Annotated in this window: 105 protein-coding genes (2 of these 105 cut by a window edge); 45 read left to right on the top strand and 60 right to left on the bottom strand. The window is 68.7% G+C overall.

Going from position 1 to position 114,442, the window contains the following annotated elements; all coding sequences use genetic code 11:
• On the bottom strand, positions 1–57 hold the beginning of the coding sequence (locus ACWGJP_RS04295; RefSeq protein WP_452328511.1) for a TetR/AcrR family transcriptional regulator. The gene continues 531 nt to the left of window position 1, outside the view; 57 of the gene's 588 nt are visible here — the first part of the coding sequence; it begins with the start codon at positions 55–57; its stop codon lies off the left edge, out of view.
• A gap of 112 nt (positions 58–169) precedes the next feature.
• On the opposite strand from ACWGJP_RS04295, the gene ACWGJP_RS04300 reads away from it, so the two are divergent.
• Positions 170–1,045, top strand: a complete 876-nt coding sequence (locus ACWGJP_RS04300) for a DUF1266 domain-containing protein (protein ID WP_452328512.1) — start codon at positions 170–172, stop codon at positions 1,043–1,045.
• Positions 1,018–2,073 (top strand): hypothetical protein, encoded by a 1,056-nt coding sequence (locus ACWGJP_RS04305; protein ID WP_452328513.1) that lies wholly within the window; start codon positions 1,018–1,020, stop codon positions 2,071–2,073. The genes ACWGJP_RS04300 and ACWGJP_RS04305 overlap by 28 nt, the downstream gene beginning before the upstream one ends.
• 173 nt (positions 2,074–2,246) lie before the next feature.
• Here the strand turns inward: ACWGJP_RS04305 and ACWGJP_RS04310 are convergent, their stop codons facing one another.
• From ACWGJP_RS04310 to ACWGJP_RS04330, 5 genes are all read right to left on the bottom strand, one after another.
• A complete protein-coding gene (locus ACWGJP_RS04310) occupies positions 2,247–3,239 on the bottom strand; it encodes a LacI family DNA-binding transcriptional regulator (RefSeq protein WP_452328514.1) in 993 nt (330 codons plus the stop codon).
• 70 nt (positions 3,240–3,309) lie between these two features.
• A complete protein-coding gene (locus ACWGJP_RS04315; RefSeq protein ID WP_452328515.1) occupies positions 3,310–4,731 on the bottom strand; it encodes a GH1 family beta-glucosidase in 1,422 nt (473 codons plus the stop codon).
• A 5-nt stretch (positions 4,732–4,736) separates the two neighbouring features.
• On the bottom strand, positions 4,737–5,627 hold the full coding sequence (locus tag ACWGJP_RS04320) for a carbohydrate ABC transporter permease (protein ID WP_452328516.1): 891 nt from the start codon (positions 5,625–5,627) through the stop codon (positions 4,737–4,739).
• Entirely contained in the window at positions 5,624–6,670 is a 1,047-nt protein-coding gene (locus ACWGJP_RS04325) for a carbohydrate ABC transporter permease (protein ID WP_452328517.1), read from the bottom strand. The genes ACWGJP_RS04320 and ACWGJP_RS04325 overlap by 4 nt, the downstream gene beginning before the upstream one ends.
• A 129-nt stretch (positions 6,671–6,799) precedes the next feature.
• Positions 6,800–8,110 carry an ABC transporter substrate-binding protein gene (locus tag ACWGJP_RS04330; protein ID WP_452328518.1) on the bottom strand — a complete coding sequence of 437 codons (1,311 nt, stop codon included), beginning with the start codon at positions 8,108–8,110 and terminating at the stop codon, positions 6,800–6,802.
• A 180-nt stretch (positions 8,111–8,290) separates the two neighbouring features.
• Here ACWGJP_RS04330 and ACWGJP_RS04335 point away from each other — a divergent pair, with 180 nt between their 5' ends.
• The 3 genes from ACWGJP_RS04335 (at position 8,291) to purQ (ending at position 9,910) form a co-directional block, all read left to right on the top strand.
• On the top strand, positions 8,291–8,821 hold the full coding sequence (locus ACWGJP_RS04335) for an adenine phosphoribosyltransferase (protein WP_452328519.1): 531 nt from the start codon (positions 8,291–8,293) through the stop codon (positions 8,819–8,821).
• Positions 8,822–8,957: 136 nt separating this feature from the next.
• Complete coding sequence (gene purS, locus ACWGJP_RS04340; RefSeq protein ID WP_452328520.1) at positions 8,958–9,206, top strand: phosphoribosylformylglycinamidine synthase subunit PurS; 249 nt, start codon at positions 8,958–8,960, stop codon at positions 9,204–9,206.
• The gene (purQ, locus tag ACWGJP_RS04345) at positions 9,203–9,910 is read left to right on the top strand and encodes a phosphoribosylformylglycinamidine synthase subunit PurQ (RefSeq protein ID WP_452328521.1); all 708 of its coding nucleotides are present in this window, start codon (positions 9,203–9,205) and stop codon (positions 9,908–9,910) included. The genes purS and purQ overlap by 4 nt, the downstream gene beginning before the upstream one ends.
• A 48-nt stretch (positions 9,911–9,958) precedes the next feature.
• On the opposite strand, the gene ACWGJP_RS04350 is transcribed toward purQ, so the two are convergent.
• Positions 9,959–10,387, bottom strand: coding sequence for a DUF1761 domain-containing protein (locus tag ACWGJP_RS04350; protein WP_452328522.1), 429 nt, complete (start codon positions 10,385–10,387; stop codon positions 9,959–9,961).
• 69 nt (positions 10,388–10,456) lie between these two features.
• On the opposite strand from ACWGJP_RS04350, the gene ACWGJP_RS04355 reads away from it, so the two are divergent.
• The 4 genes from ACWGJP_RS04355 to nhaA all read left to right on the top strand — a co-directional run bounded on the left by ACWGJP_RS04355 (position 10,457) and on the right by nhaA (position 15,576).
• Positions 10,457–11,389 (top strand): 2-hydroxyacid dehydrogenase, encoded by a 933-nt coding sequence (locus ACWGJP_RS04355; RefSeq protein WP_452328523.1) that lies wholly within the window; start codon positions 10,457–10,459, stop codon positions 11,387–11,389.
• A gap of 61 nt (positions 11,390–11,450) precedes the next feature.
• Positions 11,451–13,112, top strand: a complete 1,662-nt coding sequence (locus ACWGJP_RS04360) for a glycoside hydrolase family 13 protein (RefSeq protein WP_452328524.1) — start codon at positions 11,451–11,453, stop codon at positions 13,110–13,112.
• Positions 13,113–13,209: 97 nt separating this feature from the next.
• A complete protein-coding gene (locus tag ACWGJP_RS04365; RefSeq protein ID WP_452328525.1) occupies positions 13,210–14,226 on the top strand; it encodes a LacI family DNA-binding transcriptional regulator in 1,017 nt (338 codons plus the stop codon).
• 60 nt (positions 14,227–14,286) lie between these two features.
• Positions 14,287–15,576, top strand: a complete 1,290-nt coding sequence (nhaA, locus tag ACWGJP_RS04370; RefSeq protein WP_452328526.1) for a Na+/H+ antiporter NhaA — start codon at positions 14,287–14,289, stop codon at positions 15,574–15,576.
• A gap of 4 nt (positions 15,577–15,580) precedes the next feature.
• Here the strand turns inward: nhaA and ACWGJP_RS04375 are convergent, their stop codons facing one another.
• On the bottom strand, positions 15,581–16,093 hold the full coding sequence (locus tag ACWGJP_RS04375; protein WP_452328527.1) for a flavin reductase family protein: 513 nt from the start codon (positions 16,091–16,093) through the stop codon (positions 15,581–15,583).
• A gap of 78 nt (positions 16,094–16,171) precedes the next feature.
• Between ACWGJP_RS04375 and soxR the strand changes: the two genes are divergently transcribed.
• Positions 16,172–16,630, top strand: a complete 459-nt coding sequence (gene soxR, locus ACWGJP_RS04380; protein ID WP_452328528.1) for a redox-sensitive transcriptional activator SoxR — start codon at positions 16,172–16,174, stop codon at positions 16,628–16,630.
• Between the two features lie 15 nt (positions 16,631–16,645).
• On the opposite strand, the gene ACWGJP_RS04385 is transcribed toward soxR, so the two are convergent.
• The 7 genes from ACWGJP_RS04385 to ACWGJP_RS04415 form a co-directional block, all read right to left on the bottom strand.
• Complete coding sequence (locus tag ACWGJP_RS04385; protein WP_452328529.1) at positions 16,646–18,133, bottom strand: SulP family inorganic anion transporter; 1,488 nt, start codon at positions 18,131–18,133, stop codon at positions 16,646–16,648.
• A 78-nt stretch (positions 18,134–18,211) separates the two neighbouring features.
• Positions 18,212–20,461, bottom strand: coding sequence for a glycoside hydrolase family 3 N-terminal domain-containing protein (locus ACWGJP_RS04390; protein ID WP_452328530.1), 2,250 nt, complete (start codon positions 20,459–20,461; stop codon positions 18,212–18,214).
• On the bottom strand, positions 20,458–21,522 hold the full coding sequence (locus ACWGJP_RS04395) for an ABC transporter permease (protein WP_452328531.1): 1,065 nt from the start codon (positions 21,520–21,522) through the stop codon (positions 20,458–20,460). The genes ACWGJP_RS04390 and ACWGJP_RS04395 overlap by 4 nt, the downstream gene beginning before the upstream one ends.
• Positions 21,523–21,524: 2 nt before the next feature.
• Positions 21,525–22,598, bottom strand: a complete 1,074-nt coding sequence (locus ACWGJP_RS04400; protein WP_452328532.1) for an ABC transporter permease — start codon at positions 22,596–22,598, stop codon at positions 21,525–21,527.
• Positions 22,595–23,395 carry an ABC transporter ATP-binding protein gene (locus ACWGJP_RS04405; protein WP_452328533.1) on the bottom strand — a complete coding sequence of 267 codons (801 nt, stop codon included), beginning with the start codon at positions 23,393–23,395 and terminating at the stop codon, positions 22,595–22,597. Before ACWGJP_RS04405 ends, ACWGJP_RS04400 begins: the two co-directional genes overlap by 4 nt.
• Entirely contained in the window at positions 23,392–24,216 is an 825-nt protein-coding gene (locus ACWGJP_RS04410) for an ABC transporter ATP-binding protein (protein ID WP_452328534.1), read from the bottom strand. The genes ACWGJP_RS04405 and ACWGJP_RS04410 overlap by 4 nt, the downstream gene beginning before the upstream one ends.
• A 76-nt stretch (positions 24,217–24,292) precedes the next feature.
• Entirely contained in the window at positions 24,293–25,957 is a 1,665-nt protein-coding gene (locus ACWGJP_RS04415; RefSeq protein WP_452328535.1) for an ABC transporter substrate-binding protein, read from the bottom strand.
• A gap of 93 nt (positions 25,958–26,050) precedes the next feature.
• Here ACWGJP_RS04415 and ACWGJP_RS04420 point away from each other — a divergent pair, with 93 nt between their 5' ends.
• A complete protein-coding gene (locus tag ACWGJP_RS04420) occupies positions 26,051–26,755 on the top strand; it encodes a TetR/AcrR family transcriptional regulator (RefSeq protein WP_452328536.1) in 705 nt (234 codons plus the stop codon).
• 26 nt (positions 26,756–26,781) lie between these two features.
• The gene (locus ACWGJP_RS04425; protein ID WP_452328537.1) at positions 26,782–27,996 is read left to right on the top strand and encodes an amidohydrolase; all 1,215 of its coding nucleotides are present in this window, start codon (positions 26,782–26,784) and stop codon (positions 27,994–27,996) included.
• A 169-nt stretch (positions 27,997–28,165) separates the two neighbouring features.
• On the opposite strand, the gene ACWGJP_RS04430 is transcribed toward ACWGJP_RS04425, so the two are convergent.
• Positions 28,166–28,906, bottom strand: coding sequence for a helix-turn-helix domain-containing protein (locus ACWGJP_RS04430; protein WP_452328538.1), 741 nt, complete (start codon positions 28,904–28,906; stop codon positions 28,166–28,168).
• Between the two features lie 121 nt (positions 28,907–29,027).
• On the opposite strand from ACWGJP_RS04430, the gene ACWGJP_RS04435 reads away from it, so the two are divergent.
• Positions 29,028–30,725: an SIP domain-containing protein gene (locus ACWGJP_RS04435; protein ID WP_452328539.1), complete on the top strand. Its 1,698-nt coding sequence runs from the start codon at positions 29,028–29,030 to the stop codon at positions 30,723–30,725.
• Positions 30,726–30,758: 33 nt separating this feature from the next.
• Here the strand turns inward: ACWGJP_RS04435 and ACWGJP_RS04440 are convergent, their stop codons facing one another.
• Positions 30,759–31,454 (bottom strand): GTP pyrophosphokinase, encoded by a 696-nt coding sequence (locus tag ACWGJP_RS04440; RefSeq protein WP_452328540.1) that lies wholly within the window; start codon positions 31,452–31,454, stop codon positions 30,759–30,761.
• 154 nt (positions 31,455–31,608) lie between these two features.
• Here ACWGJP_RS04440 and ACWGJP_RS04445 point away from each other — a divergent pair, with 154 nt between their 5' ends.
• On the top strand, positions 31,609–33,642 hold the full coding sequence (locus tag ACWGJP_RS04445; protein WP_452328541.1) for an APC family permease: 2,034 nt from the start codon (positions 31,609–31,611) through the stop codon (positions 33,640–33,642).
• A gap of 6 nt (positions 33,643–33,648) precedes the next feature.
• Here ACWGJP_RS04445 and ACWGJP_RS04450 read toward each other — a convergent pair whose 3' ends face one another.
• Positions 33,649–35,187 (bottom strand): chitinase, encoded by a 1,539-nt coding sequence (locus tag ACWGJP_RS04450; protein ID WP_452328542.1) that lies wholly within the window; start codon positions 35,185–35,187, stop codon positions 33,649–33,651.
• A 186-nt stretch (positions 35,188–35,373) separates the two neighbouring features.
• On the opposite strand from ACWGJP_RS04450, the gene ACWGJP_RS04455 reads away from it, so the two are divergent.
• From ACWGJP_RS04455 to ACWGJP_RS04490, 8 genes are all read left to right on the top strand, one after another.
• On the top strand, positions 35,374–37,611 hold the full coding sequence (locus tag ACWGJP_RS04455) for a glycosyltransferase family 2 protein (protein WP_452329494.1): 2,238 nt from the start codon (positions 35,374–35,376) through the stop codon (positions 37,609–37,611).
• A gap of 191 nt (positions 37,612–37,802) precedes the next feature.
• Positions 37,803–37,892 carry a potassium-transporting ATPase subunit F gene (locus ACWGJP_RS04460; protein ID WP_452328543.1) on the top strand — a complete coding sequence of 30 codons (90 nt, stop codon included), beginning with the start codon at positions 37,803–37,805 and terminating at the stop codon, positions 37,890–37,892.
• Positions 37,892–39,574, top strand: coding sequence for a potassium-transporting ATPase subunit KdpA (gene kdpA / locus ACWGJP_RS04465; protein ID WP_452328544.1), 1,683 nt, complete (start codon positions 37,892–37,894; stop codon positions 39,572–39,574). Before ACWGJP_RS04460 ends, kdpA begins: the two co-directional genes overlap by 1 nt.
• Entirely contained in the window at positions 39,571–41,838 is a 2,268-nt protein-coding gene (gene kdpB, locus ACWGJP_RS04470) for a potassium-transporting ATPase subunit KdpB (protein WP_452328545.1), read from the top strand. Before kdpA ends, kdpB begins: the two co-directional genes overlap by 4 nt.
• Before the next feature lie 15 nt (positions 41,839–41,853).
• Entirely contained in the window at positions 41,854–42,465 is a 612-nt protein-coding gene (gene kdpC / locus ACWGJP_RS04475) for a potassium-transporting ATPase subunit KdpC (protein ID WP_452328546.1), read from the top strand.
• A complete protein-coding gene (locus tag ACWGJP_RS04480) occupies positions 42,465–45,005 on the top strand; it encodes an ATP-binding protein (protein ID WP_452328547.1) in 2,541 nt (846 codons plus the stop codon). The genes kdpC and ACWGJP_RS04480 overlap by 1 nt, the downstream gene beginning before the upstream one ends.
• Positions 45,002–45,673: a response regulator gene (locus tag ACWGJP_RS04485; RefSeq protein WP_452328548.1), complete on the top strand. Its 672-nt coding sequence runs from the start codon at positions 45,002–45,004 to the stop codon at positions 45,671–45,673. Before ACWGJP_RS04480 ends, ACWGJP_RS04485 begins: the two co-directional genes overlap by 4 nt.
• 33 nt (positions 45,674–45,706) lie before the next feature.
• Positions 45,707–46,294 carry a GNAT family N-acetyltransferase gene (locus tag ACWGJP_RS04490; protein WP_452328549.1) on the top strand — a complete coding sequence of 196 codons (588 nt, stop codon included), beginning with the start codon at positions 45,707–45,709 and terminating at the stop codon, positions 46,292–46,294.
• Positions 46,295–46,315: 21 nt separating this feature from the next.
• Here ACWGJP_RS04490 and ACWGJP_RS04495 read toward each other — a convergent pair whose 3' ends face one another.
• The 13 genes from ACWGJP_RS04495 to ACWGJP_RS04555 all read right to left on the bottom strand — a co-directional run bounded on the left by ACWGJP_RS04495 (position 46,316) and on the right by ACWGJP_RS04555 (position 64,535).
• Positions 46,316–48,364 carry an iron ABC transporter permease gene (locus ACWGJP_RS04495; protein ID WP_452328550.1) on the bottom strand — a complete coding sequence of 683 codons (2,049 nt, stop codon included), beginning with the start codon at positions 48,362–48,364 and terminating at the stop codon, positions 46,316–46,318.
• Positions 48,361–49,392 (bottom strand): iron-siderophore ABC transporter substrate-binding protein, encoded by a 1,032-nt coding sequence (locus ACWGJP_RS04500; protein WP_452328551.1) that lies wholly within the window; start codon positions 49,390–49,392, stop codon positions 48,361–48,363. Before ACWGJP_RS04500 ends, ACWGJP_RS04495 begins: the two co-directional genes overlap by 4 nt.
• 9 nt (positions 49,393–49,401) lie before the next feature.
• Positions 49,402–50,259 (bottom strand): ABC transporter ATP-binding protein, encoded by an 858-nt coding sequence (locus tag ACWGJP_RS04505; RefSeq protein ID WP_452328552.1) that lies wholly within the window; start codon positions 50,257–50,259, stop codon positions 49,402–49,404.
• A gap of 68 nt (positions 50,260–50,327) precedes the next feature.
• The gene (locus ACWGJP_RS04510) at positions 50,328–51,383 is read right to left on the bottom strand and encodes a DUF998 domain-containing protein (RefSeq protein ID WP_452328553.1); all 1,056 of its coding nucleotides are present in this window, start codon (positions 51,381–51,383) and stop codon (positions 50,328–50,330) included.
• Between the two features lie 71 nt (positions 51,384–51,454).
• Entirely contained in the window at positions 51,455–52,405 is a 951-nt protein-coding gene (locus ACWGJP_RS04515; RefSeq protein WP_452328554.1) for a siderophore-interacting protein, read from the bottom strand.
• The gene (locus tag ACWGJP_RS04520; protein WP_452328555.1) at positions 52,395–53,195 is read right to left on the bottom strand and encodes an ABC transporter ATP-binding protein; all 801 of its coding nucleotides are present in this window, start codon (positions 53,193–53,195) and stop codon (positions 52,395–52,397) included. Before ACWGJP_RS04520 ends, ACWGJP_RS04515 begins: the two co-directional genes overlap by 11 nt.
• Positions 53,192–54,244 (bottom strand): FecCD family ABC transporter permease, encoded by a 1,053-nt coding sequence (locus ACWGJP_RS04525; protein ID WP_452328556.1) that lies wholly within the window; start codon positions 54,242–54,244, stop codon positions 53,192–53,194. The genes ACWGJP_RS04520 and ACWGJP_RS04525 overlap by 4 nt, the downstream gene beginning before the upstream one ends.
• 1 nt (position 54,245) lies before the next feature.
• Positions 54,246–55,310 carry a FecCD family ABC transporter permease gene (locus ACWGJP_RS04530; RefSeq protein ID WP_452328557.1) on the bottom strand — a complete coding sequence of 355 codons (1,065 nt, stop codon included), beginning with the start codon at positions 55,308–55,310 and terminating at the stop codon, positions 54,246–54,248.
• Entirely contained in the window at positions 55,307–56,335 is a 1,029-nt protein-coding gene (locus ACWGJP_RS04535; RefSeq protein WP_452328558.1) for an iron-siderophore ABC transporter substrate-binding protein, read from the bottom strand. The genes ACWGJP_RS04530 and ACWGJP_RS04535 overlap by 4 nt, the downstream gene beginning before the upstream one ends.
• A 114-nt stretch (positions 56,336–56,449) precedes the next feature.
• Positions 56,450–57,538: a Dyp-type peroxidase gene (locus ACWGJP_RS04540; protein WP_452328559.1), complete on the bottom strand. Its 1,089-nt coding sequence runs from the start codon at positions 57,536–57,538 to the stop codon at positions 56,450–56,452.
• Entirely contained in the window at positions 57,531–58,193 is a 663-nt protein-coding gene (locus ACWGJP_RS04545; protein WP_452328560.1) for a hypothetical protein, read from the bottom strand. Before ACWGJP_RS04545 ends, ACWGJP_RS04540 begins: the two co-directional genes overlap by 8 nt.
• Positions 58,190–59,455: a NosD domain-containing protein gene (locus ACWGJP_RS04550; protein ID WP_452328561.1), complete on the bottom strand. Its 1,266-nt coding sequence runs from the start codon at positions 59,453–59,455 to the stop codon at positions 58,190–58,192. The genes ACWGJP_RS04545 and ACWGJP_RS04550 overlap by 4 nt, the downstream gene beginning before the upstream one ends.
• Before the next feature lie 55 nt (positions 59,456–59,510).
• On the bottom strand, positions 59,511–64,535 hold the full coding sequence (locus tag ACWGJP_RS04555; protein ID WP_452328562.1) for an SdrD B-like domain-containing protein: 5,025 nt from the start codon (positions 64,533–64,535) through the stop codon (positions 59,511–59,513).
• A 202-nt stretch (positions 64,536–64,737) separates the two neighbouring features.
• Between ACWGJP_RS04555 and ACWGJP_RS04560 the strand changes: the two genes are divergently transcribed.
• Positions 64,738–65,778: an FUSC family protein gene (locus tag ACWGJP_RS04560; RefSeq protein WP_452328563.1), complete on the top strand. Its 1,041-nt coding sequence runs from the start codon at positions 64,738–64,740 to the stop codon at positions 65,776–65,778.
• Between the two features lie 7 nt (positions 65,779–65,785).
• Here ACWGJP_RS04560 and ACWGJP_RS04565 read toward each other — a convergent pair whose 3' ends face one another.
• Complete coding sequence (locus ACWGJP_RS04565) at positions 65,786–66,688, bottom strand: diguanylate cyclase (protein ID WP_452328564.1); 903 nt, start codon at positions 66,686–66,688, stop codon at positions 65,786–65,788.
• A gap of 208 nt (positions 66,689–66,896) precedes the next feature.
• Here ACWGJP_RS04565 and ACWGJP_RS04570 point away from each other — a divergent pair, with 208 nt between their 5' ends.
• A complete protein-coding gene (locus ACWGJP_RS04570) occupies positions 66,897–67,646 on the top strand; it encodes an EAL domain-containing protein (protein WP_452328565.1) in 750 nt (249 codons plus the stop codon).
• Here the strand turns inward: ACWGJP_RS04570 and ACWGJP_RS04575 are convergent.
• Positions 67,608–67,820: a hypothetical protein gene (locus tag ACWGJP_RS04575; RefSeq protein ID WP_452328566.1), complete on the bottom strand. Its 213-nt coding sequence runs from the start codon at positions 67,818–67,820 to the stop codon at positions 67,608–67,610. The genes ACWGJP_RS04570 and ACWGJP_RS04575 overlap by 39 nt on opposite strands.
• Positions 67,817–69,247, bottom strand: a complete 1,431-nt coding sequence (locus ACWGJP_RS04580; RefSeq protein ID WP_452328567.1) for a glycosyltransferase — start codon at positions 69,245–69,247, stop codon at positions 67,817–67,819. Before ACWGJP_RS04580 ends, ACWGJP_RS04575 begins: the two co-directional genes overlap by 4 nt.
• Before the next feature lie 89 nt (positions 69,248–69,336).
• Between ACWGJP_RS04580 and ACWGJP_RS04585 the strand changes: the two genes are divergently transcribed.
• Together ACWGJP_RS04585 and deoD are read left to right on the top strand one after the other, a co-directional pair.
• On the top strand, positions 69,337–69,999 hold the full coding sequence (locus ACWGJP_RS04585; protein WP_452328568.1) for a DNA alkylation repair protein: 663 nt from the start codon (positions 69,337–69,339) through the stop codon (positions 69,997–69,999).
• Between the two features lie 77 nt (positions 70,000–70,076).
• Complete coding sequence (deoD, locus tag ACWGJP_RS04590) at positions 70,077–70,787, top strand: purine-nucleoside phosphorylase (protein WP_452328569.1); 711 nt, start codon at positions 70,077–70,079, stop codon at positions 70,785–70,787.
• Here deoD and ACWGJP_RS04595 read toward each other — a convergent pair whose 3' ends face one another.
• From ACWGJP_RS04595 to ACWGJP_RS04640, 10 genes are all read right to left on the bottom strand, one after another.
• Positions 70,788–71,174, bottom strand: coding sequence for a RidA family protein (locus ACWGJP_RS04595; RefSeq protein WP_452328570.1), 387 nt, complete (start codon positions 71,172–71,174; stop codon positions 70,788–70,790).
• Positions 71,171–72,013, bottom strand: coding sequence for a fumarylacetoacetate hydrolase family protein (locus tag ACWGJP_RS04600; protein ID WP_452328571.1), 843 nt, complete (start codon positions 72,011–72,013; stop codon positions 71,171–71,173). Before ACWGJP_RS04600 ends, ACWGJP_RS04595 begins: the two co-directional genes overlap by 4 nt.
• The gene (locus tag ACWGJP_RS04605; RefSeq protein WP_452328572.1) at positions 72,010–72,537 is read right to left on the bottom strand and encodes a YybH family protein; all 528 of its coding nucleotides are present in this window, start codon (positions 72,535–72,537) and stop codon (positions 72,010–72,012) included. The genes ACWGJP_RS04600 and ACWGJP_RS04605 overlap by 4 nt, the downstream gene beginning before the upstream one ends.
• On the bottom strand, positions 72,534–73,805 hold the full coding sequence (locus ACWGJP_RS04610) for an FAD-dependent monooxygenase (protein ID WP_452328573.1): 1,272 nt from the start codon (positions 73,803–73,805) through the stop codon (positions 72,534–72,536). Before ACWGJP_RS04610 ends, ACWGJP_RS04605 begins: the two co-directional genes overlap by 4 nt.
• Positions 73,806–73,831: 26 nt before the next feature.
• A complete protein-coding gene (locus tag ACWGJP_RS04615; RefSeq protein ID WP_452328574.1) occupies positions 73,832–74,563 on the bottom strand; it encodes a dienelactone hydrolase family protein in 732 nt (243 codons plus the stop codon).
• A gap of 28 nt (positions 74,564–74,591) precedes the next feature.
• Complete coding sequence (locus ACWGJP_RS04620; protein WP_452328575.1) at positions 74,592–75,488, bottom strand: LysR family transcriptional regulator; 897 nt, start codon at positions 75,486–75,488, stop codon at positions 74,592–74,594.
• Between the two features lie 63 nt (positions 75,489–75,551).
• Positions 75,552–76,403, bottom strand: coding sequence for an ATP-binding cassette domain-containing protein (locus ACWGJP_RS04625; RefSeq protein WP_452328576.1), 852 nt, complete (start codon positions 76,401–76,403; stop codon positions 75,552–75,554).
• Complete coding sequence (locus ACWGJP_RS04630) at positions 76,400–78,316, bottom strand: dipeptide/oligopeptide/nickel ABC transporter permease/ATP-binding protein (RefSeq protein ID WP_452328577.1); 1,917 nt, start codon at positions 78,314–78,316, stop codon at positions 76,400–76,402. The genes ACWGJP_RS04625 and ACWGJP_RS04630 overlap by 4 nt, the downstream gene beginning before the upstream one ends.
• Positions 78,313–79,257: an ABC transporter permease gene (locus tag ACWGJP_RS04635; protein ID WP_452328578.1), complete on the bottom strand. Its 945-nt coding sequence runs from the start codon at positions 79,255–79,257 to the stop codon at positions 78,313–78,315. The genes ACWGJP_RS04630 and ACWGJP_RS04635 overlap by 4 nt, the downstream gene beginning before the upstream one ends.
• 71 nt (positions 79,258–79,328) lie before the next feature.
• Positions 79,329–80,855 (bottom strand): ABC transporter substrate-binding protein, encoded by a 1,527-nt coding sequence (locus ACWGJP_RS04640; RefSeq protein ID WP_452328579.1) that lies wholly within the window; start codon positions 80,853–80,855, stop codon positions 79,329–79,331.
• A 190-nt stretch (positions 80,856–81,045) separates the two neighbouring features.
• Here ACWGJP_RS04640 and ACWGJP_RS04645 point away from each other — a divergent pair, with 190 nt between their 5' ends.
• From ACWGJP_RS04645 to ACWGJP_RS04660, 4 genes are read left to right on the top strand one after another with little or no spacing between them, the layout of a single operon-like run.
• Positions 81,046–82,095, top strand: a complete 1,050-nt coding sequence (locus ACWGJP_RS04645; RefSeq protein ID WP_452328580.1) for an amidohydrolase family protein — start codon at positions 81,046–81,048, stop codon at positions 82,093–82,095.
• Position 82,096: 1 nt separating this feature from the next.
• Positions 82,097–83,410, top strand: coding sequence for a DUF3500 domain-containing protein (locus ACWGJP_RS04650; RefSeq protein WP_452328581.1), 1,314 nt, complete (start codon positions 82,097–82,099; stop codon positions 83,408–83,410).
• An 18-nt stretch (positions 83,411–83,428) separates the two neighbouring features.
• The gene (hpaD, locus tag ACWGJP_RS04655) at positions 83,429–84,424 is read left to right on the top strand and encodes a 3,4-dihydroxyphenylacetate 2,3-dioxygenase (RefSeq protein WP_452328582.1); all 996 of its coding nucleotides are present in this window, start codon (positions 83,429–83,431) and stop codon (positions 84,422–84,424) included.
• Positions 84,425–84,476: 52 nt separating this feature from the next.
• Positions 84,477–87,002, top strand: coding sequence for a DEAD/DEAH box helicase (locus tag ACWGJP_RS04660; protein ID WP_452328583.1), 2,526 nt, complete (start codon positions 84,477–84,479; stop codon positions 87,000–87,002).
• A gap of 38 nt (positions 87,003–87,040) precedes the next feature.
• On the opposite strand, the gene ACWGJP_RS04665 is transcribed toward ACWGJP_RS04660, so the two are convergent.
• The 3 genes from ACWGJP_RS04665 to ACWGJP_RS04675 are packed head-to-tail and all read right to left on the bottom strand — an operon-like array spanning position 87,041 to position 89,249.
• Complete coding sequence (locus ACWGJP_RS04665; RefSeq protein ID WP_452328584.1) at positions 87,041–87,991, bottom strand: D-alanine--D-alanine ligase family protein; 951 nt, start codon at positions 87,989–87,991, stop codon at positions 87,041–87,043.
• Positions 87,988–89,097: an alanine racemase gene (gene alr, locus ACWGJP_RS04670; protein ID WP_452328585.1), complete on the bottom strand. Its 1,110-nt coding sequence runs from the start codon at positions 89,095–89,097 to the stop codon at positions 87,988–87,990. The genes ACWGJP_RS04665 and alr overlap by 4 nt, the downstream gene beginning before the upstream one ends.
• Entirely contained in the window at positions 89,097–89,249 is a 153-nt protein-coding gene (locus tag ACWGJP_RS04675; RefSeq protein ID WP_452328586.1) for a hypothetical protein, read from the bottom strand. The genes alr and ACWGJP_RS04675 overlap by 1 nt, the downstream gene beginning before the upstream one ends.
• Positions 89,250–89,336: 87 nt before the next feature.
• Between ACWGJP_RS04675 and ACWGJP_RS04680 the strand changes: the two genes are divergently transcribed.
• Together ACWGJP_RS04680 and ACWGJP_RS04685 are read left to right on the top strand one after the other, a co-directional pair.
• Positions 89,337–90,020 carry a response regulator transcription factor gene (locus ACWGJP_RS04680; RefSeq protein WP_452328587.1) on the top strand — a complete coding sequence of 228 codons (684 nt, stop codon included), beginning with the start codon at positions 89,337–89,339 and terminating at the stop codon, positions 90,018–90,020.
• Between the two features lie 10 nt (positions 90,021–90,030).
• The gene (locus ACWGJP_RS04685) at positions 90,031–91,089 is read left to right on the top strand and encodes a sensor histidine kinase (RefSeq protein ID WP_452328588.1); all 1,059 of its coding nucleotides are present in this window, start codon (positions 90,031–90,033) and stop codon (positions 91,087–91,089) included.
• Between the two features lie 57 nt (positions 91,090–91,146).
• Here ACWGJP_RS04685 and ACWGJP_RS04690 read toward each other — a convergent pair whose 3' ends face one another.
• The gene (locus ACWGJP_RS04690; RefSeq protein ID WP_452328589.1) at positions 91,147–91,797 is read right to left on the bottom strand and encodes an FMN-dependent NADH-azoreductase; all 651 of its coding nucleotides are present in this window, start codon (positions 91,795–91,797) and stop codon (positions 91,147–91,149) included.
• 76 nt (positions 91,798–91,873) lie between these two features.
• Here ACWGJP_RS04690 and ACWGJP_RS04695 point away from each other — a divergent pair, with 76 nt between their 5' ends.
• Positions 91,874–92,212: a winged helix-turn-helix transcriptional regulator gene (locus ACWGJP_RS04695; RefSeq protein WP_452328590.1), complete on the top strand. Its 339-nt coding sequence runs from the start codon at positions 91,874–91,876 to the stop codon at positions 92,210–92,212.
• 134 nt (positions 92,213–92,346) lie between these two features.
• Here ACWGJP_RS04695 and ACWGJP_RS04700 read toward each other — a convergent pair whose 3' ends face one another.
• Positions 92,347–93,864, bottom strand: a complete 1,518-nt coding sequence (locus ACWGJP_RS04700; protein ID WP_452328591.1) for an SDR family NAD(P)-dependent oxidoreductase — start codon at positions 93,862–93,864, stop codon at positions 92,347–92,349.
• Positions 93,865–94,120: 256 nt separating this feature from the next.
• Between ACWGJP_RS04700 and ACWGJP_RS04705 the strand changes: the two genes are divergently transcribed.
• The 10 genes from ACWGJP_RS04705 to ACWGJP_RS04750 all read left to right on the top strand — a co-directional run bounded on the left by ACWGJP_RS04705 (position 94,121) and on the right by ACWGJP_RS04750 (position 100,151).
• Complete coding sequence (locus tag ACWGJP_RS04705; protein WP_452328592.1) at positions 94,121–95,185, top strand: M4 family metallopeptidase; 1,065 nt, start codon at positions 94,121–94,123, stop codon at positions 95,183–95,185.
• Complete coding sequence (locus ACWGJP_RS04710; RefSeq protein ID WP_452328593.1) at positions 95,160–95,519, top strand: protealysin inhibitor emfourin; 360 nt, start codon at positions 95,160–95,162, stop codon at positions 95,517–95,519. The genes ACWGJP_RS04705 and ACWGJP_RS04710 overlap by 26 nt, the downstream gene beginning before the upstream one ends.
• 80 nt (positions 95,520–95,599) lie before the next feature.
• On the top strand, positions 95,600–96,502 hold the full coding sequence (locus tag ACWGJP_RS04715) for a VOC family protein (RefSeq protein WP_452328594.1): 903 nt from the start codon (positions 95,600–95,602) through the stop codon (positions 96,500–96,502).
• Between the two features lie 34 nt (positions 96,503–96,536).
• On the top strand, positions 96,537–96,755 hold the full coding sequence (locus ACWGJP_RS04720; protein WP_452328595.1) for a hypothetical protein: 219 nt from the start codon (positions 96,537–96,539) through the stop codon (positions 96,753–96,755).
• Between the two features lie 60 nt (positions 96,756–96,815).
• A complete protein-coding gene (locus ACWGJP_RS04725; RefSeq protein ID WP_452328596.1) occupies positions 96,816–97,394 on the top strand; it encodes a sugar O-acetyltransferase in 579 nt (192 codons plus the stop codon).
• The gene (locus ACWGJP_RS04730; protein ID WP_452328597.1) at positions 97,394–97,939 is read left to right on the top strand and encodes a TetR/AcrR family transcriptional regulator; all 546 of its coding nucleotides are present in this window, start codon (positions 97,394–97,396) and stop codon (positions 97,937–97,939) included. Before ACWGJP_RS04725 ends, ACWGJP_RS04730 begins: the two co-directional genes overlap by 1 nt.
• Positions 97,940–98,013: 74 nt before the next feature.
• Positions 98,014–98,496: a hypothetical protein gene (locus ACWGJP_RS04735; protein ID WP_452328598.1), complete on the top strand. Its 483-nt coding sequence runs from the start codon at positions 98,014–98,016 to the stop codon at positions 98,494–98,496.
• A 39-nt stretch (positions 98,497–98,535) separates the two neighbouring features.
• A complete protein-coding gene (locus tag ACWGJP_RS04740) occupies positions 98,536–98,862 on the top strand; it encodes a hypothetical protein (RefSeq protein ID WP_452328599.1) in 327 nt (108 codons plus the stop codon).
• A 76-nt stretch (positions 98,863–98,938) separates the two neighbouring features.
• Entirely contained in the window at positions 98,939–99,742 is an 804-nt protein-coding gene (locus ACWGJP_RS04745) for an RNase H family protein (protein WP_452328600.1), read from the top strand.
• Between the two features lie 19 nt (positions 99,743–99,761).
• Complete coding sequence (locus tag ACWGJP_RS04750) at positions 99,762–100,151, top strand: DoxX family protein (protein ID WP_452328601.1); 390 nt, start codon at positions 99,762–99,764, stop codon at positions 100,149–100,151.
• 48 nt (positions 100,152–100,199) lie between these two features.
• Here the strand turns inward: ACWGJP_RS04750 and ACWGJP_RS04755 are convergent, their stop codons facing one another.
• Positions 100,200–101,186 carry an SRPBCC family protein gene (locus ACWGJP_RS04755; RefSeq protein WP_452328602.1) on the bottom strand — a complete coding sequence of 329 codons (987 nt, stop codon included), beginning with the start codon at positions 101,184–101,186 and terminating at the stop codon, positions 100,200–100,202.
• Between the two features lie 25 nt (positions 101,187–101,211).
• Entirely contained in the window at positions 101,212–101,568 is a 357-nt protein-coding gene (locus ACWGJP_RS04760) for an ArsR/SmtB family transcription factor (protein ID WP_452328603.1), read from the bottom strand.
• Positions 101,569–102,027: 459 nt separating this feature from the next.
• Here ACWGJP_RS04760 and ACWGJP_RS04765 point away from each other — a divergent pair, with 459 nt between their 5' ends.
• On the top strand, positions 102,028–103,104 hold the full coding sequence (locus ACWGJP_RS04765; protein WP_452328604.1) for a DUF4238 domain-containing protein: 1,077 nt from the start codon (positions 102,028–102,030) through the stop codon (positions 103,102–103,104).
• 581 nt (positions 103,105–103,685) lie between these two features.
• Positions 103,686–104,204: a toll/interleukin-1 receptor domain-containing protein gene (locus tag ACWGJP_RS04770; RefSeq protein WP_452328605.1), complete on the top strand. Its 519-nt coding sequence runs from the start codon at positions 103,686–103,688 to the stop codon at positions 104,202–104,204.
• Between the two features lie 84 nt (positions 104,205–104,288).
• On the opposite strand, the gene ACWGJP_RS04775 is transcribed toward ACWGJP_RS04770, so the two are convergent.
• The 9 genes from ACWGJP_RS04775 to ACWGJP_RS04815 form a co-directional block, all read right to left on the bottom strand.
• The gene (locus tag ACWGJP_RS04775) at positions 104,289–106,769 is read right to left on the bottom strand and encodes an NB-ARC domain-containing protein (protein ID WP_452328606.1); all 2,481 of its coding nucleotides are present in this window, start codon (positions 106,767–106,769) and stop codon (positions 104,289–104,291) included.
• A gap of 463 nt (positions 106,770–107,232) precedes the next feature.
• Positions 107,233–107,571 carry a hypothetical protein gene (locus ACWGJP_RS04780; protein WP_452328607.1) on the bottom strand — a complete coding sequence of 113 codons (339 nt, stop codon included), beginning with the start codon at positions 107,569–107,571 and terminating at the stop codon, positions 107,233–107,235.
• Between the two features lie 53 nt (positions 107,572–107,624).
• Entirely contained in the window at positions 107,625–108,398 is a 774-nt protein-coding gene (locus tag ACWGJP_RS04785) for an NAD-dependent epimerase/dehydratase family protein (RefSeq protein ID WP_452328608.1), read from the bottom strand.
• 6 nt (positions 108,399–108,404) lie between these two features.
• The gene (locus tag ACWGJP_RS04790; protein WP_452328609.1) at positions 108,405–109,610 is read right to left on the bottom strand and encodes a hypothetical protein; all 1,206 of its coding nucleotides are present in this window, start codon (positions 109,608–109,610) and stop codon (positions 108,405–108,407) included.
• Positions 109,607–110,602 carry a hypothetical protein gene (locus ACWGJP_RS04795; RefSeq protein ID WP_452328610.1) on the bottom strand — a complete coding sequence of 332 codons (996 nt, stop codon included), beginning with the start codon at positions 110,600–110,602 and terminating at the stop codon, positions 109,607–109,609. Before ACWGJP_RS04795 ends, ACWGJP_RS04790 begins: the two co-directional genes overlap by 4 nt.
• A complete protein-coding gene (locus ACWGJP_RS04800; RefSeq protein WP_452328611.1) occupies positions 110,602–111,825 on the bottom strand; it encodes an enolase C-terminal domain-like protein in 1,224 nt (407 codons plus the stop codon). The genes ACWGJP_RS04795 and ACWGJP_RS04800 overlap by 1 nt, the downstream gene beginning before the upstream one ends.
• A 148-nt stretch (positions 111,826–111,973) precedes the next feature.
• Positions 111,974–112,990: a LacI family DNA-binding transcriptional regulator gene (locus ACWGJP_RS04805; protein WP_452328612.1), complete on the bottom strand. Its 1,017-nt coding sequence runs from the start codon at positions 112,988–112,990 to the stop codon at positions 111,974–111,976.
• Positions 112,991–113,046: 56 nt separating this feature from the next.
• Entirely contained in the window at positions 113,047–114,333 is a 1,287-nt protein-coding gene (locus ACWGJP_RS04810; RefSeq protein WP_452328613.1) for an ABC transporter substrate-binding protein, read from the bottom strand.
• Between the two features lie 70 nt (positions 114,334–114,403).
• Positions 114,404–114,442, bottom strand: the final stretch of a protein-coding gene (locus ACWGJP_RS04815; RefSeq protein WP_452328614.1) for a carbohydrate ABC transporter permease. 786 nt of this gene lie beyond the right edge of the window; 39 of the gene's 825 nt are visible here — the last part of the coding sequence; its start codon lies beyond the right edge, outside the window — the gene reads right to left on this strand; it ends in the stop codon at positions 114,404–114,406.

The following is a 114,442-nucleotide window of genomic DNA, read 5'->3' on the forward strand; positions in this document are numbered from 1 at the left end:
GATGCTCTCGCGAGCGCGCTCACGGGCGGTGCGGTTCTGCGCCTCTGATCTCGCCACGTCGCCCTCCTTCCCGCACGGGGGTCGCGACTACCGCCGATCGGCGACTTCCCGCTATGGTACTCACTGAATGAGCGTTCAACCTAAGAGCGCTCCCTACCCAGGGGATGTCATGCTTCCTTTCGCGCGCGTCGATTTCAACGACCTCGGCTCCATCGTCGGCTGGCTGCTCGAGCAGTGGTGGGTATGGGTCATCGTCGGCGTCATCGTGCTCTTCTTCCTCGTCGTGTGGATCATGCCGGCGGCGAAGCTGAAGCCCGCAGAGCAGTTCGCGAGCACGGGCGCCGAGGCGAACGACATCGCGCTCGGATTCCTGCAGATCTACAACCTGCCCTCCGGCCCGTGGAACGACCCCACCGCATCCGGGCTCACCGAACGCGAGAAGCGCGGGCTCGTGGACCAGTGGGGCGTCGCGACGCGGCAGGAGTGGCTGGCGAACATCGAGCGCCTCGTCACCGACCGCCGTCGCCGCGACCTCTGGGTGAGCTACCTGGCCGTCCGCGGCGAGGTGGGAGCGCGGCTCGGGCGCGAGCCCAAGACCAAGGAATGGCTGCAGGCCGTCATCGAGGCCGGCGGCGACAAGCGCGACGCCAAGACCTTCATCGGCTCCATCGAGGCCATCGAGGCCGAGACGCGCAAGGTCGTCGGAAGAAAGGACTTCCCCGCCGACTCCTATGTCACGACGCTCGAGGGCTACGCCTTCGGACAGGCCGTCGCCCTCACGACCTGGGGCGTGGCGCTCGGTCATGCCGACATCGAAGAGGCGCGCAGCATCATCCGCCGCATCAACGTCGAAGCCCGTCCCCTGTTCTCCTCGTGGTACGAGTTCGGGCTGAGCTACACGGTCGGTCGCGTCATGCACTGGAGCGATGGCGTGCTCGGCGACAAGACCTGGGACAAGTTCGGCGCATCGACCGCGAACGACTTCGCAGCCGGCGTCTCCGCGAAGAGGCAGGGCCCGTGGGCACTGCTCCCGTGGACGCTGTAACAGTCGATCTCGCACCGCTGCGCCGCCCGGCCGGGCTCGGCGACATCCTCGAGTGCGAGCGGATCTGCGGGATCCCTTGGTACCGCAGGTTCCTCGTCGTGCTCACCGGGGTGGTGCTGCTCGGCGTCGCGATGGGCGTCGCCCTGTGGTGGCTGGCGGATGCCGGCATCCTTCAGGCCGCGCCGATCCTTGGCCTGTTCGCCGCGGGGTACGGCCTGCTCGCCGCCACGTCCTTCGCCTGGTTCACCGCGACGCTCGGCCGTCGCGCGAAGATCGCGGCGTTCGCCTGGCGCAACGGATGGGCCTATGCGGACTCGCTCGAGCACACCAGGAGGCCGGGATCCGCATTCACGCGAGTCCTGCGCGGACGCGAGCGTGCGGTCGTCGCCGGTGACGATCCGCGGATGCCATTCGAGCTCGGGTACCACTACTCCGTGGCCAGGGGCCGCGACGAGGCGGCGACGGTGCAGAAGCCGTTCGCGTTCATCGAGATGCCGCTCCCTCAGAAAGTCCCCCACATCGTGCTGCGCAACAGGGGGCGCAGTATCATCCCCTCGCTGGGTTTCGGCAAGGGGAACGCGAGGATGGAGCTCGAAGGCGAGTTCGCGAAGCACTTCTTGCTGTTCGTACCGGAGGGATACCAGCAGGATGCGCTCTACATCTTCACCCCTGACCTCATGGCGAGGGTGATCGATCTCGGTCGGGGGGCCGAGATCGAACTCGCCGGGGATCGGCTGTACGTGTACCTGCCGCATCGGACGAGGTTCGACAAGCCCGACACCATGGCCGCCGTGCTCGTGCTCGCGGAGGAGTTCCACCGGCGATTCGCCGCGAGGACCGCGCACTACCGCGACGATCAGCGGGATGCCACGATGGCGGCTGCCGGCGTCGCGATCGGGCTTCGCGGGCAGAGGCTCAAGGGAGGCGGGGTGTCGATCATGGCGATCGCCGGCACCGCCGGGGTGCTGCTGCTCTCCGGCGCCGTGATGGCGTTCAGTCTCTTCGGCGCCCCACTGCTGTTCGGCTGACCCGCACGCTTCGACAGGCTCAGCGAGCTATCGCTTCATTCCCGCTCCCCGAGCTTGTCGAAGGGACACCGCACGCTTCGACGGGCTCAGCGAGCTACGACATCAACAGGCACAGCGAACGTGCGCTTCATTCCCGCTCCCTGAGCCTGTCGAAGGGAGCACAGCGAGCGCGGCTACGCCGAGGCGCGCACGACGAGCTCCGTCGGCAGGATGGTCTCGCGCCCCGGCGCCCCTCCGGACAGATGCGCGAGAAGGACGGCGGCCATCGTCTCGCCCTGCTTGTACATCGGCTGGCGCACCGTGGTGAGAGGAGGATCCGTGCTCACCGCGACAGAGGAGTCGTCGAAGCCGACGACCGCGACGTCCTCCGGTACCCGAAGCCCCGCCGCGCGCAGAGATCTGATGGCACCCCTGGCCATCAAGTCGCTCGCCACGAAGATCGCATCCGGCGTCCCTGCGGCGAGGATGCGCCTGGCCGCCTCCGCCCCGCCGGCCTCGAAGTAGTCACCCTCCTCGACGGCGAACGGCTCGATGCCGGCATCCGCCAGCGCAGAACGGAATCCCTCGAGACGGTCGCCGGCCGAGAGCATCGTGAGCGGACCGGTGATCGTGGCGATGCGCGTCCGCCCGATCCCGATGAGGTGCTCCGCTGCCAGCCGCGCGGCCGTCACGTTGTCGACGTCCACGACGTAGTCGGTGTCCCGCGCATGCAGGGGCCGCCCGCCGAACACGGTCGGCACGGCATCCGCGATCGTGTCGATGTAGGCGTCCGAGGAGTGATGCGAGACGATCAGCGCGCCGTCGACGCCGCCGTTGCGGACGAAGCTCGCCATCTTGTCGCCGGGGTCATCGCTGGCGATGAGCAGGTTCAGGATGTAATCCGAGCCGGCCAGCGCCCCGGTGATGCCTGCCACGATCGCGGCGAAGAACGGGTCACCGAAGAAGCGGGTGGTGTCCTCGGGGACGATCAGCGCGATCGCGTTCGTCTGGCGCGTCGCGAGCGAGCGGGCCGCCCTGTTCGGCACGTAGTTGAGGCTGGCGATGGCCGACCGCACCGCGTCGAGCGCTTCGGGGCTGACAGCCGTCGACCCGTTGACGACCCTTGAGACCGTCGACCGGGAGACCCCGGCGGCTGCCGCCACCTCTTCGATGGTCGCCCGTGACATCGGGACCCTCCTGCCCTTCCGAACCCTTCGCACCGCGCATCTGCTCGCAGACGCGCCGTCCGCGCGGCGCCTACAGCGAGCGCGCGGCGATGATGCGAGCGTACTCCCGGCCGGAGTCCTTCACGGTGCGCTCCTGGGTGTCGTAGTCGACCCGGATGATCCCGAACCGCTTGTCGTATCCCCACGCCCACTCGTAGTTGTCGAACAACGACCAGTAGAAGTAGCCTCGCACGTCCACACCGGCATCCGCGGCATCCAGGACGGCGTCGAGGTGGAGGCGCAGGAACTCGGCACGATCGTCGTCGTGCACCTGACCATCCTCCGAGAGCACGTCGTCGTAGGCGGCACCGTTCTCGGTGACGTAGAGCGCGACGCCCGCCGGCTCCGCGTACTCGGTCCAGATCCGCTGCAGCAGGCGCGTGAGACCCTCCGGCTGCACCTCCCAGTTCTGCGCCGTGCGGGGAAGCCCTCGCTCGAGGGAATGGATGCCGGCATCCGAGGGGTACGGGCTGCGGCCCGTGCGCTCCGTGGCTGGGCCACCGGACGGCGGTGCGACGGCCGGCGCCGCGCCTGCCAGATAGTCGCCGTGGTAGTAGTTGACGCCCTGGGTGTCGATGCGCTGCGCGATCGTCTCGAGGTCGCCCTCGTGCACGGCATCCTCGAAGCGCGCCACCGCGGCTGCGTCCACCGCGCGGATGTCCTCGACGATGTCCGCCGGGTACGCACCGCGGTAGATCGGGTCGAGGAACCAGCGGTTGAACTGGCCGTCCACCCGACGCGCGGCATCCACGTCGGCGGGGTTCTCGGGATCGACGGGGTCGGTGACCGTGTGGTTGAGAGTGATCCCGAGGTTCAGCGAGGCGTCGCGACCGCGCAGCTCGCGCACGGTCGCACCGTGCGCGAGGAGGAGGTGGTGCGAGGCCAGCAGGCCCTCGGCGATGCTCGTGTGTCCCGGCGCGTGCTCGCCGCCGGTGTAAGAGAGGAACGACGCGCACCACGGCTCGTTGAGCGTGGTCCAGACGTTCACGCGGTCGCCCAGCGCATCGTGCATGGTGCCCGCGTACTCGAGGAAGCGGTCGACCGCGTCGCGGTTCGTCCAGCCGCCGATCTCCTGCAGGGCCTGCGGCATGTCCCAGTGGTACAGGGTCAGCCAGGGCAGGATACCTGCTCCGAGCAGTTCATCGACGAGACGGCTGTAGAAGTCCACGCCCGCCTGATTCACCGCGCCGGCGTCGGGGCGCACCCGCGCCCACGAGGTCGAGAACCGGTAGGTCTGCAGCCCGAGCTCCTTCATGAGCGCGACGTCCTGCGCGTAGCGGTGGTAGTGGTCGCACGCGACATCGCCGTTGTCGCCGCCGATCACGGCGCCGGGGACGCGTGCGAAGGCATCCCAGATCGAGGCGGTCCTGCCGTCCTCGAAGGCCGCACCCTCGATCTGGTAGGCGGCCGTCGCCGCGCCGAAGAGGAAGTCGTCCGGGAAGGAACGCGTCATGGAGGTCATCCTTTCACCGCGCCCGCCATGATGCCACTGACCAGCTGCTTGCCCGCGACCACGAAGAGCACGAGCAGGGGCAGGGTCGCGAGCACGGCACCGGTGAGCACGATCGAGTAGTCGACGTAGTAGCCCGACTGCAGCTGGCTGAGCGCCGTCTGCAGCGTCGGGTTCTGGGGGGAGAGCACGATGAGCGGCCAGAGGTAGTCCGTCCAGGCCGTCATGAAGGTGAACAGGCCGAGGATGGCCATCGCAGGGCGGGCGGCTGGCACACCGACGGTGAGGAAGGTGCGGAACTGGTTGGCGCCGTCCATCCTCGCGGCCTCGATGAGCTCGTCGGGGATGACGTCGACGAGGTACTGGCGCATGAAGAAGACGCCGAACGCCGTGACGAGGGTCGGGATGATCACCGCACCGATCGATCCCGTCCAGCCGAGCTCGCGCATCACCATGAACAGGGGGATGATGCCCAGCTGCGTGGGGATCGCCATCGTCGCGATGACGAAGACCATGAGACCGTCCCTGCCCTTGAACCTCAGCTTCGCGAAGGCGTAGCCGGCCAGGGTCGAGAACGTCACGACCGAGACCGTGATGATCGCGGAGATGAGGAAGGAGTTGCCCAGGGCCAACCAGAACGGGATGGCGTCGAAGACCTTCGCCGCGTTGGCGAAGAAGTTGCCACCGGGGATGAGCGGCAGGGTCTCGCCGCGCGTCGCGTTCGTGCCGCTGGCGACGACGACCGACCACCAGAGCGGATAGACGCTGCCGATGATGAAGGCGGCGAGCAGCCCGTAGGTCAGGAAGCCGGGACGGCTGCCGATGCCGGCGGTGCCGCCCGCCGCGCCTCGGCGACGGCGGATGCGCTCGGGGACGCTGAGGGCCTGGGTGGCGGTCATCGGGCGTCCTCCTTGAGGGCGGCGCGGGCGCGACGACGCGCGGCGCGGTTGCTGTTCTTTGGCGCATCACCGCTGGATATCCCGCGAGAGATGAGGAAGTTGATCACACCGATCCCGACGATCAGGACGAACAGGAGGATCGCGACGGCCGATGCTTCACCGAGGTCGCGGCGGAAGAACGCCAGCTCCCAGAGGAACAGCACAGTGGTCTGGAACTGGCGGTCGCTGCCGCCGATGCCACCGGCGGTGGAGACGTCGAACAGGCGCGGTTCGGCGAAGATCTGCAGGCCGCCGATGGTCGCCGTGATGATGACGAAGATGAGGGTGGGACGGATCGTCGGGATCGTGATGGAGAAGAACCGGCGTGCGGCCCCGGCCCCGTCGATGGCCGCGGACTCATAGAGGTCGCGCGGCACAGCCTGCATGGCGGCCAGGAGGATCAGCGCGTTGTAACCGGTCCATCGGAAGTTCACCATGATCGCGATCGCGATGTGCGACAGGAAGGTGTTGTGCTTCCACTCCTGGTCGGCGATGCCGATGAGGTTCAGCAGGTTGTTCGCCAGGCCATCGGCCTCGTTGAACACGCTGGAGAAGATGATGGCGACGGCGACCGGCGTCACGACGAACGGGATGAGCACGCTCATCCGCCAGAACGTGGGAGCGCGCAGTCCACGGTCCAGCAGGTAGGCGATCACCAGGGCGACGGTGAGCTGCGGGATCGCGGAGAGCAGGAAGATGCTCAGGGTGTTGAAGATGGAGTTCCAGAACATCCCGTCGCCGAGGATCTCGACGAAGTTGCCCCAGCCGACGAAGTCGCCCTCGCCCTTGAGCAGGTCCCACTCGTGCACGGCCACGTAGACGGTGTAGAGCAGCGGGAACAGCCCGATCAGGCCGAACAGCAGGAAGAACGGGGAGATGTAGAAGTACGGCGAGGCGTTCTGGTCGAATCGCGAGAGCCGGTGACGCCAGGGGCGCTTCGTCGCGGCATCCGCACCGGCGGACGCTGCAGCGACGCGCTCCTCGGAGGGAGCAGTGAGGGTCATGTTCGTTCCTTGTCGGGCGCGGATGGGGGATGCGTCGCGGAGCTCGCTGAGCTCGAAGCGCTCGCTGAGCCTGTCGAAGCGCCGGGGCGGCGGGCCGCTGAGCCCGCCGCCCCGGCTGTCACGGTCGGATCAGCCGACCAGGTCGCCGAGCAGCTGGATCGCCTGGTCCCAGGCGCCCTGCGTGTCGGTCTCACCGCGGTCGAGCGAGCTCAGCGCGGGGCCGAAGACGTTCTCCTGGATGACGGAGTCGTCCGCGCCCTTGAACTGGGCGACGACACCCTTCGCGCGCTCGGCGAGGATGGCGCCGGTCGGGGCGTCGTTGAAGAACTCGTTGGGCGTCGCGTCGGCGGCGAGGGTCTCCTGCGCACCGATCGTGGAGGGGAAGTTGCCCGCAGCGGTCGACTGCTTGACCTGCTGCTCGGGCTGCGTCAGCCAGTCGGCGAGCTCAGCAGCCGCCTCCTTGTGCGCGGAGGTCTCCGGGATCGACAGCCACGCGCCACCCCAGTTCGCCGCACCGCCGGGGAAGACGTCGGCGAAGTCCCAGCCGGTGGAGGCGTCGCCGCCGCCGGCCTCGACCTGACCCTGGACGACGCCGAGCATCCAGCCGGGGCAGACGAACGTGGCGAAGGTGCCGTCGACGAAGGACTTGCCGCCGTTCCAGTCCCAGGCGGTCTGCGCGGCGGACTGGCCGCCCTCGGTGGCTGCGCCCAGCAGCTCGAAGCGCTCCTTGAGCTCGGCGTTGCCCTCGACGTTCAGCTCGCCGTCGGCGGTGTAGTAGCCCTCGTCGAGCTGGTTGACCATGGAGTTCCAGACGAAGCCGGAGTGGTCGTACCAGGCCTTGCCGGTCTTGTCGGTGTACTCCTGACCCACGGCGAAGAAGTTCTCCCAGTCGCCCTCGAGCAGCTGCGCCACCGACTCGCGGTCGCTGGGCAGACCCGCGGCCTCGAGCGCGGGGCCGTTGTAGCAGATGCCGGTCGGACCGATGTCGGTGCCGTAGCCGATGACCCGACCGTCCGCGTCGGTGGCCTGCGCGTACTTCCAGTCCACCCAGTCGTCCTTGCGGTCCTCGATGCCGTAGTCCTTGAGATCCACGAAGGTGTCGGAGACGTCCATGATCGCGCCGAGCCAGCCCTCCTCGATCGCGACGATGTCGCTGAGGCCGGAGCCGGCGGCGATCTTCGTGAAGGCGTCGGTGCGGGCGTTTCCACCGGTGTCGATGTTCGTCGCCTCGATGGTGATGTTCGGGTGCAGTTCCTCGTACTCGGCGTAGAGGTCCTCGTAGCCGAAGGTGCCGAACGTGGTGATGGTCAGCGTGATGTCCTCGTCGCCGGAGCCGGCGCCGCCGGTGTCGGGGGTGCCGGAGCAGCCGGCGAGGGCGAGGGCGGAGACGGATGCCAGGGATGCGGTGATCAGCATCCGGCGCTTGGCGCGTGCGTTCACAGTGTCACTCCTTTGTGCGGATTGCAGTGGGGGGATGGTGCTTTCAGGCGATCGTGGGAGCGCTCCCACGATCTGAGGTGCAACTGTATGGGAGCGCTCCCATCGCTGTCAAGCCGATGACGGAGACCGGTGCTCGAGCGCGACGCGGGCGCGCGCAGATGCGCGGAGTACCCTTGTCCGGTGCCCTCCGCCGAACTCTCGCCCGAACTCGCCCGCGCCGAATCGCTGATCCGCAGCATCCCCGACTATCCGGAACCGGGGGTGCTCTTCCGCGACATCACCCCTCTGCTCGCGGATGCGGACGCGCTGCGTGCGACGACCGACGCGATCATCGAGCCCTTCGCCGGCCGGTTCGACGTCGTCGCAGGCATCGAGGCGCGCGGGTTCATCCTCGCCGGCGCCGCAGCCATCGCCGCAGGAGTGGGGCTCATCCCGATCCGCAAGGCGGGCAAGCTCCCCCGGCCTGCGGCATCCGTCGACTACGCCCTCGAATACGGCACCGCGACCATCGAGATGCACGACGACCTGCCCGCCGGATCCCGCGTGCTGCTCATCGACGACGTCCTCGCCACCGGCGGAACGCTCGCCGCTGGACGGCAGCTCATCGAGCGCCTCGGATCCCATGTCGCCGGCATCTCCGTGCTGTTCGAGATCGACGGCCTCGGCGGCCGAGACGCCATCGGCGACCTGCACACCGTCTTCCACGCCTGAGCCCCGCGCAAGGCGCAGCCCGCAGCCCGGTAGACTGACCGTGCCCGTCTTTCCGCGACTCCCGGCGTTACGAATCCTCGCTGCGCTCGTCGCTCAACGACCGATAGCCGCCGCCTGAGGCCGCCAGGAGGATCACATGCCCACCATCGTCGTCGACGTCATGCCCAAGTCCGAGCTGCTCGACCCGCAGGGGAAGGCCGTCGCCGGCGCCTTCGCGCGTCTTGGCGTCGAGGGCTTCAGCGGCGTCCGCATCGGCAAGCGCTTCGAGCTCGCCGTCGAGGGCGAGGTCACGGACGAACTGCTCGCCGAGGCGCGCCGCGTCGCCGACGAGGTGCTCTCCAACGCCGTGATCGAGGACGTCGTCGGCGTCGAGGTCGTCGAGTGACCGTCCGGATCGGGGTCGTCACCTTCCCCGGTTCGCTGGACGACCGCGACGCCCAGCGCGCCGTGCGCCTCGCGGGCGCCGAGCCGGTCGCCCTCTGGCACGGCTCGCACGACCTCGAAGGCGTCGACGCCCTCGTTCTGCCGGGTGGATTCAGCTACGGCGACTACCTGCGCTCCGGCGCGATCGCCGCCCTGTCGCCGATCATGACCGAGGTCAAGGACGCCGCCGCCAAGGGCATGCCCGTGCTCGGCATCTGCAACGGCTTCCAGATGCTCGTCGAGGCGCACCTGCTGCCCGGCGGCCTGATCCGCAACGACCACCAGCACTTCGTGCGCCGCGACCAGAAGCTCACGGTCGAGAACGCCGACACGGCCTGGACGAACGCCTTCGCGAAGGGCCAGGAGATCGTGATCCCGCTGAAGAACGGCGAGGGCGGCTACATCGCGTCCGAGGACACACTCGACAGGCTCGAGGGCGAGGGCCTCGTCGCCTTCCGCTACGCGGGCGTCAACCCGAACGGATCGCTGCGCGACATCGCGGGCATCACGAACGAGGCAGGCAACATCGTCGGGCTCATGCCGCACCCGGAGCACGCGACCGAGCCCGGCTTCGGGCCGGACACCGCTGCGGCCATGCGCTCCGGCGTCGACGGCCTCGACTTCTTCGCGAGCGCGATCGCTGCGGTCGCACGCGTCGCCGCGTAGCATCCACCACTGCGCGACACCTGTCGCTCGCCTCCCGGGCCGGGAGGGTCAGACGCCTGCGGGCGGCCAGACGCCGATGATCAGCGCCATGACCACGACCGTCACCAGCTCGTGGGCGATGTTCAGGGTGGTCAGCTGCGTCGGGCGCCCCTCGAAGGCGTCGTGCGTGATGAATCGTGCACCGGTGAAGCCGCCCCAGAGCATGATGGCGGTCACGAACGTGGCCGCGAGGAACGACCCCTCGTAGAAGTGCCAGGCGATGGCGGATGCTCCGGCGAGCACCCAGGCCGTTCCGAAGCTGACCAGCACGGTCGTCACGATCGGCCAGAGCGCACCCTGCGACGGGTTGTCCATGTCGATGCGCGCGAGCTTCGCCCAGCGCTTTCCGAACACCTTCTGGGCGTACCAGATCGAGCCGACGACCATGCTCGATGCCGTCGCCAGCAGCACGGCCCAGTAGTTGATCTCGGGAACCATCGCAGCCTCCGCTCGTCGAATGCCGCAACAGTACCGCGCGCCCGCGTCACGGGTCGATAGGGTCGAGGGGTGAGCCTCGTCGTGACCGTCCCCTCCGAACGCCTCGCCGCGGACATCGCGCCCGCCCCGGAGGGGGTGGAGATCCTCGTCTGGGACCTCGCCTCACCCGCCCCACGCGAGCGCATCGACATCGTTGTGCCCCCGTACATGGGCGGCAGCCGCCCGCTCGCCGCCCTCGAGGGCGTCGACGTCGGGCTCATCCAGGGGCAGTCCATCGGCTACGACGGCGTCGCAGCGAACCTGCCAGACGGCATCCCCTTCGCAAACGCCGCGAGCGTGCACGAGACATCCACCGCGGAGCTCGCCGTGGCGCTCACCCTGGCCGCGCAGCGTCACCTCCCCCGATTCGTGCGCGCCCAGGAGCGCGGCGAATGGGATCCCGTCTTCGCCCAGAGCCTCGCCGACCGCCGCGTGCTCCTCGTCGGATTCGGCGGCGTCGGCACGGCGATCGCCCGACGCCTCGCCCCCTTCGAAGTCGAGCTCTCGGCCGTTGCACGCTCGGCGAGGACCGAGACCGTCGAAGGCGTCGGCGAGATCGTCGTGCACGGCATCACGGAGCTCCCCGACCTCCTCCCCGACGCCGAGATCGTCGTGCTGAGTCTGCCCGGCGGCGCCGAGACGCAGCACCTCTTCGGCGCCGCGATGCTCGCGCGCATGGCCGATGGGGCGCTCCTGGTCAACGTCGGCCGCGGCTCGCTCGTCGACTCGGATGCCCTGGCCGCCGAGCTGCAGTCCGAGCGGCTGCGCGCCGCCGTGGACGTCCTCGAAGAGGAGCCGCTCCCCGCGGGGCATCCATTGTGGAGCGCGCCGGGCATCCTCATCGCCCCGCACGTGGGCGGCGCATCCAGCGCGATGAGCCCTCGCATCGCGCGTCTCGTACGCACCCAGATCGAGCGGATGCTGGCCGGCGAACCCCCTCTCAACATCGTCCTGAACGGCTGAGCCCCACCCGTCGCGCACATTGCGGTCGCCGAACTGTAAGCGCTTGCAGTAGGCTCATCGCATGACTGAGCTTGAGCAATTCGCCGCACCCGGTGCCGAGTGGTGGCGCAGCGCCGTGATCTACCAGATCTACCCTCGTTCCTTCGCGGACGCCTCCGGCGACGGCATCGGCGACCTGCCGGGCATCACCAGCCGACTGGACTCCCTCAAGGAGCTGGGCGTGGACGCCATCTGGCTGAGCCCGTTCATGACGAGCCCCCAGAAGGATGCCGGCTACGACGTGGCGGACTACCGCGACGTCGACCCGCTGTTCGGCACGCTGGCCGACTTCGACGAGATGGTCGCCCAGGCGCACGCGCGCAGCATCCGCGTCATCGTCGATCTCGTTCCGAACCACTCCTCCGATCAGCACGTCTGGTTCCAGGAGGCGCTGAAGGCGGCCCCTGGCAGCCGTGAGCGCGCCCGCTACGTGTTCCGCGACGGCAAGGGCGAGAACGGCGAGCTCCCGCCGAACAACTGGGAGAGCGTCTTCGGCGGAGGCATGTGGGAGCGCATCGTCGAGGCCGACGGGACGCCGGGCCAGTGGTACCTGCACATCTTCGACGCCACCCAGCCCGACTTCGACTGGACGAACGAGGAGGTCCGCGAGGAGTTCCGCTCGATCCTCCGGTTCTGGCTCGACCGCGGCGTCGACGGCTTCCGGGTGGATGTCGCACACGGCATGGTCAAGGAGGCGGGGCTCCCCGACTACGCGCCGGTCGCCGATGCCGACTCCATGGGCGGCGGCGAGGAGAACGTCCCCTATTGGGGCCAGGACGAGGTCCACGACATCTACCGCGACTGGCACAACGTGCTCGCCGAGTACGACGGCGACCGCGCGCTCTGCGGCGAGGCGTGGCTGCCCACGCTCGCGAAGACCGCTCTGTGGGTGCGACCCGATGAGATGCACCAGACCTTCAACTTCCCGTACCTCATGACGCCGTGGGATGCCGATCAGCTCGGCGCCGTGATCAGGGAGTCGCTGGAGGAGTTCGGCAAGGTCGGCGCGCCAAGCACCTGGGTGCTCTCCAACCACGACGTCGTCCGGCACGCCTCGCGGCTCGCGCTGACCGCGGACAACCCGCAGGGCGAGGGCATCGGCCCGAAGTCGCCCGGAAAGCCGGACACGGCGATCGGCCTTGCGCGCGGCCGTGCGGCGACGACCGTGATGCTGGCCCTGCCCGGTTCGGCGTACCTGTACCAGGGCGAGGAGCTGGGTCTTCCCGAGGCGATGGAGATCCCGGACGAGTTCCGCCAGGACCCGACCTGGTTCCGCACGAACCACGAGCGCTACGGCCGCGACGGATGCCGCGTGCCGCTGCCGTGGCAGGCCGACGCACCCGCCTTCGGGTTCAACGAGTCCGGCGCCTCCTGGCTGCCGCAGCCCGTCGAGTGGGCCGAGTACGCGCGGGATGCCGAGGAAGCAGACCCGACCTCGACGCTCGCGCTCTACAAGGAGCTGCTCCAGCTGCGCCGGGAGCACGCCCTCGGCACGGGTTCCCTGGTCTGGGAGGACCTCGGCGAGGGCACCGTGGCGTTCCGCCGCGGCGATCTCCACGTCGCGGCGAACCTGGGCACCGCCCCTGTCGAACTGCCGGCCGGTGCCACCGTCGTGGTGCAGAGCCAGCCGTTCAGCGGTACGACCCTCCCCGTCGACACGGCCGTCTGGTACACCACCGCCTGACGCCGCCGAGAAGCCGCTCTCCGCACGAGAGACCATCTCACCGTGGTCTCTCGTGCGGCTTCCGGTTCTCGCCGAGAGGAACACGGTACGACGCACGATGACCAGCATCGATGAGGTCGCGAAGCTGGCGGGAGTCTCCACCGCCACGGTGTCGCGCGCGCTCAGCGGACGGGGGCACGTCTCCGCCGCCGCCCGGGAGCGCGTCCTCGCCGCCGCCGACCAGCTCGGCTACGTCGTCTCCTCGCGGGCGTCGTCGCTCGCCTCCGGGCGCACCCGCAATATCGGGGTGATCGTGCCGTTCCTCGACCGCTGGTTCTTCAGCACGGTTCTCTCGGGTGTCTCCGACGCGCTCATGCGCGCGGGCTACGACATCACGCTCTACAACATCACGGCCGACCGCGATGTGCGCAAGCAGGTGTTCGACACGGCGCTGCGCCGTCAACGGGTGGATGCCCTCATCGCGGTCTCCATCGAGCTCGACGAGACCGAGACCGGTCAGCTGCTCGCCCTCGGCCTGCCCGTCATCGCGATCGGCGGACCCAACCCGCGCCTGGACACGATGATCGTCGACAACGTCGCGGTCGCGAGGCTCGCCACCGCGCATCTGCTCGGCCTCGGTCACCGCGACATCGCGCACATCGGCGCGAACCCCGAGTTCGATCTCGATTTCCACATCCCCACGCAGCGCCGGCAGGGCTTCGAGCGCGCGCTGGCGGATGCCGGGATCACCCCCGACCCCGAGTTCCTCGAGCCGGCGGACTTCACCGTCGAGGGCGGCTACCGCGCCGCCAAGCAGTTGCTCGGTCGCCCCGGACGACGCCCGACGGCGGTGTTCGCGGCATCCGATGAGATGGCGATCGGCGCGATCCTGGCCGCCCGCGACCTCGGCTTCCGCGTTCCGGAGGACCTCTCTGTCGTCGGCATCGACGGGCACGAGCTCGGCGAGTTCTTCCGGCTCACCACGGTCGACCAGTTCCCGATCGGCCAGGGCGAGCGCGCCGCGCAAGCCGTGCTCGCGAAGCTGGAGGATGCCCAGCCGTCGGCCGCGCACCGCGAACTGCCGTACGAGCTCATCGTCCGGGGGACGACGGCGAGACTCGCACCGGTAGACTGAGCGCAGGAGTGTCGGGAAGCCTGGTCGACGCCGAACAGCCGACCGCTCCGAAGGGCCTTCATGCCGCAGCTCCCCTCCCGCATCCGCAGCTTCTTCCCCACGACATCGCGGGCGGAGTCGCTCCGCGTCAGCGAGATCCTCCGCAAGGAGACCGTCGGCGGAATGCTGCTCGTCGCGCTCGCCGCCGTTGCGATCATCTGGGCGAACTCACCGTGGGCCGATGGCTACTTCGCGCTGCGGGACATCGAGATCGGCTACGAGCCGTGGCATCTCCGGCTCACGATCGGACAATGGGCGGCGGACGGGCTGCTGGCGATCTTCTTCTTCCTCGTCGGCCTCGAGCTCAAGCGGGAGTTCGTCTCCGGTGATCTCCGTAACCCGGCGACCGCGATCGTGCCCGTCGTCGCCGCGATCGGCGGCGTCGCGGTGCCCGCGGTGATCTACACGGTCATCGTCGCCGGCGCGAGCGACATGACGCACGGATGGGCCATCCCGACGGCCACCGACATCGCCTTCGCCGTCGCCGTGCTCGCTCTCATCGGCTCGCACCTGCCCAGCGCGCTGCGCATCTTCCTGCTCACCCTCGCGGTCGTGGACGACCTCATCGCCATCGGGATCATCGCGATCTTCTACACCGCCTCGATCGAGCTGATCCCCCTGCTGCTGGCCGTCGCGGCGATCGTCGTCTACGGCGTGATCGCACAGCGCCACCGGATGTTCTTCGACGTGCGCCCCGCGGCCGCATGGCTCATCCTGCTTCCGCTCGGCTTCATCGCCTGGGCGCTCATGCACGCCTCCGGCATCCACGCCACGATCGCCGGTGTGCTGCTGGGCTTCACGATCCCCGTGCTGCACAAGAAGGCGGATCGCTCCGAGGATGCCGGGCCTGGCCTGGCCGAGATCTTCGAGCACCGGTTCCGTCCGCTGTCGACGGGCTTCGCGGTACCCGTCTTCGCGTTCTTCTCCGCCGGCGTCGCGATCGGCGGGATGGAGGGATTCGCGTCCGCGCTCAGCGACCCCGTGCTCATCGGCATCGTGCTCGGCCTCGTCGTCGGCAAACCGCTGGGCATCACAGCTGCGACGTGGATCATCACCCGCATCCGGAAGGTCGATCTCGACCCCTCGCTGCGGTGGGTGGACATCGCCGGCGTCGGCGTGCTTGCCGGCATCGGCTTCACCGTGTCGCTGCTCGTCGCCGAGCTGAGCTTCGCCGCCGACAGCCCGCACCACGATCACGCCAAGGTCGCGATCCTCAGCGCATCGGTGATCGCGGCCCTCGCCGCATCGATCGTGCTCGGCATCCGCAATCGCCGCTACCGGAACGCCGAGCTCGCCGCCGCGGACTCCTAGCCGCTCAGGCCGCCGGCAGGGCGTGGAAACGGCGGTCGTGGTACACGACGGGGCTGCCCGCCGGACCCTGGATGACCTCGATCACCTCGGCGATCACGACCGTGGAAGAGCCGACGGACACGGTGTGCAGCGGACGGCAGCGCAGCGCGGCCCTCGCCGCGGCCAGGTGCGGCTCGCCCGACTCCAGGGCCGTCCAGCCCTGCTCGGGGGTGAAGCGTTCGGCACCGGAGACGGCGAAGTTCTGCGCGAGGTCGGCATGCTCGGCATCGATGAGGTGCACGACGAAGGTGTCGGCCCCGAGGATCGCCCCTGCGCTTCCGGTGGCGCGGGTCACCGAGAACATGATCGCCGCAGGGTCCACGGCGACCGAAGCCACGCTGGAGGCGGTGAGACCGACCGGCCCCTCGTCCGTCGACGCGGTGATGATCGCGACTCCCGCCGGGTGCGCGCGGAAGGCCGCCTTGAGGCCCTCGCCGACGGGAGTCGGCTCGGGAGCGCCGGGTGCTGCAGAGGTCATCGGGTTCCTTCGTTCTCGTGCGCGTCAGCGATACGCTAAGACCTCAAGTCTACTTGAGGTCAAATCGAGGAGAGCGGGATGCCGAGGGACGCCGAGCCGGCAGCGGACGACCTGCTGACGATCGGCGAGATGAGCAGGCGCACCGGCGTCGCAGCATCCGCCTTGCACTTCTACGAGCAGCTGGGGCTCATCGCGTCCAGCCGCACGCCGGGAAACCAGCGACGCTACGCGAGGCACATGCTGCGCCGGGTGTCGCTCATCACGGTCGCGAAGCGCCTCGGCATCCCCCTCGGCGATGTGCAGGAGGCGTTCGCCGACGTGCCGCTGACGCGAACGCCCAGCCATGCGGAGTGGCAACGGGCGTCCCGGCGGTGGAAGCGCGACCTCGAACGGCGTCGGGAGGGAATCGAACGGCTGGAGCGCGAGCTGACGGGCTGCATCGGCTGCGGATGCCTGTCGATGAAGGCCTGCGGGCTGCTCAATCCGGATGACGCCCTCGGCGCCTCCGGCACCGGTCCGCGCCGCCTCGGCGAGTAGGCCGGCGTACCGGGCTCAGGCCGGCGGGAAGCCGCCCGTGAGACGCCCGTGGAACCGGCCGCTGGCCTCGTTCAAGCCGACGAGCTGCACCTCGATGCCGCGTGCGGCGTACTTCGTCTGGATCGCATCGAGGGCGGCGACGGTGGAGGCGTCCCACACGTGCGAGCGCGAGAGGTCGATGACCACGTGCGCCGGATCCTCCGCGTAGGAGAACTGGGTGGTCAGGTCGTTGCTCGAGGCGAAGAACAGCTCGCCGTCGACGACGTAGTGCGCGGCATCGCCGTCCACGGTGCGGGTGACGGTGACGACGTGCGCCACACGCCGGACGAACAGGACCGAGGCGACGAGCACTCCGCCGACCACGCCGATCGCGAGGTTGTGGGTGAGGAGCACGAGCACCACGGTGGCCACCATGACGAAGGTCTCGCTCTTCGGCATCCGCTTCAGCGTCGACGGACGGACGCTGTGCCAGTCGAAGGCGCCGATCGCGACCATGATCATCACCGCGACGAGAGCGGCCATCGGGATGGTCGCGACGAAGTCGCCGAAGACGACGACGAGCAGGAACAGGAAGATCCCCGCGCAGAAGGTGGAGATCCTGGTGCGGGCGCCGGACTCCTTGACGTTGATCATGGTCTGGCCGATCACCGCACAGCCGCCCATCGCGCCGAACGCCCCGGAGAGGATGTTGGCCGCGCCCTGCGCCCACGACTCCCTGGACTTGTTCGAGCGGGTGTCGGTGATCTCGTCGACGAGCTTCGCCGTGAGCAGCGACTCCATGAGCCCGACGACGGCGACGCCGAGCGCGAAAGGCGCGATGATCGAGAACGTCTCCCAGGTCCATGGGATGTCGGGGAGGAAGAGCGAGGGCAGGCTCCGCGGCAGCTCGCCCTGGTCGCCCACCGTCGGGACGTTCAGCGCGAAGACGAGCACGACAGCGGTGACGATGATCACGGAGATGAGCGGGGCGGGGACCACCTTCGTCAGCCGCGGCATGACGAGCATCACGAGGATGCCGAGCACGACGAGCGGGTACACCAGCCACGGCACGTCGATGAGCTGCGGGAACTGCGAGCTGAAGACGAAGATCGCGAGCGCGTTCACGAAGCCGGTCATGACGCTGCGCGGGATGAAGCGCATGAGCTTCGCCACGCCGAGCACACCGAGCACGACCTGGAAGACGCCCGCGAGGATGATCGTCGCGATGAGGTAGTCGAGACCGTAGGTCGGGGCGATGGGCGCGACGACGAGCGCCACGGCTCCGGTCGCCGCCGTCACCATCGCGGGACGCCCGCCGAGGAACGCGATGGCGACCGCCATGATGAACGACGAGAACAGGCCCACCTTGGGGTCGACGCCCGCGATGACGGAGAAGGCGATCGCCTCGGGGATGAGCGCGAGACCGACGACGAGCCCCGCCAGCACCTCACGGGTCAGCATCCGCGGGCTCTTCAGCGCATCGAGGACGGTGGGATGCGCGCGATAGCGGTCGACGGATGTCATGGATGCTCCTGGGGGTGTTCGCCCGAGCGGGCAGATCCAGGTTAGCCTCAGGACGATCCGGACAGACGCGCCACCGGCTCAGCGAGCGAGCGTGAACGGCGCCACCAGCAGATCCTCCTCCCGCGAACTCGGCCCCACGAGCAGACCGAACTCGCCGGGCTCGACGATGCGCCTGCCCGCGGCATCCACGATCGTGCACTCCACGGCGGGGATCACCAGTCGCACCCGCGCCGTCTCGCCGGGGGCCAGGTCCACCTGGCGGTACGCCTTCAGCTCGCGATCTGCCCAGCTGACCGAGGTCACTTCGTCCCGCACATAGGCCTGCACCGTCTCGCGCACGGGTCGAGCGCCGCTGTTCGTCACCGTGACCTCGGCGATCACATCGCCCCCCGCCACAGAGACCGCCAGATCGGCGTAGTCGACCGTCGTGTACGACAGCCCTTCGCCGAACACCCACGCCGGCGCCTGAGTGAGATCCGCATAACGGTCGCCGTGCTGCCCGCGGATCTGGTTGTAGAACGTCGGCTGCTGGCCCGCATGCCTGGCGAAGGAGATCGGCAGCCGCCCAGACGGCTCCACGATCCCGCACAGCAGCTCGGCGATGGCACGCCCGCCCTGCATCCCCGGATTCGCCGCCCAGACGACCGCAGCGGCCCGCGAGACGGATGCCGGCAGCACCAGCGGCTTCGAGGCGAGCAGCACCACGACGACCGGCGTACCCGTGGCGACCAGGGCATCGAGGAGCGCGTTCTGCCCGCCGATGAGTTCGAGCGTCGCCGTGGAGCGCCCCTCGCCGTGCAGCTCGATGCGATCGCCGACGACCGCGACGACGACGTCGGATGCCGCGGCGAGCGCCGTCGCCTCGGCGATCAGCGCCGGGTCGGGATCCGCCGGCAGGAACGCGCGGTCCCACGGAACCAGGTCGAGGGCGCCTTGCCTCTCATCGAAGGCGAGGATGTCGGCGCCGAGCGCGTGCGCGACCGAGACGCCGTCGATCGCGCGCAGCCCATCGAGGACCGTCGTGATCATCTCGCGCGGTTGCCCATCGAGCCGACCGGCCTGACCGGACCCGCCGGCCCAATCGCCGAGCTGCGTCTGCGCATCGTCGGCGAGAGGCCCGACGACGGCCACCCGCACCGGCTCCGACGGGGACGACGAGCCGCTCACGCCCCCTGGCCGCAGGGGCAGCGTCCCGTCGTTCTCCAGGAGCACGACCGAACGGCGGGCGATCTCGAGGTTGAGGTCCGCATGAGCTGGACGGCCGATCACTGCCGCCGCCTCGTCGCTGGGCAGACGAGGGTCCTCGAACAGGCCGAGCTCGAACTTGAGGACGAGGATCCGCTCCACAGCGGTGTCGAAGGCGTCCTCAGGCAGGAGGTCCTGCGCGACGGCATCCAGCGCTCCTTCGAAGAACAACGGGGTGTTCATCACCATGTCGTTGCCCGCTGAAACCGCTGCAGCGGCCGCATGGGCGTAGTCGGGCATGACCTGCTGATCCCACACCATGCGGCCGATGTTGTCCCAGTCCGTGATGAGGGTTCCGGTGTATCCCCACTCGCCGCGCAGCACATCGCTGAGCAGCCAGTCGTTGACCGTGATCGGCACCCCGTCGGTGGTCTGGTAGCCGAGCATGAACGTCCGGCACCCTTCGCGTGCGACGCGTTCGAAGGGCGGCAGGAACCAACTGCGCATCTTCCGGCGCGAGATGTCAGCCTCACTCGCGTCACGGCCGCCCTGCGTCTCCGAGTACCCCGCGAAGTGCTTCGCCGTCGCGAGGATCGCGGTCGGGTCGCCGAGGCCGTCGCCCTGGTAGCCGCGCACCATGGCGCTGGCGAGCTCCCCGATGAGGAACGGATCCTCGCCGAAGGTCTCGTTCACACGCCCCCAGCGCAGATCCCTGGCGACGCACAGCACCGGTGAGAACGTCCAGTGGATGCCGGTGACGGCGACCTCCTCCGCGGTGGCGCGGGCGACGCGCTCGACGAGCTCCGCGTTCCACGACGCCGCCATGCCGAGCTGGGTCGGATAGATCGTGGCGCCGGGCCAGAACGAGTGCCCGTGGATGCAGTCCTCCCCCACCAGCAGCGGGATCCGCAGCCGGGTCTGCATCGTCAACTGTCGCGCACGCAGGAGCGCCTCGGCAGACGCATGAAGGACCGACCCGACATGACGGCGCAGGATGTGGTCCTCCAGGTCGTCACGGGCATCCAGCTGAAGCATCTGCCCGATCTTCTCCTCCACCGTCATCCGGGAGAGCAGATCGGCCACGCGAGCCGGGATCGGGAGGGTGGTGTCCAGGTAGGGGAGCGTGTCCGTATGCGATGTCATTTCTCTTCGTTCTTCGTGATGTCGAGGGGGCGCACGGCGGTGACGGCGTCATTCACGTCGAGACCCTTCTTCTTCATCGCGCGGGCGCGTTCTCCCGCAGATCGCAGGCGAGGATTCACGTACTCGTCGATGCCGAAGTTGATCAGCGAGAGCGCGACGCCGATGGCGGCGATGCAGAGCCCGGGCGGCAGATACCACCACCACTGGTTCTGACCGAAGGCGCCCTGCGCCGAGGCCCAGTTCAGGATCGTCCCCCAGTTGTACGTGGTGACCGGGATCACGCCGATGTAGGACAGCGTGGTGAGCCCCAGGATCGCGGCCGTGACGGTCCCCACGAAGCTGGCCGCGATGAGCGCCATCAGGTTAGGCAGCATCTCCATCGTGATGATGCGTCGCAGCGGCTCGCCGTTCGCACGGGCCGCCTGGATGAAGTCGCGGTTGCGCAGTGACATGGTCTGAGCGCGAAGCACACGGGCTCCCCAAGCCCAGCCCGTGATGCCGAGCACCGCGGCGATGAGGATGAGCGGCGGCTCCTCGAACAGCGAGGCGACGATGATGATCAGCGGCAGCCCGGGGATCACGAGGAACACGTTGGTGAGCGCGGAGAGCGCCTCGCTGCGCCACCCGGTGACATACCCCGCGATGACGCCGATCACGATCGCGATCACCGTGGCGATGACCGCGGCGAGGAACCCGACCACGATCACGCCCCTCGTCCCGTGGATCACCTGGCTGAGGACGTCTTCCCCGATATGCGTCGTGCCGAGCCAGTGGGCCGCGGAGGGCGGCTGGAACCGGGCGGTGTTGTCGACCTTGGTGGGCGAGTACGGCGCGATGACGTCGGCAAAGATCGCGATCAGGACGAAGAAGCCGAGGATCGCCAGGCCGGTGATCGACTTCCCGTTGCGGAACATCGCGAACGCGGAGGCGAACCGGGCCAACGGGCTCTGACGCGGCCCCGGTGCGCCGCTGCCGGCATCCGTACGCAGGGTGAGCGTGGCCGGCGATCCGGCTGCCGGCGTGCTCCGCAGCAGGTCAGGGCTCTGGGGTGTCGAAGTCATGCTCAGACCTCCGTCTGCCGCGTGCGCGGATCGAGGAACGCGTAGGCCAGGTCGGCGAGGATGTTCGCCACCAGGACCGAGAGGGTGATCACGAGGAACACGCCCTGCATGAGCGCGTAGTCCTTCGCATTCGTCGCATCGAGCAGGAGCTTGCCCACGCCCGGATAGCTGAAGACCATCTCCATCACGATCGTGCCTCCCACGATGAAGCCGATCGACAGTGCGAAGCTCTGGATCTGCGGCAGGACGGCGTTGCGAGCGGCGTAGCGCCAGAGCACGCGCCGATTGGGCATCCCCTTCGCCTGGGCGACGGTGATGTAGTCCTCGTCGAGCACCGTGAGCATCATGTTCCGCATGCCCAGCATCCATCCGCCCAGCGAAGCGACCACGATCGTCGCCGCCGGCAGGGTGCCGTGCCTGATCACCTCGCCGATGAACTCCATCGACCATTCCGGCGTCACTCCCACGCCGTACGCCTTGCCGATCGGGAACCAGCCGAGGTTGACGGAGAACACCGCGATGGCGAGCAGGCCGAGCCAGAAGTAGGGGATGGTGCTCAGGAAGGTCGTGACGGGGATCAGGACGTCGAGCTTCGATCCCCGACGCCACCCGATCACCGCACCGCCGACGGTGCCGATCAGGAACGAGACGATGGTCGCGAACCCGACGAGGCCGACGGTCCACGGCAGCGCCTGGGAGATCACCTCGGTGACCGGGCGCAGACCGTGCAGCAGCGAGATGCCGAGGTCGCCGCGCAGCAGCAGGCCCCAGTAGTCGAGGTACTGCTGGAACAGCGTCTTGTCCGTATCGAGCCCGAGCAGCGCCCGCAGCGCCTCCGCCGCCTCGGGAGACACGTCCCTGTTTCGTGCGAGGTACTGGCTGACCGCGTCACCCTTCATGAAGCGCGGGATGAAGAAGTTGATCGTCAACGCCGCCCAGAGGGTGAACAGGTAGAAGGCGGCCCGCCCGCCGAGGAAGCGCCAGGGGATGCGCGATCTCCCGGCGACGACGGCCGTGGCCGCGGTGCCTGCGGCGACGGCCTCTGTGGCGGGGATCTGAGGTTCGACGGCGGTCATCGTGCGCCTCCCTGAATGCTCGCGAAGTGCCGCTCAGGGTCGGGGGATGCCGCACGCAGCGCCTGCGTGTACGGGTCGCTGGGACGCAGGATCACGTCGTCGGCGGTGCCGTGCTCGACGATGCGCCCCTGATTGAGCACGATGATCTCGTCGCTGAAGTGTCGCGCGGTGGCGAGATCGTGGGTGATGTAGAGGACGCCGAGACCTTCCTCGCGCTGCAGATCGGCGAGCAGGTTCAGGACGCCGAGACGGATCGACACGTCCAGCATCGAGACCGGTTCGTCGGCGACGAGGATGCTCGGACGCGAGGCGAGCGCACGGGCGATGGCCACGCGCTGACGCTGCCCGCCGGAGAGCTCGTGCGGGCGACGATCGATGACCGCATCCGCATCGAGGCGCACGCGTTCGAGGAGTCGGCGCACCTCGCTCTCCGTCTCCTCCTTCGGCACGACGTCGTCGAGGCGCAACGGGCGCTCGAGGTGGTATCGGATCGAGTGGTAGGGGTTCAGCGAGGCGAAGGGATCCTGGAAGACCATCCGCAGCTGCTGGCGGTAGTCCCGCAGGCCCTTCCCCCGCCGCGGGATGGGGGCGCCGTCGAGCAGCACTTTGCCCGCGGTGGGCGTCTCGAGCTGGGTGAGGATCTTCGCGATCGTCGATTTGCCGCTGCCGGACTGCCCGACCAGCCCGATCGTCTGACGGGAGTTCACCGTGAAGCTCACATCATCGAGGGCGGTCAACCGACCGGCGCCGCGGACGTTGTAGATCTTGCTGATATGGCGGAACTCGAGCACGCTCATCGCACCACCACCCCCCTGTCTCCGGTGAGCCGCGGGAACGACGAAAGCAGCGTCCGGGTGTACTCGTCCTCTGGCGACGTCCAGATCCGCTCGGCCGTGTCGATCTCGACGATCTCCCCCCTGCGCATGATCGCGATGCGGTCGCTGATCTCGAGCAGCAGCGGCAGGTCGTGGGTGATGAAGATCACGGAGAATCCGAACTCGTAGCGAAGCTGAGAGATCTGCTGCAGGATCTCGCGCTGGACGAGGACATCGAGGGCCGTGGTCGGCTCGTCCATCACCATCAGCTGCGGACGCAGGGCGAGCGCCATCGCGATCATCACGCGCTGGCGCATCCCACCGGAGAGCTCGTGCGGGAAGGAGCGGACGCGCTGCGCGCCCACCTTCACGATCTCCAGCAGCTCTGCGACGGCGGTGCGGCGTTCGCGCCGCCCCATGCCAGGCCGGTGCACCTCGAACACGTCCTCGAGCTGCGCGCCGATCGTGGCGACCGGGTTAAGGGCGCTCATCGCGCCCTGGAACACCATCGATATCTTGTCCCAGCGGAACCGGCGCATCTGCTCGGGGCCGAGCGCGTTGACATCGATGTCCTGCCCTGAGGCGTCATGGAAGGTCACCTCGCCGCCGGTGATCACGGCGGGCGCCTTGAGAAGGCGCTGGATGCCGTAGGCGAGTGTCGTCTTGCCGCAACCGGATTCTCCGGCGAGACCGAGGATCTCACCGCGTTGCAGCTCGAGTGTCACGTCCGTCACCGCCCGGACGGGTGGATCGACGTCGTACACGACCGAGAAGTCGCGCACGCTGAGCAGGGGATCTGTCATGGAGTACCTCGTGTCATCGCACCCGTGGACGGGCTCAGGAGCGTCGGCCCGCTGAGCCCGTCGACGGGCTGGCGGATTACTTGGCGGTCAGGTTCGTCAGGACCTGCACGATGCCCGGCTGGGTCGGGTCGGCAGAGGCGTACTGATCGTCCTCGGTCGGGAAGCCGACGTAGTTGCGCGTGTTGTACTCGCCGAGCAGTGGATGCGCGCCGAGCGGGATGGCAGGGATGTTCTCGGCGAACGCCGTCTGCAGCACGGCCCCTGCCGCCTCACGTTCCTCCTCGGAGCCGGCGTTGGCGTAGGTGTTCAGCGCCTCGGTGACCGCGGGGTCGTCGAAGCGGCCGAAGTTGAACGACGCCTTTCCGTCGACGATCCACTTCGGGTCCATCGTGGAGGTGTAGAGGCCGTAGGCGTTGCCGGTGTCCTCGAGCCAATGGATGATCGCCTGGAACGTGCCCTCCTGGCGCGCGGCGTCCCAGCCGCCCCAATCGGGCTGATCGACCTTGACCTCGATGCCGAGGCCCTCGCCGAGCTCTTCCGCGAGCAGCGCCTGCTCGGTGTTCCAGTCGCTCCATCCGGCGGGAACCGAGATCGAGAAGGCGACCGCTTCGCCGTCCGGATCGATCAGCTGGTCGCTTGCCCAGGTGTAGCCGGCATCGGTGAGGATTTCCTTGGCCTTGTCGATGTCGACCGAGTAGTTCTGGTCTTTGTACTCCGGCAGGATCTCGTCGGAGAGGAGCGTGCCGAGCCCCGTGACATTCCACACCGGCTCGCTGGCGCCTTCGCGCGCGATGTCCACGTATGCCTGCCGATCGATCGTCCACGCCAGCGCCTCCCGGAGGGCTGGATCGTTGAACGGCTTGGTCTGCAGGTTCATGAAGAGCGTTCCCGCGCCGGCGGTGGGCGAGACGAGGAAATGGTTGTCCTCGTCGGCGGCGAGATAGCTGTCCTCGATCTGAGGGATGAAGGCCTGCGCCCAGTCCGCCTCTCCGGAGACGAGGGCGGTGGTCAGCGCGGCGTTGTCGCCGTAGGAGACGTAGTGCAGCTCCGGGACGGCGAGATCCCCGCCCCAGTAGTCCTCGTTCGCCGTGAGGGTGACGGCCTCCGTCGTCCAGCTGGACAGCACGTAGGGGCCGGTTCCCACCGCGAGGCCCTCACCCGTGAGCGGGTCGGTATTGGGATCCTCGATGCCCTCCCAGATGTGCTTCGGGACGATCGGAGTGTGCAGCACGCGGGACTGCGAGGTGTACTTCGAGTTCCCGAACGTGAGCGTGATGGCATCGCCGTCGACGGTCGCGCCCTGGTAGTCGAGCCCGGCGGAGTCGGTGAGCTTGCCGTTCAGGAACTGGTCGAAGGTGAAGACGATGTCGTCACCGGTGAACGGCTCGCCATCGCTCCAGTTCACACCGCTGCGTGGGACGACGGTGAGCTGCGTGTAGTCCTCGTTCCACTCCACCGACTCCGCGAGCCACGGCGTGGTGCCGAGGTCGCCCGTCGGGTTGACGAGCGCCAGCGGCTCGAAGATCACCTTCGCGTAGCCGTACTTCGAGGCGGAGGAGTCGCCGAGGTAGGGGTTGTGCGATTCGGTGGTGATCGCGCCGTCCGGCTTGGCGATCGTGAGAGCGACGCTGCCGCCGGTGGCCGCGTCGTCGTCGCCTCCCCCGGCCGAGCATCCGGCCAGCGCTGTGGCACTGAGGGCGGCGACCGCGAACGCGGCGATCAGGGACTTTCTGAGCTTCATTGCTACTCCTTGGGCACGGGTCGTTGTGCGGGGGACACGTAAACTTACTGGCGAGAAAGTAAGTTACGCTGACAGTACCCGGCCGTCACTACGATGGCAAGCGGACCAACGACGGGAAGCGAGAAAAGCGTGGCGATCAGCAGCGACAAGCCCGTGCGCAGTCGTCCCGGCACACGAGCCAAGCGCGAGCAGATCCTCAAAGCGGCCGTGGAGATCTTCGGAAACAAGGGGTCGACGAACGGCACGCTCGCCGATGTCGCCGAGCAGGTCGGGATCACCCATGCCGGTGTGCTGCACCATTTCGGGTCGAAGCAGAAGCTGCTGCTGGAGGTGCTCGCCTTCCGCGACCAGGCCGATGTGCAGGACCTCGATGGCAAGCGCATCCCCGGTGGGCCCGAGCTGTTCCTCCATCTCGTGCGCACCGCGTTCGCGAACGAGATGCGCCCCGGCATCGTGCAGGCGTACACGGTGCTGTCGTCCGAGTCGGTCACCGATGACCACCCTGGACGCGAGTACTTCGAGCACCGATACACCACGCTGCGGCGCGAGGTCTCGGATGCTTTCGCTGTGCTCTGCGACCAGCAGGGCGTCACCGACCGGTCGACCGTCGCGGCGGCATCCGCCGCGATCCTCGCCGTCATGGACGGCCTGCAGCTGCAGTGGCTGCTGCACCCGGAGATCATCGACCTCGGCGACGCGAGCGAATTCGCCATCCGCGCGATCGTGAACGGCGTGCTGAAGCCCGGCCCCGAACTGTCCGACTACACGAACGAGCCGCCCGCCCGCTCGCCGCACTGACCGGGCGACCGGGCTAGGGTGAGGCCATGACGATCGACCTAGAAGCCCTGTACATCGATCTGCACCAGCATCCGGAGCTCTCCTTCCAGGAGACGCGCACCGCCGGCATCGCCGCCGCGCACCTGCGCGATCTCGGACTCGAGGTCGAGGAGGGGGTGGGCGTGACCGGCGTCGTCGGGATGCTCGCCAACGGCGATGGCCGCGTCGTCTGGCTGCGCGCCGACATGGACGCCCTGCCCGTGCGAGAAGAGACCGGGCTCGCCTACGCGAGCACCGCCCACGGCCTCGACCCCGACGGACACGAGGTTCCGGTGATGCACGCCTGCGGTCACGACATGCACGTCACCGCCATGATCGGAGCCGTCGAGCGCCTCGTCGCCACCCGCGACGCGTGGTCCGGCACGATCGTCGTGATCATCCAACCCGCCGAGGAGTTTGGCGCCGGCGCCAGGGCGATGCTGGATGCCGGCATCCTCGACCGCTATCCGAAGCCGGACATCGTGCTCGGCCAGCACGTCACCCCCTTCCCGACCGGCATCATCGGGGTCCGAAGCGGCACGCAGATGTCGGCGTCAGACGGCCTCAGCGTCGTCATGCACGGCCGGGGCGGCCACGGCTCTCGCCCGCACACGACCATCGACCCCGTGGTCATGGCCGCCGCCACGGTGATGCGCCTGCAGACCATCACCTCGCGCGAGATCGACCCGAAGGACGTCGCGGTCGTCACCGTCGGCTCGCTCCACGCGGGCCTGAAGAACAACATCATCCCCACCGAGGCCAAGCTGGAGCTCAGCCTCCGCTACCCCACCGACGCGATGCGCGACAAGGTGCTGGCGAGCGTCGAGCGCATCGTGCGCGCCGAGGCCGCGGCATCCGGCGCCGAACGCGAACCGGAGATCACCACCCTGCACACCCTTCCTGCGACGATCAACGACGAAGAGGCGACCGCGCGGGTCGAGGCCGCCCTGCGTGCGAAGCTCGGCCAGGACGCCGTGATCGACCCCGGCCTGTTCACCGGCAGCGAGGACGTCTCGTGGTTCGCGCGCGATGCCGGCGCACCGCTCGTGTTCTGGTTCTGGGGCGGGCTGGATGCGGCCGTCTACGCGGATGCCGTGGCGAACGACACGGTCGACAGCACGATCCCCACCAATCACTCGCCGTTCTTCGCGCCGGTCATCCACCCGACGATCGAGATCGGCGTCACGGCGATGGAGACCGCGGCCCGGGAGTTCCTGGCCTGAGCATCCGCCCCTACCCCCTCGCCCACCGCCCACCTCGGCGATGCCCCGGATGCGGGATCGAATAAGCACCGCGCGAGGCCTCCTCCGGTGCTTTTTCGATCCCGCAGGGCAGCGGGCGAGCGCGGGCGAGCGAGGTCAGGGGGCAGTGGGCGAGCGCGGGCGAGCGCGGTCAGGCGGCGAGCGCCGACACGGGATCCTCCGCGAGATGCGCCATCGACGTGCCCGTCTCGCGGCTGAGCGCACGCAGCAGCCCTGAGCGGGTCGCGTAGCCGGCGAGGCGGGCCGCAGCGGCGAGGTCGCCGCCGCCGAGCACATGGGCCACGGCCCCGTTGAGACGAACCCTGGTGCGCCACCGCGTGAAGGAGCATCCCGTCTCCGCCGCGAAGATGCGCTGCACCTGCCGCACGCTCATGCGATGTCGTGCGGCGAGGTCCTCCAGCGTCCGCGGCGAGCGCATGGCCTCGCGCGCGAGCAGGCGCGCGGCGGGATGAGCGGGCAGGACGACAGGGAAGTACGGCGTCGCCACATCCGCCAGCACGCGGCCGAGCGCACGGCGGAACGGCCGGATCTGCTCCTCGGTCGTCGGCGAGGCCACGAGTGTGGTCATCATCGCCTCCACGAGGGCTGGCACGACGCCGAGGCGCACCACACGCGCGGGCGGCTCGGCGGTCGCCTCCAGCAGCGGGCCGAGCACCATGCCGCCGTCGTGCACCCGCAGCGCATGCGGGACGTCGACCTGCAGCCACGCCGCCTCGTGCGTGCCCAGCGCGTACTCCCGGCCGTCGACGATGAGTGTGGCCGTCCCGCTCACGACGAAGATGAGGTGCGGCTCCGGGTGCGAGTGCTCATCATGGCCGAGGAAGCGGATCGCCGTCTCCTCGACGAGAGATCCGAGCGCGCTGATCATCATCATGGGCTCCTCTCGGACGTGTCGCTCCCGTCACCGTCCGTGTCGCGTCCGTCACACACGCGCTGGTCGGCAAGCATAGGCTCACCTTACCCGAGTCGACTATCCTTCCGCCGAGGTACTCATGGCGCATCGCGCATTCACATCCCATCCGCTCGTCGTCCGCCGCGTGAGCGTGCAGCGCGTCGAAGACGTCACGCCTCGAATGCGGAGGGTGGTGGTGGGAGGCGCGGCGCTCGGCGTCCAAGTGATCGACGGTCACGAGCACAGGGCCTTCGCGGCTCCGGGCTTCGACGACCACGTCAAACTCGTCTTCGCGACCGACGGCGACATCGAGGCCGCGCTGCCCCGCCAGGTGGCGACGGGCATCGAGTGGACGGTGGCGGAGCATCGCGCCGCCAGGGACTACACGCCCCGCCGCGTCGACCTCGCCGCGGGCGAGCTCACGCTCGACTTCGTGCGACACGGCGACGGCCCCGCGGCGGCGTGGGCGGAATCCGCGAAGCCCGGTGACGAGCTGTGCTTCGTCGGGCCCAAGTCGTCCGTGCGCCTGCCGGAGGACATCGACTGGATGGTGCTCATCGCCGATGAGACCGGTCTTCCCGCCGTGGGGCGTTTCCTCGACGAACGGCCGGCGGCATGCCCGGTGCACGTGCTCGTCACCGTCGAGGACGAACAGGGTATCCAGCCCCTCGTCGTCGCCGACGGCGACAGCCTGACCTGGACCATCGCCCAGGGAGCGGACGCAGACGCTCTGGAGCGCGCAGTGCGCGCCCTGCCGATCCCCGAGGAGGGCCATGGCTACGTCTGGGCCGCCGCCGAGAGTCGCGCCCTGCTGCCCGTGCGGCGCTACTTCCAGCGCGAGGTGGGCATCCCCAAGGACCGGTTGAACATCACGGGATACTGGCACGCCGAGGCTGCCGAGGACGAGACCTCGGTTCCCGCGTTCCCCGCCGTGCCCGATCCCCTCCCCTGGTTCGCCGTGCGCGCGGCGCTCGAGCTCGGCATCATCGACGCGCTGGCGGACGGTCCGATGACCGAGCGGATGCTGGTACAGCGCATCGGCGCGGCGCCCGCAGGGATCACGGCGATGCTTCCCGTGCTCACCGCGCACGGGGTCGTGATCGATGACGGCGGGATGCTGCGCCTCGGCGCCGCCGGCGAGGAGCTCCTCGATGAGCACGAGCGCGAGGAGTACCTCGGGCTCGACGCCGATATCCTGCTCACCCTCGCCTCGCTCGCACCCGCGATCCGAGCAGGCGACTCCTCCTGGGCCGCGCACCACGGACGCACTCTCGCCACGGCGGCCGACGAGGAAGGGACGCTCGGTGACGAGCTGACCGAGCACGCAGGCAGACTCGCCTTCCTCCTCGACGGGCTGCTGGCCGATCCGCTGTGGGCCGAGGCGCACACCTGCGTCCTCGTAGGTCCGGGTTCCGCCGCGGTCGCCGGCGCGATCGAGGATGCCGGTCTCGACGGGCTCCACGTCCTGCACGCCGGGGACGAGCCCCCGGAACGACAGGAACGGCTCGCCGATCTCGCCGTGCTGGCCCTCGCGCTCGGCCACCGCACCGACGAGGAGTCACGTGTGCTGCTGGCCGGTCTCGCAGGCTCCGCGCGGATGCTCGTCGTGATCGAGGAGGCACGTCCTGACGCCCTCGGCGGGTCAGCGGGCGACGAACTGCTCTTCTATGCGGCCACGGGCAGCGGGCTTCGCGACTCCGCGGCGATCGCCGCACTCGGCGCACCGGCCGGCTGGCTGCTCGAGCGGGAGGTCGAGCTCGGCTGGGGCACGATCGCTGCGGTGCTTCGCCGCCCCTGACGGCCCACCACGCGACGCCACGCAGCCGCGCGACTACACCTGGACGATACGAGGAGGCGGCGGCGCGAGCTGACGGTTCGGCGAGCCGTGCGCCTCGCGGTGCAGCCGCTCCATGCGCAGGTCGAGCTCGGCCGCGGCATCCGCGGCGTCCGACAGGCTGTCGGCCAGATGCGAGGGCACCTGGTTGGAGAACTTGTAGTAGATCTTGTGCTCGAGGCTCGCCCAGAAGTCCATCGCGATGGTGCGGAACTGCACCTCGACGGGAACCATGAGCGCGCCGGTCGAGAGGAACACCGGCACCTCGATGATCGCGTGCAGGCTCTTGTACCCGTTGGGTTTCGGGTCCTTGATGTAGTCCTTCACGACGCGCACCGAGACGTCGTCCTGCGCCGTGAGCAGGTCGAACAGTCGATAGACGTCGGCGACGAAGCTGCAGGTGACGCGGACGCCGGCGATGTCCGTGATCTCGGCGCGGATGCGGGCGAAGTCCGGCTCGTCGATGCCCTTGCGCGCGATCTTCTCCACGATGCTGTCCGGGGTCTTGAGCCGGCTCTTCACGTGCTCGATCGGGTTGTACGCGTGATCGTGGGTGAACTCGTCCCGCAGGATCGAGATCTTCGTCTCGACCTCGCGCATCCCGAACTCGTACTCCCGCAGGAAGCGCTGGAACTCGTCGCGGAGCTCTTTCGTCTGCCGAATGGTGTCCTCGGTGACGTCAACGGTCGTCATGCACCCGACGTTACGCGTTCGTGATCGGAAGTTGCTGTGCGATCCCGATGAGATTCCGGGCGGCGTGAGGATGCCGTGAGCACGCCGCCTGCACCCGTATGTTTTCCGTGAGGATCGCGTCAGGATCCCTCATCGGGGAGTAGCGTCACCGGACGTGACGAACGAGACCCGCGACCCGCAAGCGGTCAAGCGCATCCTCCTCGGCGAGCCGATCTCCTCCGCGGAGAGCGCCGAGCAGCTGCTGCCCAAGCGCCGCGCGCTGCCCATCTTCGCGTCGGATGCGCTCAGCTCGGTGGCCTACGCCCCGCAGGAGCTCGTGATGATCCTGCTCATCGGCGGGCTCACCTTCCTCTCCTTCACCCCGATGGTGGCCGTCGCGGTCGTCGTGCTGCTCACCGTCGTGGTGCTCAGCTACCGCCAGCTCATCAAGGCCTATCCCTCCGGCGGAGGCGACTACGAGGTCGCTCGCAAGAACCTCGGCGAGATCCCCGGCGTCGTCGTCGCCTCGGCCCTGCTCGTGGACTACGTGCTGACGGTGGCGGTCTCGGTCGCTTCCGGCGTCGACAACATCATCTCCGCGCTCCCCGGCCTGGACCCGCTGCGCGTGGAGCTGGCCGTCGGCTTCGTCATCCTCATCATCATCGTGAACCTCCGCGGCGTCCGAGAGGCCTCCTTCGCCTTCGCCATCCCGACCTACATCTTCATCGGCTCGGTGGGCATCATGATCGTCACGGGCCTCATCCGCACGGTCCTCGGCGATGCGCCGGTGGCCTCCAGTGCAGAGTTCGCCGTGCACACGGAGGATCTCAGCCAGGCCGCGGTCATCCTGCTCATCCTGCGCGCGTTCTCCAGCGGATGCTCCGCCCTGACCGGCGTCGAGGCGGTCTCCAACGGCGTGCCGGCGTTCAGGGCGCCGAAGGTGCGCAACGCCCAGTCGACGCTCGTGCTGATGGGCACGATCGCGATCTGCCTGTTCTCCGGCCTCACCGCGCTCGCGCTCATCACCGGCGTGCACTACGCGGAGAACCCCTGCGACCTGATCGGCTTCGACTGCACGACACCGCAGCCCAGCCTGATGGCGCAGGTGGCTGCGGCGACCTTCGGCGGCGGAAGCATCCTGTTCTTCATCGTGCAGGCCGCCACCGCCTGCGTCCTCCTGCTCGCTGCGAACACCGCTTTCAACGGGTTCCCGCTGCTCGGCGCCGTGCTCGCGAAGGACGGCTACGCCCCCAAGGCCCTGAACACGCGCGGCGACCGCCTGGTCTTCTCCAACGGCATGATCGTGCTCGGGATCGCCGCGATCGTCGTGCTGGTGGTCTTCCAGGCGCGGCTGACCACCCTCATCCAGCTCTACATCATCGGCGTCTTCGTGTCGTTCTCGCTGGGCCAGATCGGCATGGTGCGGCACTGGCGGCGGATGCTCCGCCGCGGGCGCAGCAGCGAACGACGGGGGGCGATCTCGGGCCTGGTCATCAACTCCGCCGGCGCGACGCTGACGGTGCTCGTGCTCCTCATCGTCACCGTGACGAAGTTCACCCACGGCGCCTATCTCGTCTTCTTCGCCATCCCGATCCTCGCCTTCCTCATGATGGGCGTGAAGCGCTACTACCGCGACGTCGACCATGAGATCGCCATCGACGACACCACGCACTTCGGCGCAACGGGGGATGTCGCGCTGGTGCTGGTGAGCAAGCTCCAGAAGCCGGTGGTGAAAGCGATCGACTACGCCGTCGCGGCCAAGCACGGCAAGACGATCGCGATCCACGTGGCGGTGGACGCCGACGACGCAGGACGCCTGCAGAAGGAATGGACCGATCATCTGCTCCCCGTGCCGCTGGTGATCCTGGAATCGCCGTACCGCTCCTATGCGGAGCCGATCGAGCAGTTCATCGCCCAGTACCGCGAGAAGCACGGCTCCTCCGTCGTGACCGTCTACCTGCCGCAGTACATCGTCGGGCACTGGTGGGAGACGTTCCTGCACAACCGGCGAGCCAGGCGGCTGGCGAACCAGCTCATGCTCGTGCACGGTGTGACGATCACCCTCGTGCCCTGGCTGCTGGACTCCTCCGAGATCATCTACGGACGCCGCTCCCGCCCGATGCCAGGACAGGAGCGGGCGGGCAGGCCGGTGGTCGTGTCGGGCAGGCGCGCTCGCCGCCCGGAGGGGCCGGCCGACGACGAGGGCTGAGCGCCGCTACTCGCCCCCGGCGACGTCCTCCGGGTCGAGCGCGAGCCACGGCGAGGAATCCGGGTCGACCTCGGCGGCCTGCGGGCTGTCCGCGTTCGTCCACCAGCGCGCCTCGTAGGGCAGCGAGTCGAACAGCACGCGGTCCCCGCGCTGGTAGGTCTCATCGCCCGACCACTCGGGGTAGGTCCCCGCGGGCACCGTCGGCACGGGCACGGGCGTCTCACCGGGGAGCACGGGGCCGATCAGCCGCCATGGGGTCTCGTACTCCTGGAGCACGGGGTTGTCGGGCACATCGCCCTCGGTCCACCACTTCGCCTCGTAGACGTTGCCGTGCCAGACGACGCGGGTGTCCGTCCGATACGAGTGCTCCTCGTTCCAGATCTGGTACGGGCTCGTCGCCGGGTCATCCGTGACGACGGGCACGGGCTCGGAGGTCGTGCGGATGCCGGCACCGGAGAGCGGGCTTCCGGTGAAGCCCTTGCCGAGGACGGCGGCGAAGAGGCGGTCGCCCTGGTCGACACCGCTGCAGGAATCCGAGACCTCGCGGAGATCGACGACGTTCACGCCGCAGGTGGCGTCACGGTTCAGAGACCACATCGAGGCTCGGCCGAGCCTGTTCTCGACGGCGAAGGCGTTCACCCGCTCCGCATCGTCGAATCCGAAGACCTCGTCGCGGACGTCGTTCTGGCCGATCATGGGCGTCACGCCGAGCTTGTTCCACAGCGTCGCATCGGTGAGCTCGGTGCCCTGACGCTCGTAGAGCACGCCGAGCTGGCGCTGAGTGCCCTGCAGGGCGGAGACGGATGCCTCTCCGAGCGTGGTGTCGTCGACGAGACTCGCACCGTAGTTCATGGTCATGACGTTGACGCCGGTGAGCTCGACGCCCGCCTCGAGGAGCGTCGCCACGGCCTCCGTCCCCTCCTCGGTCAGACCCGCGGGCGTCACGGGGAGGGTGACCCATACGGCGATCGGATGGCCCGCGACTGCGCGCTCGCTCTGCAGCGCGGCGACGGCCGCCGCACGGCGCTCACTCGCGTCGTCGTCGACGAGCGCAGGACCTTCGATGTCGAGGTCGATCGCGTCGATCCCGTAGCGGTCGACGACCGACCGATAGGCGTCGAGCAGACGCCCCTGGTCCTCGCACACGATCGCGAGCTCGTCATTGGCCTGTCCGCCGAAGGAGATCATCGCCTCGCCGCCCTGCTGCTCGAGGCGGGCGAGACGGCGATCCAGATCGAGCTGCTCTGCTGCCTCGGTCAAGCTGTACGCACCGCCCCACGACGGCGTGCACGGCTCCTCCGGGTCGGCGACCACGAAGCTCAGCACGACGTTCTCGTCCTGCGCGGAAGCCGGGTTCTCGAAGGCGTACGCCGGGGTGGCCGTGACGTCGACGTATCCGCCGAACCACGGCTCCGCCGTGACGGTCTGGGTGTTGGCGAACCAGCGCCAGCCCTGGAAGCCCGCGAAGACGAGCGCGGCGAGAACGCCGATCACCAGCGTGAGTCGCCACGGGGAGAGATGACGGTTCGGAAACCGCTGGGACATGATCCTGCTCTCCCTGCGTGATCGGCGCGATGCGTCGCCTCGGAGGTCGGTGTGGGGGGTCTTTCGGCGCTAGTCTACGGGTGCCGATACCCCACGTCGGCGCCGAGAGGAGCCCCCGTGTCCGACGTGCTCGATCAGCCGCGAACCCGCCGGCGTCAATGGGGTGCCGAGCGCCGATCCGAGCCGATGTCGATCGTGCACCAGCGTCCGAGCGTGGCGAAGATCGCCTGGGGACGCCTCGGCATCGTCGCGACGGTGGCCTTCTGGTTCATCTACGTCGTCACGACGGTCATCCGCGAGTTCATCGAGCAGCCGGGCGGCTTCCGCTTCACGATGGAGGCGATCGGCTACCTCGTCGTCGTGACGTTCCTCACCTTCTCGGCCCTGATGTACCTCATCGCCAGGCAGGGCGCCCTCTACCGCTTCCGCGACCACAAGCGCGTGCCGAGGGCCGAGCTGGACCGGCACTTCCGCGAGCACGCCGGCGGCGTGACCGTCCTCGTTCCCTCGTACGCCGAGGAACCGGCGGTGGTGCGCGGCACGCTGTGGTCGGCCGCTCTGCAGGAGTTCGCCGATCTGCGCATCGTCCTGCTCGTCGACGACCGACCCGATCCGTCCGATGACGCCGACCGGCGGCGACTGGAGGCGACTCTCGCGCTGCCCGGCGAGATCGAGGCCGCGATGGAGGAGCCGCGAGCGCGATTCGCGGCGAGCCGGGTCGCCTTCGAGACCGCGGCTCCCGACGCGGCGGCGCTGGAGGAGGCATCCGTCCCTGCGCTTCTCGAGCGCCTGGCCGACGACTACGAGGCCGCGGCCGAGTGGCTCGAGGCGATGGCGGAGTCCGAGCCGATGCACGACCACGTCGACGAGTTCTTCATCGACCAGGTGCTCATGGGCCTCGCGTCCGAGCTGCGCCTGAGCCTGCTCGCCCTGCGCGCGGCGATCGATCAGGGCGAGCATCCCGACCGCGATCGGATGCTCGAGCTGCATCTGCGCCTGGAGCGGATCTTCACCGTCTCCGCCGGCGCCTTCCAGCGCAAGCGCTACGCCTCGCTGTCGCACGAGGCGAACAAGGCCATGAACCTGAACTCCTACATCGGTCTGATGGGCAAGGCCTGGCGCACCGAGGAGACCGCTGCGGGCACTCTCCTGCGCCGTGCGGAATCGCGCGCCGAGGCCGACCTCGTCGTGCCGGACAGCCCGTACCTACTCACCCTCGACGCCGACTCGCTGCTGCTGCGCGACTACTGCCTGCGCCTGGTGTACTTCCTCGAAGAGCCGGGCAACGAACGGGTCGCCGTGACCCAGACGCCGTACTCGTCGTTCCGCGGCGCCCCGACCCGCATCGAGCGGATCGCCGGGGCGACGACCGACCTGCAGCACATCCTCCACCAGGGCATGAGCTACTTCGGCGCGACCTTCTGGGTGGGCGCGAACGCCGTCATCCGCAAGCCGGCACTCGAGGACATCGTGCAGCTCGAGACCGTCGGCGGCTTCGAGATCGCCACCTACATCCAGGACCGCACCGTCATCGAGGACACCGAGTCGAGCATCGACATCGGCACGAAGGGGTGGACGCTCGTCAACTACCCCGAGCGGCTCAGCTACTCGGCGACGCCGCCGGACTTCGGATCCCTCGTCGTCCAGCGCCGCCGGTGGGCCAACGGCGGCCTGCTCATCCTGCCGAAGCTGCGCGACCAGCTGCGCGAACGGCGGTTCCGCCGCGAGCGGATCGCGCTGCGCGAGGTGTGGCTGCGGGTGAACTACATGGCCTCCATCGCGTGGGCGAGCTTCGGGCTGCTGTTCCTGCTCGCCTACCCCTACGACAGCCGGCTGCTCTCCCCCGTCGTGTTCCTCGCGGCGCTGCCCTACTTCCTCGCGATGGGCAGCGACCTGCGCTACTGCGGCCACCGCTTCACCGACATCTTCCGCATCTACGGCTTCAACCTCATCCTCCTGCCGGTGAATCTCGCCGGCGTGCTGAAGTCTCTCCAGCAGGCCATCACGGGCGAGAAGATCCCGTTCGTGCGGACGCCGAAGGTGAAGGACCGCACAGCGGCTCCCGCGCTGTACGTCCTCGTCCCCTACCTGATCGTGGCGTTCTCGCTGTACACGCTGTGGCGCGACCTCGTCGCCCAGAACTGGGGGAACGCCGCCTTCGCGGCCATCAACGCCTCACTCGCGGCCTACGCGATCTGGACGTACATCGGCATCAGGGCGTCACTCGTGGACATGTGGCTGGGGCTGCTGAACTGGCTCTACGTCCCCGATCGGGCGCCCAGGAAGAAGACATCCGATGCGGTGCCTTCCTCTGCCGGGCCGGTCGACTGGGCCGGCATCCTGTACCACGGCGACCGCCGACTCAACCGCGACCTCCGCGGCGGCAATGACCGCCGTCGCAGGGTGGGCACGCGCCGGCCCTGAGCAGGCGTCGACGGGGATGCCGTGAGCATCCCGCATGCATCGCCGCGGCGTCCGTAGGGGAAGCGTGAGGATCGAGGCAGGACCGGGCGCACCGGAGTTGTATCGACTCTCGTGCTCGATCTCATCTACCTCGCGCTGACTCTCGCGCTCTTCGCCCTGGTCTCGCTCGTCGCCAAGGCGGTGATGCGCGGATGATCGTCTTCGAGATCTCCGCGGCCGTCCTCGCCGTGGCCGCCCTCGTCTATCTCGTCGTCGCCCTCGTCAGCCCGGAGCGGTTCTGATGGATGCCACGATCTGGTTCGGCATCCTGCAGGCGGCGACCGTCGTCGTCGCCCTCATCCTGCTCTATCGTCCCCTCGGCGACTATCTGGCGCGGGTGTACTCCTCGGCCCGCGATCTGCGCGTGGAGCGCGGTGTCTACCGCCTCATCGGCGTCGACTCCGCCTCCGAGCAGACCTCGCGTGCGTACGCCCGCAGCGTGATCGTCTTCTCCGCGGCGGGTCTCGTCCTGGTCTACGCGCTGCAGCGCTGTCAGGCGCTCCTGCCGCAGTCGCTCGGGCTTCCCGCGGTCCCCGAGGGTCTCGCCTTCAACACGGCGGCCTCGTTCGTCGCCAACACGAACTGGCAGTCGTATTCGCCGGAGCAGACCATGGGCTACACCGTGCAGCTCGCCGGGCTCACGGTGCAGAATTTCGTCTCGGCGGCGGTGGGTCTCGCCGTCGCTGTCGCCCTCATCCGCGGATTCGCGCGTCGTGGCTCGGCGACGATCGGCAACTTCTGGGTCGATCTCATCCGCGGGCTCGGTCGCGTCCTGCTCCCGATCGCCGTGCTGAGCGCGATCGCCCTTCTCGCCGGCGGCGTGGTGCAGAACTTCGCCGGCTTCACGGAGATCACGACGGTCACCGGCGGCACACAGGCCGTGCCTGGCGGGCCCGTCGCCTCCCAGGAGGCCATCAAGCTCCTCGGCACGAACGGCGGAGGCTTCTTCAACGCCAACTCGGCGCATCCCTTCGAGAACCCGACGGCATGGACCAACCTGCTGCAGATCCTCCTCATCCTGGCCATCCCGTTCTCCCTCCCCCGCGCCTTCGGCCGGATGATCGGCGACGACCGGCAGGGATATGCCATCGCCGGGGTGATGGCCACGATCTTCCTCGTCTCGACCGTCGCGCTCTCCGCCCTGGAGCTCGCAGGACGCGGGACCGCGCCCGAGCTCGCGGGCGCCGCGATGGAGGGCAAGGAGCAGCGCTTCGGCATCCTCAGCTCCGCGCTGTTCGGCAGCGCGAGCACGCTGACCTCCACCGGTGCGGTGAACTCCATGCACGACTCCTACACGGCGCTGGGCGGCATGATGCCGATGCTGAACATGATGCTCGGGGAGGTCGCACCCGGCGGTGTCGGGTCAGGGCTGTACGGCATGCTCGTGCTCGCCGTCATCGCGGTGTTCGTGGGCGGCCTGCTCATCGGACGCAGCCCCGAGTACCTCGGCAAGCGCATCGGCCCTCGGGAGATCACGCTCGCAAGCCTGTACATCCTCGTGACGCCGACGCTCGTGCTCGGCGGTACCGCGCTGAGCTTCGCCATTCCGGCGATCAGAGCCGACGTCGAGGCGACGAGCATCCTGAACCCCGGCGTGCACGGTCTCAGCGAGGTGCTGTACGCGTTCACCTCGGCGGCAAACAACAACGGCTCCGCCTTCGCAGGGCTCACCGCGAACACGCCCTGGTTCAACACGGCGCTCGGGGTGGCGATGCTGCTCGGCAGATTCATCCCGATCGTGCTCGTGCTCGCCCTCGCCGGATCGCTCGCCGCGCAGGATCGCGTGCCGGCCACCCAGGGGACGCTTCCCACCCATCGGCCGCAGTTCGTCGGCCTGCTCACCGCGGTGACGGTCATCATCACCGCGCTCACCTACTTCCCGGTCCTCACCCTTGGACCGCTCGCCGAAGGACTCGTCTCATGACCGCCCGTGCAGAATTCCCCGATCCCGCCCACACCTCCCCTGAGCCCACCTCCCAGTTCCCTGAGCCTGTCGAAGGGAACGACACCGCCAAGCACCCTTCGACAGGCTCAGGAAGCGGGAGCGGATCAGGGAGCGGGAGCGGGACAGGCTCAGGAAGCGGAAACGGAACAGGCTCAGGGAGCGGCAACCTCGGCGGCACCGCGCAGCAGTTCGCCGCCGCCCTTCCCGGGGCGCTGCGCAAGCTGAACCCCGCAGCGCTCGTCCGCAACCCGGTCATGCTTCTGGTGTGGGTCGGCGCGGCCTTCACCACGGTGCTCGCCGTCGCCGAGCCGTTCCTCGGCGGCGCGGGCGAGTCCGGCGGCACGCCCGTGCCTGCCGGATTCACCTGGGGCATCGCCGTCTGGCTGTGGTTCACGGTGCTCTTCGCGAACGTCGCCGAGTCCGTCGCCGAAGGGCGCGGCAAGGCCCAGGCCGCGACGCTGCGCAAGACGCGCACCAGCACGATGGCCCGTCGCGTGCTGCACTACGAGGCGATGACGGATGCCGCGGCGCTGCGCGCCGAGACCACGGACGTCTCCTCGGCAGAGCTGCAGCGCGACGACATCGTCGTGGTGACGGCCGGCGAGCTCATCCCCGGCGACGGCGACATCGTCGCCGGCATCGCCACCGTCGACGAGTCCGCCATCACCGGCGAGAGCGCACCCGTGATCCGCGAGTCCGGCGGCGACCGCAGCGCGGTCACGGGAGGCACGCGCGTGCTGTCCGACCGGATCGTCGTGCGCATCACCTCGAAGCCGGGCGAGACCTTCGTCGACCGCATGATCGCCCTCGTCGAAGGCGCCAACCGACAGCGCACCCCCAACGAGATCGCCCTGAACATCCTCCTGGCGAGCCTGTCCATCGTGTTCGTCCTCGTCGTGCTCGCGCTGAACCCGATCGCCTCCTATGCGGCATCGCCCGTCAGCATCCCCGTGCTCATCGCGCTGCTCGTCTGCCTCATCCCCACCACGATCGGGGCCCTGCTCTCCGCGATCGGCATCGCCGGCATGGACCGCCTCGTGCAGCGCAACGTCCTGGCGATGTCGGGGCGGGCGGTCGAGGCCGCGGGGGATGTCACCACGCTCCTGCTCGACAAGACCGGCACGATCACCTACGGCAACCGTCGAGCCGTCGAGGTGGTGCGCATGACCGGTGTCGACCCCGACGAGCTGCTGCGCACCGCGGCGCTCTCATCTCTCGCCGACCCGACTCCCGAGGGCGCCTCGATCGTCGAGCTGGCGGATGCCCGCGGCATCCGCGTCGCAGAGCCGGCCGGCGCGGTCGTCGTGCCCTTCACCGCGCAGACCAGGATGAGCGGCCTCGACCTCGCCGACGGCACGCAGATCCGCAAGGGCGCGGGCTCCGCCGTGCGGGCCTGGCTCGGGCTCGACGACGATCAGCCGGAGCTCGCAGGCCACACGGATGCGATCGCCGCGTCCGGGGGCACGCCCCTGGTCGTGGCCGTGCGCGACGCCGCGGGAACGGGGCGGCTGCTCGGTGTCGTGCACCTCAAGGACGTCGTCAAGGACGGCCTCCGCGAGCGCTTCGACGAGCTGCGCAGCATGGGCATCCGCACGGTGATGATCACCGGCGACAACCCGCTCACCGCGGCCGCGATCGCCGAAGAGGCCGGCGTCGACGACTTCCTCGCCGAGGCGACCCCCGAGGACAAGCTCGCTCTCATCCGCAAGGAGCAGGAGGGCGGACGCCTGGTGGCCATGACGGGCGACGGCACCAACGACGCACCCGCCCTCGCTCAGGCGGACGTCGGAGTGGCGATGAACACCGGCACCTCCGCAGCGAAAGAGGCTGGGAACATGGTCGATCTCGACTCGGATCCGACCAAGCTCATCGACATCGTCCGCATCGGCAAGCAATTGCTCATCACCCGCGGCGCCCTGACTACATTCAGCCTCGCGAACGACATCGCCAAGTACTTCGCGATCATCCCTGCGATGTTCATGGGCGTGTTCCCCGGCCTCGCGGCGCTGAACATCATGCAGCTGCACTCGCCGGCATCCGCGGTGCTCAGCGCGATCGTGTTCAACGCGATCGTCATCGTGTTCCTCATCCCGCTCGCACTGCGCGGCGTCGCCTACAGACCTGCGAGCGCCGCGCGGCTCCTGCAGCGCAACCTCCTCGTGTACGGGCTGGGCGGCGTCATCGCCCCCTTCGTAGGCATCAAGCTGATCGACCTCGTCGTCAGCCTCATCCCCGGCTTCTGATCGGAAAGGCATCCCATGTCATCGCTTCGCACCACCGTGCGCACCACCGGCGTCGCCGTCCGCGCGATGCTCGTCCTCACGCTCGTCCTCGGGGTGGGATACACGCTCCTCATCACGGGGGTCGGCCAGCTCCTTCTGCCCTGGCAGTCCGGCGGCTCCGTCGTGACGGCTGCCGACGGCGAGGTCGTCGGCAGCTCGCTCATCGGGCAGTCCTTCACGGACGCGGACGGCGAGGCCCTGCCGGAGTACTTCCAGTCCCGCCCCTCGGCCGCAGGCGACGGCTACGACGGGCGATCCTCCAGCGGCAGCAACCTCGGTCCGGAGAACCCGGATCTCGTCGCCGCGATCGAGGAGCGCCGCGCGGAGATCGCCGCGCGAGAGGACGTCGATCCGGATGCCGTCCCCGCCGACGCCGTCACGGCATCCGGTTCGGGTCTGGATCCGCACATCAGCCCGGCCTACGCCCTGCTTCAGGTGTCCCGCGTCGCCGAGGCCAGAGGGATGGACGAGGCCGAGCTGCGCGAGATGGTGGAGTCTAGGATTCAAGGGCGGGATGCGGGCTTCCTCGGCGAGGAGAGGATCAACGTCGTCGAGCTCAACCTCGCCCTGGACGAGCGGGAGGGCTGATGACCGAGGAGCGCCCCACCAGACGCGGCCGCCTGCGAGTCCTCCTCGGGGCGGCCCCCGGCGTCGGCAAGACCTTCGAGATGCTGGCCGAGGGCAACCGGCTCCGCGAGGACGGCATGGACGTCGTCATCGGCGTGGTGGAGACGCACGGCAGGGCGGCGACCGAGGCGCAGGCGGCAGGGCTCGCACTCATCCCCCGTCGCACGACGGTGCACCGCGGCGTCGAGCTCGCGGAGATGGACGTCGACGCCGTGCTGTCGCGCCGCCCGCAGCTCGCCCTCGTCGACGAGTTCGCGCACACGAACGCCCCTGGCTCGCGCAACGCGAAGCGCTGGCAGGACGTCGAGGAGCTGCTCGCCGCGGGCATCGACGTGGTGACGACCGTGAACGTGCAGCACATCGAGTCGCTGAACTCCGTCGTGGAGAAGATCACCGGCATCGCCCAGCAGGAGACGATCCCGGATGCCGTCGTCCGCGGCGCGGACGAGATCGAAGTGGTCGACCTCGCCCCGCAGGCGCTGCGCGACCGGCTCTCGGCGGGATTCGTCTATCCGGCGGAGCGCATCGATGCCGCGCTCTCCAACTACTTCCGCCTCGGCAACCTCACTGCCCTCCGCGAGCTCGCCCTGCTCTGGCTCGCCGACGAGGTGGACAGCGCGCTGCGCACCTACCGGGCCGAACAGGGCATCGAGGGCAGCTGGCAGGCGCGCGAGCGGGTTGTGGTCGCCCTCACCGGCGGCCGGGAGGGCGAGACGCTGCTCCGCCGCGGAGCGCGGATCGCGGCGAGGGCCGCCGGCGGCGAGCTCATCGCCGTGCACGTCACCACGCAGGACGGCCTGCGCAGTGAAGCCCCCGGCGCGCTCGCCGCCCAGCGCTCGCTCGTCGAGGACCTCGGCGGCAGCTATCACCAGATCGTGTCCGACGATGTGCCTGCCGCCCTCGTCGAGTTCGCGCACTCCGTGGACGCCACCCAGCTCGTGATCGGCGTGAGCAGGCGCGGCCGCCTCGCCGCCGCACTGACCGGCCCTGGCATCGGCACCGAGGTCATCCGCCGCTCTGGCGATATCGACGTGCACATCGTCACCCATGATGCGGCGGGAACGCGCCTCGCACTTCCCCGCATCACCGGCGGGGCGCTCGGCTGGCGCAGACAGGTCCTCGGTTTCGCCGTGGCACTCATCGGCGGTCCGCTGCTGTCCTGGCTGCTGCTTTCGCTGCGCAGCGCGGAGTCGATCACCTCCGATGTGCTCTCGTATCAGCTCCTCGTCGTCGTGGTGGCGCTGATCGGAGGCATCCGACCGGCCGTCTTCGCCGCCGTGCTCTCCGGGATCACCCTGGACTTCCTCTTCGTCGCACCGCTGTACACCGTCACCGTCGCGCATCCCCTGCACGCGATCGCGCTGGGGCTCTACGTCATCATCGCGATCCTCGTGAGCCTCATCGTCGATCAGGCGGCGCGAAGAGCGCGGGCGGCGCAGCGTGCCACCGCCGAGGCCGAGCTGCTCGCCTCCGTCGCAGGCAACGTGCTGCGCGGAGAGAGCGCGACCCTCGCCCTCATCACTCGCGCCAGAGAGGCCTTCGGCCTGAGCGGAGTGCGCCTCATCGCACCGGACGGGGAGGTCATCGCCCGCGACGGCGAGCCGCTGGCCGACGGCACCTCGACCACGTTCCCCGTCGGCCGCAGCGCGGACGGATCCCCCCGCGCCTTCCTCGAACTGCACGGCGCACCCCTGGACGCACCATCCCGACGACTGCTCGACGTCATCGTCGCCCAACTCTCCGCCGCCATCGAGCACACCGACCTCAGCGCCACCGCCGGGCAGGTGCAGGCCCTGGCCGAGACGGACCAGGTCCGCAGCGCCCTCCTCTCGGCGGTCAGTCACGATCTTCGGCGCCCGCTCGCCTCGGCCGTCGCGGCGGTCGGCGGTCTGCGCGGGGCGCATGCGCTCTCCTCCGAGGATCGAGAGGAGCTGCTGGCCACCGCGGATGAGAGCCTGGCGACGCTGTCGACGCTCGTCACGGACCTCCTCGACGCCAGCCGCGTGCAGGCAGGCGTCCTCGCGGTGTCCGCCACCAGGGTCGACGCCGGTGCGAGCATCCTGGCCGCCCTCGACGAGCTCTCCCTCGGCCCGGATGACGTCGAGCTCTCCCTCGACCCGGACTCCCCTGCGGTCACCGCCGACCCCGTGCTGCTGCAGCGGGTCCTGGTGAACCTGCTCGCCAACGCCCTGCGGCATTCGCCTCAGGACGCGCGCGTGCTCGTGTCGACGAGCCGACTCGGCGAGCGCGCGGAGATCAGGGTCATCGACAGGGGCCCCGGCGTGCCGGCCGAGCGTCAGGACAGCATCTTCCAGCCGTTCCAGCGGCTCGGCGACACCGACAACACCACAGGCCTCGGCCTGGGCCTCGCGCTCTCGCGCGGATTCGCGGAGGGCATGGGCGGTACGCTGAGCCCCGAGGACACCCCCGGCGGTGGGCTCACTATGGTCGTCTCGCTGCCCCTCGCGGACGACGCGGACGACCGGGAGGACATGGAGTGAAGCTCCTCATCGCCGATGACGACCCGCAGATGGTGCGGGCGCTGCGGATCACCCTGGCCGCCCACGGCTACGACGTCGTCGCGGCCGCGGACGGGGCCGCAGCGATCGCCGCTGCCGCGCAGACGCATCCCGACATCATCCTCCTCGATCTCGGCATGCCCCGGCTCGACGGCATCGAGGTGATCCAAGCGCTGCGGGGATGGACGACCGTCCCCATCATCGTCGTGTCCGGCCGGACCGGATCCGCCGACAAGGTGGAGGCGCTGGATGCCGGAGCGGACGACTACGTCACCAAGCCCTTCCAGATCGACGAGCTGCTCGCGCGGCTGCGCGCGCTGTCCAGGCGGGCGCAGCCGGCATCCGAGGAGTCGACCGTCGCCTTCGGCGACGTGATCGTCGATCTCGCCAGTCGATCCGTGACGCGCGCGGGAGAACGCGTGCACCTCACGCCGACGGAATGGCGGATGCTCGAACACCTCAGCCGCCATCCAGGGGGGCTCGTGACCAGGCAGGAGCTGCTGAAGGAGATCTGGGGCAGCGAGCAGGTCGCCGATACCGGCTATCTGCGGCTGTACATGTCGCAGCTGCGCAAGAAGCTCGAGCGGGAGCCGAGCGCTCCGGTGCATCTGCTCACCGAGTCGGGCATGGGCTATCGGCTCGTGCTCTGACCAGGCGTCAGAGCCTGCCCTTAGCCTGAGAGCATGACTGAGGATGCCTGGCCGATCCGCACCACGCGCCTTGAGGTTCGCCGAACAACGCCTGCCGATCTCGATGACATCTGGGAGTATCGGAGACTGCCCGAGGTGAACCACTGGCTCGGCCGCGCTCCGCAGACGCTCGGGGGTTTCCGGCAGGTATATCTCGATCCGGCACGGCTGGCGGCGACCTTCACTGTCGCGCTGCTCCTCCCGGACGGCGCAGGAGAAGCGGAGCGGGTGATCGGCGACGTCATGGTGCGGATCGGCGACGGTTGGGCGCAGGCGGAAGCGGCCGATGAAGCCCACGGTGTCGAGGCCGAGCTGGGTTGGGTGCTCGGCCCCGCCTACACCGGACGTGGCTACGCGACAGAGGCGATGAGGGCCGTGATCGATGCGTGCTTCGGTCCGCTCGGACTTCGACGGGTGCACGCCGGATGCTTCGCCGCGAACGAGGCCTCATGGCGGCTGATGGAAAGGCTGGGGATGCGCCGCGAAGAGTTCAGCCGCCGCACGGCGCTGCATCGCTCCGGGGAGTGGATGGACGGAATGCGCTACGGCCTCCTCGCAGAGGAGTGGCCGACGGCATCCTGACGCTCAGGAATCCCGGCCGGTTCAGGCATCCTTCGAGCGCCAGAGCAGCCACACGAAGTACGGCGCGCCGAGGAGGGCGACGACGAGCCCTGCAGGAAGCTGCTCCGGCGCGATGATCGTGCGCCCGATCGTGTCCGCCGCGCCGACGAGCAGCGCGCCCAGCAGGACGGACACCGGGATGACTCTGGCGTGCTTGGCACCCACCAGGGCGCGCGCGGCGTGCGGGGCGACCAGGCCCACGAAGCCGATCACGCCGACGGCGGTGACGCTGAGCGCGGCGAGCACGGCGGCGAGGACGAGGAGCAGCATCCGGACCCGCTCGATCCCGATGCCGACCAGACGCGGGGTGTCCTCGTCGAGGGCAAGCACATCGGCCTCGCGGCGCACGAAGAAGGCCAGCGGCAGCGCGATGAGCAGGACGATCGCTACCGGGACGACCTGCTCCCAGACCCGCCCGTATGTGGTCCCCGAGAGCCAGGTGTAGATCTTCGGCGTGTCCCACGGGTTGGCCCGCAGCAGGAGGAAGGTGGTGAGAGCCGTCGCGCCGTACGAGACGCCGATGCCGATGAGGATGAACCGGTCGGCGTTGAGCCCGCGTCGCCACGCGAGCGCGTATACGAGAAGGAAGGCCAGCAGAGCGCCTGTCACGGCCGCGACGATCATGCCTGCGACGGACGCCACCGCGCTCGTCACCACGATGACCGCGCCGAGACCTGCACCGCCGGTCACCCCGAGGATCCCGGGGTCCGCCAGCGGATTGCGGCTGACGGCCTGGATCAGGGTCCCCGCCAGCGCGAGAGCCGCACCGGCGCACAACGCGGCGACGATGCGGGGTGCGCGCTCATCGAGCGCGAACGAGATCTGACGCGGCGCCTGCCCCTGGAGCCAGAGGAGGATGTCGCCCGTCAGCAGGGCACCGTGCCCCAGCAGGAGGCCGGTCAGGAGGATTCCGGCGACGCCGAGCGCCGCGAGCACCAGGACGACCGTGAACCGGCGTGCGCTCCGCACACCGAAACGCACCTTCGGCGGTTCGCGCGTCGGGCCGGCGTCCCGCAACCGCCGCGCCATGACGACGAGCACCACCGCGCCCAGCAGCGTCGTCGCGACGCCGGTCGGGATGCTGATCGCCTCCTCGGCCCCGAGGATGGCGCGCAGCACGGCATCCGCGAGGATCACGACCAGCGCACCGATGAGGCCAGATGCCGGCAGCAGCAGCACATGCCTGGACAGTCCGGGGAAAGGGCGCGTGAGCAGGCGCGCGAGCACCGGGGCGCACAGCCCGACGAAGCCGAGCGGGCCCGCGAGCGTGACCGACACCGCGGTCAGCGCCACGGCGAACAGGATGCCGATGGCACGCGTCGAGCGGATCGGCACACCCAGCGAGGACGCGGTGTCGTCGCCGAGACCGAGGACGTCGAAGCGGCGGGCCATGAGCATCGCGACCGCCACGACAAGCACGACGACCGGCGCCGCCTGCAGGAAAGCATCGAGGTTCAGCTGGGTGAGCGACCCGCTCCCCCAGGCGAGCAGGCCCTTCGTCTCCTCCTCGAAGAGGATGAGGAGGGTCGACGTGCCGGCTTGGAAAGCCATCGCGAGCGCTGATCCGGCGAGGACGAGCCGCGTCGTCGACGAAGCCGCACCTCCCGCCAGTCCCAGCACGATCACGGCACCCACGAGGCCGCCGGTGAACGCCACCGCCCCGGATGCCCAGATCGGCAGCGCGATGCCGAACGCCGAGATGACGGTCACCGCCAGATAGGAACCTGCCGTGACGCCGAGAGTGTCGGGAGAGGCGAGCGCGTTGCGCGACAGGGACTGCAGCAGGGTGCCCGCCACGCCGAGCGCGATGCCGACGGTCACGCCCGCCGCGAGACGAGGGATCCTCGACCCCCAGAGCACCGTCTCGTCGGCGAACACGTCACCGCTCGTCCCCTGCGTGATGTGCCAGAGCGACACGAGGACCAGGGCGACCGCGAGCGCGATCAGCACCCCGGCGGGTCCGAGGCGCGCGGCACGCCGTGCGGGCGCGGCTGGCGCCTCCGGCATGCCGCGCGTCTCGGTGCGGCTCACTCGCCCAGTGCCGCGACGTACGCGTCGATGATCTGCTGCGCCGAGCGCGGACCGCCGAAGGTCCAGATGCCCGCGGGGAAGCTGTACACGCGATCCTCGGCGACGGCCGGGATCGACTGCCAGACGCCGTTGCTCTCCAGTGCGGTGAGGAAGTCGTCCGCCGACTCGTCGACCGTTCCGGTGTGCAGCAGCGTGGCGTCGCCCACGGCGAGCATGCCCTCGATGTCGGTCTGGCCGAGGCCGTAGGCCGCGTCCACCTCACCGGTCCAGGCGTTGGTCAGCCCGAGCTCCTCGCCGATCTCGCCGATCAGCGAGCCCTGCCCGAACGGGCGAAGCGCGACGTTGCCGCCGTCGACCCAGCCGTCGAAGAAGACGAAGTCGGTGGTGGGGAGGTTGGCGTCGGCGAGAGCATCCTTCGCGTCGGCGAGGTACGTCTCGAACTCCTCCTTGACGATCTCGGCGCGCTCCTCGCGACCGGTCGCCTGAGCGATGAGGTCGAACGTCGAGATCATCTTGGCGATCGGGTCGGCGGCGTCGGCGCCGATGGTGGCGAGCACGGGCACGTCGTACGCCTCGAGCTGGGCGATGATCTCGTCGTCCGCGCTGCTGGCCTCGACGATGACGAGGTCGGGATCGGTCGCGAACAGAGCCTCGAGGTTCGGCTCCTGCCGCGTGCCGACATCGACGACGCCCTCGGGGAGGATCTCGGCGGTGTCCCAGGTGGAGTAGCCCTCGACGTCGGCGACGGCGACCGGCGTGACGCACAGCGTCAGGGTGTCCTCGATCTGCTGCCACTCGAGGACCGCCACGCGCTCGGCCGGCTTGTCGAGCTCGACCGTACGACCGTAGTCGTCTGTGAGGCTGACCGGTCCGGTGGACGTCGCCGTCTCGTCGGCGGAGCAGTCCGCGCTCGCGACGGTCTCCGGCGCCGCACTGTCCTCCGGGGCGACCTGGGTGGTGCCGCAGCCGGTCAGGGTGAGCGCGAGAGCGCCGAGTGTCGCCAGCGCGGCGAGGGGTGCCTTCTTCATCGTTCCTCTTCAGATCGTCGAGTCGGCGAGCGCGGCTTCGGATGCCGGGCGGCGCCGCTCCTGGTGGCGCCCACGTGGATGCACGCGGACGTGGCCGGTGTCGGCGTCGACGACGGTGTCGATGCGGAGTCCGTAGACATCGGAGAGGTTCTCGGAGGTGAGCACCTCGGCGGGCGTCCCGGTCGCGCGCACCCGCCCCTGGTGCATCAGGACGACCTCGTCCGCGACCGACGCCGCGTGGGTGAGATCGTGCAGCACGACGCCGAGCGCCGTGCCTCGGTCTGCGAGATCGCGCACCAGATCGAGCACCTCGATCTGGTAGCGGAGGTCGAGGTGGTTGGTCGGTTCGTCCAGGAGCAGGATGCCGGTGTCCTGAGCGAGACAGGTCGCGAGCCACACTCGCTGAAGCTCACCGCCGGAGAGCTCGTCGACGGGGCGGTGCTCCATGGCGGCGAGACCGGTGAGGGCGAGAGCGTCGTCGATGGCCGTGCGGTCGGCGTCGCTCACTCCCGCGAAGCGCCCGCGGTGCGGGTGGCGCCCGAACGCGACCACGTCGCGGATCTCGAGCCCTGACGGGTGCGGGCGCGACTGCGAGAGCATCGCCACCGTGCGGGCGAAGGCCTTGGCCGAGAGGGTCCGCAGCTCCTCGTCGCCGACGTGGACCGTGCCGCTCTCCACAGGATGCAGCCGGGCAAGGGACCGGAGAACCGTCGACTTGCCGCTGCCGTTCGGGCCGATCAGCGCGGTGACGGCGCCAGGACGGAGCCGGAGCGACACATCGTGCACGACCCGCTCTTTGCGGTAGCCCAGCACGAGGTTGTCGCCGCGCAGGGCACCGACCGGGATGCGGGAATCGGGCGAACTCACGTTAGGAGAGCCTAACCTACTGGGGTTTTCGACGCCACTTGTCGAGCGGCTGCGGTTGCGGTGGCGCTTCAGCGCGAGAGCAGGTGCGCGCGGGCGGATGCACGGGGCGCCACGGGCGTGAGCACGCCGAGCATCCGGACGAGTGTGGTGACCCACAGCATCCCGAGCCCGATGACGATCGCCTCGAGCACCGTGACGGAATACAGGCCGAACGGCTCGCAGAGCACGAAGGCGATGACGACGAGGGCTCCGACCACCACCGTAGTGAGCACCAGCGGCCGGGGCGGGCCCGGCATGACCACTGTGGTGAGCGCCGCCGCCGCGAGGAAGAGCGTCAGCGTCGCCAGCGCGAAGAGGTTGTGAACGAGGACCAGCCGATGAACCGGGAACAGCCCCACTCCGGCGAGCGCCGCGCCCGTCGCGACCCACAGCGCCACGACCCAACCGATCCGGAACAGGGCGGCATCGCCATGGATCCCGTGCAGGTCGCGGCCGATGTAGGCGCCCACCGTCGCGATCAGGAGACCGGCCACGACGAGCGTGCCGTTGAACGCCCAGGCGCCCTCGCCGATCCCGAGTTGCGAGAAGTTCGCGGCCCACCACGCCGGGTCGGCCGCCGTGAGCATGGCGAACAGCGTGCCGATGATGAGGTAGCCGAACAGCAGGCCCGCGAGATCGCCGGTGGTGAGGCCGACGCCCGCGCCGAAGGTGAAGCGCCCCGCGACAGCCGAGGCGACACCGGCCAGCACGCCCCCGCCGAGCGGCGGGAGCTCGAGCCCCTGCAGGCCGACGCCGAGGATCTCACCCGCGAGCAGCACGCCCAGTGCGGTGACGCCGGCGAACGCGACCGTCAGCGCGGCGGTCGACAGGTCGGAGATGATCGCCTGCCAGCGAGGCATCCGACGCGTCTCCCCTCGGCGGTGCAGCAGTGTGCTGATCACGAACGACGCCGCGGCGATGACACCGGCAACGATCGCGATCGGCATCCCGACGGAGCCGTCCCCCGCGATCGGGCGGGGATTGCCCTGCAGCACGAGCACGCCGAGGGCCACCCCGAGCACGAAGCACCCCGCCGTCACCCAGACGGCTCTGGTCTCCTGCTGCATCCGGTCGCTCTGCGCCATGCGTCCATCGAACCACGCGCCACCGACGCCGGCGCACCCCTCGCGACCGGCGCCCCGCCCGAGCGAAGGGCTCAGCCGCGCATCGCGACGCCGCGACGCCAGTAGCCCATGAAGGCCACCTGCCCGCGGTCGATGCCGAGATCCTTCACGAGATGGCGGCGCAGCGTCGTCACGACGCCGCTCTCCCCCGCGATCCAGAAGTACCGCTCCCCCGCAGCCGCGGAGGCGGCGATGTCCTCGCCCTGCCCCGAGTAGGCCGGCGTCTCCCAGACGAGGTCCTCCCCGTCGATGTCGGTCACCGTGATCTCACTGGTGTCGTCGTCGCCGAGGTAGTCGAGCACGGTGGGGATCAGCCGCAGGCCGTGCGGCTGATCCCCCCGCGGCAGCCAGTGCACCTCGACGTCGGTCGGCGCGTCGATGGGGAGGACGTCGGCGGCGGAGGGCACCTCGATGAACGCGATGCCTCTGGTCTCACGCGGAGCATCCTCCAGGATGCGGGCGATGGCGGGAGCTGCGGTCTCGTCACCCACGAGCACGACGGTGCCGGCATCCCCCGGCTCGTACTCGATGCCGCCGCGGTCCTCGCGCCCGCGCCGCGGGCCGATGAGGAAGATCTCCTGACCGACCTCCGCCCCACTCGCCCAGAGCGACGCCGGACCGGTGAGCCCCGGAGCGAGGTGCAGCACGAAGTCGACGACGACGAGGGTCTCCGCGCCCTCCACGCGCAGCTCCCTGATCGAGTAGGTGCGCATCGACCCCCGCTCCTCCTCGGGGACGGCGAGGTAGGAGCCCCACCAGTCGTCGGTGTCGCGATCGAGCGGAGGCAGGACGCCGGAGGCCGGAGGGAAGATCAGCTTGATCCTCGCGTCGTAGACATCGCCGGGAGTGCCGAACTCCGCGATCTCCTCGCCGCCGAACGTCACCCTGACGAAGTTCGGGGAGACGCGTTCGACCGCGCGCACCTCCGCACGGCCGAGGACGTACGAGGGCTTCTTCTTGGTGGTGGCTGCCTCAGCGGACATGATGCCTTCCGATCGGGGTGACCATCGGCTTCCCGGAGACCGGGTCCGTGGTGACGTGGTTGGCGAGGCCGAAGACCTCTTCGATGAGGGTGTCTGTGATGACCTCGTCTGGCGCACCCATCGCGTGCACCTTGCCGTCCTTGACGGCGACGAGGGTGTCCGCGTAGCGGATGGCGAGGTTCAGGTCGTGCAGCACCATGACGATCGTCGTGCCGCGGCGGCGGTTCAGGTCGGTGAGCACGTCGAGCACGTCGATCTGATGGGCGACGTCGAGGAAGGTCGTCGGCTCGTCGAGCAGCAGGATGTCCGTCTCCTGGGCGAGCGCCATCGCGATCCAGACGCGCTGGCGCTGTCCTCCGGAGAGCTCGTCGACGGAGCGGTCCGCGAGCTCGACCGTCCCGGTCGCCTCCAGCGCCTCGAGGACCGCGCGGTCGTCGTCGGTCGTCCACGATCGGAACAGCTTCTGATGGGGATGGCGTCCGCGGCCCACGAGCTCCGCGACGGCGATGCCCTCCGGGGCGATCGGTTGCTGCGGGAGGAGACCGAGGGTGCGGGCGAGCTCCTTGGTGTGCAGTTCGCTGATCTTCTTGCCGTCGAGCACGACCGCTCCCCCGGACGGGGAGATCAGGCGCGACATCGTCTTCAGCAGGGTCGACTTGCCGCATGCGTTGGCGCCGACGATCACGGTGATCCGTCCGGCCGGGAGCTCCAGGTCGACCTCGTCGACGATGGTCCGTCCGCCGTAGCCGGCGACCAGCGCTTCGGCGGCGAGGAGGTGTTCTGCGGTCATGAGGATCCTCCGCGGCGGGACGTGCGAATGAGCAGGTAGAGCAGGTAGGGAGCGCCGAGGATGCCGGTGATGACGCCGACCGGGAAGCGGGTGTCGAAGGCGAACTGTCCGATCAGGTCGGCCGCGAGCACGAGGCAGGCGCCCATCAGCGCCGCGGGGATCGTCAGCGAGGCGCCGTGACCGACGATCCTCGAGACGATGGGGCCCGCGAGGAAGGCCACGAACGCGATCGGTCCGGTCGTCGCGGTGGCGAAGCAGGTGAGCGCCACCGCGGAGAGGATGAGCAGGATGCGCACCCGGTCGACCTTGACGCCCAGCGAGGTGGCTGCCGCATCGCCGAGTTCGAGCGCGCGCAGCTCCTTCGACAGGAGCACGAGCACGGGCAGCAGCACCGCCACGGCGATGCCCAGCGGCAGCACGCTCTCCCAGCGCGCACCGTTGAGGCTCCCGGTGAGCCACCGCATCGCGACGGCCACGTCCCACTCCGCCGCGCGCTGGATCACGTACGAGACGACGGCGTCGAGCATGGCGCCGATCCCGATGCCGATGAGGATGAGCCGCCCCCCGGTGGACTCGCCCCCTCGGGCCGCGAGGTAGATGGCCGCCGCGGTAGCGACGCCGGCGACGAGCGCGGCGAGGATCGTGGCCGTGCCGCTCCAGTGCAGCACGACGAGGCAGACGACCGCTGCGGCGCTCGCACCCGAGCTGATCCCGATCACGTCGGGGCTGGCCAGGGGGTTTCGCAGCATGGTCTGGAAGGTCGTGCCCGCCGCGCCGAACGCGAGCCCTGCGAGCAGGCCGATCACGGTCCGCGGGATGCGCAGCGTGCCGACCGTGAAGGATGCGCCGGGCACGGTCTCGCCGAGCATCACCGCGATGACGTCGGGGAGCGGATAGATCGTGTTGCCGAGCATGATCATCGCGGCCATCAGCACGAGCACGGCCAGCACGAGCGAGGCGATGGCGATGACGCGGCGCCGGGATCGGCGACGCCGTCCGACGCGCACCAGCTCGGTGCGCGCGGAGAGGTCGGAAGCGACAGCGGTCATGTCAGAGCGCCCTCATGCGGGTTCGACGGGCGATGATGACGAGCACGGGGGCGCCGACGAAGGCGGTGACGATGCCGGCCTCCGTCTCTCCGGGGTAGCCGATGAGCCGGCCGATCGTGTCGGCGAGGGTGAGGAGCACGGCGCCGCCGAGGGCGGAGAGCGGCAGCAGCCAGCGCTGGTCGGGGCCGACCAGCATCCGCACGGCGTGCGGGATCATGAGGCCGACGAAGGCGATCGGTCCGGCGACGGCGGTCACTGCCGCGCAGAGCACGACACCGGCCGCCGCGGCGAGGAGTCTGGTCCGCCCGATGCGCACGCCGAGGCCGACGGCGACGTCGTCGCCGAGCGCGAGCGCGTTCAGCCCCGGGGCGCAGAGAAAGGCGATAAGCGCTCCCACGAGCAGCATCGGCGCGATGACGGCCATGGTTCCCCAATCGGCGCCGGCGACCCCGCCCACCTGCCAGAACCGGAAGACGTCCATCGCCGCCGTCCGCGGCAGCAACACGGCGCTGACCAGCGAGCCGAGGGCCGCGGTCGTCGCCGCGCCGGCGAGAGCGAGCTTGATGGGGGTCGATCCGCCGGGTCCGACCGAGCCGACGTTGTAGACGAAGATCGCGGTGAGGATCGCACCGCCGAGCGCCAGCCAGAGGTACTGGTACGGCGAGGTGATCCCGAAGAAGGCGATGCCGCACACCACGGCCAGCGCAGCACCGGTGTTCACGCCGAGGATGCCCGGATCGGCGATCGGGTTGCGGGTGATGGCCTGCATGAGCGCGCCGGAGAGGGCGAGGGCCGCTCCGGCGACGATCGCGAGCACGGTGCGCGGGATCCGCTCCTGCACCGCGATCGCGCCGATCTCCTCGGGGACGCGCCCTTGGAACCAGGAGACCAGACCCTCGACGATCTCGGCCGGCGATACCGGACGCGATCCGAAGGCCAGCGAGAGCAGGATCGCGACGACGATGGCGATGACACCGCCGACGATCGCCAGCGCACGCCGACGCACCCCCGCCGTGGTGGCGGGGGTGCGTCGAACGTCTCCGACGGTCGCCGGCGCGGGTGTCACTGCGCGGCGGTGACGGCGTCGCTCAGCAGTGCGACGTAGTCCTCGAGCATCCACGGGATGGACAGCGCGGTCGGGGTGACGGCGCCGCTGAAGGCGTCGCCCGTGCCGACGGTGACGACGGCGCCGTTCTGGACGGCGGGCAGGGTGCTCCACAGCGGGTCGGCCTGCAGCGCGGTGAGCAGCGCGTCGCCGTCGCCGTAGCTGACGATGACGTCGACGTCGGCGATCTGGTCTGCGTTCTCGGCGGTGATGTCCTGGTAGAAGGTCTCGACGTCGCCGGCGAGCTCGGGCAGGTCGAATCCGAGGTCGGCGAGGAACGCCGTGCGGGAGTCGCCCTGGCCGTAGATCGAGATGGTGGAGAGGTCTGCGGCGTTCATGAAGAAGAACGCCGCCTTCTTGCCCTCGAAGCCTGCATCCGCGGTGGCGTCGGCGATCTGCTGGTCGAGGTCGGAGACGAGGGCCTCGCCCTCCTCCGCGAGCCCGAGCGCCTCGGAGTCGATGCGGATGACCTCGCGCCACGGCGTGAGCCAGGCGACGTCCGGGTAGGCGACGGTGGGCGCGATCTCGGTGAGGGTCGCGTAGTCCTCCTCGGTCACGCCGGAGTAGCCGGCGAGGATGAGGTCGGGCGTGGTGTCGGCGATGGCCTCGAAGTCGGTGCCGTCTGCCGTGGAGAAGATGACCGGTTCCTCGGCGCCGAGTGCCTCGTACGCCTCGAGGCTCCAGTCATAGAGACCGAGGCCGTCACTGCCGTCCATCGACCAGGTCTGGTCGTCGACGCCGACGGGGGCGATGCCGAGAGCGAGGGCCACGTCGTGGTTGCCCCAGCCGATCGTGGCGACGCGCTCCGGCTGTGCGGCGATCTCGGTCTCGCCGAGCGCGTGCTCGACGGTGACGGGGAAGGTCCCCTCCGGGGCGGCGTCGGATCCGCTGTCGGAGCCGGAGCCGGTGGATGCGGTGGCGCAGGAGGTGAGGCCGAGGGCCAGCACTGCTGCGGCGCCGAGGCCGAGAAGACGGGAGGTGCGCACGAGCGTCCCTTTCGGGTCGGGATGAGGGGTGCGGCGCGAACTGCGCCAGAGGCTTGGTTAGCCTCGCCTAATTTATCAGATGGTTAGGCTTGCCTCAGTTCCGTTGCAGGAGCGTTATCGGTCGTCCCCCGGCACGAAGAAGCATCCGGATGCGTCCGTCGACGTGCTCGCGATGAGATCGTCCAGCTCATCGAGACGACGCTGGGTCATGATGAAGGTCTGCGGATCGGCCACGAACGCGATGAACACCAGGCCAGCCCCCTGCCGCGGGTCGAAGCTGTAGCTGCGCCGGAGCATGAGGGGCCGCCCGATGTTGTTCGGGTGCGCACGCCTGGCGTGGCTCGCATTCGGCGTGAGCAGTCGTCCGTCACCGGTCTTGGCGAAGAGATCGACCTCGTCGTCCGGCCCGCCGCCCGACAGCGGTGCTCCCGTCGCGCGCTCACGCCCGATGGCCTGCTCCTGCTGCCCGACGGGCCTTGCGACGAACTCCGGCGCGATGAGCATCCTGCGCACCACCATGTGGGTGTCGCGGTGCTCGGCGTCAGACCAGACGCCCGCGGCGACCAGCTCCGCGGTGCGCGGGTTGATGATGCCGTCGATGAAGCCCGTCGACGTCCTCGCCGTGCCGTGCGGCGTCGGAGCGTCGCGGTAGCCGCCCTGCTCCCAGAGCACCGACCCGCCCAGCGCTGCCGCGACGGCGTCCGCGGCATCCCGCACGGCGGAGGCCGTCTCGGCGCAGGTCTGCACGACGAGGTCGCCGCCGGTGACGACCGCGTCCGCGTCGTTCGTGAAGGAGGGCAGTTCGGATGCTGCGGCGGCGCGCTCCGGCCAGAGCTCCCGCGCATGCGCGGGGGCGTAGCCCACCGTGACGGTCACTTCTCCGGCATCCGCCGCCGCCTCCGGCAGGTCCCGCACAGCGGCGACGGCGCGGGCACGGAGGTCTGCGGCGAGGACCCCTGGGAAGGAGAGGACCCGCACGAGCACGTAGCGCTGCGGGACCGCCGGCGAGGTGATCCCCGCCCGATGCTCGGAGGCGGGCAGCGGGGAACCGGAGGGCGCGGCGCTCGGCGCCGGCGCCGGCTCGGCCGAGCCCTGCTCGACGGTTCCGCGCAGGGCCCATCCGGCGACACCGGTGGCCACCGCTGCTCCCGCACCGATGAACAGCCCGCGCCGCGTCGTTCCGGACGAGGCGTCCTCACTCATCGCTCTCCCCCGCGAACGGGAGCCCCTCGGGCTGCGACTGAGGGGCCTCGTCGGTCACGCGGATGACGAGCGATTCGTCATCGCCGGCATCCACCCTTCGCAGACGCCCGTCCTCATCGAGCCAGAACCGCGTTCTCGCCTCCGTCGCGCCCTCCGCGCTCGGAGAGCGGTAGACGTCGAGCAGCGTGCCGTCGTCGTCGACACTGCCCAGGTAGACGGCGTCGGACTGACGCAGCAGCTGCGCGTTCTCCGGACGGTCGGACGCGAGGGCGAAGACCACGGCGAGAGCGGCGCCGGGGCCGGCGTCGAGGCCGCCGACGACCCACTGGCCGTCCTGCAGCTTCGCGAAGGCATCCGGTCCGAACGCGACCTGCTCCTCGACCGCGAGCCCCTCGGGTCCCCGGAGCATCGTGCCCCACGCCGCGTGCCGCTCTGGGTCGTAGGTCACCTGCAGTTCGAGATGGTCGACATCATCCTTCGCTCCGATGCTGATCTCGAGCACCTGCGGCCCGGATGCGGTGAGCTGGAACCGCGTCTGCGCGAGCGACTCCGCCTGCTCCGTGGTCAGCGGCTCCCCGGTGTCGGAGAGCCCCGCCTGGCATCCGGTCAGCAGCAGCACGAGCACGGCGCAGGACGCCGCGAGCAGTCGCCTCATCCGGCCGGCTCCGCGAGCAGGTCCGCCGCCGGGACCACCACGTCGCCGAGATCCGGGAGCTCGACGCGCTCCGGCAGGCTCCGGGGAGTCTCGTCGACGTCGGTGAGGCCAGGACGCTCGGCAGGAAGCGGGACCTCGGAGAAGAGCACGCCGGCAGGGCCCGCCGACGGGGTGAACGCACCGGGCTCGTCGGTGCAGCCTGACAGCCCGGCGGGGCTCGTCGTCGTCCCTGCTGCCAGGGCGAAGCAGTTCCCTTCGCCGGGTGCGATCTCGGAGGGCGCGAGGGCGATGTCGAGGGCGTTGGCGTCGAAGGCGTTGCCTGCGACATCCGATCCGGTCGGTGCGAAGTCCTCCGAGGAGGTGATCCACAGGCCGACGGCCGAGTTGCCGGTGATGAGGTTGGCGTGCACGACGGCGTCCACGGTGCCTCCGAGGCCGATGCCGATCCCGAAGGCTCCGCTCGCCTGCTCTGGCGTCTCGGACTCGTTGTTGTCCGCGACGACGTTGCCGATGATCTGGACCCTTCGTGTCGGTCCGTGCGCCTCGAGGTAGTTGCTCAGCACGCTGATGCCGATGCGGTTGCCGACGATCCGGTTGCCGGTGACGACGACGCCGGACGCGTTGGCGAGCTCGAGGCCCGCCGCGTTGCTGACGATCACGTTGTCCTGCACGATGGCGCGGCATTCGGCGCACTGGCCGACGTAGATGCCGGAGTCCGATCCGCCGCTGGCGAGGTTGTCGCGCAGCACGCCGTCTGTGCGGTTGAACGCATAGATGCCGTAGAGGCCGTTGTTGTTCGCCGTGACCTGCTGCACGAGGTAGCCGGGGACGGGGTCTGACACGTCCTCGGGGAGGTAGCCGTCCGGTCCCCGCGCGACGCCGGCGCCGTTCTCGTCCGTCGCGCCGGTGATGAGCACGCCGTTCTGCAGGTGGTTGCGGACGGTGAGGTTCTCGACCGTGATGCGCTCACCGGTGCCGACGACGCCGTTGCTGCGGGTAAGCTCGCCGTCGATGACCACCGTGTTGCGGTCCTCGCCGCGAACCGTGACGTCGTCGGCTGCGACCTCGAGGCTCTCGGTGTAGGTGCCGGGGGCGATGAGGATGATGCCGCCCTCGGCGACCATGCCGCCGGCCTCGGTGAGGCTCGCGTCCTCGGGCACGTGCACGACATCCAGGGCCTGCGGGGCCGGCTCGTCCGCGCTGCACCCCACGAGCGAGGCCGCCACCACAAGGGCGGCGGCCAGCGCGACGGTTCTCTTCACTCTCTGCACCTTACCGGTGGGCGCGAGGGCTCCCCAGCCCTCGCGCCCTGCGATGTCATGCCGTCTGACGGCGCCGGAGGACGAGGGCACCACCGACAAGCAGCATCGTCATCGCCGCGGCAACGATGAGCCACGGAACCACCGCACCCGTGAGGGCCAGGGGCGACTGCGGCACGAAGCCGGCATCGATGTCGGGCCCGTCGGCCTCACCGGGCAGACCCGAGTTCGACCCGCTCAGCGGTGTGGTGAACACCACGCGGCCGGTCTTCGGATCGACATCCGAGTCACGATCGTCATCGTCGCCCTGGTTCGATCGCGTCAGGTCGTAGGTGACCCCGTCGATCGTCACCGTCGTCGGGAACTCGATCTGGTACTCCGTGCCAGGCAGCAGATCCGTGAACGAGTAGTAGCCGTCCTTGTCGGTCTTCGTCGTCTCGACCAGGTTGCCGTCCTTGTCGAACAGCTTCACCTCGATACCGGCCAGCGGCTTCTCACCCGCATCCTGGACGCCATCGCCGTCCTTGTCGATCCAGACGTAGTCACCCACCGAGACCAGCGACGGCAGGTAGCCGGCATCGATCGTCGGGTCATCCGCCTCACCCGGCTCCGTGGAGTTGGAACCGGAAGCCGGAGTCGTGACACGCACCTGGCCCGTGGCGGGGTCGGCGTCCGAGTCCGCACCGTCCGCGTCACCGCGGTTCGGTGTGGTCAGCGTGATCTCCACACCGTTGATCTCGACCGAGGTCGGGAACTCGACGATGTAGTCCGTCGAAGTGGGCAGGTTCGGGAACACGTAGTACCCGTTCTCGTCCGTCTCCGTCGTGGCGACGACGTCGCCCTCCGGGGTCAGCAGCGTCACGGTCACGCCCGGGATCGGTGCCTCCGCAGCATCCTGCACGCCGTCACGATCGGTGTCGATCCAGACGTAGTCTCCGATCGAGACCAGCGGCGCGACATAGCCCGCATCGATCGTCGGGTCGTCCGCCTGACCGGGCTCCGTCGAGTTGTTCCCCGTGGCAGGCGTCGTCACCGGCGCACGACCGGTCACGACATCCGCGTTCGAGTCGGCCGCATCGTCGTCGCCCGCACCCGGCTGGGTGAGCGAGTAGTCGCGGTCGTCGAACGTCACCGTCAGCGGGAACTCGACGACATAGTCGGTGGAGTTGATGAGGTTCGGGAAAACGTAGTAGCCGTTCTCATCCGTCGTGGTCGTCGCGACCACGTCGCCCTCCGGCGTCAGCAGGGTCACCGTGGCACCGGAGACGGGGGTCTCGCCCTCGTCCTGGATGCCGTCGCGGTCCTCGTCGATCCAGAGGTAGTCGCCGATCGAGACGAGCACCGGCACGAATCCGGCGTCGATCGTCGGGTCGTCGGCCTCACCGGGCTCTGCCGAGTTGTTGCCGGACAGCGGCGTCGTCACCGGCGCATGTCCGGTCGCGATCGCCGGGTTGGAGTCCGTGGCCCCCGCGCCCTGCCCGGGCGCGGTGAGGACGTGGACGACCCCGTCGACTGTCACCTCGGTCGGGAACTCGACGATGTAGTCGACTCCCGGGGGCAGGTCGGTGAAGACGTAGTAGCCGTTCTCGTCCGTCTCGACCGTGTCGATCACCGTCTCGCCGTCGGCGGAGAGCAGGTTCACCGTGGCACCGGGAACCGGCACCTCGCCCTCATCCTGCTGTCCGTCGCGGTCGGTGTCGATCCAGACGTAGTCGCCGATCGAGACCAGCGGGGCGATGTAGCCCGCGTCGATCGTCGGGTCATCCGTCTGACCAGGGCCGGTCAGGTTGTCGCCCTCGGCCGGAGTCGTCACCGGAGCACGACCCGTGGCCTGGTCCGCGTTCGAGTCCTCCGCGTTGTCATCACCCGCAGACGGCTCGGTCAGCGAGTACACGATGCCGTCCACCGTGACCGTCGTGGGGAACTCGACGAGGAAATCCGTCGACGCAGGAAGGTTCGCGAAGAAGTAGTAGCCGTCCTCGTCGGTCGTCGTGGTCGCGATGACCGTCTCGCCGTCCGCGCTCAGCAGGTTCACCGTCGCGCCGCCGACCGGCACCTCGGAATCGTCCTGCACTCCGTCGCGGTCCTCGTCGATCCACAGGTAGTCACCGATCGAGACGACGTTCGGCGTGTACCCCGCGTCGATCGTCGGATCGTCGGCCTCGCCCGGCTCGGTCGAGTTCTGCCCCGACTCAGGAGTCGTGATCTCCACCCGACCGTTCGAGGGGTCGGGATCCGAGTCCGCGGCGTCGTCGTCGCCCTGGTTCGGCGTCGTCAGCGGATGCTCGATGCCGTCCACCGTGACGGAGGTCGGGAACTCGATGATGTAATCCGTGCCGCCCGGGAGGTTCGGGAACACGTAGTAGCCGTTCTCGTCCGTGACAGCCGTGGCGACCTCGTCACCCTCCGGCGTCAGCAGACGCACCTCGGTGCCCGCAGGAACCACCGGCTCACCGGCATCCTGCACACCGTCCTCGTCCTCATCGATCCACAGGTAGTCGCCCACCGACACGACCGCCACATAGCCGGCATCGATCGTCGGGTCGTCCGCGTCACCCGGAGTGCCCAGGTTGTCGCCGTCCGCAGGCGTGCGCACCGGGGCCTCGCCCGTCGCCACGGCCGGGTTCGAGTCGCTCGCAGCGTCGCCCTGCTCCGGAGACGTCAGCGCATACACCGCGCCATCGACCGTGACCGTCATCGGGAACACCACCGTGTAGTCGCTCGACGCACGCAGATCCGTGAACGAGTAGTACCCGTTCGCATCCGTCGTCGTCGAGTCGACCTCGTTGCCGTCTGCATCGAGCAGCCGGACCGTCGCGCCGGGGACCGGCGCCTCGCCCGCATCCTGCTGACCGTCACGATCCGCATCCAGCCACACATAGTCACCGATCGAGACCTTCGCCGGGATGAACCCGAAGTCGATCGAGTGGTCGTTGCGGTAGTCCGCCGGCGTCGTCACGTTCGCGACGATCACCTGGTCGGTGCCGACCGTGGCCGCAAAACCGTTGTTGTCATACCCGTCGTTGGCTGACGTGTTCCCGGCGCCGTTGATCGTCACCGTGGTTCCGGCCAGCGGTCCGCCTGCCTCGAAGTCGTCTGCGCGGTCCAGACGCACCTGGTACTGCGTACCGGGCAGCAGGCCGTCGGTGGTGTCGAAGTAGTACTCGCCGTTCTCGTCGGTCTCCGTCGTCGCGACGAACTCGCCGGCCGCCGTGTACAGCGACACCTGGACGCCGCCTACCGCAGGCTCGTTCGGGTCCTGAAGGCCGTCCTCGTCGTCGTCGAGCCAGATCCGGTTGCCGATCTGCTGGACGGTCTCGCGGACGAGAGCCTCCATGTCGGCCAGGCCCTGAGCCTTCTGGAAGTCGTTGGTCACGAGGCGGTCAGCCGTGCCCGTCGCTCCCGCGGCCTTCGCGCCGGTCGCCGGGTTGAAAGCGCGCAGACCGTTCGACCAGAGCTCGGTGGCGTCCATCTGGTTGATGACCAGACGGTCGGTCCCCTCGACATAGACCATGCCGCCGAAGGCGGCCTCATTGTGGAATCCACCAAAGTCGTTGAAGTCGGCACGGCAGTCGAAGTCCATGGTCGAGCCGTCGACGCAGACGGCGACGATGTCGCCCGTCGCGATGTAGTTCGAGTACGCCGCGAGACCCGAGGTGCGCGCACCGTAGTAGAGCATCGAGCTGTACTGGTCTCCGCCGCGGTCGCGGAACGCGAGGACGAGGCCGCCTTCCTCGGTGAACGCGAGGTCGGAGAGCATCGGCTGCGGAACCGAGAACTGTCGCGCAAGGCCCTGCCCGGCCGGGTCCGGCGGCGTGACCGCCGCCGAGTTGTCGATGCACGGCTGGGGGACGTCGTCCCGCCAGGGCATCCAGTCGACGTCCTCGCACTCCGCGGCGGTGGGGATGTTGCCGGAGTGAACGCCGCTGTGTCCGGGCGCCGTCGTCGGGTCGCCGGTCAGCACCACACCGGTGGGCGTCAGGATGCCCTCGGCGGAGAGGTCGTACTCGATGACCGATGCCTCGGAGGTGGCGCCACAGGTGGCTCCGATGTAGATCTTTCCGTCGTGCTGCTCGATCGCCATCGGCGCCCAGTCGGCGGCGCACTCTCCGACGGCCGGGATCGGCAAGGTCTGCAGCGGTGCGGGGTCGACGCCGCTCTGAATCGGGTACACGACGATCGAGTCGGTGTGCATGTTGACCGCCAGCAGGAACCGACTGTCGTCCGTGACCTCGACGTCGCCGAGGCTCTCGCGGCCGACCGCCGTGCGGAAGTCGTAGTCCTGGGTCTCGTGACCGGAAGCGTTCGTGCTGGTCATGTCATGCTCGGTCGTTCCGACGTCGGCGACCGTGGCGTACACCTCGGTGGCACCCGTCCACGGGTCGACGCGGTAGATCGCTCCTGGCCCGCCGGAGCCGTACGTGGAGCCGCGCTTCGCGTAGGCGCCCGCGTAGATCTTCTGGGCATCCTGGTCGAGGCCGATGCCGTACACCGATCCGGTGGTGACACGCGTGGTGACGGGGCTGACCGCCTCGTCGAGACGGTAGGGGACCGTGTAGATCTCCTTGTTCTCGGATGCGCCAGGCCAGATGCTGTCGGGCTGGATGGCGGAGAAGATCTGGGCGTTCTCGGGGCCGAGCGTGGAGACGTCCACGTAGCCGACGGAGACCGCCGCCGCCTCGCCGTCGAGGACGTCGACGAACGAGGTGGCCGGAGCGAACTGCGGGTCCGCGTGCCCGTCGAGGATCGGCGCCTCGGTGTAGGTGCCGGTGCTCGGGTTCGCCACGTCGATGCGGTACTTGCCGCCGACGAGGGTGTTCCCGGCATCCCCCGCCGCGAGCACGATCTGCCCTGTGGCGTTGGTGTTCCGCGTGACGGTGTGCCCGGACGAGTCGGTGATCCGCACCTGCACGTTGTTCAGCGGCAGATCGGCCGCGTCGCGCGTGCTGTTGACGTTGCGGTCGTTGACGACCGTCACCGTGATGGTGCCGTCACCCGGTGCGGCCATGGCCGCAGGTGCGTAAGCGATCGACAGGGCCGCGATCGCGGCCACGCTCGTCGTCGCGGCAAGGAACTTCTTCACGTCAGACTCCCCCTGGCGTTTACCCCACGCACGGCTCACGCCGCGCATCGAAATGAATCCCCAGAAAAAGATCTGTACTGCTCCCCGCGGAAAACGTAGCGGCTGGAAAGACGCCCCATCCGGACTGACCGGAAAATGACCCCCTTTCGGAGGTCAGGATTTGGCGTGTCGAGCTCGGGAGCCACGCAGTAGCGTTGGCGATATGCGGATGACGGCGGCGGTGCGCAGCGCGAAGCGCGGCTCGCTGCTGCAGGTCGTCAAGTCCGCCGTCGCGACGATCGGATCATGGCTGATCGCCTCCTGGCTCATTCCCGGCCCGCTCCCTGTCTTCGCCGCGATCGCGGCGCTGCTCGTCGTGCAGCCGAGCGTGAACCAGTCGCTCGCGAAGGCGCTCGAGCGCAGCGTCGGCGTCATCATCGGCGTGCTCATCGCCGTGGGCCTCAGCCTCGCGCTCGGCCCGCAGAGCTGGGTCGTGCTGCTCGCGATCGTCGTGGCGATGCTGGTCGCCTGGGCACTGCGCGCGAGCCCGGGCACCGGCAACCAGGTGGCGATCTCGGCGATGCTCGTGCTCGCGCTCGGCTCATCGACGCCCGGCTACGCCATCGACCGCATCCTCGAGACCCTGATCGGTGCCGCCATCGGCTTCGTCGTCAACGTGCTCGTCGTCCCGCCGGTTCTCGTCGAGCCTGCCCGTCGATCGCTCGGCCTGCTCGGCCAGGAACTCGCCGCCGCCCTCGACAGGCTCGCCGATGCACTGCCCTCGCCGATGGAGCCGGCCCGGCTGCACGAGATCATGCTGCAGGCGCGGCTGCTGCGGCCCATGCAGGCCGCGGCGCAGGCCGCCATCGCCGCCGGCGACGAGTCGCTAGCCCTGAACCCGCGGGGTTCGGCCCATCGTGACGACCTGCATGAGCTGCATGCGCTGCTCGATCGCCTCTCGCCGATCGTGACGCAGCTCATCGGCATGACCCGCGCCTATGTCGACCACTATGACGACGCCCTGGGCGACGAGCCGACCGTCCACGCCATCGCCGAACAGCTGCGAAGGGCAGGTCATGACGTGCGGCTGGCCGTGCAGGCCGCGGACCTCACGCCGGAACCGGATGCCATGACCTCGGTCATCCCTGCACTGACCGCGCCCCTGCAGGTGACGCCGCCGTCATCGGCGCACTGGATCCTGATCGGATCACTCCTCGAGGATCTGGCCCGCATCCGCGGTCAGCTCGTCGAGGGGCGCGACTGAGCCGCGCTCAGCGGTGCTTGTCGTCGTACATCGCCTCGTCGGCGCGACTGATCGCCTGCTCGATGCTCTCCCCGCGCCGAGCTTCGACGACGCCCCACGACCACGGGTGCGGTGCGAACTCACGGAGCCGACGCATCAGCGACGCCGCATCCGTCTCGTCGGTCTCCGGCAGCAGCAGCGCGAACTCGTCTCCGCCGAGGCGACCGACGAAGTCCGTCTCACGGGAGAGCAGCTCCCACTGAGACACGAGCACGCGCAGCACGTCGTCGCCCGCCGCGTGGCCTGAGGTGTCGTTGATGGCCTTGAACTTGTCGATGTCGATCACCGCGACGCTGACCGGGCGGGCGTGCCGCTCCGCCCTTCGGAGCTCCACCTGCGCCCGACCCACGAAACCGCGGCGGTTCAGTGCTCCGGTGAGCTCGTCCGAGTGGGACTCGCGCAGCATCCGCCGCCGCACGAACAGCCCGGCCTCCAGGCAGAGCCACGTGAACAAAGCGGCGCCGAGGAGGTTCGCCGGGCCGAGGAGGCCGTCGATCGTGGTGAACGGCCCCGCGATGGCGGCGATCGCCACCGCCGTCATGATGATGCCCTCGCCGATCCGTGCCATACGGGGGCCGTAGAACCATGCGAAGTACATGGCCATCACGGGAAGCTCTTGCAGCGCCGCGATGGCGTTCTGCCGTTCGTCCGAGAATCCGAGGTAGTAGATCGAGATCAGCGCGTGCGCGATGACGAGAGCGGCTCCGAGCCAGCGCGGCAGCTCGATGCCGCGGACCATGACCGCTGCTCCGACGCCGAGACCTGCGACGAGGATGCCGAGTGAGAGGCCGGCCTCGAAGGGCGTGATGTCATTCTCGAACAGCTCGAACGCCCCGAGCACCGAGAACAGGAGTGCGATCCCGGCGGTCACGATCGAATACGTCGATGTCCGCCTGTCCATCCGGATCGGCCAGCTGTCGCCTGTCAGTTCGCCTGCGGAAGGCGCGCGGTTCCCCTCGACCAGCATGTTCCCATTCCCCTCATCAGGCCCTTCCCCTGGGCCTTCCCCACCTACAGCCTACGACCTTTGTCTAGGTTTCCGCCGAACGATTTCGTGAACTCGACCGATACACTGAGTCGTGGTCTCGCACGGGCGCATCGCCTCCCCCAGCGCGACATCCGCCGCAGCGGATGCCCGCATCGTCTTCCAGCCGATCGTCGATCTGGAGGCGTGGAGCGTCGTGGGGTTCGAGGCTCTCGCCCGCTTCGCCGATGGCACGCCGCCGCCGCAGCGCCTGGCTGAAGCGGAGGCCGCTGGCCTGCGCGGCGATCTCGAGCTGGCGCTGATCTCCCTCGCCGTCGACGCGACGACAGGCCTTCCCGACGATCTCGTCATCACGATGAACGCCTCTGGTACGACCATGCTGCGCGACGAGTTGCCCAGCATCCTGTCGCGCGCTGACCGCCCGTGGGGTCTGGAGCTCTACGAGGGCGCGACCCGTGCCGACCTGCCGACGATCCGTCGTCGTGTGCACGACCTCGGGGGCAAACTGCTCGTCGACGACGCCGGCGCCGCGTGCGCGGACGAGGCGCGCATCAGAACGCTTCAGCCGGACGTGGTGAAGATCGACAGGGCGCTGTTCTGGGAGGTCTCCGCAGACAGCGAGGCCCGCGCACGGATGCTCTCGCTGCTGGCGGCGGCCAGGGATGCCGGAGCGAGACTGCTCGTCGAGGGCGTCTCCGACGAGCAGCAGGTCGCGCTCGCCCGCGAGCTGGGCATCCGACTCGCACAGGGCTTCCATCTCGGCCTCCCCACGCCCGCCGCGGAGATGGCCGATCAGCTCAGGGAGCTACGCGGGCGCGTCGGGGTGGATGCTCCTGGTCTCTGAGCGCCTGCTCGCCCCGTTGCGACGGCGGATCCGGATCTTCGGCAGCACCTTGGTGATGCCGAGCACCACGTAGATCACCGTGTTGATCGCGACGAAGGTCGCGAGGATGCTGAACCAGTCCGAGTACAGCACCGACTCGGGCAGCAGAAAGCCCGTGCGCACCAGCCCGATCATGCCGTCGCCCCCTTCGCGGTTCCGTGCTCGACGTGTTTCCACGTCGCCCTGCGTCCGAACGCGATCTCGAACACGCCCCGCAGGAACGCCAGGTTGAGGAAGCAGTCGTAGACGAGCTCGGGGAAAACGAGGACGGCGACCAGCCGCGCCCGCCAGCCTCCGCGCCAGGCCGTGATCACCCGTTCCGCTGCGAACAGCAGGCCGATCCCGAGCCAGAACGGGAACCAGACCCAGGTGTCCATCGAGACGATCATGAGGATGATGAGCAGGAAGTAGGCGAACAGCGCGAGCACGCCGTATCCGATGCCGATCTGCTGAGCCCAGTAGCGCAGCGTCTGCGGGGTGACGCCATAGGCACCGAGGTTCTCCAGTGCTCCGCGCTGCCAGCGCAGGCGCTGCGCCCAGAGCATCCGCCACGTCGGCATGAGTTCGGTCACGACCGTGCAGGCGGTCGGGGAGACGGTCAGGCCACCGAGCGACTTGATGGCGATGGTGAGCTCGTTGTCCTCGGTGAGCGCGAAGGTGTCGTAGACGTCGCCCTTGCGACCCGGGATCTGTGTACCGCGTGCCTCCGCGACACCGCGCAGCGCGGACGCCCTGAAGACCGAAGCGGTACCGGTGAGGACGAAGACGCGGCCATCCCTGCGCTTGATCTCGCGCTGATAGCGGAAGTACTCGTTGCGCTGGAACTGGCCGAGGAGGCCGTGCCCTTCCTCACCCTCGAAGAGCCCTCCGACCGACATCAGCGCCCGGTCGGCGGTGAACCGCCGGACGGCCTCGGCGAGGTAGTCGGGACCGATCTGGCTGTCGGCGTCCATGACCATGACGGTGTCGTTGTCGCCGAGCCGCGGAAGGAGATCGGCCAGCGCCTGGTTGAGCGCGCCACCCTTCTTGTGCGTGTTGCCCACCGTCTCGAACACGGCGGCCCCGAACTCACGGGCGACCGCGGCGGTGTTGTCGGTGCAATTGTCGGCGACCACGAGGATCCGGTTCGGCGGGGTGCTCTGCTCGAGCAGCGACCGGAGCGTGTGAGGCAGAGAAGCCTCTTCGTTGTGTGCGGGGATGAGCACGGTCACCGTGACATCGCCGGCGAACACGCCCCTCGTCCGCTCCATGACGGCACGGGGCGCGAGGGTGAGCTTGGTCACCTCGGAGCCTGCTCGCCGGTACCTGCTGGCGACGATGCGCTCGCTGATCACGACGAAGAGCACGAGGAACAGGGCGATGCCCAGCGCCACGGCGAGGACCCCGAGGTTCGGCAGCTCCGTGCTGTAGAGCACATCCCACACGCCCGCGAGGGTGAGGTGGGCGGGTTCCCAGAGGGTCGGCGGATCGGTGACGGCGATGCCCCACCACAGCAGACCGGCGGCGAGCAGCACGATGACGATCACCGCGAGACCCACCGACCGCTGGAAGAATCTGTTCACAACACGCCCTCCCCGACGTTCCACCCTTCTGCCACCCTGCCACGACTGCGGACGAGGCGCGAGACGAACGGCTGATCTAGCCTGGATCCATGACCGAGCTGAGTTGGGCGCTCGACGAACTCGCGGCGCTCGAGGATCCGAAGATGCGTGCCGCGAACGAGAAGCGCGGCGATGATCACGGCATCCACCTGTCGAAGATGCGGGTGCTCGCCAAGCAGATCAAGACGGACCATGCGCTGGCCCAGCAGCTCTGGGCGACGGGTGAGACGGCGCCGAGGCTCCTCTCGATGCTTATCTGCCGGCCCAAGGAGTTCACGGCGGACGAGCTCGACGCCATGCTGCGTCAGACCGCGGTGCCGAAGGTGAACGACTGGTTCGTGAACTACCTCGCCAAGAAGTCCCCGCTGGCCGACGAGCTGCGCCTTCGTTGGTTCGAGGATGCCGATCCCACCGTGTCGGCGGCGGCGTGGTCCCTCACCGCTGACCGCATCGCCAAAGGGCGGTCCGAGGGCCTGGATCTGGACGGCCTGCTGGATCTCATCGAGCGGAACATGAAGGATGCTCCGTCGCGCCCGCAGTGGGCGATGAATGAGACGCTCGCCCACATCGGCATCCGCCATCCCGAGCTGCGTCCGCGTGCGCTGGCGATCGGGGAGGAGCTCCAGGTGCTCGCCGACTATCCGACCGCACCGGGGTGCATCTCTCCGTTCGCGCCGATCTGGATCACGGAGATGTCCAAGCGCCTCCCCTGAGCTCGCTGAGCCCGTCGAAGCGCATCCCGCTCGCTGAGCCCGTCGAAGCGCATCCGCATCCTCCCTAGGCTGGACGCATGAGCACGCACATCGCCGCCGAGGCCGGCCAGATCGCCCCCATCGTCCTGTTCCCCGGCGACCCGCTGCGGGCCAAGTGGATCGCCGAGACCTTCCTCGAGGATGCAGAGCTCTACACCCAGACGCGCGGGATGCTGGGCTTCACCGGCACCTGGCATGGCCACCGCGTATCGGTGCAGGGCTCTGGCATGGGAGTTCCATCGATGTCGATCTATGCGAACGAGCTCTTCCAGCAGTACGACGTGCAAACGATCGTGCGGGTCGGATCCTGCGGCGCGCTCACCGAGAAGCTGAAGGTGCGCGACATCATCATCGCCAACGGCGCGTGCACCGACTCCGGCATCAACCGCGTGCGCTTCAACGGCCTGGACTACGCGCCGGTCGCCGACTTCTCGCTGCTGCGAGCCGCCGTCGAGGCCGCCGAGGGCGAGCCGTTGGAGTCCGACGTCCACGTCGGGCTCCTCTTCTCCAGCGACCAGTTCTACAGCACCCGCCCCGAACTGAATCAGCCTTTCGTGCAGCACGGTGTTCTCGGCGTCGAGATGGAGACGAGCGGGCTCTACACGCTCGCCGCCTACTACGAGCGCCGTGCGCTGAGCATCTGCACGGTGTCCGACCACATCGTCACCGGCGAGGAGACCACCGCGCAGGAGCGCGAGCAGACCTTCGGCGACATGATCCGCATCGCTCTGCGCGCCGCGACCGCCTGATCAGGCGGGCAGGACGGCGAGCACGTCCAGGTGGATGAGCGCACCTGAGTCCAGCTCCGCCTTCATCACCTGGCGCGCGGGCCTCGTCGCCGCGTCGGGGAACATCGCCAGCCATTCGCGGTTCAGGTCATCGCGATCTCGGTAGTCGACGAGATGCACGGTGAGCTTCAGGATGTCATCGGTCGATCCCCCCGCCGCCTCCATCAGCTCATGCACGTGAAGGAATGCATTGCGGCACTGCGCGGCGAGGTCTCCTGGCATCTCGCGCGTCACGGGGTCGCGGCCGGTGAGGACCCCGGATGCCAGGAACGGCCCGATCCGGCTCGCAGCCGGAACCGGGTTCGCGTGCGCGAAGCCGACGAGCTCGATCGCGACCCGATCGCTCACGCGACGACCGTGTTCTCGATGAATCCCAGCCCCTCGATCTCGGCACGGACGACGTCACCGGGTACGAGCCATGTCTGCGTCGGCGCTCCGATGCCTGACGGCGTGCCGGTGGCGAGGATGTCCCCCGGCATCAGGGTCATCACCTGGCTCAAGTACGCGATCTGCTCGTAGATGTCGTAGATCATGTCGCCGGTGTCGGCGTCCTGACGCACCTCGCCGTTGACCGTCAGCGTCATGCGCAGCGCGAGCGGATCAGCGATCTCATCGTCCGTGGTCAGCCAGGGCCCGATGGGTCCGTGCGTGTCGAAGGATTTGCCCAGTGTGAACGTCGGAGAGCGCTTCTGCAGCCAGTCGCGCACCGAGATGTCGTTCGCCACGACGTAGCCGGCGATCACCGATCGGGCGTCCGCGGCGGCGACATCGCGGCATCGGGTTCCGATCACGACGCCCAGCTCGATCTCGTAGTCCAACTCCTCCGAGACCGCGGGCCTGACGACCTCCCCGAAAGGGTCGTTGATGCACGACACCTGCTTGTTGAACCAGAGCTGGCTCGTCGGGATCGGGATGCCCGCGAGCCTCGCCTCCTCGGCGTGCTTCGCATAGTTCATGCCGATACCGAGATATTTCTGCGGATCATCGACCGGGGCGAGCAGCTCGACGTCGTTCAGCGCGGAGCGGGGACCGACGGCGGCTCGGAGGTCATCGCCGCGGGCGGCGAGGTCCGGCAGCAGGGCGCGCAGCGACGGCCCGAACTGCTCGGTGAGGTCGACGATCTCGTCGCCGTCGACACGGCCGAGCCGGGCAGCCCCGTCGGCGAGGCGGAAACGCGCGAGTCTCATTCGCGGGCCCCTTCGACAGGCTCAGGGAGCGGGACGGAACCGGCGTCAGGGAGCGGGGCGGAACCGGCGTCAGGGAGCGAGGCGGAACCGGGCTCAGTCGACTCGCTGGGCAACGCTCCCCAGACCTGCTCGCCGGTCGGGGTCATCTGGAAGCTGACGAAGCGCCAGGCGCCGTCGGCGCCGCGCCTCAGCACCTGCGTCGCCACCCCTCCCAGCGTTCTCTCGGAGCCGTCAGGATTGCGCAGACGGTTCGTGATCGGGCCCGTCATGATCGCCACATCGCCCACGAGTCGGATCGACAGCTCGCCGCGCACCATGTCCAGATACGCCCGCCGAGTGGCGACGTGCTCCAACAGCTGCGCCTTGGTGTGCGTCAGGCCGGGAGCATGGATGTGCACGAGCTCCTCGTCGAACAGCTCGTCCAGCGTCGTCAGGTCCCCGTCGATGAGAGCGCGTCGACGGCGCTCCTCCACCTCGAGGATGGCATCCCGGACCGCTGCGTCCGGCTGCTCGGTCGCAGTCACGAGCCCACCGCCTGCCACGTACGGAAGCCGGTCGCCTCGCCCGCCTCGTGCCCAGGCCTCGGCGCCCCGACGAGAGCGTGATAGCGGCTGAAGATCTCGTCCGCCTCGGCCAGCGGAAGCACGTCCTCGATGTCCTCGAACGGCTCGCCATCGGTGCGCTCCGCCACGATGCGACGGATCACCTCGTACCCCTCGCCGCGCATGTTGTCAGCGATGCGATTGACGATCTCCCTCCGCGCCGCGTCGTACGCGGCGAAGGCCTCGGTCGCATCGCCGTTTTCCGCCAGCTTCTCGGCGAGCACCCGCGCGTCGAGCATCGCCTGCGTGATGCCGTTGCCACCCCGCGGGTACATCGCGTGTGCGGCGTCCCCCAGCAGCACGACTCGGCCGTCCACCCAGGAATCAAGGGGGAAATGTCTGATCAGCGGGAAGAGATAGACCTCCCGCGCCTGCCTGATCAGCTCCTGCACGTCGAGGAACGGCAGTCTCAGGGTGTCGAATGCCGGGATGATCTGCTCCGGGTCCGCGACCTGGTTCCAGTCCTCGATCGTCTCCTCCCCGTTGGTCTCCACGACCCAGTTGATGAGGTCCAGACCGGTCCCCTCGAAGTTCTCGGCGATCGGGTAGACGATCATCGTCGAGATCCGGGGGTCTCCGAGATGCAGGATCGTGTGACCGCCCCTGATCGGCTCACGCAGCGTCGTTCCTCGCCACATCGTGATGCCGGAGAACTCCGGTTCCGCCTGGTTCGGATGCATCTGCCGCCGCACGGCGGACTTGATCCCGTCCGCGGCGATGACGGCGTCGTGCCGCACCTGCTCGGCCCGGCCGTCGCGATGCTCGATGTCCAGTGTCACGCCATCCGCATCCTGCGCGTAGCCGACCACCCTGGCTCCGAGTACGACGGCACCCTCGCCCAGCCGATCGATGACGGTGCGGAACAGCAGCATCTGCAGGACGCCGCGGTGGACGAAGCGCTGCTCGTGCAGGTACCCCATGTGGACACCGCACTTCTCGGCGTAGATCTCCTGACCGAAGTGGTTGTAGAAGATCGAGTCCTCCGCGTCGACGGAGATCGCGCGGAACTCCTCCAGCAGACCCAGTTCGTCGAGTTCCTTGGTGCCGACGGTCTTGATGTCGACGCCGACACCCAGGGGCTTGAGCTCCGGCACGGTCTCGTACACGGTGACGGGGATTCCGCGCTGCTGCAGGCGGAGCGCAGTGACGAGCCCTCCAGGGCCCGCCCCGATGATCGCGATGTCCGACATGGTTCCTCTTCTTCTCATCTCTCGGTTCATGCCTCGCCGAGCATCTCGGCGAGGAAGCGTTCGGTGGCGGCCCAGGCGCGGGCCGCGCTGCGCGGGTGGTACGCGACGACGGACGGGTCGAGCGCGTGCGCCGATCGCGGGTTGGTGAAGGCGTGCACGGTGCCGCTGTACACGTCCAGCTCCCAATCGATGCGAGCCGCATCGAGCTCTGCGGTCAGTCGCGCGCACTGGGCCGGGGTGCCCATCGGGTCATCCGCGCCGGTGACGAGGAGCACATCCGAACCAGGCAGCGCGAGGCTCCAGTCGGGGGCGAGCAGATCCAGGCCGCCGTGGATGCTGGCGGCGGCCCGGAGTTCGCCGCCGATGCGCAGCAGTTCCAGCGCTCCGGATCCGCCGAAGCAGTAGCCGAGCGCGATCACCGCCGAGGCATCCGTCTCCGGCTGGGAGGCAGCCGCCTCGAGTCCTGCCAGGAGCCTCCCGTGCCAGCGCATCCGATCGCCGGCCATCGCGCCGATCATCGGCCCGATCTCCTCGCCGCTCGGCGTGCGGCGCTTGCCCCACACGTCCGCCGCGAAGACGGTGAACCCCCGCTCCGCCACGCGGTGCGCGATGGCGAGCGTATCGGCGTTCAGACCGAAGGCGTCGTGCAGCAGCAGCACCGTGGGCAGCGCCCGATCGCCGCGCGAGGAGACGAGCGCCCCGAGCATCCGATCGCCGTCGTGCACATAGCCGACATCACGGCTGACGGTGGCGCTCATGCGACGCCTCCGTCCAAGCAGGCGGGGCTCAGTCGCGCGTGCGGCGGAACCAGTCGCTCATGAAGTCGAGGAACACCTTGACGCGCTCCGGCGTCTGTCCTCCTGGACCGTGGACCGCGTACAGCGAGCGCGACTGGACGGGCAGCTCCGGAAGCACCTCGACCACCCGGCCCGACTCCAACGCAGCCCTCGCCGAGCGACGCGGGATGATCCCGATGCCGCGCCCCGACTCGATCAGCTGCTCGATCGTGAGATAGGCGTTCGTCGCGACGATCGGATCCTGCACCTTGTAGTGCACGAGATCCGCGCCCTCGCCCAGGCGCCATGCGGAGTCGCTGGTATGGCTGATCAGATCGTGATCGTTCAGCTCGGAGACCGACTCCGGCGCACCGCGGCGAGCCAGGTAGTCCGCGGATGCCGCGAGAACGAACGGCAGCTCCGAGATCCGGCGCACTCTGACCCTGGAGTCGCGCGGATCCCTGGCGTGGAACGCCACATCGAAGCCGCGGTCGAGGAAGTCGTACAGCCGGTCCGAGATCCCGCCGAGCTCCAGACGCACCCGCATCCGCGGATGGGCCTCCACGAAGGCCCCGACCGCCGTGCCCAGATCCATCAGCCCGATCCATTTCGGGCTGATGATCGACAGGTGTCCCTCGGCGGAATCCTGCGTGTCCGACATCTGCGCGTCGGTGTCGTCGATCTCCTGCAGGATCCGCTCCGCGAACTCCGCATACTTGACGCCGGCCGCCGTCAACGACACCGAGCGAGGAGTGCGGTTCACGAGACGCACTCCGATCTGCTCCTCGAGGTCTGCGACGTGCCGGGACACCATCGACGGCGAGATGCCGAGATCCGCCGCTGCCCCGCTGAACGTGGCCGCGCGCGCGACGGCGGCGAACGTCCTCATCACGACGAATCGATCCATTGCGGGCCTCTTCCACCGCGGGCTCGGGGGGCATCCGCGATGCCATGAGTGTATCGAGCCCGCTCATGCGCCGGCCTCGGCGAGAGCGCGGTCGGCCAGCCGAACGGCCCTGCGCTGCTCCCGCCCCTCGGGATGCGATGCCGGCGTCGCCTCGAGCAGTCGCCGCGTGTACGGATCCTGCGGATCACGGAACAACTGCTCAGTGTCGGACAGCTCGACGAGACGTCCGCTGTTCATCACTCCGACCCGATGCGCGATGTGCCGCACCAGTGCGAGGTCGTGCGCGATGAAGAGGTAGCTGACACCGGTCTGCTGCTGGAGGTCGGCGAGCAGGTTGATGATCTGGCCCTGCGTGGACAGGTCCAGCGCGCTGACCGCTTCGTCGCAGACCACGAGACGCGGCTCGAGGACGAGGGCCCTCGCGATCGCGGCCCGCTGCTGCTGGCCGCCGGACAGCTCGCTGGGGAAGCGGTCGAGGTGCGCGGGGGTGAGGCCGACCATCTCGATCGCCTCCGACATCCGGCGTCGGCGGGCACGGCGGTCGCCGAGACCGTGACGGGCCAGCGCGATGTCCAGCGCGTGCGAGATCAGCTGCCGCGGGTTGAGCGATGCGCTCGGGTCCTGGAACACCGCCTGCACCTGCCGCCGGTACGACAGCGGCGTGCGCCTGCCCCACTCGGCGAGGTCCTCGCCGTCGAAGCGGATGCGTCCCGTGAGCGTCGGCAGCAGTCGCAGGATCGCCCGTCCCGTCGTGCTCTTGCCCGACCCCGACTCGCCGACGAAGGCGAGGGTCTCCCCCGCATGGATGTCGAAGCTCATGCCCTCGACGGCGGGCACCGTGCGCGTGCCTCCGAAGAGACCACTGCGGGCCTGATAGCCGACGGACAGGTCGCGCACCTCGAGCAGGGCGGTCATCGTGCGCCTCCCGCTCGGGCGAGGTCGAGCCTGTCGAGCGCATCGATCTCCGCATCGATCTCCGCGCGCAGCGCTCCGTCGATGACGGAGAGCCGCTCCCCCTCGGACCGCAGCGGGTTCGCCTGCAGGAGCGCGCGGGTGTAGGGATGCTCCGGGGCGTCGAAGAGCCGCCCGACCGGGGCATCCTCCACGATGCGCCCCCGGTACATGACCGCCGCGCGATCGCAGGTCTCGGCGACGACGCCGAGGCTGTGCGTGATCATCAGCACACCCATGCCGTACTCCTGCCTGAGGTCGAGGATGAGGTCGAGGACCTGGCTCTGGGTCGTGACGTCCAAGGCGCTGGTCGCCTCATCGGCGATGAGCAGTTCAGGATCGGCGGCGAGCGCCATCGCGATCGCGACGCGCTGCGCCATGCCGCCGGAGAACTGGTGAGGATAGTCGTCGAGGCGGCTCGCCGCGCGGCGGACGCCCGCCCGCTCGAGCAGTTCGACGGCCCTGCCCCTGGCCTGCGCCTTCGACATGCCCTTGTGGATGCGCAGCGGCTCGATGAGCTGCGTTCCGACGGTGTGCACCGGCGAGAGCGCGCTGGAGGGGTCCTGGAAGACGGAGCCGACGACCGATCCACGGATGCTCCGCAGCTCCCGCTCCGGACGGTGCGCGACCTCGTCACCGGCGATGCGGATGGACCCGTCTGACAGCCAGGTGCCCGCCGGAAGCATCCCCAGCACGGCTCGCGCGAAGGTGGACTTTCCGGAGCCGGACTCACCCAGGAGCCCGACGATCTCTCCCTTGGCGACGTCGAGCGCGACGCGCTTGACGATCTCCACGTGCTCGCCGTCCGGGCGCGCGAGCGAGACGGTGACGTCACGGGTGGCGAGGATGGCCGCGTGCCGCTCCCCCTCACGCTCGCTGAGCCTGTCGGAGCGCACCTCCGGCGTTCCGCTCCCTTCGACGGGCTCAGGGAGCTTCTCGGATTCCGGGCGCTCGTCGGAGCGCGTACGCAGCCCGAGCCTCGGCACGCGCCGCCGCTCGCCGACGAGGGCATCGTTGAGGCCGTCGCCGAACACGCTGAACGCCAGCACGGTGAGAACGATCGCGATGCCGGGGGGCCACGTGAGGTACGGGGCCACGGCCTGCTTCTCCACGGCGAGGCTGAGCAAAGACCCCCACGTGGGCGTGTCGCTGTCCAGGCCGATCCCGAGGAAGCTCATCGCCGACTCGATCATGATCGCCGACCCGAGGAACACCGCCGCCTGCGTGATGATGGCGCCGGTGAGGTTGGGCAGGACCTGGCCGAAGATGATCTGCGCCCGTGAGAGCCCGGTGACCTCGGCGGCTTCCACATAGAGCTTCTTGCGCTCGGTGAGCACCGTGGCCCTGGTCATGCGGGCGAAGGCCATCGAGAAGATGAGCCCGATCGCGAACATGAGGATGAACATGTTCCGGCCGAGGATCGTGATCACCGTGATGCCGATGAGCATGCCAGGCAACGACTGCGCCATGTCGACGAAGCGCATGCCGATGCGGTCCCACCAGCCTCCGTTGAAGCCGAACACCAGGCCCAGCGGCACGCCGATCACGATGGCGATGAGCACGGCGCCCAGCGCGACGAGCAGCACGATGCGCGCACCGAAGATCACGCGACTCAGCAGATCGCGACCCAGATCGTCGGTGCCGAGCAGGAACTGGGCGTCCGGAGCCTGGAGTACGTGATCGAAGTGCGCCTGGTTGGGGTCGTAGGGCGCGATCCACGCGGCGGTGATGGCCACGAGGGCCAGCAGCACGATGAAAGCCGCGGCGACGATCGTTCCCGGCTGCCGGCGCAGGCGTCCGAGAACGCGCCCCAGATTCGTGGCGTGCTTGTGCGGACGAGGCGCCGCCTGGACGGTGGTGGTGAAGGTGTCGCTCATTGCGGCCTGGATTTCGGGTCTACAGCTGCGTAGCTGATGTCGAGGATGAGGTTGACGGCGATGATCATCGTCGCGATGAGCAGGACACCGCCCTGGAGCACGGCGAAGTCCTTTGCCGTGACGCTGCGGATGATGAGCGATCCGATGCCAGGGAAGGCGAACACCTTCTCGATGGCGAAGCTGGCGCCGAGCATAATGCTGACGGTGATGCCCGTCGAGGCGAGGATCGGGACCAGGGCGTTCTTGAAGCCGTAGTGGAAGACGAGCCGAGGGCGGGAGACGCCGGCGGCGACCAGTGTGTTGACGTAGCGCGCGGAGAGGGTCTCGGCCATCGCCGTGCGCGTCTGCCTGGCGATGAGGGCTGCTCCGGCGATGCCCAGCGCGATGGAGGGCAGGATGAGGCCGCGCAGCCAGGCAGCCGGATCCGCTCCGATCGGCACATACGCGATCACCGGCACGACCCGCAGCTGCACGGCGAAGACGAGCAGCAGCACGATGCCGATCCAGAACTCGGGGACGGCCATGGTGACGCTCGTGACGGCCGTCGCGATGCGGTCGCGGATCGAGCCGGGCTTGGTTCCTCCGATGAAGCCCAGCGCCAGACCGAGCAGGATCGCGACGATCAGGCCGCCGAGCATCAGTGACGCGGTGGCGGGGATGCGCTCCGCGAACAGCTCGGCGACCGGTCGGCTCGAGTTGAACGACGTGCCGAAGTCGCCGCGGAACACGCCGGCGTAGTAGTCGACGAGGCGCTCGAAGAAGGGCCGGTCCAGCCCCAGCTGCGCTTCCAGCCGTGCGATGCTCTCCGGCGTCGCGGACGGACCGAGGATGGCGGCCGCGGGGCTTCCTGGTACCAGGTAGGTCAGCAGGAACACGAACAACGACAGGAGGATCAGCTGGGGCACTGCCAGGGCGAGGCGGGAGGCGATGAGCTTGAGCATCAGCGGCCTTCCTCTCGCCCTGGCGGGTGGATCGACTTCTTCACGTGCGTCTCGATTTCAGGTGCGGTGCGTCAGGATGCAGGGACGAGATCCCGGTAGTTGACAGACTTCGGCTCCCACGGTTCCGCAGGGGCGGCGACGCCGGAGACGGTGTCCGCGTTCCAGGCGAGCGTCTCCACGCCGCGGGCGTGTGCGCAGGTCAGCGCCTCGTCGGCGATGATCTTCGTGACCGCAGCCCACAGGTCGGCGGCCTCCTCCGTGTCCCCGGCGGCGATCGCGGCATCCGCGGCGGCCTTGAGCTCATCGCTCTCGATACCGGAGGGGTTGCCCGGTGCATCCGCGGCGAACCATGCGCTGTACCACTCGAACGGCGTCAGCTCGTCATTGCTCGACAGGCCGAGCGGGTACTTCCCGCTGTTCCACTCGCCGTTGTACTGCGGTGGTGGAAGCTGGGTGACCGTCACGTGGAAGTCGCCGATCTCGGCTGCTTGCGTCATGAAGATCTCGATCTGCGTGACGTTGTAGGGCGCCGCGACCATCTCGACGTCGACCGCCGGGCTGCCTGCCTCGGCGTAGAGCGCCTGGGCCTCATCGAGATCCGTCGGATATCCGCTGATCTCGGCGTTGTAGCCGATCTCGCCCTCTGCGAAGTGCTGGGTGGCCGCCTCTCCCTCGCCCTCGACCTCGACCATCTGCTCGACATCGATCGCGTAGCAGACGGCCTGACGCAGGGCGACGTCCTCGAAGACGCCGCCAGCGCCGCGGTCGAAGAAGAAGAGGTTGTTGCGAATGGCCGGATACTGCAACGACTCGACCGCACTGCCCTCGAACCGCGGCAGGGTCGACACCTCGGTGTCGGTGACGTCGAGGTCTCCGGCCAGGAGAGCTGCGGCGGAGGACTCCGGCTCCTCGATGGCGTACAGCTCGACGTTCGCGAAGCCGGGCTTCTCGCCCCAGTAGTCCTCGAAGGCGGCGAAGAACATCTTCGTGCCCACGACCGACTGCGCGTCGTCATAGGCCCAGGGCGAGGTGCCCACCGGTGTCTGGGCGATCGAGCCGTCGGCGATGGCGGCGGGGCTGGCGATCGGGAGCGCCCTCGTGGTGAGCGTCGTCGGAAGCGACGGGTTCGGGCTGGAGAGGTTCAGTCGCACGGTGAGCGGGTCGACGACGTCGACGGATGCGACCGTGAGGAATGAGCCGGCATAGGCCGTGGCCCCGGCCTTGACGTACTCGATGTTGGCCTTGACGGCCTCGGCGTCGAAGGGGGTGCCGTCGTGGAAGGTCACGTCGTCGCGCAGCGTGAGCGTCAGCGACGTGTCGGTGAGCTCGTATCCGGTGGCGAGGTAGGGCGCGGGCTGCCCGTCCTCGCCGGGAGCGAGCAACGTCTCGTAGGGGATGCGGAGCACTCCGCCCTCGAGTTCCTGGCCAGGGCCCCAGTTCTCGGGGAACTGGCCGAAGTTGACGCGGAGCGTGGCGTCCGCGGCAGGGGATGTGGAGCTGTTCGCGTCGTCCGGCGTCTCTGCCGAGCAACCCGCCAGCAGAAGCCCGCCGACCGCGACCATCGCGGCCGTCGTGAGCACTGCTCTGTTGTGTGGCACCTTTGCCTCCTTGGGTGATTGCAGGGCCGGCCGATCGGGAGTCGGCGACCCGGAACCCGTTCACCATAGCCAGCGATGCAGCCGACGGCATATGCCATGGCGCGCAACATAACTGTGCACGATCGGAGGCGTGCCGGCACCGCGCTACTGCCTATCGTGAAGGGAGACTTTCGACAGAGCAGGAGCGACAATGACCGTCGTCGACATCAACATCCACCACCTCCCCGAGGACCTCTTCACGAACGAGCGCATCCTCCGCGGGTTCCTCGACTCCGCTCCGCGCGGCTTCGGCGAGATCGCCAGGGTCATCACCATGGACAGCGGCAAGAAGCAGCTCATCCTCGAGAAGCCGGCCGGCTTCCAGAACCTGAACTACGTCGAGGGCGACTACTCCGCCGAGGCCAAGCTCGCCGCGATGGACGAAGCGGGCGTCGACTACGGCATCATGCGCGTGCCGGTCTGGCAGGAATGGCTGGGGCTGGACACCTGCAAGGCGGTCAACGACAACGCCGCAGACATCGTCGCCCGGTCCGGCGGCCGCCTGTTCGCGACCGCCTGCGTGCCGCCGTGGGGCGGCAAGGAGAACATCTACGAGCTGGAGCGCAGCGTGAAGGAGCTGGGCGCCGTGGGCGTGCAGCTGGCCTGCCACTACGGCCAGCTCTACCTGGACGATGAGGTCTTCGAGCCCTATCTGAAGGTGATCGAGAAGCTCGATGTCCCGGTGATCGTGCATCACACGCCGTTGCCGGTCGAGTACAAGTCGGTCATCGACTACACGAATCTGCGCCGCGAGTACGGCCGGATCATCGACCAGGGCATCGCCGTCGGCCGCGAGCTGTTCAGCGGCATGTTCGACAGGATGCCCGGTCTGCGGTTCATCCACACGATGATGGGCGGCAACTGGTTCGCGAACACGGCGCTGCTCACCCCGCACGCCAGCAACAAGACCGAGGCCATGCAGCGGCTCGACCCGACCGGCGGCGAGAAGATCGCCCAGTACCTCGACGAGAACATCTTCTTCGACATGACCCACCCGCATTCCTGGGGCAAGGACCAGGTCGAAGCGGCGCTGAAGATCAACGGAGCCGACCACTACCTGTTCGGCTCGTCGTTCCCGGTGTTCTACAGCTGGATGGGCCAGGGCGTCGAGTTCGTCAAGAACGAGCTGGAGATCAGCGAAGCGGACCGCGAGCTCGTGCTGTCCGGCAACGCGAAGCGGCTGTTCGGTCTCCCGATCTGACATGCCCTCCTCCGACGCATCCTCGCACGCCGCGCACAACGACATCGACGGCTTCTTCTCCAGCGACCGCATCGCAGCGCGCACGGAGTCCGTCACTCTGGACACGTCGTCGTTCGAGACGTATCTGATCCCCGTCGACGACCCCATGCTCGCCGACGTCCGGGGGATGGACTACGAGGCCTTCACGACCGACAGATATCGCGCCCCGTTCCTGCGAGAGCTGCTTTCGACATGGAAGGCCCTGTACGACGAGCCGTTCATCGGGACGACGACGGACGGCTCGGTGCAGGATGTCTGGTCGTCGGCTGAGGGAGCTCAGGTGGGCGCGGATGCCGCGCGGGCAGCCTCCGCGCTGCTGCGAGAGCTGTCCCCTGCGCAACGCGCGGCGGTCTCGTATCCGATCGATGCCCCCGAGTGGCGCAGCTGGAGCAATCCGGAGTTCGTCTTCTTCCGCACAGGGCTCCGTCTCGAGGACCAGACGGATGCCGTCGTGCGCGCCGTGCTCCGGGTGATCGAGGCATCGCTGAGCCCTGCGGGCTATCACCGCGTCCGTGAGGCGATGGGGCTGAACGCCTATCTCGGCGAGCTGGTGGATCTTCCGATGATCATGAACGAACGCAGCTACTGGTTCGCGCTCTACGGTTCTCCCTCGTCTGGGCCATGGGGCTGGCAGCTGTTCGGCCATCACGTCGCGGTGCATTCGGTCTTCGCTGGAGCTCGTCAGGTCGTGGCACCCGTGTTCCTCGGCGCCGAGCCCGCGCTCAGCGACGATCGTCCACCCTTGTTCGCCGCGCGCGAGGAGCTCGCGCTCGAACTGGCGTCATCGCTCACCCCGGCACAGCGCGATGCCGCCATCGTCTATGCCTCCGTCCTCGACCCGGCGATGCCGGAAGGACGTCTGCATCCCGCGGACGAGCGTCACGTCGCCGGAGCATTCCGCGACAACCGCGTGGTCCCCTCTGAGGGCATCCAGGCGTCCGAGCTCTCGGATGCCCAGTGGGGCACGCTGCGGGCGATCATCGCCGATGTCCATGTCCTGCTTCCTCCGGAGCAGCTCGCTCTCACGATGACCGAGGTCGATGCGCACCGCGGGGAGACGCGCTTCAGCTGGTACGGAGAGACCGATGGCACGACGCCGTTCTACCTCCGCGTCCACAGCCCCGTGATCCTCGCCGAACTCGATCACCATGCCGGCGTGTGGCTGAACAACCGCCTGCCTGCCCGATTCCACGTCCACACCACGCTGCGTCTGCCGAACGGCAACGACTACGGCAAGGCGTTCATCGCCTCGCTCCCCGACCCCACCGCTCGCTGAGCCTGTCGAAGAGGACCCATGCTCCCCACCACCAACGACGCCCCGCCGTTCACCTTGACTCGAGCGAGCCACGTGCGGCTCGGCGTGACCGATCTCGCCCGCAGCCGCGACTTCTACCGCGACGTCATCGGCCTCGTCGTCACCGCCGAGACCGATGACGCGATCTACCTGCGGGGTCTCGAAGAAGCGGCGCACCACAGCCTCGTGCTCGAGCGCACCGCCGAGCCGCAGGCGTTGCAGGTGGGCCTGCGGGTGCGCACCGATGACGACATCCTCGCGGCCGAGCGCCACTTCGCCGCCAGAGGGATCGAGCACGAGCGCGTCGAGCTGCCGCATCAGGGCCCGACGATCCGGTTCCGCGACTCGGTCGGCACCCGACTCGAGCTGACGAGTTCGATGGACGTCGTCGAACGCAAGATGCAGCGGTTCGACGAGTTCCGCTCCGCGTTCCCGCAGCGCCTCGATCACTTCCAGGTGGTCACCTACGACGTCCAGACCGCAACGGACTTCTGGGCGGGCCTCGGCATGCGCATGGCGGAGTACACGGCCGCCGACGGCACGGATGAGCTGTGGGGCACCTGGCTCGAGGTGAAGGGCAACACCCACGACCTCGTCTTCACCAACGGGCGCGGCCCTCGCCTGCATCACTTCGCCTACACGGTGCCCGACGCATCCGCTCTCCTCCATGCCGCGGATGTCTGCGGTGCGACCGGATTCGGCAGGGAGATCGACCGAGGGCCGGGCAGGCACGGGCTGAGCAACGCCCTCTTCCTCTACGTGCGCGACCCCGATCAGCACCGCATCGAGCTCTTCACGACGCACTACCAGTTCATCGACCTGGAGACGCCGCCGATCCGCTGGGATGTCAGCGATCCCCAGCGTGCGCAGCTGTGGGGCATGCCTGCATCGGAGCGCTGGTTCTTCGAGGCGAGCGAGTTCCCCGGAGAGCAGGTCCGCGAGCCGCTGCTGAAGGCCAATCCGGAGACCCTCGAGGAGTACCTCAGCCTGCACTGATCCCCTCGCCGACGCAGCCGCCCGCCGGCGAGTAGGGGATGATCGAAGGATCATGCCTGTCGCGCTCTCCCCCTCTCTCGTCCCCGATGGCGCCGATCCGGATGCCGTCTACCTGGCGTTCGTCGAATGGGCGGAGTCGACCGGCATCAGCCTGTACCCCGCACAGGACGAGTCCGTCATCGAGATCGTCTCGGGCAACAACCTGATCCTGTCCACCCCGACGGGCACGGGGAAGTCGCTCGTCGCCATGGCGGCGCACTTCGCGGCTCTCGTGGACGGCCGCCGCAGCTACTACACGGCTCCGATCAAGGCTCTGGTCAGCGAGAAGTTCTTCGCGCTGGTCGACGTCTTCGGCGCGGACAACGTCGGCATGGTGACGGGCGATTCATCCGTCAACGCGGATGCTCCGATCATCTGCTGCACGGCCGAGATCCTCGCGAATCTGTCGCTGCGCGAGGGCGCCGACGCGTCGACGGGGCTCAGCGCAAGCGCAGTCGGCCAGGTCGTGATGGACGAGTTCCACTTCTACGCCGACCCGGATCGCGGCTGGGCGTGGCAGGTGCCGCTGCTGGAGCTGCCCCAAGCGCAGTTCATCCTGATGTCGGCGACGCTCGGGGACGTGTCGGAGCTGGCGGCGGACCTCACCCGCCGCACGACGAGGGAGACGGCGACCGTCACCGGCGTCGAGCGCCCCGTGCCGCTGCACTTCTTCTACGAGACGACCCCGATCCACGAGACCATCGAGGATCTCCTGAACACCGGCCAGGCGCCCGTCTACATCGTGCACTTCTCCCAGGCGGCCGCCATGGAACGCGCTCAGGCGCTGTCGAGCACGAAGATCGCCACGCGGGAGCAGCGCGACGAGATCGCCGACCTCATCGGCGAGTTCCGGTTCACGACGTCCTTCGGCAAGACGCTGTCGCGCTTCCTCCGCGCCGGCATCGGCGTGCACCATGCGGGGATGCTGCCGAAGTACCGGCGCCTCGTCGAGCAGCTCGCGCAGCGGGGTCTGCTGCGCGTGATCTGCGGCACGGACACGCTCGGCGTCGGCATCAACGTGCCCATCCGCACCGTTCTCCTCACGGCTCTGACGAAGTTCGACGGCACGCGGATGCGCCAGCTCAACGCCCGCGAGTTCCATCAGATCGCGGGCAGGGCGGGCAGGGCAGGCTTCGACACCGCGGGCACCGTGGTCGCTCAGGCCCCCGAGCACGAGTCGGAGAACATCGCCGCCATCCGCAAGGCGGGAGACGACCCCAAGAAGAAGCGCAAGATCATCCGCAAGAAGGCCCCCGATGGCTTCGTCTCCTGGGGGGAGCCGAGCTTCCAGAAGCTCATCGCGGCGACGCCGGAGACGCTCACCTCCCACATGCAGATCACGAGCGCGATGATGCTCAACGTCATCGCCCGCGGCGGCGACGTGTTCGGTAATATGCGCGCACTGGTATACGACAACCACGAGCCGCGCTCGCGCCAGCGCATCCTCGCACTGCGCGCGCTGGGGATCTACCGGACGCTCCGCGAGTCCGGTGTGGTCGAGCAGGATGCCGACGGCATCCACCTCACCGTCGATCTGCAGCCCAACTTCGCCCTCAACCAGCCGCTGTCACCCTTCGCGCTGGCCGCCTTCGAGCTGCTCGATCCGGACGACGCCGCATTCGCGCTGGACATGATCTCCATCGTCGAATCGACCCTGGATGATCCGCGCGCGATCCTCTCCCAACAGGAGTTCCTCGCCCGAGGCGAGGCCGTCGCCGCCATGAAGCAGGAGGGCATCGAGTACGAGGAGCGGATGGAGCTGCTGGAGCAGATCACCTATCCGAAGCCGCTCGAGGAGCTCCTCGGCGCCGCCTTCGAGACGTACAGCGCCGCCCAGCCGTGGATCCGCGACTTCGAGCTGCGTCCGAAGTCGGTCGTGCGCGACATGTACGAGCGAGCCATGTCGTTCGGGGAATATGTGGCGCAGTACAAGATCGCCCGCTCCGAGGGCGTCGTGCTCCGCTACCTCTCCGACGCCTACCGGGCCGCTTCCCAGACCATCCCCGAGGAGCTCAAGAACGAGGATCTCCGTGACCTCATCGAGTGGCTCGGCGAGCTCGTGAGGCAGGTCGACTCCAGCCTGCTCGACGAATGGGAGGAGCTGCGTTCCGGCGTGGACAACGGCTCCTTCAACCGACCCGACAACGCTCCGATCGTTCCGCCTGCGCCCAAGCGGCTCACCGGCAATGTGCGCGCGTTCCGCATTCTGGTGCGCAACGAGCTCTTCCGACGCGTGCAGCTCGCCGCCAGGGAGGACGTCGACGCCCTCGCCGAGCTCGATCCGGACTTCGGTGCGAAGGGATGGGATGCCGCGCTGGACGCGTATTTCGCCGAGCACGACGAGATCTTCACGGGCGGCGACGCCCGCAGCTCGAAGCTGCTGCTCATCACCGAGGGGCAGACGCAATGGTCGGTGCGGCAGATCCTGGACGACCCCTCCGGCGATCACGACTGGGGGATCTCGGCGACGATCGACCTCGCCGCATCCGACGAGGCCGGCGAAGCCGTGGTGAGCGTCACCGCCGTCGACCGGATGTAGTCCGGGCTGCCCCGCCCCGTCTGCCGAATAGCCCGCTCCTACGCCAGCGCCGCGCGCACCATCCGGTCGACGAGCTCCGGATACCCCACCCCCGCGGCGGCGAACATCCGCGGCACCTGCGATGCGGCGGTCATGCCCGGCATCGTGTTGACCTCGTTGAGCACCGGCCCGTCCGCGGTGAGGAAGAAGTCGATCCTGGCGACGCCATCGCAGCCGAGCGCCTCGAACATGAGCACGGCCGCCCGCTCGAGCTCCGCCCGCTCGACAGGATCGATCACGGCCGGCACGGTGAAGCGCGCGGACCCGTCGTACTTCGTGGTCGTGTCGAAGAATCCGGCGGCGTGGATCTCCAGCGGGGGTGCGGCGAAGCATCCGCCGTCGGCATCGCGCAGCACGGCCACATCGATCTCGCGGCCCTGCACGACCTCCTCGACGAGGATGCGCTCATCGAACCGCGCCGCCTCCTCCAGCGCCGCACGCAGCCGACCGCCCTCGGCCACCAGACTCACCCCGTAGCTCGAGCCCTCGGATGCCGGCTTCACCACCACCGGGCCGTCGTACTCCACGCCCTCGATCTCCGTCGCGCGGACGAGCACCCCTCGGGCCGTGCGGATGCCTACCGCCTCGGCGACGAGCTTCGTCGCCCACTTGTCCATGCCGAGCGCACCGGCGCGCAGCCCGGAGCCGACCACCGGCGCGTGCGCGAGCGCGCACAGCGCCGCGAGCGTGCCGTCCTCGCCGAGCGGGCCGTGCACCACGGGGAAGACGGCGTCGGCGGCCTCCACGAGCTCCAGCGCTGCACGGAGCGACAGCGCCGGCGTCGCTCCGAGGTCGGCATCGGTCGTGCGCCAGATGCCGTCGGTGCCGATCGTGACCTCGACGACGTCGTAGGAGCGCTCGCGGAGCGCAGCCGCGATGCCGGCGGCGGATGCCTTCGACACCTCGTGCTCGGCGCCCTCTCCTCCCCCGATGACGAGAACCTGCGTCATGCCACGCTCCTTCGTACTCTGGGCCCGATGCCCGTGATGATCGTGTGCGGGATCGTGCCCGCCCAACCTGCCCAGTCTTGGAGCGTCGGGACCGCACCCCCGCCCGGCCCGAAGATCGTCGCGACCGTCCCCTGCGGGACGGCGATGTCCCCGGTGGCGACGATGATCTGATCCATGGACACGCGACCCACGATGGGGTGCCGCAGCCCCCCGATCTCCACACCGGCATCCGGCGAGAGCTCCCGGGGGATGCCGTCCGCATAGCCGACGCCGATGACGCTGAGGTGCGTCCCTCGGTCGAGGATGTGCGCGGCACCGTAACCGACCGGCGTACCCCTGTCTGCGAAGCGCGTGTGCACGACGGGCGCGCTGAGGCGGGCCGCGGCGTTGAGTTCGGTGGTGCCGGAGGGATCGATGCCGGCGAGCCCTGCCCCGACGCGTACGAGGTCGAAGTGCGTGGCCGGGTCGGTGAGCACTCCGGCGGTCGCCGCGAGATGCGTGGTCAGCGGACCGAGCCCCGCGCGCAGCGCGGCGTCGCGCGCATCCCTCATCCTTCGCACGGCGGGCGCGTTGGCGGAGGGATCCGCCTGATCGGCGAGCGGGAGGTGCCCCATCATCCCGGTCACGCGCAAGCGACCGCTCCGCTCGGCGTCGCGTGCGGCATCGAGGAGGTCCGGCCACTCGGCGAAGGCGCACCCGCCACGCGCCATCCCGGTGTCCATGTTCAGGTGCACGTGCAGCGTCGAACCATCCGGCACCAGGGTGCTCAGCGCGCGCAGCTCGGATGGCGAAGAGACGGCGACCTCGATGTCATGTGCCACGGCCAGCTCGACGTCGATGCCGCCGGGATGCAGCCAGGCCAGCACAGGAAGCGTGAGCCCCGCCTCCCTCAGCTGCGCGCCCTCGCCGATCTCGGTCACTCCGAACGACACCGCCCCAGCGCGCTCTGCAGCGCGCGCCACGGGGATGAGCCCGAGGCCGTAGCCATCGGCCTTCACGACCGCCATGACCCGAGCGGAGGTCCTTCCCCTCAGCATCGCGAGGTTCGCGACGACGCCCTCGGAGAGGGTCTCCAGCGTCGGTCGCGCTGTCACTTCGACGTGCATCACTCGACCTTAGCCGCGCGCGTGCCGCGCTCCGTGCTGAACGACACGGTGTCGAGGGCCGTAACGACCGCACGGTGCGCCATGATCGGAGCACCGGCCTTCCCCGCGCCACGGGTCGTGAGGGCGCGCCGAGGAATGCGTCTGCTGCTCATGCATCCAGTGCATCGTCGTTCGTGTTGCCGCGTCGTATGCGCTTCTTCATATGCTCGCGATACGCCGCCGTGCGTAGGATCGACGCCATGCGCGTGCTGATCGTCGAGGACGAGACCTACCTCGCGGAGGCCGTCCGCGACGGCCTCCGCCTCGAGGCGATCGCCGCGGACATCGCCGGCGACGGCGACGCCGCCCTCGAGCTGCTGAGCATCAACACCTACGACCTCGCCGTGCTCGACCGTGACATTCCAGGGCCGTCCGGCGATGAGGTCGCGCGCTGGATCGTGGCATCCGGCAGCGGCATCCCGATCCTCATGCTCACCGCGGCCGACCGGCTCGACGACAAGGAGTCGGGCTTCGAGCTGGGAGCCGACGACTATCTGACCAAGCCCTTCGAGCTGCGCGAGCTCGTCCTGCGGCTTCGGGCGCTCGACCGTCGCAGGGCCGTCGTACGACCGCCGGTGCGCGAGATAGCGGGACTGCGGCTGGATCCCTTCCGCCGCGAGGTGTTCCGCGACGGAAGGTACGTCGCCCTCACCCGCAAGCAGTTCGCGGTGCTGGAGGTCCTCGTCGGCGCCGCGGGCGGCGTCGTGAGCGCGGAGGAGCTCCTGGAGCGGGCATGGGACGAGAACGCCGACCCGTTCACCAACGCCGTGCGCATCACCGTGTCGTCCTTGCGCAAGCGCCTTGGCGAGCCGTGGATCATCCGCACCGTGCCCGGTGTCGGCTATCGCATCGACGAGGAAGGCGAGCCGGATGCCGGCGACTAGGCGAGCCGGCATGAGCGCCAGGCTCAGGCTCACGCTGAGCTACGTGGCCGTCGTCGTGATCTCCGGGCTCCTGCTGCTCGCCGTCGTGGCGGTGTACCTGCTCAGGTACGTGCCGGACGGGCCGATCAGCGCCCAACGGTTCGTCCCCAATCGCGGCGATCTCATCCGCGCGTTCCTCCCGCCGGCTGCGGCGGCGATGTTCTTCCTTCTCGTCCTCGGCGTCGTCGGAGGGTGGTGGCTGGCCGGGCGGATGCTGGCGCCGCTGTCCAGGATCGGACGCGTCGCGGATGCGGTGTCAAAGGGCTCGCTGTCTCAACGCGTGTCGCTGGAGGGGCCGAAGGACGAGTTCACAGAGCTCGCCGACGTCTTCGACTCGATGCTCGACCGGCTCGAAGCCCAGCTCGCCGAGGAGAAGCGCTTCGCGGCGAATGCCTCGCACGAGCTGCGCACTCCTCTGGCGATCACGCAGGTGATGCTCGACGTCGCCCGGTCGGATCCCGATCGGAACGTCGATGCCGTGCTGGCGCGGCTCCAAGAGGTGAACACCAGAGCGATCGAGCTGACCGAAGCTCTCCTGCAGCTCAGCCGCGCGGAGCGCGGCTTCTCGCGGAGCCAGGTCGATCTCTCGCTCGCCGCGGAGGAGGCCGTGGAGACGCTGGTTCCGCTCGCCGACCGCAGGGGCGTCCGGATGGACGTCGGCGGCGATGAGATCGCCGTCGTCGGCTCCGCGGCGCTGCTGCAGCAGCTCGTGACCAACCTCGTGCACAACGCGATCGTGCACAACGTCGCCGAGGGCCTCGTCGCGGTGCGGACGAGGGCTCAACCAGGGGCGGTGGCGCTGGTCGTCGAGAACTCCGGTCCCGTGCTCTCCGGTGAGCTCATCGAGACGCTGACGGAGCCCTTCCAGCGCGGCGCCGCCCGCACGCGCGACGACGATCACGTCGGAGTCGGCCTCGGCCTCGCGATCGCTCGGCGGATCGCCGAGGCGCACGACGGATCCCTCGTGCTCTCGCCGCGCGAGGGCGGCGGGCTGATCGCCACGGTGTGGCTTCCCCGCACAGGCGGGTGACGTGTCGTCGGCTCGGCTGACGACACGTCCCGCCCGGACGGTGCACCGCAGTACGGGTCAGGCCGCGTTGCGGGCCGCCGCGATCTCCCGGCCGTAGGTGCGGGCGTCGGTCTCGGCGGCGTCCTTGAGCTCCTGTGCCATGTCGGCGAAGGCGTCCATGGCCGGGTTCACGCCGACGAGCGTGAACGGACGCTCCACGACGCGCAGGTCGAGACCCCAGACGTCCTCGAGCACGCGGCGCAGCCAGCCGGTGGAGTGGTCCCAGCCCTCCTTCGGCGTGCCGGCGGCGTAGTTGCCGCCGAGGACGGTGACCAGCGTCGCCGGCTTGCCGTTCAGCGCGGTGCCGGTCGGATCGATGCGCTGGTCGGTGTAGGCGAGGTCGAACCAGGTCTTGAAGTGCTGGGAGACGCCGTAGTTGTACAGCGGCACGGCGAAGAGCAGGGCATCCGCCCCGATGAGCTCATCGGCGAACGTGGCGGCGAGCTTGCGCGCGGCCACCTGGGTCGGGGTGCGCTGCGCCTCGTCGACGAATCCCGAGGTGACGGCCTCGGCCCACGCGGTGGCAGGCACGGGCTCGAGCGCGAGGTCGCGGCGGGTGACCTCGGAGTCGGGGTGCGCTGCGGTCCATTCCGCCTCGACGATGTCGGCGAGCGAGCGGCTGGCGGAGGTCGCGGGCAGGATGCTGGCATCCAGGCGGAAGAGCGACATGACATTCCTTTCACTTTTCGTAGTCGCTCTGTTTTTCTTAGCGACTAGCGACAGCGTAGCACGGTAGACTGACGTCATGGCCGAGTCCGAGGAAGGCGTGCACGTCTGCGACGCCGCGGTGACCCTGGCCTTCAGCGTGCTCGGAAAGCGCTGGAACGGCATGATCGTCTCCGCGCTCGGCGGAGGGCCGGCAGCCTTCGCCGCGCTGCGTCGCTCCGTGGCAGGCATCAGCGACACCGTGCTGTCCGACCGGCTCGCGGAGCTCACGCAGACGGGTCTCGTCGAGCGCACCGTCGAGGCCGGGCCGCCGGTGTCCGTGACCTACGCACTGACCGGCAGCGGTCGCGGCCTGCTGCCCATCCTCGAGCAGCTCGGGGACTGGGCGTCGGCGAACCTGGGCGCCCCCGCGCACTGAGCCCCGCAGCATCCGGCATCCGCCGGCCGCACTGGGGGCCGACACGCCAGATGTCGGACCGATCTCCGGCATCCGTCCGACATCTGGCGTGTCGGCCACCGGACTTGCGCGCGTTCAGCGGCAGCGAGCCTGGCTCACCAGGGGTTCGGCTTGTAGTCCTTCAGGAACACGCCGTACAGGTCGACGCCCGCCTCGCCCTGCACGATCGGGTCGTACACCCTGGCGGCGCCGTCGACGAGGTCGAGCGGTGCGTGGAAGCCCTCTTCGGCGAGGCGCACCTTCGTGTAATGCGGGCGCTCGTCGGTGATCCACCCCGTGTCGACGGCGGTCATGAGGATCCGGTCGGTCTCGAACATCTCCCCCGCACTCGTGCGGGTGAGCATGTTCAGCGCCGCCTTGGCCATGTTGGTGTGCGGATGCCCAGGGCCCTTGTACCGGCGGGAGAACTGTCCCTCCATCGCCGAGACGTTCACGATGTACTTCTTGTCGAACTCCGAGGCCGCCATCGAGGCCCGCAGCCGGCTGATGAGCAAGAACGGCGCGGTGGTGTTGGCCAGCTGGACCTCGAGCATCTCGAGGGGGTCGACCTGGTCGACGGACTGCACCCAGCTGTTCACCCGGTTGACGTCCGGGACGAGCCCGCCCGCGTCGATGGCGGTGCCGTCGGCGTGCTTCTCCAGCGACGACGATCCAGGAGCCATCGCGAGGGATGCCAGCTCGGAGGCAGTGAGCGCCTGGCCGCCCTGTTCGGCGACCGTCCCGGCGAGGGCTGCGACGGAGAGCAGCGGGTGCGCGTCCACCGACGCCTGCAGCGCCTGCGGGTGCGGGTCGGCCGTGTGCCCGAAGGTCTCCATCTCGGGGAGCGGTCCGTCGGGGAGGGGCTGCAGCTCGGCATCCGCCAGCAGCGAGTACGCGCCGGGCGAGCGGCGAACCGTCTGCGCGGCGTTGTTGATGAGGATGTCGAGGGGGCCCTGGGCTGCGACCGAGTCGGCGAGGCCGATCACCTGCGCCGGGTCGCGGAGGTCGATGCCGACGATGCGCAGGCGGTGGATCCAGTCGGCGGAGTCGGGCAGCGAGGTGAATCGGCGCACGGCATCCCGCGGGAACCGCGTGGTGATGGTGAGGTGCGCGCCGTCGCGCAGCAGCCGCAGCGCGATGTACATGCCGATCTTGGCGCGGCCGCCGGTGAGCAGCGCGCGGCGACCGGTGAGGTCGGTTCCCGCGTCGCGCTTGCCGTGGCTGAACCGGGCGCAGTCCGGGCACAGTTGGTGGTAGAAGGCGTCGACCTGCGTGTACGGCTGCTTGCAGATGTAGCAGTTGCGCGGCTTCAGCAGCGTGCCGGCCGTCGGCGCCTCGGTCGACACGGCCAGCGGGATCCCCCTGGTCTCGTCGTCGATGCGGTCCGGCGCGCCCGTGGCGGTGTTCGCGACGACGGCCTTGTCGGCCTCGGCGATCGCGTCGCGGATCTCCTTGCGACGCACGCGCTTGGCGGCCTTGAACATGCCCGCGGTGGCGCGGCGCACGGTGATGAAGTCCGGGTGCTCCTGATCGAGCTCGTGCAGGGCGCCGAGCACGCGCAGCGTCGTAGCGAGATCGTCGGGGTCGATGCCGCTCTTCGTCTCGTCGAACACGGGTCCGCTGGCATCGGTCATTGCACCGATTCTACGCGAGGGCCCTGGGCCGGCCCTTGGCTCCGCTCCCCCGGACTCGATTCCGCGGGCGACGCGCCACCTCGGGACGCCTCGCACCTGGGACGTCTCGCACCCCGGGGGCCGACACGCCAGATGTCGGACGAAACGCCGCCCAAGGTCCGACACACGGCATGTCGACCCCCGAACCGCCGCGCGGATCCCGGATGGCGGATGGCGCTGCGCGCGCCATGTCGGATGCCGCGCGTATCGTCGCAGCATGAGCACTTCGAACGGCATCGTCCCCGCCTACCTGCTCGCGCGTCTCGCCGAGTCGGGCCGCTTCCCCCGCGCCGCGGATGCTGCGCGCCAGACGCTCCTCGCCGGGCGGCCGCCCTTCCGCGCTCGCATCACGCTGTCGATCGACGCCGACGGATCGCTCGTGGCCGAGCTGGGCGACGCCCCCGACCGCACGGTCAGCGACGCGCAGAACACCGAGAAGCTGCCCGGCGTCATCGTCCGCAGCGAGGACGACGATCCGGTCGGCGACGCCGCGGTGAACGAGGCCTTCGACGGCCTGGGCTCCACTTTCGACCTTCTCCTCGAGGCGTTCCGGCGCAACTCGCTCGACGACGCCGGAGCCCCGCTCGACGCCACCGTGCACTACGGCACCGACTACGACAACGCCTTCTGGGACGGTGAGCGGATGGTGTTCGGCGACGGGGACGGCGAGGTGTTCCGCGGTTTCACCGGCTCGCTTTCCGTGATCGGCCACGAGCTGGCGCACGGCGTGGTCCAGCACACGGCGGCTCTGGAGTACCAGGGGCAGCCTGGCGCACTCAACGAATCGATCGCCGATGTCTTCGGGGCGCTGACCGAGCAGTTCGCCCAGGGGCAGACGGCCGCCGAGGCGAGCTGGCTGATCGGCGAAGGCATCTTCACCGACGAGGTCCAGGGCGCGGCACTGCGATCGATGCTCGAGCCGGGTACGGCCTACGACGATGACGAGCTCGGCAAAGATCCGCAGCCCGCGCACATGAGCGACTTCGTCACGACGACCGAGGACAACGGCGGCGTGCACATCAACTCCGGCATTCCGAACCGCGCCTTCGCCCTGACCGCCCGTACGCTCGGCGGAAACGCCTGGGAGCGTGCCGGCCGCGTCTGGTACGCCGCCCTCACCGGCGGCTTGCCCGCAACCGCGGATTTCCGGAGGTTCGCGGATGCCACTGCGCAGGCCGCGACGCGCCTGTACGGTGAGGACTCGGAGGTGCTCTCTGCCGTCCGCACGGCGTGGACGGCGGTGGGCGTGTACGAGGATGAGCGATCCGGCCGGCGACGCTGAAGTGACGATCGTCGTCGTCCGCACGGGCGGCTTGGCCGGACTGCGGCGGCGATGGCAGGTCGATGCTTCGGCAGCCCCCGGTACGCCATGGTCGACGCTCATCGAGCGGTGCCCATGGGATGCTCCGCATGTTCCGGCACCCGGTGACGGTCATGCCGACCGCTTCCTGTGGTCGATCCGCGCCTACACCGGTCAGACGCAGAGGGAGCGCGAGCTGCGCGAGGCAGAGGTCGAGGGCCCCTGGCGGGAGCTCGTCGACGCGGTACGAGCATCCGGCGCGCGCATCGAGGAGCCGGATGCCGATGACGACGCCGCCCCCGGCACGACCTCCTGAGCTCGTTCCGGCCCTTGCGCGGACGGGATGACCGGCGCAGGCTGGATCCGACACCACCAACGACGGCGAGGGAGCCGACCATGACGCAGCGGATCATCCCGAATCTCTGGTTCGACAGGAGCGCCGAGGATGCCGGCGACTTCTATGCATCGGCCCTCCCCCGCGCATCCGCCGTCGTCACCGCCCGCTATCCGGATGAGGTGCCCGAATGGCAGCGCGACTTCGCAGGGCAGGCCCTCACGGTGGACGTCGACATCGACGGCTACCAGGTCACCCTCATCAACGCCGGCGACGAGTTCCGTCCGAACGCGTCGATCTCCTTCATGCTGAACTTCGACCCCCTCCTCCACGGCGGCGATCGCGAGGCAGCGGCACGGGCGCTCGACGACACCTGGGCCGCGCTATCGGCGTCGGGGAACGTGGTGCTCGACCTCGGCGAATACCCGTTCAGCCCGCGATACGGGTGGGTGGAGGATCGGTACGGCGTGAACTGGCAGCTCATGCTCACGGATCCGGCCGGGGATCCTCGTCCGTTCGTCATTCCGCAGCTGCTCTTCGCTGGCGAGGTGCAGGGCAGGGCGCGGGAGGCGGCCGAGTTCTACGTGTCGCTGTTCGAGGACTCGGGGCTCGGATTCGTGGCCGAGTACCCCGCCGCGACCGGCCCGGCGTCCGCCGGTGAGGTGATGTTCGGCGAGTTCCGGATCGCGGAGCAATGGTTCGCGATGATGGACTCCGCGGTCGACCGGGATGCACGGTTCACCTGCGGCGTATCGCTCGAGGTGCGCTGCGCCGACCAGCGCGAGATCGACCGCCTCTGGGGCGCGCTCAGCGCGGTTCCGGAGGCGGAGGCGTGCGGCTGGCTCGCCGATCGGCACGGCGTGAGCTGGCAGATCGTGCCGGAGCAGATGGCCGAGCTGATGCGTCGACCTGGGGCGTACGAGCACATGATGTCGATGAAGAAGCTGATCATCGCCGACTTCTGAGCCGGTTCACCGCGCGGACGCGCACAATAGGGCTATGGGAATGTTCACGCAGCGCCCCGAGGATCAGAGCGCATGGGCCGCGCTTCCTGGTGAGCCGTCGACGCCGGATGGCGTCGACGCGCTGTCCGCTCCGGTGGTCGATCCGCTCAGCGTCGGACTCGGCGCCTCGGTCGAGTCGATCGTCTTCCCCGTGACTCCGCCGGCGCCCGAGGCATCCGATCATGCAGAAGGGGAGCCCAAGGACCCGGCGTAGCCCCACTCCCCCGGCCGATCTCTCCTGCGGCCGCGGTCCTTCATGTGTACAGTTGTACATATGAAGGATTACTTCGCCGACGATCCCCGCACGAACCATGAGCGGATGCTCGCCGGCGACCTGTACATCGCCGACGATCCTGAGATCGAGGCCCGGTCGGCGCGAGCTGCGCGCCTGGCCGACCTCTACCACCGCCAGGTCATCGCGGGTGACCCAGCCGCACGAGGCTGGCTCTCCGACCTGATCGGCGACCTTGCCCCGGATGCCGTGATCCGTCCTCCGCTGTTCGTCGACTACGGCGAGCACATCACCATCGGCGCGCGCACCTTCATCAACTTCAACCTGACCGCGCTCGACGTCGCACCGATCACCATCGGCGCCGACTGCCAGATCGGGCCGAACGTGCAGCTGCTCACCCCGACGCATCCGATCGAACCCGAGCCGCGACGGGACAAGCTCGAAGCCGCCAAGCCGATCGTGATCGGCGACAATGTCTGGCTCGGTGGAGGCGTGATCGTCTGCCCCGGCGTCACGATCGGCGAGAACAGCGTGATCGGAGCGGGCGCCGTGGTCACCCGCGACATCCCGGCGAACGTCGTCGCCGTCGGCAACCCCGCCAAGGTCGTGCGGAGCATCTGATGCCGACGAACCCGCGGTACGACCCCGAGCGGCGCGACCGCATCGTCGAAGCGTGCCTGGAGGTGATCGCCGAGAGGGGCGTCGCCGGCACGACGCACAGGAAGGTCGCGGCGGCGGCGGGCGTGCCGCTGGGATCGATGACCTATCACTTCGCCGGGATCGACGAGCTGCTCCGCGAGGCCTTCACGCGCTTCTCGCACGAGATCGCCGACGGTTTCGAAGCGCGCTTGAGCAGGGCGACCACGAGGGATGCGGCCAAGGACGCGGTGGTTGCACTCATCGAGCACGACGTGTTCGCCGGGCGCCGTGAGCTCGTGCTCTCGCACGAGCTGTACACGCTTGCCGCACGTGACGAGCGCTATCGGGAGCTGACGAGCGCGTGGATGGCCCGCAGCAGGGCGGCACTCGAGCGGCACTTCGATCCGGCGACCGCACGCCTGCTGGACGCGATGATCGAAGGCATCAGCATCCACAGCGCCCTCGACGTCGAACCGCTCGAACGCACCGTACTGCGCGAGGCCGTGGATCGGATCGTCGGCGACTGACCGGGCCAGGTCGGCGTCGGCGCGTCGCCCCGCCGAACCGCGAGACGTCGCACCTCGCGGGGCAGAATGGCGCCATGCCTGATTCCGATGCGCATCTGCTCGGCCCCGGCCTGCTTCCGACGCCCTTCACTGCAGGCGAGATCCGCGGCGCGGCCAGGGGTGGAAAGACGATCCGGATGCTCGTCGAAGCTCCCGGCGAGGCGAGCCTGATCCGCGTCAACCGCTTCCGCGACGCGGATGACGAGGGCGCGACGCTGGAGCGCTGGGTGTCCGGCCCCGACCGGGTCGTCGACGGCGCCGTCTCGCGGTCGCGGGTCACCTGGCGGGAGCTGCAGGCGCATGCCGCCTTCGACGCGGACCGTACGGTGCTGTCGACCCAGACGCTCGATCTCCCGATCGGCAGGGTCGAGTGCCTGAAGTACGAGGTGCACGGCGAGGATGCCCGCGTGGAGACGTTCTGGTTCTCCGTCATGCATCCGGGGATGCCAGTGCGCTACGAGGTCCCCGTCGACGGCGGCGTGCGGCGCACGACGGTGATCGCGATCGAACAGGGATGACCGGACTACGCTGATCGCGACAGATCCCGAGGAGGACGCATGCCCACTGCCGATGAAGCGGCCCGACAGGTGCAGCTCGCCACCGAGGCGCACGCGCGCGGCGACGTGCTGCTGCATCTTCAGCTGGACGTGAGCCTGCTCACCGGCGAGAGCTCATCGTGGGGTTCGGCCGGCAATGTCATGACGACGGACACGAGCGTCGGATACTTCCTCACCGAGATCGAGAAGGTGGGGTGGCGGCTCGAGCACACCGGCTACACCTTCGTCGAGAGCGGCGCGACGACATCGGCGCGCATCTTCGGCACCGGCGAGGGCGTGGTGAACCACGGCGCGGTCGCGGGCTACTTCACCTTCCGGCGGGCCTGAACCCGCGCACGCTGAGCTTGTCGAAGCGCGCTCCGCTTCGGCATCCGCCGTCTATCACGCGGGATACGCTCGAAGGATGACGATCACCGCCGCCGCAGACGGCTCCGCCCTGGGCAACCCCGGCCCGAACGGCTGGGCCTGGTACATCGACGACGCCAACTGGGCGGCAGGCGGGTCGCCGCACGGCACCAACAACCAGGGCGAGCTGCAGGCGGTTCTCGAACTGCTGCGGGCGACAGCGCAGAGCGACGAGGCTCTGGTCATCCTCTGCGACAGCAAGTACGTCATCGACTCGATCACGAAGTGGATGCCGGGCTGGAAGCGCCGCGGCTGGCGCAAGGCCGATGGCGCCCCCGTGCTGAACCGCGACCTCATGGAGGCGCTCGACGAGGCGATGAGCGGTCGCGACGTGCGATTCCAATGGGTGAAGGGCCATGCGGGGCACGACCTCAACGAGGCGGCGGACGAACGGGCGAACGGCGCGGCGAAGGCGTACCAGCAGAAGCGAGAGCCGAACAGGGGTCCAGGGTTCACGGCTGGTGCGTCCGGAACGGATGCTGAGTCGGCGCGAGCGCGCACCGAGCCCGCTTCCCCGCTCCCTCAGCCCGCTTCCCCGCTCCCTGAGCCCGCTTCCCCGCTCCCTGAGCCTGCTTCCCCGCTCCCTGAGCCCGCCTCCCCGCTCCCTGAGCCTGTCGAAGGGAGCCCCTCCGCGACGCCGCTGTGGGCCGAGGCATCCGATCTGCTCGCCGGGCTCGACACTTCTGTCCTCGCCCCGATCGAGGTGCGCGTCGCACTCACGGCCGACGAGCACGCCCGCCTGCGGGACCGGGCCGAGGCGCAGCGGATCTCCCTCGAAGAGGCCCTGCGGCGACTGATCTGAGCGGGCGTACACTCGCAGCATGTCCTCGCCCGCACGCACGACAGCACGGCTCCTGCTCGGATCCGCTCTCGCCTTCGCCGGTGTCTCGCACCTCACGTTCGCGAGGGAGGAGTTCCAGGCGCAGGTGCCGGAGTCTGTGCCGCTGGATCCCGATGCGACCGTTCTCGCGTCCGGCGTGGTCGAGATCGGGCTCGGCGCGGCCCTGATCCTCGCCCGTCGCCGGCGACGACTGGTCGGCGTCATCGCCGCGCTGTTCTTCGTCGCCGTGTTCCCCGGCAACGTGTCGCAGTGGATGCACCACCGCAACGGCTTCGGCCTCGACACGGACATGAAGCGCTTCGTCCGGCTGTTCTTCCAGCCGGTGCTCATCATCCTGGCCCTCTGGTCTACCCGCAGCGGACGCCGCTGAGACGCGCGGAGGCCGGCCGCCACGTGAGTGACGACCGGCTTTGTCTCGTTACGAGCGGGCGCCTTCGAGCACTGCCGCTTCGAGCCGCTGGTACGAGGACTCCATGCCGTCGACCATCCCCGTGGCGAGGATCATGTCGCGGGTGTCCTTGTCTGGATACTCGATGAGGAGCGTGATGAGGGTGACGCCGTCCTCCTCGTACAGGTTCAGATCGTTGAGCGTCTCGATCGGCTGACCCTGCATCCGCTCTGTCGTGACCGCGCGGCGCGGCGGATCGGACAGCAGCAACTCGCCCTCGAAGCCGAAAGCCTCACCGGGGGTGTCGCCGACAGGAGCCCAGGAGTTCCGGTAGCTCTGACCGACCTCCTTCGCCTGGATGCTCTCCGTCATCTCCCAGCCGTCCGGCCCGAGCATCCACTTCTTGACGAGCTCGTCGTCGTGGTGGGCCCGCCAGACCAGTTCGCGCGGACCGTTCACGAGACGGGTGATGCGCACGTGGGTGTCGTCGAGCAGCTCGAGGCGGGTGCCCTTGCCCTGCGCGTACTCGCGGAGGTCCTGCAGCACGGCATCCAACTGAGCCATCGCCATGCGGGTGCCCTCGACGGCGCCCATCTCGACGATCTGCTCGAGCGCCTCGGCCGAGTCGAAGTAGCTCGTGTTCGTCATCCTGCTGCCGTCTTCGGTCGCGGCGAAGGAGAAGGTCATGCGCATGGCGGGGAATCCGTCGAGAGGCTTTCCCTCTTCATCGGCGAAGGCGTCGAGGACCTCGAAGCCCTTCGGAGCGTCGATCGCGAGGAACTCCCAGCTGCCGGCGGACATCTCGCCGCGCGGGCCGTGCATGGCGTAGTGCGCGTGGCCGCCGACCTCGAACGCCCAGGCCGTGAACGTCGCCGGCCATCCGGGAGGACCCCAGAAGCGTTCGAGCTGGCGCGGGTCGGTGAAGGCGTCCCAGAGGCGGTCGACCGGGGCGGCGAAGTCCGCGATGACGGTCATGGTCAGGTTGTCAGCGTCGGTGATGACGTCGGTGACGGGCATGTCGTTCTCCTTGATGTGTTCGCTGTTACTCGGTCGCTGAGCTTGTCGAAGCGTCGGCCAGCAGGTCGTCGAGGCGGGCGATGCGCGACCGCCAGAGGTCTTCGTATCGGGCGAGCAGCGCCCTCGCGCGGGCGATCATCGCAGGGTCCGCACGGACGAGCCGCTCGCGCCCCTCGGCGCGCTTGATGATGAGGTGCGCGGCTTCGAGCACGGCGACGTGCTTCTGGACCGCCGCGAACGACATGTCGTAGTCGGCGGCGAGGGCCGACACCGACTGCTCCTCGAGGATCGTGCGGCGCAGGATGTCCCGCCGCGTCGCCGTCGCCAGTGCATGGAAGACACGGTCGATCTCCGCTTCGCTCAGTTCTGTTTGTGCAACCATTTGGTTGTACGTTACGACGGGGCGGATGCGTTGTCAAGAGGTTTCTCGTCGATAACTTCTTTGCCTTGCACAAACCACCTTTGGCTTACACATCCACAATCACCCCCTGCACAGAGTGTCACGACACCCCGTACGCCTACCTTCCCTACAGCCGCCTGGGAGGAGTATCACCGGCAAGCGGGGCAATGGCGTTCCGCAACCTGAGACCGAGTCGACGGCAACTCTCGAAGGAGCCTGCGATGAGTCCTGCGGCACGGAGAAGGCTGATAGCAACGAGCGGGCTGTTGATGACTTCATCCTCCGCCACGCTTCATCCGAGATCCGTCAGGTGCCGAACCACCTCCTGCGCGGTGCGTGACGCAGTTGAAGAGTCGGCAGGCTGCCCGGTCGCGAGTGCGGCGGGGCAAATCCAGGAGTGAGAAGCGGGGCAATGTCGGAGGCACCTGCCAGCATGTCCCCGTGGGACGCCTATATCAGCTGGCCAGCGATGCCGGCGCAGAGCGACTGGCTCAACAGTGGTATGAGTCCATCGACTTGAGAAGTCAGGTTGGCGCTCGGCATCACATCGTGCCGCGCACAATTCTGCGCAGATTCGCCAACAGAGCAGGACAGATCCGCCTGCGCGACCGCATGACGAGCAAGGTACGCGTCGTGTCCGTCGGCGATGTGGCTGTCAAAGACTTCTATACGTTCATCGATCTCGACATGGCTCCCAACGGCGCCATGGAAGTGTGGCTGAGCGAGGTCGAGGCTGAGTTCGCCCGTGTGATCCGTCCATACCTGTCCAGCTCGGCCTTCGGGATTCCCCGCCCACCATCGGGTGTCGACCGCTTCGCACTCGATACGTTCGTTGCAGTACAGGCATCGCGCGGCATGCGAACCAGACGTGCCATGGAGCTCATGGCCGACTACGGGATGAAGCTGGTCAACCAGGACAAGATCAGCGCCGAAGAGATTCAGCAGATAGAGATCGTGCCGCACCAGAACGATCACATCCAGTTCATGCATCGCGTCAGCGAGACCCTGGCTGACCATCTTTCCCACCGCTCCGTCTCCGTCGCAACTCTCGACGCACCATTGCTGATCATTGGTGATGAACCAGTCGTCCTCACCCCTCGGGATAACGCGCCTAAAGGCGACCTGCGTAGTCGAATTCGCATCGACGGCGAACGCGTTGCCCCCGAGAACCTTGTGCTGATCTCCAACGGCCGCGACGTCGGGTTCCACGACGCTGACGAGGTGATCCTTCCCCTCAGCCCACGCCACGCCCTCGTCTACGGGGAAGTTGGATCACGATGGGACTCCATGGTTTGGAACGTGGGGGGCCGTGCGGCGACGAAGATCGCCCACGAGGTGAACCGGCTTCAAGCAAAGAACGCCTTCGGCTGGGTCGCGACGCACCCCGACGGGCCTCATCTCGCTCAGGTCCCTTGGCCGAAACCAACGCCGGCCGTCACCATCTACGACAACCAGTCGCTCCCCGCTGCTGTCGTGAACTCGCGGCCCCACGTGCGACCGCACCGGTTCTCGAGGTGACTGAAGTTTTCGATCCGAACGACGACTCCTAACTATGCTCGGCTTCGACGACAACCCGTCGATAGAGGGCATCTCAGACGGGCGTTCAGGCAGATCGCCCCTCGGTCAAGGTGACGACCAAAGTACATCGAGCGTGATTCTCACCCCCGGGTCTGTGTCGGAGGCCGAACGTAAAGTTGAATGACCGTTCGACGTAAGAACAAACGCGACCCGCGTCAGCGGTACCGAATGCAGGTCTCAGCTCCCGTGGAAGCGAGCTTGAAGCCGACTCGCACTTGGCAGAGACGGGTCGCGGGACGGATAGACGGCATGGGCTTCAGGCTCGCTTACCGAAACGGACGACGATAATGGCGCGCGGTTACGGACAGTGCACCGCCCCAGTCCGAGGGCACATCCGCGGCGGCGGCGCGGACTGCCCCGTTCATGGCGGACGCGGGGGATACAGCTATGGCTACTCGAGGCCGGCCTATCCTTCGCATACGCCACCGTCAGTGACCCCCACACCACGGTCCGGCGGTGGGGGCGGAGGTGGAGGCGGCAGTCGCTCTGCAAGACCGAAGTGGTCTCCCAGCACGTCGATCGTGTCGTACACGCCCCAGCAGGTCCGCGACCTCCAACCGGTGCGCACTGCGGCAATATCCCGGACCCAGGCCCACGACGTCTTCCTCTGCCACGCGTGGCCCGACCGTAAGGAAGATGCCAAGGACCTCTACGACCTCCTCGTTGACGAGAGCGTCTCTGTATGGTTCAGCGAGGTAACGCTTCGCCCGGGCACAGACATGCGCGTCGCCATCGACCGGGGACTCGTGAGCTCTCGCATCGGAATCGTGCTGGTGACGCCCGCAATGCTGGAGAAGCTGCTTACAGATCGAAGCATCGCCAGCAACGAGCTCAGCGCACTCCTCCGTCGCAATCTGCTCATCCCGGTCATGCACGGCGTGACGTTCGAGGAGCTAGACCAGGTCAGTCCCACTCTTGCTTCCCGCGGTGGCTTCAGCACCGCAGAAGAGCCCATCGAGGACATCGCGGTGAAGATCGCTGAACTCGTCGGCGAGCTCAACGATGAAGAGGCAGATGAGCTCAGCATGAAGCGGGCGTAGGGGCAGCAGGCCTATTACAAGGGGCCGTGCCCTATCAGGGTGCGGCCCCTTCCGCCTGTACTGCCACCGATCCGAAACGCCAGGTCAATCCAGCAGCGTCACCCTGTTAGCACGGGGCCCCCTGTCCCCCACCTCCCCGTAGTACGCGAAGACGCTGGTCGAGGTTACGCGACTCCACGCTGAGCGCGGGCGAACGCGGTCTCTGTGGACGAACGTATCCAGACCGTCAGCCAGGAACAGGTAGTCGCCGCCCTCAGGCAGCGGCGACTTGGCCTGAGCAACTTTCCGTTCCAAGAGTTCAGGATCGATGACCCGCAATCGCGCCTTAAGCCGGGCCATGAACTCGTCTGAACGCCGCGAGAGGTAGTCATCCGATCTGATGTCATCCGCGAGACGCTGAGCCCAGTGCGTCACTGCCACCAGCCAGTCGCCGAGGTCTCCTGCGTACTGTTCTACCTTGATCTCGTGAGCTAACTCAGTCGCTTGTTCAATGAGCTCAAGAGCCTTATCGACGGCACCGTCGTAGAGGTCGCGAATGAGGCCGTAGGAGGTTGCTCGCAATCCGAGCAACGCCAAGTCGTCGGACTGATTCGAGGTCATCGGCTTATCCACGGCGCCTCTGCATACGTCGACAACCTCTGCGTAGCTCATCAAGTAGAAGTGACAACGCGCAATCTCCAGCAGGATCTCGATGGCACCGTTCGAGACAGCAGCTGATTGCAGGAGCGGGAGCGCTCGGTCGTACTGGCGCGTCTCGTCTGCGAGGTACGTTGCGAAGTGGTACTTGACGATAGCCTCGGCCGACATGCCCTCGGCGAGCTCGATTGCCCGCTCGAACGACTGCTCCGCAGAACCGTGGTCCCGCCGCCGAATGTGTACGAGCGCCTCGGTACGCCATGCCTCGTGATACGACGGCGACAGACCTTGCGCCTCATGACACAGGTCGAGTCCGAGGTCTGGCCGTCCGCCTTGAATGGCACGGTGTGCATCGCGGAGAATCTTGGCTACGGGAACATCTTCAGGCCCGCGGATGTCCAGCGTCCACGGGTCAAGAGGATTGAGCCGCTGGTCCCCTGACATCGTCGAGCTGAGCTCGCGCAGCTTCGCTGAACGCTCAAGAACGTGATCCCGTAGACGCCTTGGCGTCGGCTGCTTCCTCGCAAGGTACGCGCTAGCAAAATCTCCAACGATGTATCCATTTTCGATCTGATTGGACGCCGATTGCGTCATCAACACAAAGTTGGTGGCGAGTAGCTCGAGGAGAGCGGACTGAATCTCGTGCGCGTTCATCGCGTTCAGGAATGCAAGTTCTGCTTGCATTCGCGACCCCTTCATGACCTGCATCGACTGCAGGACCTGACGCGAAGGCTCGTTGAGCTTGTCGAAGACATCGGACATGCAGAAATCGAGCAACGTTTCGTTGTTGCTGACGACCTCGCTCGGGCGCCGACCGGCCTGAACACTAGCGACAAGCCACTTGATGTAGAGGGGATGACCGCTCGTCTTCTCTAGCAGTTTGGCCTTCCCGACCTCGTCAAGCTCTTTGATGATGCGCACGTTGCGTCCGTGTGCCAAGGCCATGAGGAGCTGGTTCGACTCCGACTCCGTCAGAGGGTCGAGCTTGAACGGACTTTCCATCTGGAAGCCAATTCGACTCGTGATGAGCACCTTGCTTCCTCGAGGCAGATCCCGCAGGAAGTCACGGAGGCGCTGATCCATCACTGTTTCCATGTTGTCAAGGATCAGTAGGACTCGGAACGTCTCAAGGTAGTCGAGTAGCTCCTGAAGTGGATCCGCCGACTCGGACGGCGCACCAAGCTGGCGGGCGGCCTCAGCGAGCAACCCCACCGAATCGAGGATCGCTCCGTTGATCCGCTTCACTTCATGCGAACTCAGAGTGCTCGACTTCGCGGTGACCCACACGATGGCGTCGAACTCGTCTCGGTGGTCATCCAAGATGTCGTACGCGACCTTGAGCGCAATCGACGTCTTGCCGATGCCACCATCACCAAGGATCGACACAGCGGGCCACGGACCGAGCACGGCACGTTTGATCTGGCGGACGGCGTTTCCGCGACCGACGAACCCCGTTTCATCGAAATCGGGCACTGGAAGGTTGTGGAATGGCCCCGGATCTTCATCTGCGCGCAGTTGAACTGTAAGCCCGAGCACGAAGGACGGTTCTTCGCGCAACCTGGCCAGAGTCGAGACCAACGTGGGCCATCGCTCGCCATCTCTTCTCGCGAGCAAGACGCTCACGTCATTCAGCGTCGGCAGGTCCTCGACTTGCAACGGGCGTGTGTGCGCGACCCTGTTTCGTATTGCCACAAGGGCTTCTGACCGGGCACCGAGAGTTTCGAGGGCTTCCCGATTCAGCAACTGCAGCGCTGTCGCCTTGTTCCCGAGAAGAATCTGAGTGGCATCCGGAAAGTTCAGATACTGCACGAGAGCACTTCTCTCAGCAACGATGTCACCGTGATCTCGCGCGAACCGGCTCTGAGCATTGTCCAGCGCTACCGACGGCCAGTTGGCCTCACCGCTGATTTCGTCCAGCTGCAAGATCAAGTCGCGAGCGTCAGCCTCAAGGGCCGACAGCAGAGCGAAACAGGTAAGCCGCGATGCATTGAAATTAGACAATCAGTCCTCCCCTGCTGAACATACCGAGTACCGACAGTCCGCGTCGAGCGCTCGGCACACGACAGCCACGCGAGCCAGGATGCGCGCAGCAACCGTCCTTTGGGCCAGATGGGTGATCTCCGGGACGTTCTGCTGACACACGTGCGTACGCGGCGAAACGGTCGCAGCGCACTCTGGGCGTCCTTTGACCGCGCAGACTTGGGGTACCCGGGGCGACATGACTGAGCCGAGAGAGGCCTCCAGAAGCCGGAGAAAGAGTGTCACGGCACAGATGCGGCATTCCGCCCGAAACGGCAGCTTTTGCGCGACATTCAGTGTCACTTCGCTTCGTTCCCGACATTTCTCATCGAACCAGGCACACCCCGTCGGTACACGCCGCATCCGGACACCGTCAGGACCGAGGACGCCCCGCCCGCTCGATCAGCCAACCGAGGACGTCAGTCGGCGCCGTATCCACGGAGGCGGACGGATCCTCCGCACTCATCATCCGCGTCACCGGCCGATACTCCCCCGCCTCGTCGGCGACGTGCACACCGTCGGAGTAGCCGCGTTCCATCCCGAAGCGGACATCGCACTCCCCTCCGCGCAGGAGCAGCTGCCAGACATCCATCTGGACGGGCCCGAGAACGTCACGCACCACCCACCCCGTAGCGAGCAGCTCGCGCGCGGTCCAGGCCGAGTCCTGATCCGCGGATGACAGCCGCGCGAGGAAGTCGTCCACCGTGCTCACGCAGTCAGAGTATCGCCGCAGCATCCAGGCCCCGCCGGATGCCGTGTTCCCGTTCACCCGCCGAGCGGAAGATCCAGGAACGACCCGCCGAGCGCCTGCGAAGGGGCGGGGGCCTCGTGACCTTCGCCGCGTTGTCCGAACCAGGCATCCGCGTCGTCCACGGGATGGAACCCGATCTCATACCCCGCCCCCAGATCGAACCACCCGGCCGCGTTGTTCGAGACCGCCCAGACGAGGCGATGGCCCGCATCGTCGAGCGCGGCGACGGCGGTCACGAGACGCGCCATGTCGCGGGGCGACAGCCACGTCGCGAGTGTCCGCCCCGGCGACGGCGTCTCGCCGAACGTGCAGATCCGCGCCGAGACGATGCTCATCGCGTACCGCTCGGCGTACAGCGCACCCAACGCCTCGATGGCGACCTTGGTCACGCCGTAGAAGGAGTCCGGCCGCACCGCGTCGACGCCAGCCGCCTCTCCCGGCAGATAGCCCGCGGCATGTATCGAGCTCGCGAGCAGAATGCGCCGCACGCCGCAGCCCCGCGCGGTCTCGAGGAGCGTCTTCGTCCCGTCCACGTTCGCTGCGAGCAGGTCCTGCCAGGGCGCCTCGGTCGAGATCCCGGCGAGGTGGACGACGAGGTCCACGTCGCGCATCGCCCCGGCCAGCGCGTCCTGATCGGTGATCGTGGCCTGGACCCACCGCCCCTCCCACATCGAGGCGTCAGGGGGAAGAGCCCGGTCGAGGAGAACGAGGTGGTGATCGGCCGCGAGAAGGGGAGCGATGCTGCGCCCGATCGTGCCTGCGGCGCCGGTGAGGAGGATCCTGGCCACGTCGGCTCAGCCCTGAAGCACCCTGCGCGTCTCATCGAGGCGCTCCGCGGGGACGAACTGACCGAAGGTGTCGTTCGCGAAAAAAGTCACGCCGTCGGTGAGGTCTCGGTGCGTGCGGAGGACGTCGCGCTGATACGCGTAGCTGCGGATGTCGTCGAGGTGGGTGCGATACGCGTACCAGGGGTCCACGAAATCGACCGCGTACAGGGTGCGCGCACGCATCCCCGCTTTGCTCTGCAGGTTGGGGATGATCTCCGTGCGTTCGACGAGCACCGCGAACGTGGAGACGATGATCGCATCCAGCGCCTCGTAGCACTCGTCCGTCATCCCCCAGGCTTCGCGCTCGACCTCCGCGCGCCAGTAGCTGTCCATCCAGTAGATCTGCTTGTCGCCCATGGCCTCACGCAGGCGCACGAAGAACGCACGGATGCCGTCCCTGCGGTCCGGCGTCAGCTCAGGAGCATTGGAGGGATGCCAGAACCCGAGCAGGCCGAACTGGTTGCCGAGCAGGATGCCGTCGAGCTCGAAGTCTGCGACGAACGCCGCGGTCTGCCTGGCGATGAACTCCCCCGCCATGGTCCCCCCTGGGATGCCGTCCGGCCATCCGGCGTAGTCGCGAGGGTCCTCGTCGAGCGGAAGGGTCACATCGATCAGTCCGGGGATCTCGTGACCGCCGGCATCGGCGCGTGCCGCGGCGACTTCCGGGTGCCTGGTCGTCTTCCATTCGCTGCGGCAGAACTCAGGTCCCGGCTCCAAGTACTCGAGGAGCCTGAGCCGCACTCCGCGCCTGTCCGCCTCGGCACGGAACGCCGCGTAGATGTCGGCGAGGATGCGGTAGTCCATCTCCTGCTCGGACAGCACCATCATGGGGCCCGCCGAGTACGGATTCGACGACCGCTCGCCGCCCTCCCGCACCCTGTCGAGCCAGTTGGCGTTGTGGCTGCGCACCACGGTCTCGAAGGTGTCGCCGCCGGCCGGGTCCCAGGCGTAGGCGTTGTACCGCGCCCAGTCGAACGTCACATCCCATCCGCCCGGCCCGCGCCAGTCCAGGACGTGGTCCCCATTTCCCGCGCAGAACACGATGGTGACGTCGTTGCCGACGAACCAGTCGGCGTGATGCTCGAAGAACGCCCTCACACCCGCCTCGGGCGATCGCAGGTCGTCGAAGATCTTCGGCGTGACCCACAGGCACACTTCGTGGGCGGAGGTCATGAGAGTCCTTTCCGTGCGGCCAGTGCCGCGTCCAGGCGTGGCGTCGAAGCGAGGCCCGCGTGATAGATGAGAAGGTCCTGGGCGCCCGCGTCGCGAAGCGCCGACCATGCACCGCGCAGTGCTTCGGCGTCAGGTCTGGGATCGTCCAGGATCGTCACGTACGCGCCCTGCGCGCGCCCTGCGCGCAGCTCGGCGATCGCACGATCCGGCCCGCCCCACGCATCGGCCAGGGTCGCACCGCGCGGTGCTTCGGTCGCCTCCGGGTCAGGGTGGAAGAGGATGCTCGTGACGCCGTGCCGGTCGGCGCTCTCGAGCACGTGTCTGCGCAACTCGTCCGCGGCCGCACGGCGCGCGGCTCGTATCCCGTTCGCGGTACGAGGGTCGAGCGGCTCCCCGCTCGTCAGCGCCCCGCGGACCTCGGCGGCATCGACCCCGGCAGCCGCGGAGCACCTGGCGCAGAAGCACCATGACAGCGCCTCGATGTCGAGGCCGCCCGCCGCGATCTTGTCATGCAGCGACGCGTGCCCGAGGCCCGCCCAGGAGGCCCCTTCCACGATCCAGGACGCGGCTCCCGTGCGCGCGACGGCGTCGATCGTGGCGTCGACATACCCCCTGGCCTGCGGCGAGCGGAGGCAGAGGGCGTGACGCAGCGGGGTGCCGAAAGCATCCACAACCCGAGGGATGTCTGCCCGCGCGCCGTCGAGGTGCGCGAGGACGACCCAGGCATGCACCGCGATCCCCTCATCCACGAGACGATCACGCGCGCGCTCGAACGAGGCATGCCCTGGCGGGAGGAAGGAGGAATCCGCCAGATAGCTCGAGGAGGTCTCGACGTCGACGACGCGATGCCGAGGATGCCGCGGCGTCGCCGCCCTGGCCGCGTGATAGGTCGCCGCCAACGCCACATCCGTCACGCCTCGCTCGGCCAGCCAGCGAGGTGCGTCAGGATCGCCTTCCACGTCCCACGGGAAGAGGCTGAAGATCGTCCGCATCAGAACCGCGGCAATCGTGCATCGAAGGTCGGGTCGACGGTGCGCACGTATCCGGTGTCGTCGCGCACCTGTCGCCCGGATCGCACGTACTGGGCGTGCAGCCGCTCGACCTTCGCCCGATCGAGCTCGACGCCGAGGCCTGGGCGATCCGACAGGGCGAGCCCGCCGTCGGTGAACACGAACGGATCGACGATGATGTCGTCGTCCGCATTCCAGGGATAGTGTGTGTCGCTCGCGTAGGCGATGTCCGCCGACGCTGCGGCCACATGGGTCATCGCTGCCAGCGAGACCCCCAGGTGCGAGTTCGAATGCATCGAGACGCCGAGGCCCGCGTCCGAGCAGGCCCTGGCCAGGTCCAGCGCCCGACGAGGACCTCCCCAGTAGTGATGGTCGGCCAGCACGATGTCGAGCGCGGAGGCCGCCACGACCTCCTCGAGGTCCTGATGGGTGTTCACGATCATGTTGCTCGCCAGCGGGACATCCGTCGCCGCACGGACCCTCGCCATGGCATCGATGCCGAGCACCGGATCCTCGACGTAATCCACGATCCCGTTGAGCGATTCCGACACGCGGACCGCCGTGGATTCCGTCCACGCCCCGTTGGGGTCGATCCGCAGGAGCGATTCGGGGAACGCGTCCGCGAGCGCGCGCATCGCAGCGATCTCCTCCTCGGGCCTGTAGACGCCCGCCTTCAGCTTGAGCGATCGGAACCCTCGCCCCTCGACCATCGCACGGGCGAGACGCACGATGCCGTCAGGGTCGAGCGCAGGGCCCCAGCCATCGTCAGGATGGCCAGGGTGCCCCGCCCACTTGTAGAACAGGTATCCGCTGTACTCGATATGCCGACGCACCGCGCCCCCGAGGAGCTCGACGACAGGCACGCCTTCGAGTCGGCCCCACGCGTCGAGGAAGGCGACCTCGAAGGGCGAGCCGACGATGTTGCGCCTGACTTCAGGGGTGCGGGGGCCGAGGAGCTCGTCCACCGCCCGCCTCACCGCCGTGGAGTCGTCGACGCGCGCACCGGTGAGCGAAGGCGCCACCGCACGCAGCTCGGTGAGCACGGGGAGGTCGCCCCCGGCCTCTCCCAGGCCTACCGTGCCGTCATCGAGCGTGATAACGACGAGGGTGCGCAGCGCGAGCGGCTCGTGCACACCCCAGGTGTTCAGCAGCGGCGGGTCGGCGAAGGCGAGGGGGATCACCTCCACCGTCTTGATGCGGCTCATCCGCGCTCCGCGCATCCGGGTCCGGGAGAGGAAGGAGAGCGGCGCGCCCCCTTTCCCTCCCGGACGATCGAGACCGATCGCGCATCGGCCGCAGCCGCGTCGATCGGAGATCCGATGATCCGACGCGCATTCGACGCGCGACGGGAACTCATGACGCCCCCGGCAACGACGTGTCGCGGACGACGAGCTGCGGGGCATAGCCGTCCTCCCGTGCGCCGGCCGCCGACGGCAGGCCGAGCAGACGACGCACTGCCGCAGCGCCCATCTTCTGCCCGTCGTGGCGGATGCTCGTCAGCGGCACGATGGCGAAGTCCGCGAACTCGATGTCGTCGTAGCCGATCAGGGAGAGCGTGTCGGGGATGCTGACGCCGGCGGCGATGAGCCGATGCATCAGACCCAGCGCGAGCAGGTCGTTGCCGGCGAAGATGCCGTCCGGCAGTTCGGCTCGCGCGAGAAGCTGGTCGGCGATGCGCTCTCCTTCCTGCGCGGTCTGCAGTGGGACGTCGATTACCTCGAGCGAAGCGGGAGTCGGGGATGCCGCGACCGCTTCGCGAGCCCCCTCGCGCCTTTCGGTCACCTGCGGGTGCGGTCCACCGACGAACAGCAGCCGCCGCCGTCCTTGCGCGAGAAGGTGCTCGGCGGCCAGTCGACCGCCGCTGTAGCCGTCACCGCTGATCGCGGGGTACGTGGTCTTCGCCTCGGGCTTGCCGAGAAGCACGAACGGGGTCCCCCGGCCACTGAGCTCGACGAGCTCTTCCGGCACAGAGGCGACGGGGACGATCAGCACGCCGTTCACCTGCTGCGACTCGAAGAACCTCAGATACTGGCGTTCGCGCTCCGGATCGTCATCCGCGTTCGCGAGCAGGATGAACATGCCATGGCGCGCGGCTTCCGCCTCCGCACCGGAGGCCAGCTCCGCGAAGACCGGGTTGCGGCTGTTGGCGACGACGAGCCCCAGTGCCTGGCTTCGGCCGACCCGCAGCCGTCTGGCCGCGTCGTTGCGGACGTAGCCGAGCTCGGTGATCGAGGACTGGACGCGGGCGAGCATCTCCTCCGAAAGGCGGTCGGGCTGCGTCAGTGCGTACGACACCGTGGCGCGAGACACTCCTGCGTGCTCAGCGACGTCGCTGAGGGTCACGGTGCGGCGGGTGTTTTCTGTCGTCATGGGTCCATCTCCATCGGGTGGATGGGCCAGCGATGCGCTGGCCCATCCTGGCCGTTCTAGTCCTCGCCGAAGGCGGTGTCCATGCGCTCGAGGACCTGCGCGCTGTCGATCGTCTTGTTGAAGAGCTCCTGGATCGCGGCGAGGTGCTCCGCCTGGACCTTGGGGTTCGGCCAGAACACATCGGGGAACGGGCGATCGAGGCCCTCGGCCTGGAACTCGGCCACCGGCACGAGAACCGGCGTCGACTCGAAGTCGGCGGACGGAAGGGCGGGAGCAGCACCGGACTCCGTGGCGTAGATCGCCTGGCCCTCACTGGATGCGAGGAACTCGAGGAACTTGCGGGCGAGGTCGGGGTTCTTCGCGTCGGCGTTGATCGCGTACTCGATGCCGACGGAGACCGGCAGGAAGGTGTCGGCGGGGTCGTCCGTCGCCGGGAGCGGCGTCATGGAGAACGTCGTTCCCTCAGCGGCGTACTGATCCGCGTTGGCCGCCGACGACGTGACCTGGATCGCGCCGAGCGCGGTGCCTTCGCCGAGGCTCTTCATCTGCTCGTCGTAGCCGACGCCGTTGGGGTTCTCGGTGAAGCAGCCGGCGTCCTGCATGGCCACATACTGATCCATGGCGTCCTTCCATCCGGAGTCCGCGAAGGTCGCTTCTCCATCGAGCTGCTGCTGCGTGAAGTCCGGCTCCGGACCGTACACGAGCGACGCAGTGAGAGCATACGGGACGAGCTGAGTCGTCCAGGCGGACTTCAGTCCGAGCGCGAACGCGACCTTGCCCTGGTCCTTCGCCGCGGCGCAGAAGTCGAGCACCTCGGTCCACGTCGTCGGCGCCTCGAGGCCTGAAGCCTCCAGGGCCTGATCGTTCCAGACCGCTCCGATGCCCACCACGGTCACCGGGATGCCGACGAGTGTGCCGTCGGACGACTCCGACACCGACCGCTGCGTGTCGTTCAGGTCGGCCGCCCACGCCTCATCCTCCAGCGACATGAGCAGGTCGTCGTCGCCGAGCGTGCGGACGGCGGTCGCGTTGCCGCCACCGGGCCAGATGCGGAAGACGTCGGGGGCGGTTCCCGCCGACAGCTGCGTACGAAGGGTCTGCTGGTACGAGGCATCGTCGTTGGCGAAGGTCGCCTCCACCGTGACGCCGGGGTTCGCCGCTTCGAAGGCGTCGATGACGGCCTGCGCCGGCGCCTCGCCTGCGGCGGTGAAGGTGAGGACCTGGCTGTCCTCCCCGTTCCCGCCTCCGGCCGTGGTCTCGGTCGAGCAGCCGGCAAGGGCGAGCGCGACAAGGGCGGCAGATCCGAACGCGACGGCGCGACGGGATGCTGTGGTGCGATTCACTTTTCCTCCTTTGGATGTGGGCAGTCGCCCGTGATGCATGAATGGTGCGCCGCTGGGATATGTCCGAGGACTATCCCTTGAGTCCTCCCGCGAACCCCTTGATGACGTA

The organism is Microbacterium sp. NPDC055903 (assembly GCF_053615555.1).

Coding starts and splice junctions, on each gene's coding strand:
- ACWGJP_RS04515 (WP_452328554.1), bottom strand. CDS start 52,405: ATGTCCGCTGAGGCAGCCACCACCAAGAAGAAGCCCTCGTACGTCCTC.
- ACWGJP_RS04650 (WP_452328581.1), top strand. CDS start 82,097: ATGCCCTCCTCCGACGCATCCTCGCACGCCGCGCACAACGACATCGAC.
- ACWGJP_RS04790 (WP_452328609.1), bottom strand. CDS start 109,610: ATGACCTCCGCCCACGAAGTGTGCCTGTGGGTCACGCCGAAGATCTTC.
- ACWGJP_RS04750 (WP_452328601.1), top strand. CDS start 99,762: ATGTCCTCGCCCGCACGCACGACAGCACGGCTCCTGCTCGGATCCGCT.
- ACWGJP_RS04690 (WP_452328589.1), bottom strand. CDS start 91,797: ATGTCGCTCTTCCGCCTGGATGCCAGCATCCTGCCCGCGACCTCCGCC.
- ACWGJP_RS04615 (WP_452328574.1), bottom strand. CDS start 74,563: ATGAGCGCCACCGTCAGCCGTGATGTCGGCTATGTGCACGACGGCGAT.
- ACWGJP_RS04385 (WP_452328529.1), bottom strand. CDS start 18,133: ATGACATCCGTCGACCGCTATCGCGCGCATCCCACCGTCCTCGATGCG.
- kdpB (WP_452328545.1), top strand. CDS start 39,571: ATGACCGCCCGTGCAGAATTCCCCGATCCCGCCCACACCTCCCCTGAG.
- deoD (WP_452328569.1), top strand. CDS start 70,077: ATGAGCACGCACATCGCCGCCGAGGCCGGCCAGATCGCCCCCATCGTC.
- nhaA (WP_452328526.1), top strand. CDS start 14,287: ATGCCGCAGCTCCCCTCCCGCATCCGCAGCTTCTTCCCCACGACATCG.
- ACWGJP_RS04425 (WP_452328537.1), top strand. CDS start 26,782: ATGACGATCGACCTAGAAGCCCTGTACATCGATCTGCACCAGCATCCG.
- ACWGJP_RS04685 (WP_452328588.1), top strand. CDS start 90,031: ATGAGCGCCAGGCTCAGGCTCACGCTGAGCTACGTGGCCGTCGTCGTG.
- ACWGJP_RS04300 (WP_452328512.1), top strand. CDS start 170: ATGCTTCCTTTCGCGCGCGTCGATTTCAACGACCTCGGCTCCATCGTC.
- ACWGJP_RS04450 (WP_452328542.1), bottom strand. CDS start 35,187: ATGTCCCAGCGGTTTCCGAACCGTCATCTCTCCCCGTGGCGACTCACG.
- ACWGJP_RS04500 (WP_452328551.1), bottom strand. CDS start 49,392: ATGAAGAAGGCACCCCTCGCCGCGCTGGCGACACTCGGCGCTCTCGCG.
- ACWGJP_RS04620 (WP_452328575.1), bottom strand. CDS start 75,488: ATGGATCGATTCGTCGTGATGAGGACGTTCGCCGCCGTCGCGCGCGCG.
- ACWGJP_RS04645 (WP_452328580.1), top strand. CDS start 81,046: ATGACCGTCGTCGACATCAACATCCACCACCTCCCCGAGGACCTCTTC.
- ACWGJP_RS04430 (WP_452328538.1), bottom strand. CDS start 28,906: ATGATGATCAGCGCGCTCGGATCTCTCGTCGAGGAGACGGCGATCCGC.
- ACWGJP_RS04760 (WP_452328603.1), bottom strand. CDS start 101,568: ATGGTTGCACAAACAGAACTGAGCGAAGCGGAGATCGACCGTGTCTTC.
- kdpC (WP_452328546.1), top strand. CDS start 41,854: ATGTCATCGCTTCGCACCACCGTGCGCACCACCGGCGTCGCCGTCCGC.
- ACWGJP_RS04735 (WP_452328598.1), top strand. CDS start 98,014: ATGCCTGATTCCGATGCGCATCTGCTCGGCCCCGGCCTGCTTCCGACG.
- ACWGJP_RS04315 (WP_452328515.1), bottom strand. CDS start 4,731: ATGACGCGTTCCTTCCCGGACGACTTCCTCTTCGGCGCGGCGACGGCC.
- ACWGJP_RS04375 (WP_452328527.1), bottom strand. CDS start 16,093: ATGACCTCTGCAGCACCCGGCGCTCCCGAGCCGACTCCCGTCGGCGAG.
- ACWGJP_RS04405 (WP_452328533.1), bottom strand. CDS start 23,395: ATGAGCGTGCTCGAGTTCCGCCATATCAGCAAGATCTACAACGTCCGC.
- hpaD (WP_452328582.1), top strand. CDS start 83,429: ATGCTCCCCACCACCAACGACGCCCCGCCGTTCACCTTGACTCGAGCG.
- ACWGJP_RS04395 (WP_452328531.1), bottom strand. CDS start 21,522: ATGACTTCGACACCCCAGAGCCCTGACCTGCTGCGGAGCACGCCGGCA.
- ACWGJP_RS04350 (WP_452328522.1), bottom strand. CDS start 10,387: ATGGTTCCCGAGATCAACTACTGGGCCGTGCTGCTGGCGACGGCATCG.
- ACWGJP_RS04545 (WP_452328560.1), bottom strand. CDS start 58,193: ATGAGGCGACTGCTCGCGGCGTCCTGCGCCGTGCTCGTGCTGCTGCTG.
- ACWGJP_RS04675 (WP_452328586.1), bottom strand. CDS start 89,249: ATGAGCAGCAGACGCATTCCTCGGCGCGCCCTCACGACCCGTGGCGCG.
- ACWGJP_RS04755 (WP_452328602.1), bottom strand. CDS start 101,186: ATGCCCGTCACCGACGTCATCACCGACGCTGACAACCTGACCATGACC.
- soxR (WP_452328528.1), top strand. CDS start 16,172: ATGCCGAGGGACGCCGAGCCGGCAGCGGACGACCTGCTGACGATCGGC.
- ACWGJP_RS04720 (WP_452328595.1), top strand. CDS start 96,537: ATGGGAATGTTCACGCAGCGCCCCGAGGATCAGAGCGCATGGGCCGCG.
- ACWGJP_RS04390 (WP_452328530.1), bottom strand. CDS start 20,461: ATGACATCGCATACGGACACGCTCCCCTACCTGGACACCACCCTCCCG.
- ACWGJP_RS04525 (WP_452328556.1), bottom strand. CDS start 54,244: ATGACCGCTGTCGCTTCCGACCTCTCCGCGCGCACCGAGCTGGTGCGC.
- ACWGJP_RS04520 (WP_452328555.1), bottom strand. CDS start 53,195: ATGACCGCAGAACACCTCCTCGCCGCCGAAGCGCTGGTCGCCGGCTAC.
- ACWGJP_RS04435 (WP_452328539.1), top strand. CDS start 29,028: ATGGCGCATCGCGCATTCACATCCCATCCGCTCGTCGTCCGCCGCGTG.
- ACWGJP_RS04440 (WP_452328540.1), bottom strand. CDS start 31,454: ATGACGACCGTTGACGTCACCGAGGACACCATTCGGCAGACGAAAGAG.
- ACWGJP_RS04680 (WP_452328587.1), top strand. CDS start 89,337: ATGCGCGTGCTGATCGTCGAGGACGAGACCTACCTCGCGGAGGCCGTC.
- ACWGJP_RS04795 (WP_452328610.1), bottom strand. CDS start 110,602: ATGCGGACGATCTTCAGCCTCTTCCCGTGGGACGTGGAAGGCGATCCT.
- ACWGJP_RS04745 (WP_452328600.1), top strand. CDS start 98,939: ATGACGATCACCGCCGCCGCAGACGGCTCCGCCCTGGGCAACCCCGGC.
- ACWGJP_RS04705 (WP_452328592.1), top strand. CDS start 94,121: ATGAGCACTTCGAACGGCATCGTCCCCGCCTACCTGCTCGCGCGTCTC.
- ACWGJP_RS04420 (WP_452328536.1), top strand. CDS start 26,051: ATGGCAAGCGGACCAACGACGGGAAGCGAGAAAAGCGTGGCGATCAGC.
- ACWGJP_RS04320 (WP_452328516.1), bottom strand. CDS start 5,627: ATGACCGCCACCCAGGCCCTCAGCGTCCCCGAGCGCATCCGCCGTCGC.
- ACWGJP_RS04360 (WP_452328524.1), top strand. CDS start 11,451: ATGACTGAGCTTGAGCAATTCGCCGCACCCGGTGCCGAGTGGTGGCGC.
- ACWGJP_RS04540 (WP_452328559.1), bottom strand. CDS start 57,538: ATGAGTGAGGACGCCTCGTCCGGAACGACGCGGCGCGGGCTGTTCATC.
- ACWGJP_RS04630 (WP_452328577.1), bottom strand. CDS start 78,316: ATGAGCGACACCTTCACCACCACCGTCCAGGCGGCGCCTCGTCCGCAC.
- ACWGJP_RS04490 (WP_452328549.1), top strand. CDS start 45,707: ATGACTGAGGATGCCTGGCCGATCCGCACCACGCGCCTTGAGGTTCGC.
- ACWGJP_RS04575 (WP_452328566.1), bottom strand. CDS start 67,820: ATGATCGGGCTGGTGCGCACGGGCTTTCTGCTGCCCGAGTCGGTGCTG.
- ACWGJP_RS04455 (WP_452329494.1), top strand. CDS start 35,374: ATGTCGATCGTGCACCAGCGTCCGAGCGTGGCGAAGATCGCCTGGGGA.
- ACWGJP_RS04625 (WP_452328576.1), bottom strand. CDS start 76,403: ATGACCGCCCTGCTCGAGGTGCGCGACCTGTCCGTCGGCTATCAGGCC.
- ACWGJP_RS04415 (WP_452328535.1), bottom strand. CDS start 25,957: ATGAAGCTCAGAAAGTCCCTGATCGCCGCGTTCGCGGTCGCCGCCCTC.
- ACWGJP_RS04715 (WP_452328594.1), top strand. CDS start 95,600: ATGACGCAGCGGATCATCCCGAATCTCTGGTTCGACAGGAGCGCCGAG.
- ACWGJP_RS04730 (WP_452328597.1), top strand. CDS start 97,394: ATGCCGACGAACCCGCGGTACGACCCCGAGCGGCGCGACCGCATCGTC.
- ACWGJP_RS04660 (WP_452328583.1), top strand. CDS start 84,477: ATGCCTGTCGCGCTCTCCCCCTCTCTCGTCCCCGATGGCGCCGATCCG.
- ACWGJP_RS04610 (WP_452328573.1), bottom strand. CDS start 73,805: ATGTCGGACATCGCGATCATCGGGGCGGGCCCTGGAGGGCTCGTCACT.
- purS (WP_452328520.1), top strand. CDS start 8,958: ATGCCCACCATCGTCGTCGACGTCATGCCCAAGTCCGAGCTGCTCGAC.
- ACWGJP_RS04600 (WP_452328571.1), bottom strand. CDS start 72,013: ATGAGACTCGCGCGTTTCCGCCTCGCCGACGGGGCTGCCCGGCTCGGC.
- ACWGJP_RS04725 (WP_452328596.1), top strand. CDS start 96,816: ATGAAGGATTACTTCGCCGACGATCCCCGCACGAACCATGAGCGGATG.
- ACWGJP_RS04325 (WP_452328517.1), bottom strand. CDS start 6,670: ATGACCCTCACTGCTCCCTCCGAGGAGCGCGTCGCTGCAGCGTCCGCC.
- ACWGJP_RS04510 (WP_452328553.1), bottom strand. CDS start 51,383: ATGGCGCAGAGCGACCGGATGCAGCAGGAGACCAGAGCCGTCTGGGTG.
- ACWGJP_RS04800 (WP_452328611.1), bottom strand. CDS start 111,825: ATGAGCCGCATCAAGACGGTGGAGGTGATCCCCCTCGCCTTCGCCGAC.
- ACWGJP_RS04635 (WP_452328578.1), bottom strand. CDS start 79,257: ATGCTCAAGCTCATCGCCTCCCGCCTCGCCCTGGCAGTGCCCCAGCTG.
- ACWGJP_RS04695 (WP_452328590.1), top strand. CDS start 91,874: ATGGCCGAGTCCGAGGAAGGCGTGCACGTCTGCGACGCCGCGGTGACC.
- ACWGJP_RS04400 (WP_452328532.1), bottom strand. CDS start 22,598: ATGACCGCCGTCGAACCTCAGATCCCCGCCACAGAGGCCGTCGCCGCA.
- ACWGJP_RS04560 (WP_452328563.1), top strand. CDS start 64,738: ATGCGGATGACGGCGGCGGTGCGCAGCGCGAAGCGCGGCTCGCTGCTG.
- ACWGJP_RS04585 (WP_452328568.1), top strand. CDS start 69,337: ATGACCGAGCTGAGTTGGGCGCTCGACGAACTCGCGGCGCTCGAGGAT.
- ACWGJP_RS04410 (WP_452328534.1), bottom strand. CDS start 24,216: ATGACAGATCCCCTGCTCAGCGTGCGCGACTTCTCGGTCGTGTACGAC.
- ACWGJP_RS04665 (WP_452328584.1), bottom strand. CDS start 87,991: ATGACGCAGGTTCTCGTCATCGGGGGAGGAGAGGGCGCCGAGCACGAG.
- ACWGJP_RS04710 (WP_452328593.1), top strand. CDS start 95,160: ATGAGCGATCCGGCCGGCGACGCTGAAGTGACGATCGTCGTCGTCCGC.
- ACWGJP_RS04805 (WP_452328612.1), bottom strand. CDS start 112,990: ATGACGACAGAAAACACCCGCCGCACCGTGACCCTCAGCGACGTCGCT.
- alr (WP_452328585.1), bottom strand. CDS start 89,097: ATGCACGTCGAAGTGACAGCGCGACCGACGCTGGAGACCCTCTCCGAG.
- ACWGJP_RS04460 (WP_452328543.1), top strand. CDS start 37,803: ATGATCGTCTTCGAGATCTCCGCGGCCGTCCTCGCCGTGGCCGCCCTC.
- ACWGJP_RS04740 (WP_452328599.1), top strand. CDS start 98,536: ATGCCCACTGCCGATGAAGCGGCCCGACAGGTGCAGCTCGCCACCGAG.
- ACWGJP_RS04310 (WP_452328514.1), bottom strand. CDS start 3,239: ATGTCACGGGCGACCATCGAAGAGGTGGCGGCAGCCGCCGGGGTCTCC.
- ACWGJP_RS04365 (WP_452328525.1), top strand. CDS start 13,210: ATGACCAGCATCGATGAGGTCGCGAAGCTGGCGGGAGTCTCCACCGCC.
- ACWGJP_RS04480 (WP_452328547.1), top strand. CDS start 42,465: ATGACCGAGGAGCGCCCCACCAGACGCGGCCGCCTGCGAGTCCTCCTC.
- ACWGJP_RS04700 (WP_452328591.1), bottom strand. CDS start 93,864: ATGACCGATGCCAGCGGACCCGTGTTCGACGAGACGAAGAGCGGCATC.
- kdpA (WP_452328544.1), top strand. CDS start 37,892: ATGGATGCCACGATCTGGTTCGGCATCCTGCAGGCGGCGACCGTCGTC.